The sequence below is a fragment of the Endozoicomonas sp. 4G genome (assembly GCF_023822025.1).
GTDB lineage: Bacteria > Pseudomonadota > Gammaproteobacteria > Pseudomonadales > Endozoicomonadaceae > Endozoicomonas_A.
The window spans coordinates 4,228,015-4,343,357 of the sequence record NZ_CP082909.1 but is presented as its reverse complement, the minus strand read 5'-3'; the positions used below and the strand labels follow the sequence as shown (position 1 = coordinate 4,343,357).

Annotated in this window: 91 protein-coding genes (2 of these 91 only partly in view); 47 read left to right on the top strand and 44 right to left on the bottom strand. The window is 47.4% G+C overall.

The annotated features are described in order from the left end of the window. The 3 genes from K7B67_RS17005 to K7B67_RS16995 all read left to right on the top strand — a co-directional run. On the top strand, positions 1–945 hold the 3' portion of the coding sequence (locus K7B67_RS17005) for a hypothetical protein (protein ID WP_252177071.1). It extends 897 nt beyond the left edge of the window; the window shows 945 of its 1,842 coding nt (coding positions 898–1,842); its start codon lies beyond the left edge, outside the window; it ends in the stop codon at positions 943–945. A gap of 123 nt (positions 946–1,068) precedes the next feature. Continuing rightward, positions 1,069–3,027 (top strand): hypothetical protein, encoded by a 1,959-nt coding sequence (locus K7B67_RS17000; RefSeq protein WP_252177070.1) that lies wholly within the window; start codon positions 1,069–1,071, stop codon positions 3,025–3,027. 123 nt (positions 3,028–3,150) lie between these two features. Further along, on the top strand, positions 3,151–5,805 hold the full coding sequence (locus tag K7B67_RS16995) for a death domain-containing protein (protein WP_252177069.1): 2,655 nt from the start codon (positions 3,151–3,153) through the stop codon (positions 5,803–5,805). A 31-nt stretch (positions 5,806–5,836) separates the two neighbouring features. Here the strand turns inward: K7B67_RS16995 and K7B67_RS16990 are convergent, their stop codons facing one another. After that, complete coding sequence (locus K7B67_RS16990; protein WP_252177068.1) at positions 5,837–6,727, bottom strand: sugar nucleotide-binding protein; 891 nt, start codon at positions 6,725–6,727, stop codon at positions 5,837–5,839. Positions 6,728–6,894: 167 nt separating this feature from the next. On the opposite strand from K7B67_RS16990, the gene K7B67_RS16985 reads away from it, so the two are divergent. Further along, positions 6,895–8,478 (top strand): response regulator, encoded by a 1,584-nt coding sequence (locus K7B67_RS16985; RefSeq protein ID WP_252177067.1) that lies wholly within the window; start codon positions 6,895–6,897, stop codon positions 8,476–8,478. Between the two features lie 449 nt (positions 8,479–8,927). Here the strand turns inward: K7B67_RS16985 and K7B67_RS16980 are convergent, their stop codons facing one another. The 8 genes from K7B67_RS16980 to K7B67_RS16945 form a co-directional block, all read right to left on the bottom strand. Beyond that, on the bottom strand, positions 8,928–9,233 hold the full coding sequence (locus tag K7B67_RS16980) for a DUF1244 domain-containing protein (RefSeq protein ID WP_252177066.1): 306 nt from the start codon (positions 9,231–9,233) through the stop codon (positions 8,928–8,930). A gap of 21 nt (positions 9,234–9,254) precedes the next feature. Further along, a complete protein-coding gene (locus K7B67_RS16975) occupies positions 9,255–11,159 on the bottom strand; it encodes a YgiQ family radical SAM protein (RefSeq protein ID WP_346658277.1) in 1,905 nt (634 codons plus the stop codon). After that, positions 11,149–12,444, bottom strand: a complete 1,296-nt coding sequence (locus K7B67_RS16970) for a transposase (protein WP_252177064.1) — start codon at positions 12,442–12,444, stop codon at positions 11,149–11,151. The genes K7B67_RS16975 and K7B67_RS16970 overlap by 11 nt, the downstream gene beginning before the upstream one ends. 173 nt (positions 12,445–12,617) lie before the next feature. Then, positions 12,618–13,835, bottom strand: coding sequence for a hypothetical protein (locus K7B67_RS16965; RefSeq protein WP_252177063.1), 1,218 nt, complete (start codon positions 13,833–13,835; stop codon positions 12,618–12,620). Positions 13,836–13,999: 164 nt separating this feature from the next. Then, positions 14,000–15,331 carry a hypothetical protein gene (locus tag K7B67_RS16960; RefSeq protein WP_252177062.1) on the bottom strand — a complete coding sequence of 444 codons (1,332 nt, stop codon included), beginning with the start codon at positions 15,329–15,331 and terminating at the stop codon, positions 14,000–14,002. Next, entirely contained in the window at positions 15,331–15,825 is a 495-nt protein-coding gene (locus K7B67_RS16955) for a SycD/LcrH family type III secretion system chaperone (protein WP_252177061.1), read from the bottom strand. Before K7B67_RS16955 ends, K7B67_RS16960 begins: the two co-directional genes overlap by 1 nt. A gap of 110 nt (positions 15,826–15,935) precedes the next feature. Then, the gene (locus tag K7B67_RS16950; RefSeq protein WP_252177060.1) at positions 15,936–19,139 is read right to left on the bottom strand and encodes a hypothetical protein; all 3,204 of its coding nucleotides are present in this window, start codon (positions 19,137–19,139) and stop codon (positions 15,936–15,938) included. A gap of 111 nt (positions 19,140–19,250) precedes the next feature. Then, the gene (locus K7B67_RS16945; RefSeq protein WP_252177059.1) at positions 19,251–19,838 is read right to left on the bottom strand and encodes a hypothetical protein; all 588 of its coding nucleotides are present in this window, start codon (positions 19,836–19,838) and stop codon (positions 19,251–19,253) included. A 291-nt stretch (positions 19,839–20,129) separates the two neighbouring features. On the opposite strand from K7B67_RS16945, the gene K7B67_RS16940 reads away from it, so the two are divergent. Then, positions 20,130–21,155 (top strand): hypothetical protein, encoded by a 1,026-nt coding sequence (locus tag K7B67_RS16940; protein WP_252177058.1) that lies wholly within the window; start codon positions 20,130–20,132, stop codon positions 21,153–21,155. 84 nt (positions 21,156–21,239) lie between these two features. Here the strand turns inward: K7B67_RS16940 and dbpA are convergent, their stop codons facing one another. After that, complete coding sequence (gene dbpA / locus K7B67_RS16935; protein ID WP_252177057.1) at positions 21,240–22,619, bottom strand: ATP-dependent RNA helicase DbpA; 1,380 nt, start codon at positions 22,617–22,619, stop codon at positions 21,240–21,242. A 103-nt stretch (positions 22,620–22,722) separates the two neighbouring features. After that, positions 22,723–24,342 carry a hypothetical protein gene (locus tag K7B67_RS16930; protein WP_252177056.1) on the bottom strand — a complete coding sequence of 540 codons (1,620 nt, stop codon included), beginning with the start codon at positions 24,340–24,342 and terminating at the stop codon, positions 22,723–22,725. Positions 24,343–24,608: 266 nt separating this feature from the next. On the opposite strand from K7B67_RS16930, the gene K7B67_RS16925 reads away from it, so the two are divergent. Further along, entirely contained in the window at positions 24,609–26,078 is a 1,470-nt protein-coding gene (locus K7B67_RS16925; RefSeq protein WP_252177055.1) for a DASS family sodium-coupled anion symporter, read from the top strand. Here the strand turns inward: K7B67_RS16925 and K7B67_RS16920 are convergent. From K7B67_RS16920 to K7B67_RS16905, 4 genes are all read right to left on the bottom strand, one after another. Then, entirely contained in the window at positions 26,075–27,367 is a 1,293-nt protein-coding gene (locus K7B67_RS16920; RefSeq protein WP_252177054.1) for a hypothetical protein, read from the bottom strand. The genes K7B67_RS16925 and K7B67_RS16920 overlap by 4 nt on opposite strands. A gap of 171 nt (positions 27,368–27,538) precedes the next feature. Further along, a complete protein-coding gene (locus K7B67_RS16915; protein ID WP_252177053.1) occupies positions 27,539–28,384 on the bottom strand; it encodes a methyltransferase domain-containing protein in 846 nt (281 codons plus the stop codon). 14 nt (positions 28,385–28,398) lie between these two features. Further along, positions 28,399–28,659 (bottom strand): DUF5062 family protein, encoded by a 261-nt coding sequence (locus tag K7B67_RS16910; RefSeq protein WP_252177052.1) that lies wholly within the window; start codon positions 28,657–28,659, stop codon positions 28,399–28,401. Positions 28,660–28,732: 73 nt separating this feature from the next. After that, positions 28,733–29,167, bottom strand: a complete 435-nt coding sequence (locus K7B67_RS16905) for an Mpo1-like protein (RefSeq protein WP_252177051.1) — start codon at positions 29,165–29,167, stop codon at positions 28,733–28,735. A 196-nt stretch (positions 29,168–29,363) separates the two neighbouring features. On the opposite strand from K7B67_RS16905, the gene K7B67_RS16900 reads away from it, so the two are divergent. Next, the gene (locus K7B67_RS16900) at positions 29,364–30,671 is read left to right on the top strand and encodes an NCS2 family permease (RefSeq protein ID WP_252177050.1); all 1,308 of its coding nucleotides are present in this window, start codon (positions 29,364–29,366) and stop codon (positions 30,669–30,671) included. Positions 30,672–30,691: 20 nt separating this feature from the next. On the opposite strand, the gene K7B67_RS16895 is transcribed toward K7B67_RS16900, so the two are convergent. Continuing rightward, entirely contained in the window at positions 30,692–31,342 is a 651-nt protein-coding gene (locus tag K7B67_RS16895) for a pseudouridine synthase (RefSeq protein WP_252177049.1), read from the bottom strand. A gap of 139 nt (positions 31,343–31,481) precedes the next feature. Here K7B67_RS16895 and K7B67_RS16890 point away from each other — a divergent pair, with 139 nt between their 5' ends. The 3 genes from K7B67_RS16890 (at position 31,482) to vapB (ending at position 32,320) form a co-directional block, all read left to right on the top strand. Next, positions 31,482–31,703 (top strand): ParD-like family protein, encoded by a 222-nt coding sequence (locus K7B67_RS16890; protein WP_252177048.1) that lies wholly within the window; start codon positions 31,482–31,484, stop codon positions 31,701–31,703. Continuing rightward, a complete protein-coding gene (locus K7B67_RS16885) occupies positions 31,696–31,992 on the top strand; it encodes a type II toxin-antitoxin system RelE/ParE family toxin (protein WP_252177047.1) in 297 nt (98 codons plus the stop codon). The genes K7B67_RS16890 and K7B67_RS16885 overlap by 8 nt, the downstream gene beginning before the upstream one ends. A 97-nt stretch (positions 31,993–32,089) precedes the next feature. Next, entirely contained in the window at positions 32,090–32,320 is a 231-nt protein-coding gene (vapB, locus tag K7B67_RS16880) for a type II toxin-antitoxin system VapB family antitoxin (protein WP_252177046.1), read from the top strand. Between the two features lie 100 nt (positions 32,321–32,420). On the opposite strand, the gene K7B67_RS16875 is transcribed toward vapB, so the two are convergent. Continuing rightward, complete coding sequence (locus tag K7B67_RS16875; RefSeq protein ID WP_252177045.1) at positions 32,421–33,746, bottom strand: MFS transporter; 1,326 nt, start codon at positions 33,744–33,746, stop codon at positions 32,421–32,423. A gap of 843 nt (positions 33,747–34,589) precedes the next feature. Between K7B67_RS16875 and K7B67_RS16870 the strand changes: the two genes are divergently transcribed. The 3 genes from K7B67_RS16870 to K7B67_RS16860 all read left to right on the top strand — a co-directional run bounded on the left by K7B67_RS16870 (position 34,590) and on the right by K7B67_RS16860 (position 37,283). Further along, the gene (locus tag K7B67_RS16870; protein WP_252177044.1) at positions 34,590–35,561 is read left to right on the top strand and encodes a DGQHR domain-containing protein; all 972 of its coding nucleotides are present in this window, start codon (positions 34,590–34,592) and stop codon (positions 35,559–35,561) included. A gap of 1 nt (position 35,562) precedes the next feature. Next, positions 35,563–36,549 (top strand): hypothetical protein, encoded by a 987-nt coding sequence (locus K7B67_RS16865; protein ID WP_252177043.1) that lies wholly within the window; start codon positions 35,563–35,565, stop codon positions 36,547–36,549. 248 nt (positions 36,550–36,797) lie between these two features. Then, positions 36,798–37,283 carry a hypothetical protein gene (locus K7B67_RS16860; RefSeq protein WP_252177042.1) on the top strand — a complete coding sequence of 162 codons (486 nt, stop codon included), beginning with the start codon at positions 36,798–36,800 and terminating at the stop codon, positions 37,281–37,283. Positions 37,284–37,419: 136 nt separating this feature from the next. On the opposite strand, the gene K7B67_RS16855 is transcribed toward K7B67_RS16860, so the two are convergent. After that, positions 37,420–37,962 (bottom strand): hypothetical protein, encoded by a 543-nt coding sequence (locus K7B67_RS16855; RefSeq protein WP_252177041.1) that lies wholly within the window; start codon positions 37,960–37,962, stop codon positions 37,420–37,422. 269 nt (positions 37,963–38,231) lie between these two features. Here K7B67_RS16855 and K7B67_RS16850 point away from each other — a divergent pair, with 269 nt between their 5' ends. From K7B67_RS16850 to K7B67_RS16840, 3 genes are all read left to right on the top strand, one after another. Further along, positions 38,232–38,852: a hypothetical protein gene (locus tag K7B67_RS16850; RefSeq protein WP_252177040.1), complete on the top strand. Its 621-nt coding sequence runs from the start codon at positions 38,232–38,234 to the stop codon at positions 38,850–38,852. A gap of 667 nt (positions 38,853–39,519) precedes the next feature. After that, on the top strand, positions 39,520–40,509 hold the full coding sequence (locus K7B67_RS16845) for a hypothetical protein (protein WP_252177039.1): 990 nt from the start codon (positions 39,520–39,522) through the stop codon (positions 40,507–40,509). 113 nt (positions 40,510–40,622) lie between these two features. Next, positions 40,623–44,858: a hypothetical protein gene (locus K7B67_RS16840; RefSeq protein WP_252177038.1), complete on the top strand. Its 4,236-nt coding sequence runs from the start codon at positions 40,623–40,625 to the stop codon at positions 44,856–44,858. A gap of 891 nt (positions 44,859–45,749) precedes the next feature. On the opposite strand, the gene K7B67_RS16835 is transcribed toward K7B67_RS16840, so the two are convergent. Continuing rightward, entirely contained in the window at positions 45,750–45,962 is a 213-nt protein-coding gene (locus tag K7B67_RS16835) for a hypothetical protein (RefSeq protein ID WP_252177037.1), read from the bottom strand. A gap of 424 nt (positions 45,963–46,386) precedes the next feature. Here K7B67_RS16835 and K7B67_RS16830 point away from each other — a divergent pair, with 424 nt between their 5' ends. Further along, positions 46,387–46,788, top strand: coding sequence for a hypothetical protein (locus tag K7B67_RS16830; protein ID WP_252177036.1), 402 nt, complete (start codon positions 46,387–46,389; stop codon positions 46,786–46,788). Between the two features lie 236 nt (positions 46,789–47,024). Here K7B67_RS16830 and K7B67_RS16825 read toward each other — a convergent pair whose 3' ends face one another. The 4 genes from K7B67_RS16825 to focA form a co-directional block, all read right to left on the bottom strand. Further along, complete coding sequence (locus tag K7B67_RS16825) at positions 47,025–49,130, bottom strand: phytase (RefSeq protein WP_252177035.1); 2,106 nt, start codon at positions 49,128–49,130, stop codon at positions 47,025–47,027. A 395-nt stretch (positions 49,131–49,525) separates the two neighbouring features. Further along, entirely contained in the window at positions 49,526–51,415 is a 1,890-nt protein-coding gene (gene parE / locus K7B67_RS16820) for a DNA topoisomerase IV subunit B (RefSeq protein WP_252177034.1), read from the bottom strand. A 70-nt stretch (positions 51,416–51,485) separates the two neighbouring features. Next, entirely contained in the window at positions 51,486–52,868 is a 1,383-nt protein-coding gene (locus K7B67_RS16815) for an MFS transporter (RefSeq protein ID WP_252177033.1), read from the bottom strand. Positions 52,869–53,082: 214 nt separating this feature from the next. Next, on the bottom strand, positions 53,083–53,940 hold the full coding sequence (gene focA / locus K7B67_RS16810) for a formate transporter FocA (RefSeq protein WP_252177032.1): 858 nt from the start codon (positions 53,938–53,940) through the stop codon (positions 53,083–53,085). Between the two features lie 222 nt (positions 53,941–54,162). Here focA and K7B67_RS16805 point away from each other — a divergent pair, with 222 nt between their 5' ends. After that, positions 54,163–54,708, top strand: coding sequence for a hypothetical protein (locus K7B67_RS16805; protein ID WP_252177031.1), 546 nt, complete (start codon positions 54,163–54,165; stop codon positions 54,706–54,708). Between the two features lie 83 nt (positions 54,709–54,791). Here K7B67_RS16805 and K7B67_RS16800 read toward each other — a convergent pair whose 3' ends face one another. Beyond that, the gene (locus K7B67_RS16800; RefSeq protein ID WP_276576707.1) at positions 54,792–56,258 is read right to left on the bottom strand and encodes a S41 family peptidase; all 1,467 of its coding nucleotides are present in this window, start codon (positions 56,256–56,258) and stop codon (positions 54,792–54,794) included. 204 nt (positions 56,259–56,462) lie between these two features. After that, positions 56,463–57,611, bottom strand: a complete 1,149-nt coding sequence (locus K7B67_RS16795) for a peptidoglycan DD-metalloendopeptidase family protein (protein ID WP_252177030.1) — start codon at positions 57,609–57,611, stop codon at positions 56,463–56,465. A gap of 182 nt (positions 57,612–57,793) precedes the next feature. On the opposite strand from K7B67_RS16795, the gene K7B67_RS16790 reads away from it, so the two are divergent. Then, complete coding sequence (locus K7B67_RS16790; RefSeq protein WP_252177029.1) at positions 57,794–58,891, top strand: MBL fold metallo-hydrolase; 1,098 nt, start codon at positions 57,794–57,796, stop codon at positions 58,889–58,891. 36 nt (positions 58,892–58,927) lie between these two features. On the opposite strand, the gene K7B67_RS16785 is transcribed toward K7B67_RS16790, so the two are convergent. Both K7B67_RS16785 and K7B67_RS16780 read right to left on the bottom strand, forming a co-directional pair. Further along, a complete protein-coding gene (locus K7B67_RS16785; protein WP_252177028.1) occupies positions 58,928–60,391 on the bottom strand; it encodes a hypothetical protein in 1,464 nt (487 codons plus the stop codon). A gap of 84 nt (positions 60,392–60,475) precedes the next feature. Then, positions 60,476–61,939 (bottom strand): hypothetical protein, encoded by a 1,464-nt coding sequence (locus tag K7B67_RS16780; RefSeq protein WP_252177027.1) that lies wholly within the window; start codon positions 61,937–61,939, stop codon positions 60,476–60,478. Positions 61,940–62,164: 225 nt separating this feature from the next. On the opposite strand from K7B67_RS16780, the gene K7B67_RS16775 reads away from it, so the two are divergent. Then, positions 62,165–62,785 carry an FKBP-type peptidyl-prolyl cis-trans isomerase gene (locus tag K7B67_RS16775; RefSeq protein WP_252177026.1) on the top strand — a complete coding sequence of 207 codons (621 nt, stop codon included), beginning with the start codon at positions 62,165–62,167 and terminating at the stop codon, positions 62,783–62,785. A 76-nt stretch (positions 62,786–62,861) separates the two neighbouring features. On the opposite strand, the gene gpmM is transcribed toward K7B67_RS16775, so the two are convergent. Next, on the bottom strand, positions 62,862–64,391 hold the full coding sequence (gene gpmM / locus K7B67_RS16770) for a 2,3-bisphosphoglycerate-independent phosphoglycerate mutase (protein ID WP_252177025.1): 1,530 nt from the start codon (positions 64,389–64,391) through the stop codon (positions 62,862–62,864). Between the two features lie 558 nt (positions 64,392–64,949). On the opposite strand from gpmM, the gene K7B67_RS16765 reads away from it, so the two are divergent. Next, positions 64,950–65,366 (top strand): rhodanese-like domain-containing protein, encoded by a 417-nt coding sequence (locus tag K7B67_RS16765; protein WP_252177024.1) that lies wholly within the window; start codon positions 64,950–64,952, stop codon positions 65,364–65,366. Between the two features lie 139 nt (positions 65,367–65,505). Continuing rightward, positions 65,506–65,967, top strand: coding sequence for a protein-export chaperone SecB (secB, locus tag K7B67_RS16760; RefSeq protein WP_252177023.1), 462 nt, complete (start codon positions 65,506–65,508; stop codon positions 65,965–65,967). Between the two features lie 33 nt (positions 65,968–66,000). Here the strand turns inward: secB and trmL are convergent, their stop codons facing one another. Next, positions 66,001–66,465 carry a tRNA (uridine(34)/cytosine(34)/5-carboxymethylaminomethyluridine(34)-2'-O)-methyltransferase TrmL gene (gene trmL / locus K7B67_RS16755; RefSeq protein ID WP_252177022.1) on the bottom strand — a complete coding sequence of 155 codons (465 nt, stop codon included), beginning with the start codon at positions 66,463–66,465 and terminating at the stop codon, positions 66,001–66,003. 559 nt (positions 66,466–67,024) lie between these two features. Here trmL and K7B67_RS16750 point away from each other — a divergent pair. The 3 genes from K7B67_RS16750 (at position 67,025) to K7B67_RS16740 (ending at position 71,333) form a co-directional block, all read left to right on the top strand. Then, complete coding sequence (locus K7B67_RS16750; RefSeq protein ID WP_252177021.1) at positions 67,025–67,603, top strand: hypothetical protein; 579 nt, start codon at positions 67,025–67,027, stop codon at positions 67,601–67,603. A 146-nt stretch (positions 67,604–67,749) separates the two neighbouring features. Continuing rightward, entirely contained in the window at positions 67,750–70,254 is a 2,505-nt protein-coding gene (locus K7B67_RS16745; protein WP_252177020.1) for a TcfC E-set like domain-containing protein, read from the top strand. 377 nt (positions 70,255–70,631) lie between these two features. After that, positions 70,632–71,333, top strand: coding sequence for a hypothetical protein (locus K7B67_RS16740; protein ID WP_252177019.1), 702 nt, complete (start codon positions 70,632–70,634; stop codon positions 71,331–71,333). Here the strand turns inward: K7B67_RS16740 and K7B67_RS16735 are convergent. The 6 genes from K7B67_RS16735 to glnA all read right to left on the bottom strand — a co-directional run bounded on the left by K7B67_RS16735 (position 71,330) and on the right by glnA (position 77,694). Beyond that, positions 71,330–72,040, bottom strand: a complete 711-nt coding sequence (locus tag K7B67_RS16735; protein ID WP_252177018.1) for a fimbria/pilus periplasmic chaperone — start codon at positions 72,038–72,040, stop codon at positions 71,330–71,332. The two genes, K7B67_RS16740 and K7B67_RS16735, sit on opposite strands and share 4 nt — an antisense overlap. A 74-nt stretch (positions 72,041–72,114) precedes the next feature. Beyond that, on the bottom strand, positions 72,115–72,669 hold the full coding sequence (locus K7B67_RS16730) for a hypothetical protein (protein WP_252177017.1): 555 nt from the start codon (positions 72,667–72,669) through the stop codon (positions 72,115–72,117). A 166-nt stretch (positions 72,670–72,835) separates the two neighbouring features. After that, positions 72,836–74,266: a nitrogen regulation protein NR(I) gene (ntrC, locus tag K7B67_RS16725; RefSeq protein WP_252177016.1), complete on the bottom strand. Its 1,431-nt coding sequence runs from the start codon at positions 74,264–74,266 to the stop codon at positions 72,836–72,838. Positions 74,267–74,269: 3 nt separating this feature from the next. Continuing rightward, positions 74,270–75,403 carry a nitrogen regulation protein NR(II) gene (gene glnL / locus K7B67_RS16720; protein ID WP_252177015.1) on the bottom strand — a complete coding sequence of 378 codons (1,134 nt, stop codon included), beginning with the start codon at positions 75,401–75,403 and terminating at the stop codon, positions 74,270–74,272. Between the two features lie 179 nt (positions 75,404–75,582). Further along, a complete protein-coding gene (locus K7B67_RS16715) occupies positions 75,583–76,119 on the bottom strand; it encodes a DUF4124 domain-containing protein (protein ID WP_252177014.1) in 537 nt (178 codons plus the stop codon). A gap of 171 nt (positions 76,120–76,290) precedes the next feature. After that, positions 76,291–77,694, bottom strand: coding sequence for a glutamate--ammonia ligase (gene glnA / locus K7B67_RS16710; RefSeq protein ID WP_252177013.1), 1,404 nt, complete (start codon positions 77,692–77,694; stop codon positions 76,291–76,293). A 361-nt stretch (positions 77,695–78,055) separates the two neighbouring features. Between glnA and thiI the strand changes: the two genes are divergently transcribed. The 5 genes from thiI (at position 78,056) to K7B67_RS16685 (ending at position 85,511) form a co-directional block, all read left to right on the top strand. After that, positions 78,056–79,516, top strand: coding sequence for a tRNA uracil 4-sulfurtransferase ThiI (thiI, locus tag K7B67_RS16705; protein WP_252177012.1), 1,461 nt, complete (start codon positions 78,056–78,058; stop codon positions 79,514–79,516). A gap of 11 nt (positions 79,517–79,527) precedes the next feature. Next, positions 79,528–80,037, top strand: a complete 510-nt coding sequence (locus K7B67_RS16700) for a dihydrofolate reductase (RefSeq protein WP_252180602.1) — start codon at positions 79,528–79,530, stop codon at positions 80,035–80,037. 234 nt (positions 80,038–80,271) lie between these two features. After that, positions 80,272–81,486, top strand: coding sequence for an RING finger domain-containing protein (locus tag K7B67_RS16695; protein ID WP_252177011.1), 1,215 nt, complete (start codon positions 80,272–80,274; stop codon positions 81,484–81,486). A 214-nt stretch (positions 81,487–81,700) separates the two neighbouring features. After that, on the top strand, positions 81,701–82,897 hold the full coding sequence (locus tag K7B67_RS16690) for an RING finger protein (protein WP_252177010.1): 1,197 nt from the start codon (positions 81,701–81,703) through the stop codon (positions 82,895–82,897). Between the two features lie 235 nt (positions 82,898–83,132). Then, positions 83,133–85,511, top strand: a complete 2,379-nt coding sequence (locus K7B67_RS16685) for a hypothetical protein (protein WP_252177009.1) — start codon at positions 83,133–83,135, stop codon at positions 85,509–85,511. A 7-nt stretch (positions 85,512–85,518) separates the two neighbouring features. On the opposite strand, the gene argA is transcribed toward K7B67_RS16685, so the two are convergent. From argA to K7B67_RS16670, 3 genes are all read right to left on the bottom strand, one after another. Next, the gene (argA, locus tag K7B67_RS16680; protein WP_252177008.1) at positions 85,519–86,823 is read right to left on the bottom strand and encodes an amino-acid N-acetyltransferase; all 1,305 of its coding nucleotides are present in this window, start codon (positions 86,821–86,823) and stop codon (positions 85,519–85,521) included. Positions 86,824–86,932: 109 nt separating this feature from the next. After that, a complete protein-coding gene (locus K7B67_RS16675) occupies positions 86,933–88,204 on the bottom strand; it encodes an inorganic phosphate transporter (protein ID WP_252177007.1) in 1,272 nt (423 codons plus the stop codon). A gap of 23 nt (positions 88,205–88,227) precedes the next feature. Next, on the bottom strand, positions 88,228–88,908 hold the full coding sequence (locus K7B67_RS16670; RefSeq protein WP_252177006.1) for a TIGR00153 family protein: 681 nt from the start codon (positions 88,906–88,908) through the stop codon (positions 88,228–88,230). A 196-nt stretch (positions 88,909–89,104) separates the two neighbouring features. On the opposite strand from K7B67_RS16670, the gene K7B67_RS16665 reads away from it, so the two are divergent. Beyond that, the gene (locus K7B67_RS16665; RefSeq protein WP_252177005.1) at positions 89,105–89,722 is read left to right on the top strand and encodes a CYTH domain-containing protein; all 618 of its coding nucleotides are present in this window, start codon (positions 89,105–89,107) and stop codon (positions 89,720–89,722) included. Here the strand turns inward: K7B67_RS16665 and K7B67_RS16660 are convergent. Then, the gene (locus K7B67_RS16660; RefSeq protein ID WP_252177004.1) at positions 89,711–91,051 is read right to left on the bottom strand and encodes a GntP family permease; all 1,341 of its coding nucleotides are present in this window, start codon (positions 91,049–91,051) and stop codon (positions 89,711–89,713) included. The genes K7B67_RS16665 and K7B67_RS16660 overlap by 12 nt on opposite strands. Before the next feature lie 292 nt (positions 91,052–91,343). Between K7B67_RS16660 and K7B67_RS16655 the strand changes: the two genes are divergently transcribed. Then, positions 91,344–93,065, top strand: a complete 1,722-nt coding sequence (locus tag K7B67_RS16655) for a GspE/PulE family protein (protein WP_252180601.1) — start codon at positions 91,344–91,346, stop codon at positions 93,063–93,065. Positions 93,066–93,091: 26 nt separating this feature from the next. Here the strand turns inward: K7B67_RS16655 and recN are convergent, their stop codons facing one another. Then, complete coding sequence (gene recN, locus K7B67_RS16650) at positions 93,092–94,786, bottom strand: DNA repair protein RecN (RefSeq protein WP_252177003.1); 1,695 nt, start codon at positions 94,784–94,786, stop codon at positions 93,092–93,094. Positions 94,787–94,926: 140 nt separating this feature from the next. Beyond that, on the bottom strand, positions 94,927–95,811 hold the full coding sequence (locus K7B67_RS16645; protein WP_252177002.1) for a DMT family transporter: 885 nt from the start codon (positions 95,809–95,811) through the stop codon (positions 94,927–94,929). A 209-nt stretch (positions 95,812–96,020) separates the two neighbouring features. Between K7B67_RS16645 and grpE the strand changes: the two genes are divergently transcribed. The 3 genes from grpE (at position 96,021) to dnaJ (ending at position 100,095) form a co-directional block, all read left to right on the top strand. Next, positions 96,021–96,605, top strand: a complete 585-nt coding sequence (gene grpE / locus K7B67_RS16640) for a nucleotide exchange factor GrpE (RefSeq protein WP_252177001.1) — start codon at positions 96,021–96,023, stop codon at positions 96,603–96,605. 222 nt (positions 96,606–96,827) lie between these two features. Then, on the top strand, positions 96,828–98,747 hold the full coding sequence (gene dnaK, locus K7B67_RS16635) for a molecular chaperone DnaK (RefSeq protein WP_252177000.1): 1,920 nt from the start codon (positions 96,828–96,830) through the stop codon (positions 98,745–98,747). 205 nt (positions 98,748–98,952) lie between these two features. Further along, a complete protein-coding gene (dnaJ, locus tag K7B67_RS16630) occupies positions 98,953–100,095 on the top strand; it encodes a molecular chaperone DnaJ (protein ID WP_252176999.1) in 1,143 nt (380 codons plus the stop codon). 104 nt (positions 100,096–100,199) lie between these two features. On the opposite strand, the gene K7B67_RS16625 is transcribed toward dnaJ, so the two are convergent. Continuing rightward, positions 100,200–101,621: a hypothetical protein gene (locus K7B67_RS16625; RefSeq protein WP_252176998.1), complete on the bottom strand. Its 1,422-nt coding sequence runs from the start codon at positions 101,619–101,621 to the stop codon at positions 100,200–100,202. Between the two features lie 249 nt (positions 101,622–101,870). On the opposite strand from K7B67_RS16625, the gene K7B67_RS16620 reads away from it, so the two are divergent. The 8 genes from K7B67_RS16620 (at position 101,871) to K7B67_RS16585 (ending at position 110,959) form a co-directional block, all read left to right on the top strand. Continuing rightward, positions 101,871–102,338: a hypothetical protein gene (locus K7B67_RS16620; RefSeq protein WP_252176997.1), complete on the top strand. Its 468-nt coding sequence runs from the start codon at positions 101,871–101,873 to the stop codon at positions 102,336–102,338. Positions 102,339–102,401: 63 nt separating this feature from the next. After that, the gene (locus K7B67_RS16615; protein WP_252176996.1) at positions 102,402–102,794 is read left to right on the top strand and encodes a hypothetical protein; all 393 of its coding nucleotides are present in this window, start codon (positions 102,402–102,404) and stop codon (positions 102,792–102,794) included. Positions 102,795–102,906: 112 nt separating this feature from the next. Continuing rightward, positions 102,907–104,001, top strand: a complete 1,095-nt coding sequence (locus K7B67_RS16610) for a hypothetical protein (RefSeq protein ID WP_252176995.1) — start codon at positions 102,907–102,909, stop codon at positions 103,999–104,001. A 288-nt stretch (positions 104,002–104,289) separates the two neighbouring features. Next, positions 104,290–105,441, top strand: a complete 1,152-nt coding sequence (carA, locus tag K7B67_RS16605; RefSeq protein WP_252176994.1) for a glutamine-hydrolyzing carbamoyl-phosphate synthase small subunit — start codon at positions 104,290–104,292, stop codon at positions 105,439–105,441. Positions 105,442–105,535: 94 nt separating this feature from the next. After that, a complete protein-coding gene (gene carB / locus K7B67_RS16600; RefSeq protein ID WP_252176993.1) occupies positions 105,536–108,757 on the top strand; it encodes a carbamoyl-phosphate synthase large subunit in 3,222 nt (1,073 codons plus the stop codon). Next, positions 108,754–109,230, top strand: a complete 477-nt coding sequence (gene greA / locus K7B67_RS16595; RefSeq protein ID WP_252176992.1) for a transcription elongation factor GreA — start codon at positions 108,754–108,756, stop codon at positions 109,228–109,230. The genes carB and greA overlap by 4 nt, the downstream gene beginning before the upstream one ends. 173 nt (positions 109,231–109,403) lie before the next feature. Next, a complete protein-coding gene (locus K7B67_RS16590; RefSeq protein ID WP_252176991.1) occupies positions 109,404–110,234 on the top strand; it encodes a hypothetical protein in 831 nt (276 codons plus the stop codon). 191 nt (positions 110,235–110,425) lie between these two features. Further along, positions 110,426–110,959, top strand: a complete 534-nt coding sequence (locus tag K7B67_RS16585; protein WP_252176990.1) for a hypothetical protein — start codon at positions 110,426–110,428, stop codon at positions 110,957–110,959. Positions 110,960–111,048: 89 nt separating this feature from the next. Here the strand turns inward: K7B67_RS16585 and K7B67_RS16580 are convergent, their stop codons facing one another. Next, positions 111,049–111,648, bottom strand: a complete 600-nt coding sequence (locus K7B67_RS16580; RefSeq protein WP_252176989.1) for a hypothetical protein — start codon at positions 111,646–111,648, stop codon at positions 111,049–111,051. Between the two features lie 517 nt (positions 111,649–112,165). On the opposite strand from K7B67_RS16580, the gene K7B67_RS16575 reads away from it, so the two are divergent. From K7B67_RS16575 to K7B67_RS16565, 3 genes are all read left to right on the top strand, one after another. Then, positions 112,166–112,492 carry a hypothetical protein gene (locus tag K7B67_RS16575; RefSeq protein WP_252176988.1) on the top strand — a complete coding sequence of 109 codons (327 nt, stop codon included), beginning with the start codon at positions 112,166–112,168 and terminating at the stop codon, positions 112,490–112,492. Positions 112,493–112,655: 163 nt separating this feature from the next. Further along, a complete protein-coding gene (locus K7B67_RS16570; protein WP_252176987.1) occupies positions 112,656–113,720 on the top strand; it encodes an SPFH domain-containing protein in 1,065 nt (354 codons plus the stop codon). Positions 113,721–113,975: 255 nt separating this feature from the next. Beyond that, positions 113,976–114,569 (top strand): hypothetical protein, encoded by a 594-nt coding sequence (locus K7B67_RS16565; RefSeq protein ID WP_252176986.1) that lies wholly within the window; start codon positions 113,976–113,978, stop codon positions 114,567–114,569. Positions 114,570–114,623: 54 nt separating this feature from the next. Here the strand turns inward: K7B67_RS16565 and yhbY are convergent, their stop codons facing one another. Next, entirely contained in the window at positions 114,624–114,929 is a 306-nt protein-coding gene (yhbY, locus tag K7B67_RS16560; RefSeq protein WP_252176985.1) for a ribosome assembly RNA-binding protein YhbY, read from the bottom strand. Positions 114,930–115,189: 260 nt separating this feature from the next. On the opposite strand from yhbY, the gene rlmE reads away from it, so the two are divergent. After that, positions 115,190–115,343 carry the 5' end (the start) of a 23S rRNA (uridine(2552)-2'-O)-methyltransferase RlmE gene (gene rlmE / locus K7B67_RS16555; RefSeq protein WP_252176984.1) on the top strand. 467 nt of this gene lie beyond the right edge of the window, so 154 of the gene's 621 nt are visible here — the first part of the coding sequence; the start codon lies at positions 115,190–115,192; its stop codon lies off the right edge, out of view.

The window sequence follows — 115,343 nt, the reverse complement described above, 5'->3', positions numbered from 1 at the left end:
TTAAACGGTAGCCTGTCTCTTTACCACCTTATTTCAGAAGTGGGTGAATTGGCAAAATCTCAAGGGATTGAAGATTATGTCGAGGTAGCAAGAATTGTTAAAGCACTTGCTCTTTATGAGTTTGAGAACGAAGCCGCTTTAGAGCAATTTAGCAACGAATTGCTGAACCAGTTAATGAATAATAATTTTTTGGCTTCTGATGACCCGAGTCAAATTGTTTATTCAGAAATAGGTTACTCACGGAGATCATTGTTAATTAAATATATTTTTGAGATATTTAAAGATGCGAGTCTGCCGCTAGAATATGAACAATTCCCATCGAGATTGATAACAATAAGAATGTTAAATCAATTTGCTAGAACTGTTTATGGTAAGTATGGTTTTGCTATGCCGGATATCGATAGTAGTTATGGCAATTCAATAGAAGTCCCTGTGTGGGACACTGGTGAATATTCTTTTGTTACTCTAAGTAACATACGTTATTTACGTGGAGTTATTAATCAACCACTTCATATTCTGGCATTAAAAGTTACTGTTAATGAATATTTATATTTTAGAGATGTTGAAGCTATGCTTGTTGCTTGTGTTCTTATAAGATCAATGCTCGGACAACGTTTAAGTGATATGTTCCCTGAACATGTTCGTTTTGCGCAACATGTACCCAGTCAGCAACTTGAGCTTTTAAAAACCTTCACCTTAAAAGCCAGTGAACAGCTTGTTAAGTTTCTGAAGGATAGGGGAGCAGAAGAAAAAGACAAGTTTATACATAGTATGTTTATGATTTTTGGTATGGTTCCTGAGGAGCTATCTGATGAACTATCAGACCCCGAACCTGCTCCGTTAACGCAAGCCGATACACACGCGGTCGCACATTCCCAGTACCAGCAATCAGAAACAAGCACATCACAGTCTGTAACTTTGGACTCTGCCATGGCACAAGAGTAACAAGTCTTTGACAGGCCGGTTGTGCGGGTGCGACCGTTTCGAATACCAGAAATAAATAAAACATTTTCAAATATAATGTCTACTTTTATCTCTTGTCGATAAAACTTTTAGGCAAGTTCAGATATGAAAGCAACAAGGTTCCTGACTATGGGTCAGCTGTTTTTTTTATTCATCTCGTCTGTCACTTTGCCGCTTGCTGGTCACTGTGGTGTTTATACCAGCCTGGTGAGCTGGGCGGGTTGGGAAAAACAGGCTGTAAACAATGGGTCTGATTATTCTGACGACAGCAGCCGTTTCAGCGGGCCTTTTGCAATACCCGGAGCCTCGGGTACCGCGGATAAGGGCGAACCATTCACAAGCTCTGGTGGTGGCGTTTTTGGCACTGGCGACGATTTAGACGATTTATTCAGGAAAAGGCCGGGCAGCGGGATGAGGCCTTTATACTCCTTTGAATGGATGAGTGAGCTGTTCAGCAGCGTGTCCGTTTTTCCAGGTCAGGTCCCCACCGGGATTGGTCATTCTGGAAAAAGCAAAACCAGTCAGGCTGGAGGGCAAGCCGACCTCACCTCACCTGCCAATACTCAGTTTCAAAGCGGCCATGGTCGTCAAAGTCAGGGCAGTGGTAGTGGCAGAGAGAGTGGCAGAGAAAGCGGCGGAGATGATGGGTCAGGTGGATCAGCAAACAGCGGGTCGTGCTGGATTTGTGGTAAAACTGTACTCGCTTATAACAAATGCAAAGAATGCCTGGATCGTGAATCCAGTGAACTTGACCAGGAATCGACTGAAGAAGTGTCTTCTGCAATAGGGCAAGATGAGGAAATGTCAGTATCAGGAGCCCATGCTGTTGAGCAGGAACCGATCGAAGAACAGCCTTATGCAATAGGGCAAGACAGGGAAGAAGTACCTGAGTCAGGCACACAAGAGGCTGATGCTTCAGCAATCCACGTATTTGAATGGTTCAAAACTCTGGATTCTAATGAAAGTCAGAGAGAACAATGTTTTCATATTAATGATCACTATCATTTCCCGGCGCTTTATAACCTTTTAACTCAAAGTTTTTCGTCAAATCAAAATACGCTAAGTGAGTTTTATCCGAAATGGGTTAAATTTTTAAACGGCAGTATCTCTCTTTACCACCTTATTTCAGACGTTGGTGAATTGGCAAAATCTCAGGGAATTGAAGATTATGTTGAGGTAACAAGAATTGTTAAAATACTTGCTGTTTATAGGGATAAGTTTGAGAACGAAACGGGTTTGAAAGAATTCGGAAACGAATTGTTGAACCAGTTAATGAGTAATGATTTTTTGGCTTCTGATAACCCAGGGCAAGTTTTTTATTCAGGGTTAGGTCGCCAACAGAAAGTAGCGTTAATTAATTATATTTATCAAGTGTTTGCAAAAGTGAGTTGGTCGCTACAAAGTGAAATAATGCCATCGAGATTTATAGTAATAGCAGTGTTAAATCAATTTGCCAGAGATGTTTATGCTAAGTATGGTTTTGGTATGCCGGATCCGGACGTTAATCATAAGGAGTTAGGAGAGATCTTTATGTGGGGTTGTGGGAGTTGTGGTGATTATTCTTTTATTACTCCATATAACAAACCTTATTTACTGGGAATAATTAGTCAACCACTTCATATGCAGGCATTAGCTATTACTGTCCATGAAAATTTAGATGATTCTGATGTTGAAGCCATACTTACCGCTTTTGTTCTTATAAGATCAATGCTTGGACAGCGTTTAAGTGATATGTTCCCCGAGAATGTTCGTTTAGCGAAAGATATACCCGGTACGCAACTTGAGCTTTTTAAAAAATTCACCTTAACAGCCGGTAAAGTACTTGTTGAGTTTCTGAAGGAGAAGGGAACAGAAGAAAAAGACAAATTTATACATAGTATGTTTATGATTTTTGGTATGGTTCCTGAGGAGCTATCTGATGAGCTATCTGATGAACTATCAGACCCCGAACCTGCTCCGTTAACGCAAGCCGATACACACGCGGTCGCACATCCTCAGCACCAGCAATCAGAAACAAGCACATCACAGTCTGTAACTTTGGACTCTGCCGTGGCACAAGAGTAACAAGTCTTTGGCAGGCTGGTTGTGCGGGTGCGACCGTTTCGAATACCAGAAATAAATAAAACATTTTCAAATATAATGTCTACTTTTATTTCTTGTCGATAAAACTTTTAGGCAAGTTCAGGTATGAAAGCAACAAGGCTCCTGACTATCGGTCAGCTGTTTTTTTTATTCATCTCGTTTGTGACTTTGCCGCTTGCTGGTCACTGTGCTGCTTATAGCAGCCTGGTGAGCTGGGCGGGTTGGGAAAAACAGGCTGTAAACAATGGGTCTGATCATTCTGGCGACAGCAGCCGTTTCAGCGGGCCTTTTGCAATACCCGGAGCCTCGGGTACTGCGGATAACGGCGAACCATTCATAAGCTCCGGTGGTGGCAGTTTTGGCAGTAACGATGATTTAGACGATTTACTCAAGAAAAGGCCGGGCAGTGGAATGAGGCCTTTATACTTCTTTGAATGGATGAGTGAGCTGTTCAGCAGCGTGATCCTGCTGCCTGGCCCTGACGGCCAGACCGTAAAAAAACAGATTTGGGATACCCGGATTGTGCTCACCATCAAGCAGGGTTGGAATGAGCAGACCGTCATTATTTCGCAGGAACTTTGGAATAAGATAAGCGCTGCAAATCTGGAAAGGAATTCGGGGTTTTTTCTGGCATTGTCCAGAAATCCCGATAACCCGGAAGCGGTATTTGATCATTACCTGAACAGCAACCCGCCACAACCGCTACAAACCGAAGACTACGGTCATTATGCCCAGCAAGAGTTTATTTTAAGTCCCAAACCATTACGCAGCGTGTCCGTCTTTCCGGGCCAGGTCCCGACCGGGATCGGTCATCCTGGAGGAACCGGAACTGGTCAGGCTGGAAGTCAAAAAGGCGATCTTAATAAGGCTTCGCCTACTCAGTTTCAAGGAGGGTCTGGTCGTCAAAATCAAGGCAGCGGTAGTGGCAGGGAGAGTGGTAGAGAAAGTGGCGGAGATGATGGGTCAGGTGGATCAGCAAACAGTGGGTTCTGTCAGGTTTGTAAGATAAAAACGGTAGTCGCCCACAATAAATGCGGAGAATGTCTCGATCGTGAATCCCGTTTACTTGAGCGGGAATCGACTGAAAAACTGGTTTCCGAAATACTACAAGACACGAAAGACGAGCTTGGTATACAAGAGGCTGATGCTTCACCAATCGGTGTATTTGAATGGTTCAAAACTCTGGATTCAAATGAAAGGCAGGGAGGAGATTATTTCCGCATTAATAGCTACTATAATTTCCCGGCACTTTATAATCTGTTAACTCAAAGTTTTATATCAGATAAACATGCGTTAAGTGAATTTTATCCGAAATGGTTTAAATTTTTAAACGGCAGTATCTCTCTTCACCACCTTATTTCAGAAGTGGCTGAATTGGCAAAATCTCAGGGAATTGAAGATTACGTTGAGGTAACAAGAATTGTTAAAACACTGGCTATTCAAAGGGATGAGTTTGAGAGCGAAACCGGTTTGAAAAAATTCAGAAACGAATTTCTGAACCAGTTAACGAGTAATGAACTTTTGGTTTCTGATGACCTGGGTCACGTTTTTTATTCAGGATTAGATCACCAACAGAAAGTAAAGTTAATGAATTATATTTGTCAGATATTTGAAGAAGTGCGGAAGTCACTAGGAAGTGAAATATTTCCATCAAAATTTTTAACAATACAAATGCTCAATAAATTTGCCAGAGATGTTTATGATAGGTACGGTTTTGGTATACCGCATCCGTACAATAAGAATGGGGATTTAACAAAAATTATTAAGTTTGGAGCTCATGGTGAATATTCTTTTATTACTGAACATAACAGACCTTATATAACTAAAGGCCCTGGTCAACAAACATTTCATGATCTGGGCTTAAATATTAGTGCCAATCAATTTATAGATTATGATGATGTTGAAATTATGTTGATTGCTTTTGTTCTTATAAGATCCATGCACGGAAAGCGTTTAAGTGATATGTTCAATGAGAATGTTCGTTTTGCGAAAGATGTATCCAGTGATCAATTTGAGCTTTTAAGAACCTTCACCTTAAAAACCGGTGAACAGCTTGTTAAGTTTCTGGAAAATAAGGGAGCAGAAGAAAAAGACAAATTTATACATAGTATGTTTTTGATCTTTGGCATGGTTCCTAAGGAGCTATTCGGTGAGCCATCAGATCAACTGTATCATGAACTATCGGATCCTGAACCTGTGCAAGCCGAAGCATACGTGTCCTTTGAACCTGAGCAAGCCTTTCCATACGCGTCCTCTGAACCTCTGTCCTATGGGCCCGAGCCCTATGGACCCTTGTCCGAGCCTGTGCAACCCGCTGCATACATGCAGCCCTATCAACCCGCTCCATACATGCCCCCACTGTGTCAGGAATTGCAAATAAGCATTCCAGAGCCTGGAACTTTGAGCCCTGATGTAGAGGAAATGCTGGGTGTTTGTTCTAAACTGGGCATCAATACTGACGGAATTCTCAAAAGAAAAAGAAAAACAGAATTGGACTCTGCCGTAGCACAAGAGGAACTCCTGAATGTTGCTTCTAAACTAGGAAACGATTGGCGAAAATTTGCCAAACACACCGGTGTTCTTAGGGAAGAACATATAAAAGAGATTGATAAGGCTGGCGATGATAATGCTAAGGCAAGGGCGATGATGGAAAAATGGCAAAAAATGAAATTTAAGATTACCTTCAATGAATTACTGGAAGTTTTTGCACAAATTGGACGACACGACCTCTTAACCGATATATCGGATCGTTACCTTTGACATAAGCAAGCTCGGCTTGCAGAGCAAGCCTTTACGGCGGAGAAGATTTCTGGTCGCATACTTCACGAATAATACGGGCCACGGCACTTCTCCAGGGACGGGCATGAACGCCAAAAGTGTTCAGAACCTTATTGGACGAAAGAGTGCCATTGGCGGGGGGTTTGATGCCTTCCCGAGATTCAATATTTGCCATGATCAGCTTTCGGACGTTCAGATCGCGATGCTGGGAAGCTTCAGCAATAAGAACTTCAGCGAAGTTGCTTTCAGAAACCGATTCTGTGGTGGCGTAGTGGTAAGTGCCCCACACCTGTGCGCCACAGTCGAGTTGTTGAACCATGGCGACAATGATCCGGGCGGCATCGTCAGCCGGTGTCGGGCAACCCAACTGGTCCGGAGTGACATACACCTCCTTGTTAGCCAACATCCGTTCTGCCAGTCTTCTGAGAATATTGGGACGACGCGCACTGATAATCCACGACAGTCGCAGTATAATATGTCGCTCACAGCGTTCTCGGATTTGCTGTTCCGCCTGAAGTCTGCTGTTGCCAAGAACACCGGTCGGGTTGGTGGGGTCTTTTTCGTTGTAAGGCTCCTGCTTGGTACCGTCAAACACTCTGTAGCTTGAAAGCTGGAACAGAATAATACCCTGGCGCTGGCAGCAGTCGGCCAGTTCTGCAACCGCGTCCCGATTGATACTGAAACATCGGGAAGGCTCATTTTCAGCTTTGACCGGGTTGTTGTAAGCCGCCGCATTGATGACCAGGTCTGGTTGATGGCGGTCGAGACAAGCCCGAATCTGATTGGGTCTGGACAAATCCAGTTCCGCTCTGTCCGGGGCGTGCCAGGAAATACCCTTATCGCTGAGGATTCTACAGACTTCGTAGCCGACCTGGCTGGTTTGACCGATGACCAGTACTTTCATGCTTGGTTTCCAACATCACGAGTTTAATGATTAACAGGTTATTTAACCATGAACAGGGGGCGTTTGACACGTTGCGAAATTTGCTAAAGACTCCATGCCTTGCAGGGGGAATTCTGGCAGAATGAGCCACTTTTTCGACTATTCTTTTCCCAGCGGTAACTAACGAATTGGCGGACACTATGTACGTGGCAGACACTCTTCCGGAAACGGTTGATGAGGTAGAACGCATTCTTCTGGTGGATGACAGTCCCACCAACTTACAGGTGCTGCTGCAAACGCTCAGTGGACGAGGCTACAAGCTTCTGATTGCAAAAAACGGTGAAAATGCCCTGAGGGTTGCTCGCAAGGCCAGGCCAGCACTGCTTTTACTGGATATCATGATGCCGGGCATGGACGGCTATGAAGTGTGCCGTCAACTGAAAGAAGATCCGGCCACCAGCAACATTACTGTGGTTTTTCTGTCAGCCCTGGATGACACCAAAGACAAGGTTCGTGGTCTGGAAACCGGTGCCGTTGATTTTATCTCCAAGCCTTTTCAGGCCGAAGAAGTCATTGCCCGGGTCGAAACCCAGCTCAAAATACATCGGCTGGAACAGGCGCTTTCTGCTCGCAATCGTCAGCTTGAGGCTGACAAGGCCCGTATTCTGGAGAGTATGAACGAAGGTATCTTCGGGCTCGACAGCTGGGGGCATATTACCTTTGCCAATGCCGCAGCTTCTATTATGACGGGCTGGCCTATGGACACCCTCACCCATCGTAGCCTGATTGAACTGATGCTGGATGAAGCGGGCGATGAAGCGCGCAGTCAGTATCTGGCTCCCATTCAGGAAGCATTGAACAAAGGGATCAGCAAACGGGTGGACGATGCTTTGTTCTGGCACAAGGAGGGCTCATCCTTCCCGGTCAGTTATTCATGCACCCCGATTATGGAAGAAGGACAGCCTAATGGTGCGGTGGTGGTCTTTACCGATATCAGCAGTAAAAAACGTGGGCAGGCAGCCTTGCAGAAGGCACTGAACGAACTGGAAACCCAGAAGGAAAAACTGACCCATGTTTCCCGCCTGAGTATTATGGGTGAGATGGCCGCAGGCTTTGCTCACGAAGTGAACCAGCCTCTCACCGCCATTTCCAACTATGCCCAGGTCGCCAAGCGGATGATGGCCCGACTGGAAGATAAAGACGACGATGTTTATAAATCACTTTATGAAGCCATGGACAAGATTAATATCCAGGCCCGTCGTGCAGGTGAGATCATTGCCCGGATTCGCTCATTTGTTAAGAAGCCTGATCATGTCCTGGGTTGTGTCGATCCGATCAAGCTGATCAGCGATACCGTCAAGCTGGCTGAAGTGGATGCTCGAAATAACAGTATGGAGATTCACACCGAGGTCGCTCAGGACCTGCCAGAGGTGAAAGTGGATCCGGTACAGATTCAGCAGGTGGCCTTAAACCTGATTCGCAACGGTATGGAAGCCATGAGGGACCAGGATACCCGGGACATCGGGGTCTGGGTTAAGGCAGAGCAGGTGGATGATCAGTTTGTTAAGGTATCGGTGATTGACCGGGGGTATGGACTGGCGGACGATGCCGAAGAAAAACTGTTCACGCCTTTCTACACCACCAAGTCCGATGGTATGGGGATTGGTCTGACCGTATGCCACTCGATTGTTCAGTCTCACGGTGGGCGACTGACGTTCAACCGTCACCCTGAAGGCGGCACTATTTTTGAGTTCACAATGCCGATTGCCTGACTATACTCGCCCCATCTTTTAACTGGCTGTTAAATGATGGGGGTGTAAGAGGGCAATTCGAACCTTCGGACGGACAATTATGTGAGACGACTTCATAATAGCGGCAGTCATTTTCGAAACATATATAAACGTAACCGCCTGGTATGAGAGAAACGTGCGACGGTTTGCAATAGTAGCCGCCGTCGGGGCGTGAAAGACTCCATGCATGTATGCCTGTGTCTTTCTGAACATATCGAAGGGTATAGAGTTTCTCCTTTACTTGATCAAGGGTGGTTAGTTCACATAAAACGGTATCTGATAAAGCAGGCTGTATAAACAGTGCCAGTAATATAAGAACCGTTTTGATGTGTTCATACCCCCTCTGACTGATTATTTTCATGAGGCTTTCTCCCGCCTGGCTTCAAATAATAGTTCTACCCCTCAAGATAGCCCTACCGCTCAAAATAGCCCTACTTTTTTTCTTTGGCCTCAAAAGCGGCCAGCTGTTCGGGAGTAGCAGGCTGCTGGTGGTTTTTTTTCCATTGGGAGTAGGGCATGCCATAGATACGTTCTCTGGCTTCATGGTCGGACACTTCAACGCCGAGATCGTCAGCAGCTTTTTTGTACCACTTGCCCAGGCAGTTCCGGCAGAAGTTTGCCAGAATCATCAGGTCAATATTCTGCACTTCTTTATGGTCATCAAGGTGCTTTAACAGGCGGCGAAAAGTAGCTGCATCGAGTTTGTCCTGAGTTTCCTGATCAATCTGTGTATTCATTACATTTTCCTTCTTCACGGGTTATCGGCGCTTTTTTTGGGCTAAAGGCTTTTTATGAGCTAAAGGCTTTTTATGGGCTAAAGGCTTTCGACGAGTGCGGGGAGCCCGGTTATCCCACTGACCGCCACGAGCTTTCTGGAATGTTCCGGCAGGCTTTTTGTTGTGTGGACGACGGTTGTCTTTACTTTTCTCTTCTGCCGGTACCAGCTGGTTGGCTCCGTCACCAATCAGCTCAGAGCGGTTCATTTTTCTCAGGGCGTTACGGAGAACATCCCAGTTTCTGGCGTCGTGATAACGCAGAAAGGCTTTCTGCAGACGACGTTGTTCCAGCTCTTTAGGAATATAAAGTTTCCCACCCTTGTAATTAAGCTTCTTGAGCGGGTTACGACCTGAATAGTACATCGCCGTCGCCAGCGACATGGGCGACGGATAGAAGGTTTGTACCTGGTCGACACGGAACTTGTGACGCTTGAGCCAGAGCGACAGGTTCATCATATCTTCGTCTTCACAGCCGGGGTGAGCGGCAATGAAATAAGGAATAAGGTACTGCTTTTTCCCGGCCTCTTTGGAGAACTTGTCGAACATTTTCTTGAATGCGTCGTAAGTGCCCATGCCGGGTTTCATCATCAGATCCAGAGTACCTTTCTCGGTGTGCTCCGGCGCAATCTTCAGATACCCGCCGACGTGGTGCGTGACCAGCTCACGGACGTATTCCGGATCTTCTACGGCCAGGTCATAACGGAGACCGGAAGCAATGGCGATTTTCTTGATGCCGGGAATGGCACGGGCTTTTCGGTAAAGCTCTGTCGTTTGTTTGTGTGATGTTTCCAGGTTCTTGCAGATACCGGGGAATACACAGGAAAGACGACGACAGCTGGCCTGAATCTCTGCACTCTTGCAGTTCAGGTGATACATGTTGGCAGTGGGGCCACCCAGGTCAGAAATCTGACCGGTAAAGCCTGGCACTTTGTCCCTGATCTCTTCCAGTTCCTGTAGAACAGATTCCTGGGAACGACTCTGGATGACCCGGCCTTCGTGTTCAGTGATGGAGCAAAACGTGCAACCACCAAAACAGCCCCGCATGATATTCACGGATGTTTTAATCATGTCGTAGGCAGGAATGTTGGCATCACCGTAGGAAGGGTGTGGCCTGCGCTGATAAGGCAGGGCGAAGACACCGTCAATCTCCGGCGTTTCCAGGGGAACAGGCGGCGGGTTTACCCAGATTTCCCGGCTGCCATGTTTCTGCACCAGCACCCGGGCATTATGGGGGTTGGATTCCTGGTGCAGCACGCGGGAAGCATGGGCGTAAAGTGCCGGATCTTTACGCACTTTTTCAAACGACGGCAAACGAATACAGCTTTTGCTGGCATCAAAGTCGGTTTTGCGGTGCAGCGGGAGTGGAACAATACGGACAGGCTGAATATCCGGCTCCTGCTCTTTTTTGGATTCACACGCTTCTTCCTGCACGTAGTCATAAGGACTGGTGCCATAAGCGTCTTCCAGAGATTCCAGATCTCTTGGCCAGTCGATACGGGTAGAGTCGATTTCGGTCCAGCCTTCGGGTTTGGCAGGTTTAACGACAACGGTACCGCGAATATTATCCAGCTCTTTGATGTTAACGCCCGCAGCCAGTTTGTCTGCGACATCGGCCATGGCTCGCTCAGCATTGCCATAGAGCAGGATATCTGCCGTGGAATCCATCAGCACGGAACGGCGTACTTCATTACTCCAGTAATCATACTGGGCAATCCGGCGCAGGCTGGCCTCAATGCCGCCAATCACAACGGGTACATCGCGGTAGGCTTCTTTACAACGCTGACTGTAAACAATCACTGAGCGATCGGGCCGTTTGCCCGGCTCGGCATCCGCTGTTTGAATGCTCCCCTTCCTGAAGGAAGGGGATTCTTCTTGGTTAAGCCACAAGACTCTGTTTTGACGGTTCAACCGAACCGGCGTCCTCAGACGCCAAAACTGAATCAAGGGTAATACCAAACAAAGTAGGCTCATTCAAAGCCACTACTACGGGCGACTTGCGTAGCAAGGTCGGTCGTAGATACTTCACGCTTCCCGTAGGCAGAATCGAATCAGGAACCATACGTCCATTGTGGATGTATTTGTTCAGGATGTTGCAGGCTCCGACTTCGTCTCTCGCTGCAACATAACCGCAACCCTGACACTTATAGTTGCGCCCACTTGGCTTATGCCTGTGACCGCACTTAGGGCACGTTTGAGTGGTGTAGGATTCGTTGATCTTAACCACATCAACCCCTCTCAGCTTGCCTTTGTAGGTCAGGTACTCAACCAATCGACCTAGCGGGTTCCCGCTATTCTCCTGGTTGCTGCGTCTTGATCCCTTTTTCTGCTTACGCTTGTTACGTGCTATTTCTGTCACATCCCCAACAACCAATGTTCCGGCTTGCCGTTCAACGGCAAAGTCGATCATCTTGTTTGCGGTATGATGTAGCAAGTTGTGAACTTGCCTGTGGTATCGTGCCAGATATCTGGCCTTTTCTGCCTTGAGTTTCCGTCTTCGACGGGAACCCTGCTCGCATTTATCTATTAGACGACTGTAGCCAGCTATTTTCTTGCTCTTGCCTTGTGTCAATGAACGCAAGCCACGACCAACAACAGCAGTTGATTTGATGCCGTCCGTCATGACAGCGGTATGAATGATACCCAAATCAGCCGCAACGGTGTTGTCTCCGGCTGATTCTGGTTTCTCAACTACGTCTTGAATGGAAATGTAGAGAGTGCGGTATCCAAGCTCAATTCCTGTGATCTTGCCTTGCGGCAATTGATCCAGTGGGATTTTGATGGACAAGCCTTTCACTCCACGACCATTGGACAGATTCAGCCTATTCCCCTTGCGGCGAATGGCTGACTGCTTCCAAGTCACCGTCTGGAATTTCTTCTTGCACTTCCAAGGGTAACGGGCTTTCTTATCTCCCTGTTCCCTTTTGGTTTGAGTTGAATCTATAGAGTCGTACAACTTCTCGACGAGCTTCTGTATAGTCTGCGAATGCAGGGCATACTTGCCTTTGACGTGAGCCTTCATTTTAGACTCGGTAGGCCACTTCCAGTGGCGTTTACGGATATATCGGTGCAAACGAACTATGTCATTCCACAGGCGAGCCGCTTCCAGACGGACTTGCGTCTGACCGTCTGTTGGCTTGCCTATGTTGATTTGAATGACACGATTTTTTTTCACGCGATTTCCTTTTTTCTCAATATATTTATACTACAGAAAGCCAATGGCTACATTGATATTGTTGATACAAGGAAGCCTGACGACTTCCCCGTTTACATCCCCGCATTAAAAGTACGGGGTTTTTCATGGGTTACGATAAAACCGAAGTGATGTGGTGATAAAGCATCCCTACGTCAGTTGAACAGCGTGTGCAAATAATCCAAAGGAGCATAAAATTTCTGCCACTGATTCCAGGCTGTCTCAGTGAGACATTCTTCAAGCGAGACGCCATAAACCAAATAGTTTGAAACGCCATTGATCATAGCCAGAGCCAATGCAGGAGTCAGTAAAACAGCCAGCTTTCTTAATAAACGCCTTCTGTCCAGTTGCCAGCCGGGTGGCATGTCCAGTATTGAGATGAGATACATCTGATAACCCATGACTGCTGCTCCGGCTCCGACTCCGGCGCCGATGCCAGCCAGGAGTCCGGCAACAACACCAAAGTTGCATCCGGCTCCGGGCAAGACTCCGGGTACGGCTCCGACCAAAATGGTCATTGCGGCCAGGGCTTTGATCCCAAAACCGGCCATAGGGGCTCCGAATCCGGCTATGACCATGGCCTGAACGATATCGTTATCTTCTCGATCAAGTGCGGATACGGAGATTATTGCCGAAATTATCCCTGTCAATGAAGCTGGCAGTACATAACCATAGGCGGCTTCTAAATGTGAAGAACTTCCGGACTTTATTATGTCATAAATGATTGATCCGACTATTGCGCCAGTCAATAATGACAATGAGATACTTTCACCGTAAGCATACTCTGAAGGCTGGATGGTAAGTTTATCCTGATACCGTAAGGCTTGGGTGGCAATGGTTCCGGCTACGGTTCTTGACACAACCTCACCAGAAAAAAGAGTCAGGGCTATTAAAGGTACAAGATGACGGTTGTGTTCGTTGATCGTTCCCAGGCTGACAAAAACAGTCCCTCCTAATAATGTAAATCGCAGAGGCTGCCACCAGCCGTTTTTAACGGGCCAGGGTGATACGTGTTCGACCACAGCAATCTCGGTAAGGGTGATGGCGGCTGCCAGCTCATTACACTTAGAGAAGGATGATTCGTACTGGTGTACTTTAAATTCTTCAGTGCTGGACAGGCCAAAGCGACCCGCAAGGGCAGGAAACCAATGGGTTGATTCGCAGACGGTGTACCAGAGCCCATAATTTAACAAGGTAGAAATGGCCAGACCGGTGACACTGCCAGTCAGTTTGAGACTGCTTTCCACCAGCGATGCATTATTGTTGTACTGACTCAAAAAGTTAAATTGTTCTTTTTCCGGTACGCCTGAATAGGCGAAAGAGCACATAAACGATAAGTACAAAAGTATCGGTAATTTGCCAAGTGTTTTCATTAAGTTTGGTATGCTGCCCAGGAAAGTGAAATAGTACTTATAGCAGACTCTTTGCAGGATTAACGGCAGTTTTCTTGTCAACCACCTGCGTGATGTGGTGATAAACCATCCCTGCCCCGGTATGAATATTATTGATCCATGACAAAGGCAGGGTGGTCAGATACTTACACGGAAGTAAAGCGCTGGATCAGGTTCAGTTCACCAGCGGCATCCTTCATAGAAGAGAGCACTTCATTGGGTACACCGGAGATATCACCGATAAAGCCCTTGATATCCTTTGTCTCTGTCAACTTTTTATCAACGGTTGTCGCACTCATGCTGTCACCGAGACTGCTGTCCAGCCCCTGAGACCCCAGGAGTTCCTCTGCCAGAGCAGGGTCTCCGCCTTCCAAGGCATTGATGGCTGCTTCAAGCTTTTTCTTGGCTTCTTCTGATTCGGCCTGTTGCTGGAGCGCCTGGAGCAGGGCCTTTCTTCTCTCAAAGTGATCAAGACCTTCGCTGGCAATCTGAAGGCCTTCAGTAGCATCGCTCACTATAGAGCCAGGTTCATCAAGGAATTCATTGCTAATATCGGTATTACCCGTTTTTGATGGCTGGTTATCGGCTTGTTCAGAGCTGCCGACTTCCACCATGGAGGCTGGCATATAGGGGCTTGCATATTTGATAAAGCTCGCATCGGCCTTCTCGATTCCCTGCTGCATCAAGTTAATTTCACTTTTGGAAAAGATACTCAGGTGGGAGTTGTCTTTGCCAGGGTTGACCTCCCGGTCAATCATCAGTGCCGTTTCCCAGAGCATGACCGGCGGGAACAGGAAAGACAGGGCTTTCAGGAAAATATTTTCAGGCTTGGCCGTGGCCTCGCCAGCGGCGCTGTTAGTGTCTTCAATGTGCTCTCGAATACGCTCGATATTACTATCATGACGCTGTTGAGCATCCAGGGAAGCCATCTCAATCTTGTTTTCAGCGTATTTAACCGAGCTGTCTTCCAGGCTGGCATTGATCTGGGCCAGTATTTCCTCAAGCTTGTCCGCGGTCAGTGTACCCTCGGTATGTTCTGTTTTAAGTTGATCTATAGATTGGTCAATGCTTTGCAGGACCTGAGGAGAGGCTGCCACCATCGTTGACATTTTGTTATCGAGATTCAGAACTGTTTCACCGACCGCAGCAGTTACTAACTCTGGGCTGGTATTGGTAATTGAGCTGGGGCTCTCTCCAAACATCCCGCCAATCTCGCCTCGCAGTTTAGCTACGGTCTGTTGGGTTACCTGCTTTTCAAGGTCACCTACTTCGCCCGTTATTGCTGAGTCGGGTTCTGGAATGGAAGGAGCCTCTGAAGCACCGGGGGGCAGATCAACCTGACCTTCCTCGCTTCTGACGGACACCGAGTTCTTACTTTCATAGCCCTGGGAGACCGGGTTAGTCTTCTCGATCTCTTTTAGAGCTTCTGTCTGTGTTGGGACTGCGACCGCGTTATTGCGATTAACTGAATCGACCATCAGGACTGTCCTCCCTTTTCGTCCTCAAAGCTCTGGAGCAGGTTCTCGACTCTGTTCAGCTCCAGATGAGTAAACTGATGTTTTCTGGCGTCTTTCAAGGCGCTTTTATACACCACTTCAGCAATGCCTCTTTCTTTCAGTGCCAGGTAGCAATCGCCTATATAGACTTTGGCCAGTGGATTACTGATGTCCATTCGCGCTGCGTATTCGAGGGTTTTAATGGCCTGACCGTAAGTTTTCAGCATCATCTGACAGGAACCCAGGCACAGAAAGTTGCGAGCATTCCAGTGATCATAAAAGCAGAGATATTGGAAGATTTTGGCGGCTTCTTCAAAGTGACCATTCTGGTACTGGTGGTAGCCGTGGGAATAAATGGACTCAAGGGCTTTCTCGCTCATCTGGTTGGCTTGCGCCAGCGTTCCGCCAGTGAGCAGGTATTCGGTGATGGTGGCCAGCTCTTGACTGTCAGGGGTTTGAAGGGGTTGTTTCGACATAGACGGCATCCTTGCTGTATTTCAGACTTCTGTTCCTAAAGTTATAGCATCCCTTTTCGGGGGGACTCCTGCTGCTAAAACGAAAGTTGCAAAAAGGTTTAATGAGTGGTTCATAGTCCTTTCTTTGACTTATCGTCTGCCTTTTTGGGTTTGGCTTGTTTTACCGGTTGCTTCGAAAACAACTTGCCATCTTCCTCAAAGCTGCATTGGAAATAATGCTCTGAAGAGGCAAACCATTGGTGTTTTTCGTTATGAGAGGGGTTTTCCAGGTGCAGGTGGGGTTCCGGGTTTCTCCAGAGGTCGATTTCCTCGGGCTTAACCAGGCCTGGCCGGAAGTAGAGCCTGTTTCTTGCTAACAGGTTAACCTGAATAGGAATGTTCAGAGCATCTGACAGAAAGGTAAAGTCAAAGGCCAAAGACTTGGCATCCTCCAGAAAAGTACCCTGCTGTACTCTTACCAGCATTGCTTTTAAATCCAGCCCCTCAGGCATAGCTTTACCATCAGGTGTTTTTCCTGTGTCATTGAGCACTTCAAGATAGTCAGAGAGCTTTGTCTGGAGTTTCAGGCCCAGTTCAGCGGGGTCGGCATTTTCTTCTGTGATCGCGGTGGCTTGAGGTTGAGGTACCACTGGGTCTTTTCCTCTACGCCTCTGCTGCTTCCCTTTTTTGCCTTTCCTGGATTTGCCAGTGGTCAGATTTTTTTCCTGAACGCTTTCTGAATCATAGAGTTTCATGGGGGATATGAGCTTGTTCTCTATGATCGAAGCGCCCAGAGCGATCATCATGTTATCGGGAATAGGCGGTTTCAGGGGGAGTACAGCCCCTTGGGAAGGTGCAGCGGTCGCTACCACAGAGGTGGCCATGGATGAGGTTGATGGCTCAGGCTGGGAACCCTGTGCAGAGTCAGTACTGGGTTCAGGTGCAGGGGCTGGATCATCAGGGGTCAGGGTCTGCTGCTTGTCTTCAATGGCGGGAGGGCTGGTTTTGTCTTCCGGCGCCGGAGTGTTGGTTTTTGCGATTGAAAGTGTTTGCCGGACTTGAGCTGCGTGTTCATCGGTAAGGGTTTTTTCCAGCATTCCTATACTGGTATCGAGGTTTTTGCCAAGTTCTTCCAGATCCTTGATGCGATCGGCTAACTCGCGGTGTCGATTTGAGTCACGTCCTGACTCGCGGTGTTGCTGTGGGCCACTTTTGTTAGATAGCTTGTAATGTTGAATCATTTGACCCCGTCGGGCATAAATATCCGGAATGTCCCGGCAGCATTGAATGACGGCTTTGCCCTGGGCAATCAGGTACTCCATGTCGTTGTGCAGGTCCACCAGCGCATCGACAAACTCTGGTTGATCTTCATCAAGGCTAAAGAAAATCTCCTGCGCTTCTTTGACGGCCTTACTCATGATCAAGGTGCTGATACTGATTTGCTGCATATTAAGCTTGAACTGCTTCAATGCTTCCCTGAATTTGATGTCTTTCTCCAGCTCAGGCGGGCCCTGATTTTCCAGAGCTTCACTGTAGGCATAGACGGGCTCAATCATTTTGTGAACAGACTCCAGTTGACGCCGAAGTCTGGAGGTCACCATGTCGGCATAACTGTAGTGAGCCTGAGCCTTGTCAAAGCCGCTGACCTGGGAATGATGAATCACTTGTTTGAGGATATTGTTCAGAACACCAATAGGCTCTTTTTGGACAAACGCCCGGGCAGCTTCGTTCAGCGTACTTTCCAGATCATAGGGTTTTGGCTCAGGGGGTTCCGGCTGCTTCTCTGCGACTGCCGCTGCGGCTTGTGCGGCTTGCTTTTCCTGCCATTGAGCTTCCTGTCTCTGTGCTTCTTTTTCCCGACGTTTTTTGGCTCTGGCCTCTATTTTTTCTCTGATTTGCCTCTGTTCCTCTTGTTCCTCTGCAATCAGGTCGGAAGCTATCTGAGCGATTTCTGCATCGTGCAAATGAATACACTTTATGACTGATTGGTAGTAGTTGTTGATCTGCCCAAAAAAGACCAGCAGTCCAGCCCGGTACTTCGCCTCCAGCTCTTCTTTCCTGTCCTTGTTAATGATTCTGATCAGGGTTTCTAACTCAGCCACCACAGCTCCAGCCCCTTCCAGGCGAGTTTTAAGATCAATCAGGGGTTCGGGGCGGTCATAAAGATAGGTTAGCGATGTCACTAAGGACTTGCAGAGCAAGAAAGCATCATTTGGAACAAAGTCTGGATGGTTTGCTTCTAACTGTTTCCGGTAGAACTTTAGGAGGCGCTCCGCTTGTTTGGGGTTGTCTGTCAGAATGGCGGCATTGATCAGATGCTTGATTCTATTGCTCCCCAATTCTACAAATTGTCGCTGCTCAGGGTCGAAGTCAGCCAGCCACTGACTGAAGCAGTGGGAGTGGGTCGACAGCATTTGGCGAAGTTTATCCTGGTCGTCAGTGGACAGGTAGGTCTCCATGGCCATATCCGCCAGCAAGGCTGCCGCGAAGCTTGCTCTATCGTGGATATCAAGGCTTTCTGCAAGTTCTGAATATTTTCCAAGCCCCAGCTGATATTGAATCACTTCCTGGTACGATTTCATGCATTCTATGGACTGGGGCAAAAAGTCTTCTACCCTGTGGCGAAAGGCTTCCCTGTGACGAAAGACTTCGCTTTCTCGAATGGCATTCAGTTTAGGAATCATATCAAGGGATCCGTTAAAGCGTATTCCACAAAGACTGGCGTAGAGGTGTATCCGTGATCTTTCTTCCCAGTAGTCCTCGTGACGTTTGTCTGGATTTCCCAGACTGATGAAGTCTTTCAGCAAGGCCTGTTCTTCTTCAGTGATCCGTCGAGACCTGGCTGCTCTTCTGGCGGCGGTTTCCAGTTTTCCATAAACACTGTAATCGGACTTGAGCAGCTGATACATCTGGTTCACATTAGAAAAATGCTCATCCAGTACTTGTTTCATCCCTACGAACAGATTTTGTATGGCCGTGGAATAGCCTTCATCAAGGGTACACTCAAGAGTAAGCTTTGCTGCACTTTCTGGATCGAGGCCATTCTCCCTTAGAAACATTTTAATGGCTTCTCGGGATTGTTGGACTTTATAGCCCATTTTAGCCATTTCTTCGGGAGAGTATTTCTTCCTGCTGACGCTGCGCTTGGACAACTGCTCGTCTTTGCCAGCGACGGCAGTTGCTCTCGCTACCAGATTTTCACCATTGGTGGGAGTAATATCACGGTGATCGTGTTGACCTGCGACTTTGCTGTCCTGCTCTGAGCTTGTTGAAGGATCAGAAGTTGAAGTACTTCCTGATTGGGGTGAGGGTTGACCTCGGCCAGTTCCGTCCACTTTAACCTGCCATTTTGTTGATGCGTTTTTTTTAGTTTAGAAAAATCTGGCTGATTCATCAGAAGAGGCAGGAAGCTGGCTCATGGGAGCCAGCTTTAAGACGGGGGGAGGTCAGATATCCCAGTGCAGACCGAGGTTAAAGCCCTTGATGCTTTCATCGTTATTGATGCCCTGGGTGCCATCCATATCGATGTCGTAGAAGCGGTAGCCACCCTGCAGTTTCAGACCAGCAAACAGGTAAAAACGAGCACCTGCCTCCAGATCATTAAAACGGGTATCGCCAGAGCGACCTGCGTACAGCTTGCTGTAAAAGCTGAGAGTGCTGGCCTGAAACAGCTCCACATCCGCGGTGAACATGGGGACTGTATCGCTGAATGAGGCATCCCGGTATTCACCGCTGTCAAAGCGACGAAGGCCCAGGCCCAGGTCCAGAGCAATATTGCCATTATCCAGAATTTCGTAGTAACCGGAGGCGTCGTAGCTATCAAACTTCAGCTGGTCATGATTGAGCTTGCTATAGCCTGCTGCCAGGTTAGGAAGCAGGGGGATGGGATGCTCTACCTGTCCGTAAACGGTCTGAAAGTCACCGTGATCGGCGGTATTCCAGTAGTTGTAACCCAGTTTCGCACCAATAATATCAGCCTGGGCAACGGTGGCACTGGCCGCCAGGATGGCAGCCGTCAGAATCGATTTTTTCATGTGTCGTTTTTGCGTTTGTAAAAATGACAAACTTATCGTTTGTGAGCCCTGACTCCCATGCTGACTTTTACCTATCGACGTATGAGTATTTCTTGTACAGGGAAAGATAAGTGGCGGTAAATCCTGTCATCGTCTATATAAGTTTGTCCGGTAAAGCATAACTTCCAAATCGGCAGTATCTACTGGGCAGCGAAACCTGCGCGGGCGTATTAAGTCAAAGTCCCAAATAGCCAGCCGGGTCTAAATTTTCAGTTCTTTCGTAGTGGGTGAAATTTGATGCATGCGGTTCGAATGGCCTTATCTGTTCTGATAGGTGCTTTTTTTTCAATATCCATGGCTCAGGCAGCCGAAAAAACCTGTTGGGGAGTTACCCACGTTAATAACTCCTATGACGTGAGTGCTCTCTCTGAAGCCATGGAAACAGTTGACGATGTGCTACTGTGCGTGACGCAATCGATGCCGGACCTGAATATTGAGTTTGGGTATGTTGGTTATACCGAGGGAGCAGGCACTCTGGCCTGCTTTTACAAGGATGCCAGTGGCAGCGAATCCTACGATCATCGGTTTGAATGGTTGTCAGCTGATTATGCTCAGTTACAGCTGGCCAGAACCTACAATCCCTATTTGAGAGACCCAGCAGGTATGAGCACGGACCTGTTTCTATCAAATCGTGTTTTTGAACCTTGTAGTCTGTCAACAGAACAATCCGGGATGTTTGCTCAGGGTAGAACCTATCGGGAAGAGCCGATGGCTGCTGGTGATAAAGCTACGTCAGAAAACCTGTTTAGCGTGCGGGAATCCAATCATTGTATGGGAGTCGGAACCGAAACAGTGGGTGGTGAAAAGCGTCGTTACTTCTCTTTTGGTACTCAATCACCCGATGGCAAGCACTGTCAGCTGGGTAAATCTCGTTATTACGAGCCTGTTGACTCAGACAGTACCCAAAGTGACGTCACTCAACAGAGCACTGATCAGGTTTTGGCAACCCCGGCATCAGCCAAAAATAAGAAGTGCAGGTTTCCCGAATATGTCAGAGGGCAAACTTATGTCTGCAAGTTTGATAGGGGGACGGATAACGGCCATTACTGGATTCGGGACGGGAAAGAAATGAGGCATTCCGCCAGTGATCTGTCTGAATGCGCCCAGTACAACTACAAACAAAGATTCTGCATGGATATGAAAGGCCACTGCATTATTGGCAGAAAAGTCAAACACGACAGTGACCATAACCGCAACCATTGTTACATCTGTAATGAGCAGATCACTCAGGAAGCGAAACATCTGGATTGGAGCAGGATTAAGTGTATTACCCCTTAATTTAAGAGGCTGTCGCCAAAAATCCCAGCTCATAATACGACCGGGGTTTTTTATGAGCTGAAAACATATCAAACACAGGAGTTGTCAGAGTCTGCGAACCTTAAACTTTCGACCCTTAATCCTGCCCTGTTCAAGACGAGCCAGGGCTTTCCGGGCACTTTCCCTGTTAATGGCTACGTAGGCGACAAAATCAAAGACATTAATTTTACCAACCTGATCTCCGGGAATGCCTGCGTCGCCGGTAAGTGCGCCCAGAATATCACCAGGGCGCACCTTGTTCTTTTTTCCTCCATCAATAGCCAGTGTCACCATTGGGGCTTTTGCAGGCGATTGTGTTACTGGCTTCAGTGCCCTGTGGTCAGCAAACGTCAGTTCGGTGCGCAGAATATCGGCAATAGCATCCAGCTTGTATTGCTCTCGGGAGGTGTGCAGATTGAGGGCCAGCCCCTCTTTACCGGCACGACCTGTTCGCCCAATTCTGTGAACATGGACTTCCGGGTCCCGACTCAGGTCGTAGTTGATAACGGCTGCCAGATCATCAATGTCCAGACCCCGGGCTGCGACGTCGGTGGCAATCAGAATGTCGGAACTCAGGTTTGAAAATCGCACCAGCATCTGATCTCGTTCCCGCTGTTCCATATCACCGTGCAGCACCAATGGTTTGTAGCCCTGGTCATACAGATAAGTCCCAACGTCCTTACAGGTCTGTTTGGTATTACAGAAAATGACCGTAGAAGTGGGCTGATAATGGTTCAGCAGTTTGCAGAGGGTTTCAGGTTTATCAGAGTTCTCAGCTTGATAAAAAAACTGTTGAATGTGCTGATGAGTATGCACTGACTCAACCGTGACTTCTTCAGGCTCACGCTGGAACTGTTGGCTCAAAGCCCTGATCTGTTTGGGGTAAGTGGCCGAATAAAGCAGTGTCTGCCGGTCTGGCGGGGTGTGATCCAGAATGTTTTCAATGGCATCAATAAATCCCATATCCAGCATACGGTCGGCTTCATCCAATACCACCGTCTTGAGTTGTTCGATAGTCAGTGTCCGCTTACGCAAATGATCCTGAATTCTTCCCGGTGTACCGACGACAATATGGGCACCATGGGAGAGTGAACTGATCTGCGGGCCAATAGGTTGTCCGCCGCATAAGGTCACGACCTTGATGTTTTGACGGTAGCGAGCCAGTTTTCGAATCTCATTGGCGACCTGGGTGGCCAGCTCTCGTGTGGGGCAGAGCACCAGTCCCTGGCAGCCAAAAAAGCGTTGTTGAATGCCCAGAAGCATGCCGATAGCAAAGGCTGCGGTTTTACCACTGCCGGTTTTGGCCTTGGCAATCAGGTCTTTGCCGGCCATGGCCAGGGGTAAACTTTGTTGCTGGACAGGGGTCATTTCCCGGTAGCCTATCTGCTCCAGGTTGTTCAGCAGCGCTTCGGGCAGCGGCAAGTCGGAAAAAGGGTATGTGCTCAAGGTTTACTCTCTAACGTGAAAAGCCTGCATCACTCAAATCTGGGTGGCAATGCAGTTTGGGGCTCGGAGTATAACAGAGCTGAGGAGAAAACGCGGATGTGGGTTAGATATAGATAGGTGCCAGAAGAAAAATATTAATCAGCGGCTTAAACTGGTTGATGATCCAGTCAAACAAGGCTCCTATCTCTCTCCTGTCTATAAGAAAGTGCTGTCCTGACAGGCTCAGCATAACATCGCCCGATGCTTCAGGCTGAAAGTTAATCACAGTGACCTGTTGATCCGGGGTTATCAATTGAGCGATAAAGGGGCTTTGTGCTCGGGTCAGTGCTTCGACATTCTGCAAAGCATCACCTTCAGCTGGATTTGGCTGGAAACCGTAATCTGGCATTGATAGCGCAAGTTCGGCCTGGTCCTGGGTCTTTTTAAGTTCCCGGATAGCGCCAGTATGTTCGATAGGAGGATGTTCTGCTGAAGAAACCCCTAGTTGCTGAATATGTTCGATAATGGCGTCTGTTAAAGAAGGAGTCAGTATGGCTCCGGCAGTGGCGTCTTCTGATGAGGGGGCGGGATCGTCTGGAGCGGCCTCGTGAGTAAACATAGCCAGTTCTGTCACCCCTTCATGGTACATAAAAGCACTAAAAAGGAGGTTCAGTTTTTCGATAGGAATGGGCGAACTTTGCATACCCAGCTCTGTGATAATCAGAACCTGCTGATTTTCTACAGGGTGAATATAGATAACCGTGATCATCCCATCTTTATGGATCATCCGGATAAAAAGGTCGCTTCCTGAGAGCAAAAGCGACTCGAGATCCCAAAGTGATTGAGCTGCAAATTTGATATTAAAATCCGACAACGGCGAGAGCAGGACAGGCAGTTCCACCCTGTTTCTCAGTAGCAACATGGCTTCTCCCCGGGGTAGGGCCGAAGCATGATTGCTTATGCTTGACATTTTATAACCTCTCTTTTCAAGTCGTTCAACAAGGTTGTGAGCAATAGATGAACCTTCTGATTCCTGAACACAGGTGCCCAAACGCTTAGACTTAACCGGCATGGCGTTCAAAAAATCCTCAGTCGGTTCAGCTGCCGCTGGCAAAGAGTGAGCGACAGAAGGGCCTTCGGTCACCTCTTCAGGGTCTGACGAAGATTGAATTCTGTCCAACGCTTCATCCAATTTATTGTTAATCTGATCCAAAACATTATCTAGCCTCTTAACAGTAACCGTTAGCGAAGGCGATTTGTCACCCGTTTCAGCGGGCAATGATTCGACGACCAGATTTTCGTGGGAGTCGTCGTGAGTGGGTAAGCTGGTTTTGTGCTCTGACTGTCCTTCGAAGCTGTATTTGGCAGTGGGTGGCAGCGATAAATCAGAACGGGGACTGACCATAGCAGAGTAACAGGCGTAGCCGCCTGATGCCTGCCTCTGGTCTCGAAGCAGGCAGCCGCGCTCCATCTGATCCTCTAAAAGACCAGCATTGTCTCTATCATTGCCTCTATCCGGATCACCAGAGTCTGGCTCAATTTCCATCGGAGTTGTTTCGGTAGCATAGCGGGTCTGCTGTGCCTCTATCTCATCTTCCATCTGATTGAGGTTATCCTGCAAGCACCACATACAGAAATAACCTCCGCAGCCGACCGGTTCCATTTCTAAAGGAAACTTGTGTTCCGGGCACAAAGGCTTGTCAGCCGCTTCTGCCTGATAAGCTGACGTAGATGCAAGCAACATCGATACAAGGCTTACAAAGCAAGCCGCCCTGATTGAAAAGGATTTTATAGATAAAAAGGAGTCCATTGCCGCAGTCATTCATAGTTTTATTTCGATAACTGGGAACAGGGTAGAATATAAATTGTCATATTGCTCATAACATCACTGGTCGTAATGACCGTTTACCCACCATAAAGAGGGCGGTATTTTCGCCTTTTAGAAGTGGACGGGTGAATAAATCAGGGAAGTAACCGACTTATAAACAGAATACTTCTAAGGAACAGGCCATGAGCAAAGACCTCTCCCCGACAGAGCTTCAAGCGAGGGCCAACCCCTATGTCTGGCTGACTGGACTGATCGCAGGGGCAGCCCTGTTTGTTATGACGCTGGTGCTGCCTGCGCCTGAGAATATGCCTGTTGCCGCCTGGCAATGCGCTGGCCTGGCCCTGATGATGGCGGTCTTCTGGTCCATGGAAGTATTGCCTATCCCGGTGACTGCATTGCTCCCCTTGTTGCTGGCTCCGCTGGCCGGTCTGTTATCGCTGGATAAGGTCGCTTCGGCTTATGCCCACCCTGTTATCTACCTGTTTATGGGTGGCTTTATGCTGGGCCTGGCCATGGAACGCTGGAACCTGCATCGCCGCATTGCGCTTTTGACCATGCTGGCTTCTGGCACCGGCGAGCGTCGGCAGGTGATAGGCTTTATGCTTGCCACTGCTTTTATCAGTATGTGGGTGTCCAATACTGCCACGGCTATCATGATGCTACCCATTGGCATGTCTGTGATCACAATGATGAAAGAAGAGCGGGGCTCCCATGGGCATTTTCCTGCCGCTCTGCTGCTGGCTATTGCTTACGGCGCTTCCATTGGTGGTTTCGGTACGTTGATCGGCACACCTCCCAATGCTTTGTTAGCGGCTTTTCTCAACGAGCAATACGGCATAGAAATGGGCTTTGCCCAATGGATGTTGATAGGGATGCCTGCGACCTTGTTGATGCTGCTGGTGACAGGCTGGTGGCTCAGTTTGGGGGGCTATGAGCTGCGTTCGGGAGAAAGTGAGTCTGTACGCCAGTCTTTAAATGAACAATTGGCTGCCATGGGCTCCTTGGGCAAGGCCGAAAAATGGGTAGCGGTGATTTTTACTGCAACTGCATTATGCTGGGTTTTCAGACCCTGGCTGTCCGGCTTTTTTCCGGGCATAAAGCTGACCGATACCGCTATAGCCCTGACCGGTGGGTTGCTGATGTTTATCATTCCTGTCCGTTGGGGTGAAAGACTCGACTTTCTTCTTAACTGGAAAGATATTCGCAGGTTGCCCTGGGATGTTTTGCTGTTGTTTGGAGGTGGCCTGAGTCTGGCTGCGATTATCCGTAAAACCGGGCTGGCAGAGTGGATTGCCAGTAATTTTCAGGTATTGGATGGGTTACCCACCATCGCCGCCATTGCCCTGGTGGTTTCGGTGATTATTTTCCTGACTGAAATTACCAGCAATACCGCCACAACAGCTGCTTTCCTGCCGCCTTTGGGAGCGCTGGCTGTGTCACTGGGTTTGGACCCGGAAGTTCTGACGATTCCCGCAGCCATCGCCGCCAGTTGTGCCTTTATGCTGCCTGTCGCCACGCCTCCCAATGCAATTGTGTTTGGCTCGGGTCTGTTATCGATTCGTCAGATGGTCCGAAGTGGCCTGATTCTGAATCTGGCGGGCATAGTGATTATCACTGTGTTGTGTGCTCTGCTGGTGGATAGGGTTTTTTAGTCCCACAAATCTGTATGGGTTGCGAATGTAGCAAAAAGGAGTGTAATGCCTACCAGTGAGTTTTTTCTTGCATTACTTAAAAACTGTATATTTTCAGTTGGCTTGTCGGTTGGCTTGTTGGTTGGCTTGCTGGTTGGTTCTTTTTCAGTGAAAAAACCACCTTCATCCCAAAATGTGGCTTTACCTCCAGATACTGTTAATAACTGGCCAGATGATTCAAAATCAAGGGTTTCGACGGCACTATTATGGTGCATAATAGCCACTTTCATGGGGTAGTAATAACCTGCTTTATCATTGGACGTCTCCTCATAAAACAGCTTCCACAACACTACGTCACCATTTTCTAAAACGACTGCAAACCTGTTGCTGCCAGGTTTCAAGTCGAATTTTACAAAATGGACAGGGTTGGCTGATTCAATATCGTATTGATTGTTTCGACCAAGCTGAAACAGATAGGCTTTTCGGCCCTGACAAATGCCGATAAAAATATCCTTGTTTTCACTGTAAGCCATATCTGTACAGTTTTGGGATAGTGCCACATGGTTAAGTTTGCTCCAGTCTTTAACCTTTCTGAACTCAAGTCCTGAGTCGGTAACAGCAGCAATCAGTTGACCATTTAATGCGAAAGTCATTTTTCGGGCAGTGCTTAGGAAAGAGTGTATCAGTGGGCGGAACCCCTGGAGCAAAACATCTTCATCAAATACCAAATTCCAGAGCATCACTTCATGGTTACTATTTTCCAGGGCAATAGCCATTTTTTTTGTATTTTTATTAATGGCAATGCTGGTAACATTATTATCCGGAAGCCGATGGGGCTGTTCCTTTATCTGCATAGAATCGTCCAGCCGGTTAAAAAGGATCGCACCTCCTTCTAAGACAAATAACATGTAATTATTAACAAATAACACTGAGCTTATATTGCCTGATATTTTTAGTTCAAGGCCGGGTATGCCGGAATCTGAATGGGGCGAGTGCTTTGAATAGAGTGACACAAGGACGAGAGCTCCGTCTATTGTAACTTTCCAGATCTCTGCATTAAGACCATCATTTAATATCGTTGAAAAGTAGTTATTACCAGGGCCTTCCAGTAAAGCGGTCCAATTAGTATTGGTTTTTTCATAAAGACGCCTGAGACCAAGTCCGGTAGCTTGCCAAAGTTCAGCAGAGTTATCACAGCTGAGAATAAATTGGTTTTCAGCTATAAACATGGCAGCCCAAACATCGCAATCACCCGTCTTTACTTCTACCGGTTTCAGATAATTGGCTTCCCCGGCATTAACATCAGGCAAATAGGTAATGCACATGGAAAGCGTAAAGAGTATATGTATTATCCTGCTCATTGAATTGTGTCCTTATTAACTGGTAACTATTTGACCTCCGACGTCTAAATCCAACGCCATGAACCCCATTTAAAAATGGCAGAAAATCACGAAAATACCAGTAGTTGTGATGTGTTTCGGTTAACCTGGCCGTTCGATCACATAGAGTTTCATATCAATTCTGCACTGCAGAGCAGTAAGGCTGGTCAGTTTGTCTTTCTGGGAAGGTTTAACGTGCCAGTAATGCGGAGTCATTGCCAGCAGGTCCATAATATCTTCGGCTGAATTGAGCAGCATATCACCCTGAACGGCTTTTGTTTCTCTCAGGGTAAAGCTTGCAGGCAGTTGCTCGAGCAGTTTATCCACAGGGTAAGGTCTGACCGTTTCGTAGATAACCTGACGAAGTTCCAGCAAGTGGTTCTCTCCCGGAGACAGCACCAGCACACGGCCTTCAGGCTTTAACAGTCGTGTAAACTCACTCCAGTCGCATCGTGAAAATACACTGATGATGACGTCCAGTTCCTGATCCTTAACGGGAATATCATTAACACTGGCAACCAGCCACTGTATGGCTTTGCTTCTTTTGCAGCAGGCCGTGATGGCAGGCTTGGAAATATCAATGCCTGCCACGGAGGCTTCCGGAAACGCCTGTTGTAGCTTTTCTGTGTAATACCCTTCACCGCATCCGGCATCGAGTATAGACAGGTTAGGTTCTGAAGGGTGCTCAAGACTTTGCAGAGTATCGGTCAGTGAATCAGCCACCGGTTGATAGTAGCCTTTGTTCAGGAAGCGGGTTCTGGCCTGAACCATTGCTTTGTCATCGCCGGGGTGTTTACTGCGCTTTTTATGCCCCGGCAGAAGATTGAAATACCCTTGCCGGGCTCGATCAAACTGGTGATTCTGGATACAGCCCAGACCGGTACCGGAATTATGGAATGACTGTGCCAGAAGCTCGTGGCAGACAGGGCAGCGAAGAGTAAGGGTCATGTATTTTAGGGCACCTATTTCAACAGCGGATGGTTCTCTGGCAGTTGGCGGGATATCCACAGCGCCAGCTTACGCTTCATGCTGGGTTCAGACTCTTCCCCTTTCACCAGAGGTTGTATCAGCTGGTCATGAACCAGCAGGCGGTAGAGGTATTCAACTTTTTGCTTGGCGGAGTCGGTCGGTTCAAACTGACCTGCTTTGCGTTTTTGAGCATAAATAGCCCCGACTCTCAGGGCCTCTTTGACCAGTTCGTTCTCATTTTTCAGTTTTTTCATTGGCTATCCGGCTTTGTTCTCTACAATTCACAGTCAAGAGTACATCATAGTTCAAGCGATCTCATGGTTCTTGTCATAAGATCCTGAGATTCCACTTCTTAAAAAGAAAACTCAGACACCAGAGCGGCCCGATCAGCAGAAACTGAATATCTTCGAAGAAGGAAGGCTTTTTGCCCTCTATCTTGTGGCCAATAAACTGGAAGATCCAGGCTACCACAAAAACAGTAACACTGACGTTTAATAAAGACTCGCCAAGGCTCACAGCAATGCAGCTCATCACCACATAAAGGACAATGATAGCCAGAGACAAAGGCAGAGACAGGATAAAGTAGAAAATCAGAGTGGCGGCCATAACCACAAAAACGGCGACAGGGCTGAAAGACCAGACAATGCCAATGATGCTGAACATGATCGCCGGAACACAGAGCCAGTGAATCAGCTTGTTGGTGGGATTCTGGTGACTTGCAGCGTAAGCATCCAGCCATTCAGTCAGGGTTCGCATTTTCATCAAACTACCTCATGTTTCTGAAGCCTGCCAAAGCAGTCTTCTTATGTCAGTAAGGAATAATTCTACTTTCCTAATATTTGTACGTCTGTATCATATAGCTACTTTAATGGGCGAATGTACATCTTTTCGGGTGTGATTAAAAAAATAAAATCAGCATTCGTTTTATTTCAATATTACTCCCAGGTAGGTGAGTTATATGCTGAACAGCGTTAAGCAATACTTTGAATTCGACAAATTCAAAACCAGTTTCAGAACCGAAACCTTCGCCGGTCTGACTGCCTTCCTCGCCATGTCCTATATCCTCAGTGTTAACCCGGCCATCCTGGGCAATACCGGTATGGATAAGGGCGCCGTATTCACAGCCACGGTTCTCTCTGCTGCCTTTGCCTGCTTTGTCATGGGGGTTTTTGCCCGTTACCCTATTGTTCTGGCTCCGGCGATGGGAATGAACGCCCTGTTTACTTACGGCACTGTCATTGCCCTGGATATCCCCTGGCAAACAGCGATTGCGGGTATATTTGTTTCCGGAATCATTTTCTTCCTGCTGTCTGTCACTGGTGTGCGGGAGAAAGTGATCAGGGCCGTACCGGCAGATATGAAGTATGCCGTGACAGCGGCACTGGGTTTCTTCATCTGTTTTATTGGCCTGAGAAATGCCGGCATCATTACCGATAATCAGGCGACACTGGTTCAGTTAGGTGATTTGACGGAACCTACGGTTATGCTGGCACTGGCTGGATTGACTTTGACGGTTTTCCTGATCGCAAGAGGCGTAAAACTGGCCGTTTTCTTGGGTGTTTTGCTGACTACCCTGGTGGGCATTGCAGTGGGTCTAAACCCTGTGCCGGAAGGTGTCGTGTCTGCACCACCCAGTCTGGCGCCCACCTTTGGTGCTGCAATCAGTCACCTGCCCAATGTTTTTACTATGGAAATGCTGGTGGTCATCATCACCTTCCTGTTTATCGACTTCTTTGATGCCGTGGGCACCATTATCGGAGTCTGCAACGGGATTGGTGTTGTCGATAAAAAAGGCAATATCCCCAACGTCCGTTCAGCACTGTTTGCCGATGCTTCGGGTACTGTCGTGGGGTCTGTGCTGGGAACCAGCAGTATCACATCCTATTCAGAATCGGCAGTAGCGGTAGGCAGTGGTGGTCGTACTGGTTTTACTTCACTGGTCACTGCTGGCTGCATGTTGATTGCATTGTTCTTCTATCCGTTGATTGCCGTCTTTACCACGGTCAGCACCTCACCTGCGCTGATTGCTGTGGGGGTCTTTATGGCCAGTAGTATGGCGAAGATTGACTGGACGAAAATGGAATATAAGATTCCAGCCTTCTTCACCATTATCATTACCATTCTGTCGTACAGTCTGGTAGATGGCATTGCTTTTGGGTTTACGCTTTATCCGATTTCCATGATCGCCCAGGGTCGTGCTCGTGAAGTGTCAACCACCATGTATGTGCTCTGCGGCATTTTCATGATGTATTACTTTTTCCTGTAAAACCTCAATGTCACCAGCCTTCAGAAAGGAGGCTGGCTCTCAAACTTCATGGTTTCACCAGTGGCAGGGTGTTTGAAGATCAGCAGGCTGGCGTGCAGGTGCAAACGTTCAGACGCCGCCCTGGCTTTATCATGGGCATAAAACTCACAGCCGAGAATAGGGTGTCCCAGTTCAGCCATGTGAACCCTGAGTTGATGAGAGCGGCCTGTTACAGGTTCCAGCCAGACCCTGCCGTGAGGGCCATTTCCCATCATGAGGCGATAACGGGTCAGTGCCTTTTTGCCCAGCTCATGATCCACCCTCTGTTTTGGACGATTAGGCCAGTCGCAGATTAACGGCAGGCAAACGTCTCCAGACGCCTGTTCCGGCGTTCCCCAGACTTCGGCAATATACCCTTTTTTCACCTCCCGATCCTGAAACTGTCGGCTCAGTTCCCGGTGGCTGGCGGCATTCAAGCCAAATACCATCAGTCCGGATGTGGACATATCAAGCCTGTGGACAACTCTGGTTTCTGGTTCAATGGCAAGCAACCGGGCATGGGCACTGTCGTGATCGTTGGGTGGACGACCGGGGACGCTTAACAGTCCCGCTGGTTTAACAACCACCACCAGTTCATCGTCACGGTACAGCTCCGTTAAAGGTTCCTGGCAGGGAGGTGCGATAAAGGTCATGTAAAAGAGGTTAGTAATGGGTGTGCGGGTATTATGCAGGGGGGTAGGGGGGATGAAAAGAAATGGTCAGGGCTTTTGACAGGCATGACACACATAACTATATTTGTAGCAGTATGAAACAAAAAATAGGATTTGAAACATGTCAAGCAGACCCTTACGACTGGATGAAGAACTGGTGACCGCTGCAACCCTTGTTGGCAAGGTCAAAAAACGCTCGGCGGCAAAACAGGTGGAATACTGGGCCAGCCTTGGCAAGGTGGCCAAAGAAAACCCTGATCTGCCCATTACTTTCATTGAAGATATTCTGGAAGCCGAAGAAGAGCGCAAACAGGGTCTGGTCTCGGAGTATCGTTTTGGCTAAAGCAAAGACGATACTCCAGACAGTCCGGTTTGCAAGAGCCGTGAAAAAACTCAAGCCTAACCAGAAAGCGGATCTTGATACAGCCATCAAAGCCATAGCCGACAATCCCGATATTGGCGATAAGAAGAAAGGCGTCCTGAGCCACCTCCGGGTTTATAAATTCAAGATGACAAAACAATTAACCCTGCTGGCTTATTACTTTGACGACGGCGAGCTGGTACTGGAACTGATCTCCTTTGGCTCCCATGAAAATTTTTACCGGAACCTTGAGCGGCAAGAGCGCCAGTGACCCAAAGCTGTTGATGGCAACTTTTCTGAACGTATTGATCTACCTGCTGTCATAGTCTACTGTTTGGGATATACAAATTGTATATACAGGGCTTAACATGGAAACCAGTGTATTCAGAAACAATCGCTCACAGGCAGTCAGAATCCCGAAAGAATTTGAGCTGCCAGAGGGCACAAAGCGTGTCAGGATCTCCAAGCGTGGTGAATCTATTTTGATCACCCCTATAGAGGGTGACTGGGACTCATTCTTCCAGATGGTTGATGAAAAAGCTGTTGAGTTTGAGCGCGAGCCTCAGCCTGACATGCAGGCCAAGGATCTGGGGGACTGAAGCCAATGAAATTTATCTGGATACCAACGTATGGTTGTCCTCGCTACGCACTTTCCATACGCACTTTCCATACGCACTTTCCAGAAACAGGTACTGGAATTTAGTTGGCGACTTTCTTAACAAAGCGAGCAACAAAACGCTCTATAAACTCCGGCACTCGCCTGAAAATAAAAGCACAGACCAACAAATTAACGACACCGAGTGTCAGGAAAAACTGTTCAATAGACAGCTCCAGCACACCTAGAAATACCATGCCAAACAGGGCGCTGAGTACCATATAAAGTGAGTTCTGAACATTCAGGGCGGCAATCGCCTGTGCACGACGGTTTTCAGGTGTTCTCTGCTGAACTATGGCATACAGGGGAACAATAAACAGGCCGCTGAACAAGCCAATCATACCCAGATCCAGCAATACCCTCAGGTTGTCACTGTTTTCCACAAAGGCATTAATGCTCAGCAAGTGGCTAGTTGTAGCAGGCGTGACAGCAAAATATAAATCGATTCCAAACAGGCTCAGACCCACGGCTCCGATGGGTACAATACCCGGCTCAACATGACCTTTGGAAAGTCGTCCACACAACAGTGAGCCGACAGCGACGCCAATAATAAACATCGCCAGCATAGTACTGACTACCTGTGGGCTGCCTTTGAGAGTCTCGCTGGCCAGGTTGGGAAGCTGCGTCAGGTAAGCAGCTCCCAGGGCCCAGAACCAGGAAATAGCAATAATGGATTTATGAACGCTGTCGTTTGATCGGGTTTGACGGATCATGACCAGACTCTGCTGAAAGGGGTTCCAGTTTATTTTCAGATCGGGAGCAGCTGCCTTAGCCCGGGGTATAAATCGAGAAGCCAGGTAACCGAGGATGGCAAAGAAAACGACAGAAATGGCTACCAGGATATGAGCATCGGGCTGCTCAATCAAAATACCTGCACCCAGCGTACCCGCCAGTATGGCAACAAAAGTACCCATCTCTACCAGAGCATTGCCGCCTATCAGTTCATGTTCATTGAGGTGCTGGGGAATAATGGCGTATTTAACTGGCCCGAAAAAAGCACTTTGAGTCCCCATCAGGAACAGCAGAACCAGCAAAACCAGATAGTTCTCGGTAATAATAAAGCCGGAAGCGACAGCCATGGTGACCGTTTCCAGCAATTTGACCCGACGGATAATCATCGATTTTTCATATTTATCGCAGATTTGCCCAGCGGTACTGGAAAAAAGAAAGAAGGGAAGAATAAACAGGCCAGCCGCCAGATTGATAAACATATCTGAGTTAAACGGCAGGCTTTCTACTGCGGCGAAGGCTGCCATCAGTAATAGCGAGTTCTTATAGATATTGTCGTTAAAGGCACCCAGGAACTGAGCCAGAAAAAAAGGCAAAAAGCGTCTTTTGCCCAGCAGTGCCAGTTGACTCTGTTGCCTCATGTTTAATCCTCGTCGTCTATTCAGGAACCGCCCACACACTGGACATTAGGCTATGTTAGATAATTAACATAATTTTCAGGATTAATCCCGCCCGCAGGGCAAAAGCTGATTTCAGGAAGGGGTTCCGATGGCGCTGTGAACTACTCGTTCCTTTAGAGGCGAGTCGTTCATGCTTAGTACCAAAAGAGATTGCCCTGCTCCTGCTGAGGTAGCATTAATACCTACCCTTGAATCGAGAATACTGGCACAATCTTGCTAATTTCAGACAAGCAGGACGCTATTGAGAGAAGGGGTAAGTGCTTTTCAGCTGTGTGGCAGTTGAGCGGTAGCGTGCCTGTCATATTTTGCTTTATGCCCTTCTTTGCCCTGACCTGATTGCTGACATCCCTGAAAGGTCTACCTGAGACTTGTGTGTATAAAAATTTTATCGCGTTCAATGTCTGGTTTTGCGTTGGTGTCTGGATCCGAAACTGAACGGCAAGGTAAGTCAGAAACTGTTTGGCATGATTTGGCTTCAAGTCCTGTGGGTGTCTCATGTGTTGATCAATCTGGTTTTTATCAGAGAAAGGCTGGCAAATGAAGTATCACCAAGGTACTCCATGCCAGCCATTTTTAGTCAAGTTGCAATAAACAAGCCCCGCACTCAGGCGTTAGCAGCAACATGAATGCAGAGTAGATCTGAAACGCCGTGCTACATGATCTGTATGGCTTGTGTTGTGGGGGGAGCAGAGTTGTGAGACTCTGCCTTATCCCGGTTAGCACTACTTATCAAGCACATACAAAATTTAATTTTTACTGCATAATTTGTTACAATGTCCGGCCAATTCGACTACAGGAAAGAACATGTCTGAACGAGAAAGCTTCGGCAGCGTTAGCCTTGTTAAGCAAGGTGAACATCGCTTTTACTCATTTACAATGCCAACCGACGTTTTGGCAACTACGTGTTATGTAATTAACAGAGATGAAGACCCTGATGAAGGTTTTCAAAGAACTTTAGATAAAAAAAGAGCAAAAGAAATTGCCGGATACATAGACTCAGGTTTAGGTACAATTCCTAGCGCAATTGTTCTCTCTGCTCAAGAAGACTCTGACTTCAAGTATGACTCAAAAAAGAAAATGGTCAGTTTTGAAAAAAATCCTAAGGCCTTTTTTATTATTGATGGGCAACATAGAGTATACGGTTTTAAAATGGCAGGTACTGCACTAAGAGTACCTGTAGTTGTATACGATAACCTGTCAAAAAAAGATGAATCCAGACTGTTTATTGATATAAACTCAAAGCAGCGTGGAGTTCCTACAGAGTTGCTACTTGATATTAAAAAAATGGCTGAGTATGAAAGTGATCAAGAGCAGTATCTAAGAGATCTTTTTGATATATTTTCTAAAGAGTCAGATAGTGCGCTATATAATAAATTGTCATCATCAAAACGTTTAAAAGGTAAAATTACCAGATCGGTTTTTAATACCGCATTAAAACCTTTGATTAAGATCTTTGGTTCGAAAAGTCCTGATGAAATATATGAAATTTATAATTCATATTTGATAGCGTGTAATGAAGGAATTTTCATTCCAAACAATATTCAAGAACAATTATATAACACTACTGTTTTTAAGGCTCTTTCTGGCTTTTTCCCAATCTTGACTGCAAAAGTGAAAGATAGGTTTGGTGCAATCTATAGCACAGATAACTTCTATGAATTCACTGAAACTGTTGGTGCTAGGGTTAAAGTTTCAAAACTAGAGAAACCAACTAATGCATACAAACCGATTGTGGATCACTTGGAAGATTCTCTGAAAATGGAGTTTACCTTGTAGTATGTCACCTGAAATACGGATTCTTTATCAGCTTTGTCACAGTGAAATTTTTGAATCCACGATAGCAACTGAATCTGACCTAAAGGCGTGGGTTGCAAACGGTAGATACCTTGTTAAAGATAAGTTATCTTTAAAGACCTCTAAAGCCAGGAGTTTAGTGTCATGTAAATTTAATTTATTGGTCAGAGATACAGATTTCTTATACGCATCTTTAGCAAATGACTGCAACCGGTTTGCTCAGTCATCTATAGAATCTGTTTCTGTAATTAAGCAAGATGCTGCTCTACCGAAGAATATATCATGGCCACTAATTCAAATGTATTATGCAAGTTTTTTTGCTATACACGCGATACTAAGATTGTTTGGAAAAGCTTGTTCACAATTTGAAAGTGATCATATGGAAGCCGTTTTAGATATCGCTATGGCTACCAATCAGCATAATGGTGCAACTAACATTGAAAATGGCTTTTATTTCACGAAATTTTGCAAAAGAAAACAAGAGTTGTCGTTTGGTAAGTTGAAAGACTCGCATGCAGACACTTGGTCTTCTTTTAGCGATTTACTTGCAAATCTTATTCAGATGATCCCAGATTTTACCAATGGACTCTCCACGCAAAAAGATAAAACAATGGATTTATTGATCAAACTTAAAGATTTGATTTCTAAGTCTGGATCTCAGAGAGGCAACTGGTTATCTAAGATTAGAAATAAAGTTAATTATCAACACAGTCATGGTGCTTGGTATCCTTATCAGAGTGGAAATTACTCACACGAGTTGCTTTATAGAAACAAGCTTTGGATGAATGATCCTTCAACTTTTGATCACAGCTTGTGTAAAAATGATATTGATACTTTTTTCTGTATAGGCAATTCGATAATCTCATTGATGTACCATTTGATGAAATATGGTTTTGATCGTTCTGATCGAGTATCTAATACATTCAGAAATGGAGCCTTCAGGCTTGTTAATCAGATAGATTCGAATTAACGTAGTGCTAAATCGGGTAAGGTAAGGACTGGTCTTTCTACATGCTTTATAGGAAACCTTGTGCACATTTTGCGCGGGTCGCTGCGCTTCCATTTTCTTTCGCGCAAAATGTGAACAGGGTAAGCTGCCCCTGCCGTGACGTTATACGCTCATACAAAACCCATAGTTTTTTCATTTGATAAGCAATATGAGTTCTTCTTTGATAGAATATTGCGAGTGTTGATATTTTTATAATATAAGGTTCAAGTATGCTTGTTCAGAAGTCTTGTTCGGATAGTTTTATAGAAAATTACAAGCTGGCTATGGCTTTAATAAATAACGGTCAATATCCAGAAGATGTAAATGAATATGGTGGGTTAAGAGAAGAATTATTTGATAGAATCTATGAAATAGAAAAAGAATTATCAGATGCTTTAGGGGTAGATTTTGTGGAAACCATAAAGCAAGGTTTATTTGGTAAATATGTCTATCTCAAGAAGTATCAAAAAGGATACGTTCTTAAAAATATTGATAACGGTAAATTCTATCAAGTCCTCGCTCTTACGACACCCATTGAAGATCTTGTTCCAGAATATAGCATTATCAAAACAGCTATCTTGAGCTATAAAGAGAATTTGATTTGTGATGGGCTTGTAATTCATCAGGGGGTATTTCTTGGTAAAAACATGTCCAAAGAAATCAGAAATGAGTTCTGGCAAGAAAAGCGTGCTGGAAACCTGATAGAGAACAGATAATAAGTGCAGTTGAAGGGAAAAATTAAGTAAAGAGGTTACTATCAACAGCAATAATATGCACATGGTGTCGTCAGCAAGCTGGCTGTTCACCTACGGCGCCCCACGTGGAGGCGTTATGTTGCAAAAATAATAGTAATCACTCTTTACTGATTTTTTCTCCATAACATGCATTACATATAATCTCTTCATCTGCTTTAAATGAATTTCTGCTAGTTTTCTTTTTTTGACAACAAGAGCAAGTGAAAGTCGTTGCTTTGATGGTCCTTACTTTTTTATATCGATCTCTCGTACTAAGTGAAAGTGTCTCTTCTTTCCTATTAGATGGATGCCTACATGCACCAGAAAAAACATTGTGCTCTGCTATAGAAGAAGTTGTATTTTTTTCGGAAGAAGAATATTGATACCCTTCGGAAATAACCCCCTCTTCATTAACTTGAAAAATAATCTTGTATTCATTGTCTGTTGAGATTTTGATATATGTAGTAGATCCATGTCTTGGATTATAAAAATAATCATTAATAGTTAGATTTGTTATTGACTCTAAACGCAAGTCTTTGGGAGTAACAACTTTCTCCGAATTAGCATTTTTTATGAAAATATTTCCATCCTTAAGAAATATTTCGATACCTTGGGATTTTATAACAAAAACTATTGCTAAAGTTAGGATACTTTTACGCATAATTAACTCCTTGAGCTTTAACCAAACTCGCAAAGTTCTCTATCCCGGTGTTTTTCAAGATAGTTGTCCCAAAAACCGGTTTTTATGCTGCCTTTTACGCACGGCCGGTGGTGTGAGAGGAGGCTCTGTCCTATCTATTATGTGCAGCAGCCACTAATATTTGCTAATTATAAAGCTACCCTTTAATTGCAAAGTTAAACAGAGTGGTTATGAAAAACATCTTACCTATACTTATTTTTTCTATATGTTACTCGCCATCATGTTTATGCATGATTTTTCTAATTTCTTATGATAAGGAGAAAATCGTTTTTCAAGGTTCAAATGCACACTCATCTACACAAGAAATCACTCTTTCAGTAAATGATTTAGGTGTCTCGGAAATAATTGATTGCTTTTATAATGAAGATTCTGCATTAACTATTTCGACAAACTTAGGGAGCTTTACCGTTCTAGATTCATTCACTGATAGAGCAGGCATTGACGTGTCATTACTTAATAGTAATGGTGAAACACTTTATCCATTGGGACAAGGTTATAATGCTGATTGTGAACAACCAGGCCCATCTGGAGTACCCTCAAGCACTTCAGTTCAAACAGCAATTAGTCACCTTTCTTTATTTAGTCATGCAAATAAAAAAAGAATGCTTGACAAGCTAGAAAAAACGGAAAGTAATGGGCTGAAATTGAGCAAAGTGTTATTTGATACAAAAAGTGATTATTCAATAGATGTGCTAAGCAAAGAGGCTCAAAAAAAATTAAAAAAAATATTCAGCTCTGTTGATAGAAATTCCTTAGTTGCATTTATGAACTATCTATACCCAGGGAGAATAATTACCGAACATGGTGTCTATCTTATTTTAAAGTGGTACGATACTTGGTTCTCAAAGTGAATGCTCGTATCATCAAGACGCACATAATAAAAAATTCCAAAGGACTGGGCCCCAAGCTCAATGCCCCGTGGCAATTGATGTGCGTTTTGCACAATCTCAAAAAAATCCATGGTTATGGCAGCGAGAAACTGTTACAGCGGGTGAAGAAGATCAAAAAGAAACGCTGAAACGACTCTGGTCGGTGTTGGTGTGAACATCTTGCCCCGTCGAAGCGCCTGCAGTGTTTTGAACGGTTCTCAGACTGCTAATAATCCAGAGTGGGAAAATGATAAATTAACCGTGAGCCTTTAGATCAGAACTCGCTAATAAAAGGAGCTGCAAATTTTGCGGCTTTTTTTTGGTTTTTTTACAGGCTCGTTAGGTGTTTTCCAGCTTTGGTGCTAGAGTTGTTTGTTCTGTATAGCGTTATCAGGGGGGGGGGATATGCGCTTTTTTTCTTTTCCTTATTTTTGTTTTTCATTACGCAAGTTCAGGTGTCTTTTCAGATGCCATAAGGAATGGAGATAAAGATCGATATTAATCGACTGATGTACACGGTTTCAATGTAATTGACGGGTTCCCTCTATCAATGGCCGTTAGAATCACTAACTAATAAGATAACTTGGGAACTACACCAAACATAAGGAATCCAAGTATCAAGTAATTTTGATTGATATGAGGTAGTGCTATGATTCCATCTTGTCATGACGAATCAATGTGTAGGAGTTGGTACTTTGACAAAAGAAATCCCATTCATAAAGGGAATGCTGGGAAATTAAGTAAAAGATCTTTTCGAGCAATGAAAAGAGTGTCTCCTTACCCTCTGGAATTTAAATACACACCTATTCTTAATGAACTAGAAAGGTCTTTCATCGTCAGTCTGGAAAGCGGAAAAAAATTAGAAACACAGGAGCTTATGGAAGTACTTTCAGATCAGTCCATTGATTGGAGTAAAGCATTAAAACTATTCCAAGAAGGAGGAGATCCATTTGCGTATAAAGGTGATGCTTTTAGGCCAAACGTATTGTTTAAGGTGATTGTTGATATTACAAACGCTCCCAAAAGCCAAGCTGAGAACACTTTTGAAAACGAACGAATAGAATTTATTGAACTGCTTTTAGAAAAAGAAGGTATAGAATCTTTATTGCTGCAATGTGACTCAACGCCTTTTGAAAACACTCCATTTACTGCTGCTATAGCGGCTAGAGATAAAAGGGTATCAAAAGCTATATTTAATCATCTTAAAAAAACCAACCATGAATTGTTAATTACGCCAAACCATAAAACCTTACCAAGGCATTTTGGAAATAATACACCTCTAGTGTTGTCTATTAAAACAAATAACGAAGATTTAGCTATAGATCTAGTGCCTTTTTATAATGCTGAGTTATTGCGTAAGCCTATAACATGGGCCAATAGCAATGCTCTTGAACTGGCTCATTTAGCAAGATTTAATAATTTACTTCCAGTAATGGCAATATCTGCTCAGGGCTTTTCACCGGATGAAGCGACTAAGCTCCAAAAATTATACGATGGATGTCCCCGTGGAACTGATGTTTGGTACGATTTATATGAAACAGATATGTTCCTTAATGATGAAGGAGAATTCATTGAAGACAGAGAGAGAATTTCAAATTCTCAAGCCTACCATACTGAAAATTTCACTCACGCAAGGTAACTCTCCAGCCGCAAACCCAACAAAAAGTGTAACCGCGGCAGGACCATCCTAAAGACGACAGTTTTCCAGTGTCTATATTGGGTATCTTTCAATGGATCATTGGGTGGAAGCTGTTGAGTATAAAAACGGGTATACCTTTTTTGTGGTTGGTCTGGCTATTCCTGGCCGTGTTCTGTGGGTATTCTACTGATGTGTCCAGTGATACCATTCCAGATGGCTCATCTTATTGTGCACAATTGTCTGTTCCTGGTGTCTCTGTCAGTTTTCCGTTGAACGTTGAAGATGTGGGGGTAGCGGCGGCTGTGCAGCTGGCGGTATCGTCTGCAATCGTCTTATCAGCGTTAGCTTGTCAGGGGTCTACCGTACCCTGTCGTCCGTTTATCTACCCTCTTTTGCAGGTTTACGGCATTTCGGCTGGTTTGCTGCACCGTTTTCTCTTGATTGATGCTTTCCGGCAATGGGCATCGTGGCTTGTGCTTTCCGGTTCGCAGTGGAACCCTCTGAGAATGCCCGATTCCGCCACTGCTGAGGCTGGCACCTTGAATCCGGTGCTTGGCTACCTGACTCTGGCAGAAGTTGATCCAAACTATCGGATACGGCACGATAATTTTGCCAGTCTGCACAGCCTTGTGGCCTATGTTACCGAGCTTAATAAGCAGCTCGAACCCGGTCAATCGGTGGTGAAAAGTCGTGATGGAAAAGCGAAACTGCAGGTTGTGCAACAGGATGCAGCGGCAAGGGTATTCTCGGTCATTCTGCCAAACAGTGACAACACAACCAGCACTTACCAGGTGGGGAGTAATCAGGGTATTTTCTGGATAAAAAAATTCAATGACCTCAATGTTGAGCGGTATCAGCAGGTTGTCTGGAGCGAACCGAAAGAAGGAAGCACCACTGCTTGTTTAACTGTCCAGCTTATTGCTCCAGAGCAAGCAAATGAGCCTGGGTTGCAAATTGCACTGACGGTGCCATCCTGGCTGACTCATCGGCTTCTGGCGGTCAGCACTGCAAAGACTATAACTGAGTTCAGTCGGTTGTTTCTGAATTGGTATTGGTCGGCTTATTTAATGTCTGAACCAGTGAAGGCTTTGGTGTTTCAGTGCTATCAAGAAGTAGACTTGCAAGGACTGACCCCTGTGGTTCCTGCCTGCCAGTCCGACAGTCAGCATGGTTCTGGCCGGAAGACCATGCAGGGTTATTCTGCTGATGTTAATCCACAGTCGTATATGATGGATGCACCCGCAGCGGAAAATAGTTTTTCCAGCAGCGGAGAAAGCGTCACTCCCAACAAACGTGACGAAAAGGAGTCAGAGGGGTTCGGGGCGGATAAGGACGAGGGGGCAGAAGATGAAAAAGATAAAGACAAAGGTGCAGGTTCCCCATTTTCTGAAAAATCCCGTTTGTCCCCCGTCGCCTCACCGGAGAGTCTACTATGGCAGGCAACAAAGCAGTTTTTTTTAAACAGTGGATTGAGTGTGGGGCAGTCACCCGAAGCCGGTCTTCAGGGTGCCTTCGACTTAATTTGCAAACTGAGCCGTGCGGGTATGCTGCAGATTTTGCCTGTTGAAGGTCGTCAGCACAATGAAGGCTGGTCAATGGTTGTAAGTAAGCGTCTTGCTCGTTATATCAATCACCCCATAAGTGACACAGGTCTTCCTGCTTTTTCTGATCACAGTCGTAGTACTGATGATGAGTATGTTGTACCCATGACGCAAGATATGTTTAATCACGTCGTTGATAGCTTTGATAAATACGACCAGTTTGCTCAGACTATTATTGATCTGCGTGATGAACTCAAGAGTGTTATCAAAGCCTTTTGTGTCGAGAAAAAAACGAGTAGCTGCCTGTATGGAGGAGAGTCTGTAAGAGCATTCATAACTAAATACATGTTTGGATATCAGCCTAAATTCAAGAATAACGAGCCTGTGACGGATGATATTGATGTTCTTCTGGCGTACGACAACGTAGATGATTTAAAGCAGTGGCTGGACACAAACCTGGTTGGTTTTAAAGTATCAGACTTCCATCCGAAAATGTTGTTTTCTTTCCCTGGGCAGAGGCCTGATCCTGAAACCTATAACTTGTATGTGTTTGATTTTACAGTTGATGACGGGTCTATAAACGCCTACCTCCCAAGTCTGGATGTCGCTATGGCGATTAGTGGGTCAAAAGCGACTTTCCGGTCAGAGGAACTGGTTATTTATGAAAGCATCATCAGAGGGTTAAGCTTTGATGCGACTGTTCGCAAGACCTCTATTAGGAAGCAGGGTAAACATTGGCATCGTGCCCTCTATTTGAAATCGGTTTTTCCACAGAATTATTTATTCAGTATGCTGTTAGACGACATAGATCGACAGTCAGGTGAATTACCATTACAGCCAACTCACAGGAGTGCTCATTTCAATTCAGCCAGAGTTGAAGTGATGAGTAAACGCATTGATGAACTGACCCATGAATTAAATGATAAAGAACAAAAGTTAATGCTTTCGGAACGAAAATTTTTGGATTCTTTAAAAGCTAATGAAATCAGCCTTGCTAAAAAGGAAGAGCAACAAAATCAGTTATCTCATGAGTTTGAGAAGAAACTGGCTAGGAAAGATAAAGAGATAGCTGGCAGGCGGTCTATTCATAAGGAAATGAGTGAAAAAATAGTATCTTTAAATAAGCTGACTAAAAGCTATGAGGAAAAAAATGTAAATCTTGATGAGGCACTAAAAAGTCTGGAACAACAACTAAAAATAAAGCAAGAACAAGATAAAGATAAGAGTAAGGCTATTGATGGTTATAAAGAAAAAATCAGTCAGCTTGATCTTCAAGTAATAAATATTAAACAAAAGTTGGAAGCATCAAATATCAGGAATATCTATTTGCAGGCAGATAATGAAAGGCTTCAAAATGAAGTTTCACAATATAAGCAACTACATAAAAAAAACCTTGGAGCCCATAATGAAGCCTCGAAAAATTTAAAAGAACCAATTAAGAATGTTAGCCATCGATTAGATGAACATGATAAGTTGGCCCGGAAAAAATCCAAGCGTAAACCTAAACTAAAAAACTCAGCACGGTGTCTGTATGAACCGATTACCAGGATATGGTATAGAAGTTTTTTGGTAGTTACTTCAGCTCTTATAGGCTATCAATTAGGAAGTTCCTGGGTGCGGGAAACCATGCAGGAAGCCATGAAGGAGCCCATGAAGGAACCCATGAAGGAACCCATGAAGGAACCCATGAAGGAATCCATGAAGGAATCCATGAAGGAACCTATGAAGGAACCCATGAAGGAACCCACGAAGGAACCCACGAAGGAACCCACGAAGGAATCCATGAAGGAATCCATGAAGGAATCCATGAAGGAATCCATGAAGGAATCCATGAAGGAATCCATGAAGGAATCCATGAAGGAACCCAAGCAGGAACCCAAGCAGGAACCCAAGCAGGAACCCATGCAGAAATCTGATAGTGATGGCATAGGGAATCCTTGCCTTAATTTAAATGATTACACAGGATTAAATAAGGATATACTGAAGATATTGTGCGGCCTCGATAAAGATTATAGAGTTGTGGATTATCAGGTTTGCTCGCTCAACAGTAAAAAAGCAGCTATTAATTTTATAAATAAAAAGGCTTTCTTAGAGAACAAAGGAATACAAAAAATACAGAAGGGAAACAAGATTTTATTAGCACATGCCAAACACTCTCTGTTAGGTCAAATGACAACAAAGCAACTGTTACAGATTGTGGGTGGCATCAGAACTGGCAAGGAATCTGTTGGTGATAAACTTTCATTGAATAAAATCATTACTGGTGTGATTGATTATTGTGGCTTGATGCCTGATAAAAAATGGCAGTACGAATGTGGTCGTAAGGCGGTTCCAAGAATGCTTTTGAAGAAATTTGAGAATGAGTATTATGTTGTTGTCAATGGAAGAAGAGATATCAAGCTTGGAAATCCAAAACGGGTTATCAATTTCCTTCCCGTATGGGACATAACTTCAGAAAAACTGCGCTGGTACGATGTTTGGCCCTATCGTCTTGACCTGGAAGGATATGCCATTCTGGGCAATTCAGCTGTAAAACAAAATACCGTATTAGTACTGCCAGGATGCAAAGGTGGAAGGTATAAAGAGGTTCAGGTAAAAGTATTCTCTGATTTTAAGTGGCGCAACAAAGGTTTCATGTGTGCTATGGAAAATAAAATAGACATGAATGCTGATTCACCCGTCTGGTGGAATCATGATTTCCCAGAGGAACATCGCAGCACAGTTGGGTGTGGTGAGGGAAAGGAGCAGTACTGGGGTGCATGGTCGTATAACGATCAGAAGTTACTTAAGGTGGTTTTTGGGTTTTAAAATAAGCTCAACAGCGCTGGACTCAAGCAATAAGTGCAAGCGACTTCCCAGTGTAGACCGCCTTTTATTTTTCCACCTCTGTTTAAGTTATGGCTGAGTAAACAATCCAATGACCAAAAATGCTACCGGCAATGAAAAGCAATGATAGATAATGTTGACGCAGAATATTAGTCAATAGATCTATTATTTTCATGACTTACCTCATTGTGTGGTTTTCTTACTAAGTTCTTTCATAGCTCAATCCTTCAAATACAACTCTGTACGCCAACTGCGGTGTTTGTCAATAGGTTGTAAAAAATATTGTCGAGCCCATGGATTGCAGCATGTCAGACAGTGGTTTATTTCGCAAAGAATGTCTTGAGAGTCAGAGTGAGGTGCATTCCGCTATCAAGACAATAAATTTAAGTCATGGCAACGGTAGAACCCCCTTCATGCAAGCTAAATTTCCTGTGGTGTCTTGTATGTTAGAGTTAGCTATATTTTTTTGTTATCCACCGTACACTGTCGTTTTATGTTAGTTTTTATTCTTTATTTTTATATTAATTTTGTCGTTTAACTCAATGGCAATAGTGCTAGAAAGTAAGCTGTTTAATACTAACAATAAGCCAATGTCGCTGATATTAAAAATAATGCTTAGGAGTGTTGTAAATGCTGTAGATATGAATAATGTTATAAATATAGATAGAGGCTGATGTTTATATTTCATTTTATTCACAGGAATCGTTTCATTTCATCGAGTTAGAGGGAGAACGGCTAAACTTCCCATGAAAGAATAAAAAAGTTGATAGAACTACCAAGCCACCCATAAACAAAGGCAACGAGTTGCACCGCGACTGTCAGAGCTTAACTTAAATTTGTTGGTTTTTACAGTTTCTGACAGAGGAAGACACCTCAACTTGATTTCTTAAAATTACTCTTCAGAAGCAATGGTTCTACTGTAACAACTTCAAATAATACATATAAAAATGATATAACCACCCCCATGATTGCTAAATCACCAATACTACTTGACGGAAGAAAGTCAAGGTAATGAAGTAGTAGGATCGAAATAGAGTATGCACCTACGGCTGATAAGAAGCGTTGAAATAAAAACATTTTTTTCATGGCTAATCTTCCTGAGAAGCAAAGTTGTACTGGCGTAATAGTTGCCAGCAACTTTCATCTCCAAAAACCTTTAAACGGCTGTCTCTTAAAACAGCAGGGTTAAGGCTAATAGGTAGCTAATAACACCTGCGGAAAATCCCAAAGCTATCATTGATTGACTTGTCATAAATTACCTTATCATATATTTTATGAGTGCATGGGTGCCAGCAGTTGCTACAACTCCCAATGCGTAGCTCACAATGAAAGGGCGTCCACCACTAACTTCCCTGACTTCTTTCTGACTAAGTTCTTTCATAGCTCAACCCTTCAAATATAACTCTGTACGACTGTACGACAACCTCCTAATGAAATACATAGAGTACTTGCATTATTTTTTTTTGACAATAGGCTGTAAAAAAATATTATCGGGCACATGGATTGAAGTATGTCAGACAGTGGTTTATTTCGCAAAGAATGTCTTGAGAGTCAGAGTGCTGTATCAAATGGTCATGTTCTGATTATTAATTCATTATCTCACCTTTGTCTTGTATTTCTGGTTTGTACTGTTCTGTTAGCACTCATCCTGTTCTTGGTTTTTAGCAGCTATACTCGCTCTGAAACGGTATCAGGCTTTTTACAGCCCTCTGCTGGTTTAAGTCGCATTTCAGGTGTTCAAAATGGAACAGTTGAAGAAGTGTATATAAAAGAGGGTGATGCTATTCAGGCAGGAATGCCATTACTTCGTATCAGGTCCGACAGGCTGTTGGCAGACGGGAGTTTAGAAGGGCAGCTTCGAGAGCAGCTCGATCTCGCTATAGTGTCTCTTTTCCAGCTTGTTGGTACGTAAAGGCGGCTGGGTTGATTCTGGACGACAATTGCTAGCTATTTTACCCGTCAATAGTGAGTTGCAAGCCGAGCTGTATGTGCCTACCTGAGTATCGAGGCTCACTTAATCGTCCACCGCCCACTGTTTTGATTCAATTGGTTAGTCAGTGGGGGGGACAACTACCTTTACACAGTGAGACGGCTCATTGATTATGTTTGAATTAAGGAAGAGATACAGTCCAATTTACAGTCTTTTAGTTAATTCTGAATCGCATCCATAATGGACTTCCAGCTTGCTAGTTTAAAGTTCTGGTTTTCATTTTCGTAGTTTTTATCAATGTTGTACCAATCTTGGGCGATAAATAATCCTTCCGGATAGTTTTCCCCCAGATCGGCAGCGATCACATCAATACCATCTGTATCACTTGCTCCATCCAGCCCTTTGCTGTCGTCACCGATAAGAGCAAAAGTTCCCACTACCTCATTGTTATTGTTCAAATCATAAATGGTATAACTATTACTTCCCTGGCTGGAAGCAATCAGATATTTAACAAAGCCATTATTGAAGAGCGTCAAACCTTCTACGTCAGCAGTCAGGGTTTTATTGTCAATGCGGGCCAACTCTGTGGCTTCAGTTCCGGCATTTGGCTGAGCATCGAAAGCCCAGATGCCGTAGTTTTCTTCGCCGAGATACAAAGTGTCAGTTTCGTCATCGACCACACAGCCCTCTGGCTGGCTATTCACGGATAAAGTGCGAACTATTTCACCTTCAAACCCTTCAGCAACGGAAGTTAACTCCCACTGCTCTACTTTGCCGTCTTTACCATTCACAAAAACATAAGCATTACCATTGTGGGCATACATACAGAGGCCATAAACTTCGCTCAGGTTGGAGGCCAGCTCTGGTACCTCAGAATGTGCGGAAGGACCCACTACCGTAATGGGAACTATCGGGTCTTGTCCATCTGCAGCCTGAATTTTATAAAGTGCAATGGTGTTATTCTTGCGGTTAGAAGCTGCGGCCAGAGAAATAGTCTCGCCACTTTCAAGACGAATATTATTTCTAAGATCAATATTATTGGGTTCGATGTCATTCCCGTTTTGATCTTGATTCAGAAACTGCAACTCTTCACCATTCAGGTTGTAAGCCATGAGTCCCGCTTGTTTGTTTGTGGCAAGAATTAAACTTTTACTGGGTTCGTCAGGGTTTAGCCAGAAAGCAGGGTCATCAGCTGCATCGCCATCATCATCAACAGCAACAGTTTCTCCACTGGTTTTTACCAGGGCTACCCCTTCAACGCTGAGCTCGCGGTGACTGACCAGAGTTGGGAATCTGATATTTTTAGAGTAAAGGAAATCTGTCAGACTGGAAGTCAGCAGCTTTTCATAAACAGGGGCGTCCGCTTCGGTATTGGCTACCCAGAAAGCATCTGGTGCTATTGCCAGCGCTTTAGTCTCATCAATGCCGTTAATAGTAAATGAAGTAACATAGTCGTTTGTGTTATTGCGTTGATAGAGAGCCAGTCCTTTTATTTCATCAGCCACTACCAGATAGCCATTGCCATCGGTGCTGTAAGCCAGTTCCAAACCTTCAATTTCGCCCAGATTACCCAGTGGCTCTACGCTATCGACCAGACGCCGCTCTTTTACGTTCTCAACATCTGCTCCGTACGCCCAGATACCAATATCCTTTTCGGCAATATAAAGCGTAGAGGTTTCGTCATCGACAACACAGGCACTCAACTCTCCACCTACAGAGAACTCACGGACATGCTTGGGGTTGCCTTGCTCGTCTTCAAGGACACTTTTTATACTTGTTCCGTCATATTTCAGTTTGTATTGGCGAGCCTTGCCTTCCTCAGAAACCAGCGTTGCCGTCAGATCTTTAGTGGTGATGTTTTGATAAAGGCAAATAGACTCAGCAGCAAACCCTGTCTCTATTTCATTAAGCTTAATTAATCGGTTGTCAGAAGAGTTTTCAATGTGATAGAAGCCTATAGCTTCATCATCTGGCAAACCTACAGCCAGCAAATCAATATGGTTATTATTGCTGTCTATGATGTTGTAACGAATATCGGCACCAAGAGTTTTAATGCCTTCTTCGTAAAACACTTCCTGCCCTTGTGCATCAAAGGCGGCCAGACCATCGCCTTCTAGAGTAACAACCAATAAGTTGTGATCATTATTTTCTTCGCTGACCCAGACAGCTGCATCGGCAATGTCATCGTAACTTCGATTAGTTTTCAGTGTGGTTGATAGCTCTGCTGTATCGTTGTCGAGATTAGTTACAGGATTGTCATCATCAAGGGGGCAACCACCCAACAGAATAGACAGTGGAACAATCAAAGCTGATTTTGAATTCATAATCTAATCCCATGATTTAATGATTTTATTGACATGGCAAAGTAATTAAGCAGTCTAAAAAAAAAAGATGCTATTTTTGTTGCATTTTTTTTACAGTTTTGTGATTGCGAGGTTTATCGCGAGTTATGATCATTTCTGGTGTTTGAGGAAATGAAAAGTTATCGCATTATTGATGTGTTCATGTTACGCACTCGGAAAAATATGCCATGCTTTTGGCCATGAGCACATAGCTGGTTGAGCTATATCGCGATTCCCTGCTGTACTCATTCAGCTTAAGCGGTTCTAGCTCCGCCTTTGAGCCTGCTCGACGGCAAAAGTAGATGGCTACATCGTCTGGTGTTATTTTACCCACCGCAATACGTCTTTGCAGGCGATTGAGAAAAGGTTCACCAACCTCAAGAAATCTCCACCAAATCCCCTTTAGCCTCCAGCCAGCTCTTACGATCGCCAGCCCGTTTTTTAGCCAACAGCATATCCATCTCTTCACGGGTAAGCTCAAAGTCTTCCAGCGTTAACTGAACCAAACGACGAGTGTCGGCAGACATGGTGGTTTCACGAAGTTGCAGCGGATTCATTTCACCCAGACCCTTGAAGCGCTGCACGTTGACTTTGCCGCGTTTCTTTTCGGCCCTGATTCGCTCCAGAACACCTTCTTTTTCAGCTTCATCGAGAGCGTAGTAAACTTCTTTGGCGACATCGACCCGGTAAAGGGGAGGCATGGCGACGTAGATATGTCCCTGCTCTACCAGGGGTCGGAAGTGTTGCACGAACAAAGCACAGAGCAGGGTGGCAATGTGCAGGCCATCGGAGTCGGCATCGGCCAGAATGCAGATTTTGCCGTAGCGCAGTCCGTCGAGTTGGTCTGAACCCGGGTCAACGCCCAGGGCGACGGAAATATCATGAATCTCACGAGACGCCAGTACTTCGCTGGAATCCACTTCCCAAGTGTTCAGGATTTTACCGCGCAGTGGCAGAATCGCCTGGTATTCACGATCCCGTGCCTGTTTGGCAGAGCCTCCGGCAGAGTCACCTTCTACCAGGAATAATTCGGTGTAGTTCAAGTCCTGGCTTGAGCAGTCTGCCAGCTTGCCGGGCAGGGCGGGTCCCTGGGTGACTTTTTTTCGGGCCACTTTTTTAGACTTGCGCATCCGCTTCTGGGCGTTGTTGATGCACAGTTCTGCCAGCAGCTCACCTTCTGCATGGTGCTGGTTCAGCCAGAGACTGAAGGCATCTTTGGCAACGCCGGAAATAAAGGCAGCGCACTCTCTTGAAGACAGGCGTTCTTTGGTTTGACCTGAGAACTGGGGATCAGCCAGTTTAGCTGAGAGAACATAGGAGCAGTTTTCCCAGATATCGTCCGGGCTCAGTTTGACACTTTTGGGTAAAAGGTTGCGGAATTCACAGAATTCGCGCATCGCTTCCAGCAAGCCGGTTCTTAAACCATTGACGTGCGTTCCGCCCAGGGGGGTGGGAATCAGGTTGACGTAACTTTCGGTCAGCAGTTCCCCGCCTTCAGGAAGCCATTGCACGGCCCAGTCGACTGCTTCTTTTTCACCTTGCAGTGAACCTGTGAAGGGTTCCTGTGGCAGGGTTTCGTAGCCCCGGATCGAACCTTTCAGGTAGTCGGTCAGGCCATCTTCGTAGAGCCACTCCTCGCTATCACCAGTGTGGTGATCGACAAACTCGATGCTCAGGCCGGGGCAGAGCACGGCTTTGGCCCGCAGTACGTGCTTGAGTTTGGTGACTGAGAATTTGGCTGAATCAAAGTAGCTGGCATCGGGCCAAAAACGAACGGTTGTACCAGTATTGCGGCGGCCACAGGTGTCGATCTCGTGTAGATCCTGATCTTTGTAGCCATCCCTGAAAGTGATCAAAGAGACTTTTGCCTCTCTGCGCACGGTGACTTCAAGACGTGTCGACAGTGCGTTGACAACGGACACACCGACACCGTGCAGACCACCGGAGAACTGATAGTTCTTGTTAGAGAATTTACCACCGGCGTGCAGCCGGGTCAGGATCAGTTCGATGCCGGTGATTCCGTGTTCCGGATGAATATCCGTAGGCATACCCCGGCCATCATCAGTGACTTCCAGCGAGTTGTCCTTGTGCAGGACAACCTTGATTTTGCTGGCAAACCCGGCCAGTGCTTCGTCGACACTGTTGTCGATGATTTCCTGGGCCAGGTGGTTGGGCCGGGTCGTGTCGGTGTACATGCCCGGACGTTTGCGAACCGGGTCCAGGCCACTGAGTACCTCAATGGCTTCAGCTGTATAGTCGTTACGCATGAAATCCTTGCTGGGTCTGATTGCGCGTTAACCCATAAGTGTACCTAAAGCCTTGGCGTTCGTCAGTTTTCTATTTTGAGGAAGAGAGGGTCATGGCCTGGGGTGTGGTCGGGCTGAACTCAGTGGTAGGGTCAGGGTGCCTGTTTTCCCATAGCCAGAGGAGTAAGAGCAATAGCAGGGCCAGAAAGCTGGCACCGGCTAACAATTGGAAGCAGGCATCCCAGCCGTAAAGGTCGAGTACTTTCCCCAGTAACAGGTTGGCAGAAGTGGCTCCGAAGATATACCCGAAAAGTCCACAGAAGCCGGCTGCCGTGGCGGCAAAGGGTAGAGGTACCAGATCAATGATATGAACGTGCACCAGCATGACCGGGCCGTAGATTAAAAAGCCGGTGGAGATCAGTGAGAGAACGGCATGAGTGGTGTTGCCCGGTGGTGAGTTCCAGTAGGCAATGACCGAAATGAGAACCAATGCCATAAACAGGGCATTCATGGGAGCGCGCTTGCCTTTGAAATGTTTATCGCTCATGTAGCCACAAATCAGGGTGCCGGGAATAGCGGCATACTCAAAAGCAAAAAAAGCCCAGCTCGAAGCGTTGAAGCTGAAGCCCTTGGTTTCCGTCAGGTAGACCGGGGCCCAGTCAATAACACCGTAACGAATAAAATAAACACAGGCATTGACGATGGCCAGAATCCAGAGCGGAGGCATGGTTAGACAATGCTGTTTGAACAGCTGAAGCGTTCGGATAAAAGAGGTTTTGTGCTGTTCTATCTCCAGTTCTTCCGGCAACTCCGGAGCAGGCGGGGGGAGCTGACACTGAGAAGGTCTGTCCCGTAAAAGCAGATAACCCAATATGGCAACAATGATGGCGATAAAAGCCGGAAAGTAGAGCTTGCTTTGCCAGCAACCAAAGAGCGTTACTGCCATTATGGCAATGGGCCCCAGCAGGCCACAGCCGACATTATGCGACAGATTCCAGATACTCATGGCGGTGCCACGCTCTTGCCTGACGAACCAGTGGGCAATCAATTTGGCACTGCACGGCCATCCTGAGCCCTGTATACAGCCATTAAGAGCCAGAGTCACTGCGATAATAATCAGTGGCAGCTGAAGCACCGGCGAAAAGCCAAGAAACAGAGAAATCACCGCCGAACCCACCAGGCACAGGGGCATCAGCTTGCGGACATCAATCCGGTCGGCCAGGTAACCCATGGCCAGGTTGCTGATGCCATAACTGAGGGCCAGGGCTGATAAAGCTATGCCGAGTTCGGATTTGCTATAGCCTTCTGCAATCAGGTCGGGCATGACCATGACAAAGTTTTTCCGAACCAGGTAATAGGCCGAATAAGAAAGGAAAGCCCCGAACAGAATCTGTAATCGTAATCTTGAATAGCGTTCGTGCTGTTCTTTGGAATAACCATCAGGGACTACAGAGCATTTAAGGAAAGATCTCATGAACACTTCCATAAACTGCAAAAAAAATGTGGAACGGGTTAGGAGGAAAAGAGAACCCTAAAAAACGTAAATGTAGCACCATTCAGAAAAAACGCCGGTCAAATTAAAGTCTGATTGGAAATTTTGACGGCTATTGTCGTTTAGTAGCGAGTAGTAGCGAGTTGTAGCGAATAGTTGCGAGGCTGCTCCAGTGCAGCCTCATCCTGATGAGGGCTCAGTCACGCTCGCGAAGGTGAACAAACCAGTTGCTCAAACCGACCATGACACCACCACCAATAATGTTACCGAGGGTTGCAGGGATGATGTTCATAACAATCATATTGAAAATCGTAATATTACTGAAAGCGTCAGCGCTGTAGCCTGTGGCTGCCCAGAATTCAGGCGTGGCAATGGTTTTGATCAGCCAGCCCATAGGGAGCAGGAACATATTGGCAACGGAGTGCTCAAATCCGGCTGACAGAAAGCAGGCAACGGGCAGTACGCAGGCCAACATTTTACCGGCTGCGGAACGTGCGCTCAGGCTCATCCAGTAGGTGAGACAGACAACAAGATTACACAAGATCCCCAGTAGCATGGCCTGAATGAAAGTGTGTCCCATTTTGGAATTGGCAACATACATATAGTTGATACCAAGGTTACCGTGGGCTCCCTGGTACTGGCTCGCTCCCATTAGTAATGCCACCATCAAAAAGGCTCCGGCCATGTTACCGAAGTAGACCAGTGTCCAGTTCTTGGTGATCTGGGCAATATTGATGCGACGAGTGGCCCGACCCATCAGCAACAGGGTGTTACTGGTGAACAGTTCGGCTCCACAGAGTATGACCATCATCAGGCCCATACTGAAAGTCAGTCCACCAACCAGCTTGGCCATACCATAGGGCAGCCCCTCGGTTCCGGTGGTGACGATGGTGTAAAACATACCCGCCAGAGAAATAAAAATACCGGCCAGAACCGCAAGGACAAAGGTCACTTCCGGGTGTTTTTTGGTTTTACCGACAGCGGCATCTTCAGCCAGGCGGGCAATTTCAGAGGGAGGCACGCAGCCAGATTGTGGAATGTTATCAGTTTGCATATCGGGACCCAGGAGGGAAAGAAATGAGAAGGTGATGAAAAAGCGATGAGAAATTTTTCATATAAACAGGATAGTTTATCAGTACGGAAGTCAGGTGATCAGAAGGAGAATACGTGAACTCACTTCCAGATTTACGCGTTGGATGGTTGACTTGCTTCGGCTTTTCCGGAGAGGATAGGGAGAAGATCCTTGTTCCAAATGACGATTCCCGGAGAAAGGACAATGAACGGCGGTCCTTCAATCTTTGCGGTTTGCATGATGCTGTCCATGACGCTTTCCATGACGCTTTCCATGAAGGTACAGGCGGATGATTCCGATTTTATGCCATCAGAAATCGGCGCTGAGGTTCTGAATAACCGACAGGAAACCAACAGCCATACCTTTGGTCTGCGTGCTTATACCATTATCAGCGATGATCTTTCTGCTCCCGATACTTATGACTCTGCTCCACAGAACGGTGTGGTGATCGATTACTATCCCTTTGAAAGTGGCTTCAGGGTTTCTGCGGGGGCTTTCGCCAGTGATTCAAAGAAAGTCTATGCCTCTGGTGAACTGCGACGGGCTTATGTCGGTGTCGGTTGGAAAAAACTGCTTGATGATGCCGAACGGGTTGATTTTAGCGTTGACGTGGGTACTTTTCTGGACACTGGGCATGAGAAGACTGAGAGTGCTGTTTCAGAGTCCACGGCTAACCCGTCATTGCAAGGCACTAAAGCAGACAGTAAAGAGCAGCCCGTTATCAGTCTGGGGGTTAAGTTCAGGTTCTGAAGTGGAGAGCATAAAAAAACCGTCTGGATGACCCCAGACGGTTTTTTTACGGCTTTTAAAAAGCAGCTCTTAAAAAGTAGCTCTTAAAGAGCGCTGGTTGTCTTCATGGCCTCTTTAGGTTCCTCAACAATCACGGTGTCTTTTTTCTTGTCACGAATCGCATTGATATGGATGCCCTTAAGTACGTTCAGAGCCTGACTTAACTGATAATCCTGCTCGGCCAGCGAACTGGATTTGTCCTTCTGTTTGTCTTTTTTCTGCTTGCCTTTTTCAGTCTGCTTATTACCGTTGGAGAGGTGACCCTGTAAGTCCGCTTCTTTGTAATCCGAGACGTTTTCTTCAGGTACCACTTTAGCCCTTGGCACAAGGATGTCAGGTTTGATCCCCTCCGCCTGGATTGAGCGGCCATTAGGCGTGTAGTAGAGAGCCGTAGTGAGCTTCAGGCCTTTTTTATTATCAATATTCAGAGGCAATACGGTTTGAACGGAACCTTTGCCAAAGGATTCAGTCCCTACCAGCACGGCCCTGTGATGATCCTGCAGGGCACCAGCGACGATTTCAGAAGCCGATGCGGAACCGCCGTTGATCAGCACGACCAGGGGAATACCTTCTGAAGGATCATCTTTGCTGGCTTTAAAGCTGAGCTCAGAATTAGGAATACGCCCTTTGGTGTAAACGATCAGCCCTTCTTTGATAAAGGCGTCTACCACCCCCACTGCTGCCTGCAAAACGCCACCGGGGTTGTTGCGAAGATCCAGTACCAGACCTTTCAGTTTCCCGTTCTGGGATTTTTTGAGTTTGTTGAGGTGTTCAACGACTTCTTTGTCGGATTCAGACTGGAACTGGCTCATGCGAATGTAGCCATAGCCGTCTTCCAGCATTCGGGATTTAACACTCTGTACCTTGATAATGTCGCGCTTGACGATCAGGTTAATGGGCTTGGGGGATCCTTCACGAACAATCGTCAGCTTGATGGGTTCTCCGGGCTTGCCACGCATTTTGTCGACAGAGTCCATTAATGACATGCCTTTTACGGATTTGTCATCCAGCTTGATGATCAGGTCGCCCGCCAGTACGCCAGCTTTCTGGGCGGGGGTATCGTCAATGGGCGATATGACCTTGATGAAGCCGTTTTCCATACCGACTTCGATACCCAGTCCACCAAACTTGCCGGATGTGTTGATTTCCAGTTCTTTGAAGTCGTCTGGTTTCAGGTAGGCTGAATGGGGATCCAGACCTGAAAGCATGCCCTTGATGGCATTATCCAGAAGCGTCTTGTCATCCACCTCTTCAACGTAGGCGCTTTTGATGCGTTGCATGACCTCGGTAAAGGTACGCAACTCGTCCAGCGGCAGTGTACCTTTCTTCTCTTCTTTTGCCGCTTCGGCATCGGCTGTTGACTTGGCAGGCTCAACGGCTGCTGCGGGCTTTTCTTGCTGGCCAACCGGTGCCGACCAGCTTTGCAGGGCAAATCCGGATGCCAGTGCCAGCACAGCGGCTTTTAGCCATTGTGGCATTGGCTGCCGGGAAGTAGGAAAGGATTGTGTCATGAATTCTCCTGCGACAATTTTCACGGTTCAAGTGTTTTGGCATTCAAAGGGTTGAAGTATAGGCAGCTTTGTTTGACAGACTGCACATTGCTTTAACTGTCAACGCTTCAAACTGTAAAAGATAAAAGCTGATACTTTCTGTTTTATCGGTTCACCCGGGTGTTTCTGCAATCATTTACAAGAGGATATTTTATGCAGTCTGTCTTACGATTTTGTGAGCCATGGAATCGGGTTTTGAGGTTTCCCTTTGTATCGGATTTCCAGATAGACTCCGGGTTCCGCCTGCCCCCCGGACTGGCCGCTCAGTGCCAGTTCTTCTCCGGCCAGCACCTTTTCACCTTCTTCTTTCAGTAACCATTGGTTGTGTGCGTAAAGTGACAGATAGTGATTGCCGTGGTCGACAATGATGAGTTGACCGTAACCCCTTAACCAGTCAGAAAAAATGACAGTGCCGTCATGAATGGCATTGATTTTGGTGCCTGCTTTTGCCGAGATCAGAATCCCCTGCCAGCGAATCCGGGTATCGGGCCTTTGCTGGTTGAAGTGGTACACAACCCGGCCATTCACCGGCCAGGGTAATTTTCCTTTGGATTGCTGAATATTGGAGTTGGCTGATCTTCTGGCGGCCAGTTGGGCTAATACTTCTTGCAGCTGCTGCTTTTGTTGATGGAGGGCGCCCAGCTCCTGATCATTGCTGTTGAATTGATGGTTGATTTCGGCGATTAATGCTTTCCGGTCATTTCTGGATTCGATCAACTGCTCCTGTTTTTCGGAAAGGTTTGCCCGTTGTTCTGCCAGTTTGTCGTTCAGAGTCTGCTGTTGCCGAGCGTTATCTGCTATGTCGGCCAGTGTTTTCTCGAAGGCTTCGATGGCTTCCAGCTGAGCTTTTTGAAGATGTTTCAGGTAGGTCAGGTGTCTGGAGACGGCTTCCGGGTCTTCCTGGTTCAAGAGTAACTTCAGCCGATTGTCACGGCTGCCCAGGTAAACGGAGCGGACACTGTTGGCGATGCGATTTTTTTCTTTATTTTTCTGCGCCGTCAGAGCCTGCTGACGGCTTTGGAGCTTTTTTAGGTCGGCTTTCCCCTGTTCAAGTGTCTGCTCTATTTTATAAATGGCATTTTGCAGCTGGCTCATATCCGTTTCGGTAGACTGCAACTGTCGTTCGGCAGAGGAGCGTTCCTTGTTGAGCTTGTCCAGCAGTTTTCTCAGCTGTTCAATGTCTCCGTTGATCGCCTCCAGCTGAGCCTGGGGGGATTCTTTTGCTTCGGATTCTGCGTGGACCGTTCCGCTGTTCATAAAGCTGAACAGGGTCAGGGTTACGGCGAACATCAGGTTTGCAGCCCTGTTTCTCATACTCAAAACGCCATTGATCTTGCTAATAGAGGTTTCAGTATGCCTTGAATAGACAGGCTTTCACATACCTGAAAGCACGGTCCCTTCTGATTTATTCTACGCTCCCTGTAACGTGTTATTCTGATTTAAAATGAGAAAGACAGAACCCATCGGGAAAAACGCTACAGGTAAACGACAACTTTATGAGATTTACTTTTCTGGGAACCTCGGCAGGCTCTCCCACCGTAGACAGAAATGTGACCGCAATGGCCCTGGCTCTGGACGAAAGTCGAGACTGGTACCTGGTGGACTGTGGTGAAGGAACCCAGCAGCGGTTATTAAGGAGCCATCAGCGGGTAGAGAGCCATCAGCCGGTAGAGAGCCATCAGCCGGTAGAGAGCCATCAGCGGGTAGAGAGCCATCAGCGGGTAGAGAGCCATCAGCGGGTAGAGAGCCATCAGCGGGTAAAGAGCCGCTACACACTGTCCGGCCTTGCAGGTATTTTCATCACCCATGTCCATGGCGACCATATCTTTGGACTGCCCGGCCTGATCACCAGCGCCAGTATGCAGGGCAGGAAAGACCCCTTAACGATCTGTGCACCCCAGGGCGTAGAAAGCTTTGTCAGACATTCACTGAAATGTGCTGCCGTCAGAAATATGCCTTTCGAACTGAATTTTGTTCGCAGTGATGAACCTGATTTTCACTTTCAGGATCGGCGCATTAAAGTGACTTCCCATGAACTCTCCCATCGCGTTCCCAGCTACGCCTATCGCTTTGCAGAGCAACCTGTTATTCCATCAATGGATCAGGACAAATTGGCGGCGCTGGGCGTGCCAAAGGGGCCACTTTGGGGAGAGTTGCAGAATGGCAACAGTGTCACCTTGGCGGACGGTACTATTGTTCATCCACAGGATGTAAGACTACCGCCCAGCTCAGGCAGAGTAGCTATTATTGGTGGTGATAATGACCAGCCTGATCTGCTGATAAATGCCATGAAAGGTGTTGATGTGCTGGTACATGAAGCCACCTTTACAGAGCCTGTTCTGGAAAAAGTGGGGCCGCAATATATGCACAGTACCGCCAGAATGGTGGGTAAAGCGGCTGAAAAGGGTGGAGTGCGCTATGTCATTTTGACCCACATCAGTGGCCGTTATCAGCAACAGGCGTCTGACTTTGCCTCATCAGTTGAAGCACTCAGAAGTGAAGCTCAATCGGTGTTCAGTGGACAGGTTGAACTGGCTGAAGACTTTGCTTGCTGGGCTTTGGACAGGGAAAGAAAGCTGACTCGAATTGAGTGAGGCAGGAGAGAGCCTGTTGCCTCTCCTGCCTGTTGGTCAGGGGTTCGTTTGACGCAATGACTGGATCACCTTCAAAGCGCCAGCCGCTACCAATTGATCAGTCTCCTGCTTATTGATGTAGGAGTAGGTCAGTCCCCATTCCTTAAAGCGCTCTCTGAACAAGGCATTGACAAAATCAATCTCGTTGATTTCGGCGTATTCTCCCAGAAAGTAAACATGGGGAGGGTTCGATTTTCCCTTTTCTGCCGCTTTGGTAACCAAACCTGCAGCACGTTTCTGTATCTCATTCAGCGTGGGCTTCATGGTGTCTGTCAGGTGCTTAACATACCACTCTTTGAGAGCCGCTGGCGCTTGTGAGTCCTGTAGTCTGAGTAACAGGATTCTATGACCCAGTTCATTTTTTCTTTTGCGTTGTGAGTAGCGGTCAAAGAACTCTCTGTTCGATGCACTTGGATCAATGTGTTGCTTCAGATACAGGGGAGCTTCGATCTGTTTTGCTTTCAGTTTAATCTCTTCCTGACAGAGGTCTCTATTGGCGCTACAAGCACGTGAGTCTGAAAGAATCTTCTGGTACTGACGGTTAGCTCTATATTCATCCCACAGTGCCAGTTTTTCCTCACATTCCTCTATAAGCCTCTTGCAATCGGTTTTGGCATTGGCGAAAAAATCGTCAATAGCGAAAAACTCGTCACTGGCGAAGGCGCCAATGCTGTGAATGCTGCCACTGGGAATGGATTTGGGTGGCTTGCGCGGCTTGGGAACCGTCATTACCCGCATCTGATGGTTAGCTCTGAAATCCTCTTTGCTATCTCTGTAAAACATTTTCATATCGACGGTTTCCAAGGTTCCCTGCTCCATGGAACACACCAGATCGTAAGTGGTTTTAAAAACGAACAGTTCATCTTCTGCTTCCATCTGTTTCATGGCTTCCCCGATCAAATCGGTATCACGGGTCGTCCAGATGTCAGTCAGAGCGATTCCGCTGCTTTGAAAGGTTTCTTTAATGGCTGTTTCTGCCTGCTTCTGAATGTCGATCACATCCTGTGGGTTAAAAAAGATGTACAGTTTATCCCCTTCTTTGGCTGTGGCGGCATCAAAGCCAGCCACTGCATAGAGGAATGAAGCGGGTGTTTTCGCAGGATCTATTCCTTTTTGAGCCAATACCGGCTTTTGGGCTTCGAGCATTTCCCGGGACATTTTTCTGGCCACAGCCGCAGCGTTTCTGGAGGGGTCATAATGACCCTTCTCCATGGCATAACGGGTTCGGTTGGAAGCAATGTTCCCAACATGGTCCAGATAAGCTTCGTCGATACTCATGTCCCGTTTGATCGAGGCCAGAACGCTGAACTTGTCATTGTCCAGACGCTGAACCAGATACATTTCTGCCCGGGAATTGAGGCTCCAGAGTACATAGACCAGCTCTTCCTGAGCCTGGAGGATGGCACTGAAGCTTATGGAAAACAGGGTTATGAACAGGAGGAATACTTTTCTTAAATCCATGGGGCTACTCCGACAAGTTGATTAAGCTGAAAATTTAGACAGGTTTATCAGGGTAGTAGTTCCTTCTGCGTCATTGCCTGTTGGTCAGAGGTTCGTTTGACGGAATGAGTGGACCAGCTTCAAAGCGCCAGCCGCTATCAAATAATGAGTCTTATGCTTGTCGATGTAGGAGTAGGCCAGTCCCCATTTCTTAAAGCGCTCTCTGAACAAGGCATTGACAAAATCAATCTCGTTGATTTCGGCGTATTCTCCCAGAAAGTAAACATGGGGAGGGGTCGATTTTCCCTTTTCTGCCGCTTTGGCACGCAAACCTGCAGCATGTTTCTGTATCTCGTCCAGAGTGGGCTGCATGGTGTCTTTCAGGTGTTTTACATACCACTCTTTGAGAACCGCTGGTGCGTTTGAGTCCTGTAGCTTGAGTAACAGGATTTTATGACCCAGCTCATTGTTTCTTTTACGTTGTGTGTAGCGGTCAAGGAACTCACTGTCCGATGCATTTGCATCCATGTGTTGCTTCAGATACTTGGGGGCTTGGATCTGTTTTGTTTTCAGGTCAATCTCTTCCAGACAGAGTTCTGTAATGGTGCGACAGGCAAGTGCGTCTGAAAGAATCTCCTGATACTGATGGTTAGCTCTATATTTGTCCCATAGTGCCAGCTTTGCCCAGCATTCCTCTAAAAGCCTATTGCAACGGCTGTCGGCGAGATCGGGGAAAAACTTGTCACTGGTGAAAAACTCGTCACTGGCCAAGGCACCAATGCTATGAACGCTGCCACTGGGAATGAGTTTGGGTAGCTTGCGTGGCTTGGGAGCCATCATTGGCATCTCAAGGTCAGCTTTGGGATCCTCTTCGCTATTCTCATGATACATTTTCATATCAACGGTTTTTAACTCGCCCTGTTCCATGGAACACACCAGATCGTAGGTGGTTTTAAAAACGAACAGCTCATCTTCTGCTTTCATCCATTTCATGGCTTCCCTGATTAAATTTTTATCGCGGGTCGTCCAGATGTCAGTCAGAGCGATTCCGCTGCTTTGAAAGGTTTCTTTAATGGCCGTTTCTGCCTGATTCTGAATGTCAATCACATCCTGTGGGTTAAAATAGGCGTACAGTTCATCCCCTTCTTTGGCCTTGGTGGCACTAAAACCGGCGACTGCATAGAGGAATGAAGTGGGCATTTTTACAGGGTCTATCCCCTGTCGAGCCAAGACCCGCTTCTGGGCTTCAAGCATTTCCCGGGACATTTTTCTGGCCACAGCCGCAGCGTTCTTAGAAGGGTCATAACCACCTTTCTTTATGGCCATGCGGCTTCGCTTGGAAGCAATGTTCCCACTATGGCCCAAATACGCTTCATCGAGGCTCAGGTCCCGTTTGATCGAAGTCAGAACTCTGAACCGGTTATTGTTCTGATGCTGAATCAGATACATTTCTGCCCGGGAAGTGAGGCTCCAGAGGACATAGACCAGCTCATCCTGAGCCTGAAGGATGGCACTGAAGCTTATGGAAAACAGAGTTATGAACAGGAGAGATACTTTTCTCAAAACCACGGGCTACTCCGACAAGTTGATCAAGCTGAAACTCTGGACAGATTTATCAGGGTAGTCGTTCCTGCTGCAGCAACAGGGATTTTTGCTGGTTTTAAATCTGAAGTCGGGCAGGTTCGTGGTATAGTGCCCCACCTTTCGCCATAAAAAGGCTGAAAAGCAGATTTATGGCATCCGCCTGAGCGATGTGAATCGTTTACATCAGTTTTATCCGAAGTGAATAATTGAATGTCTGAATATACAAGTGTCGAAGAGCGCGTAAGCTATGGTATTGGCCGTCAAATGGGCGACCAGCTGGCCAGCAATCCTATTGAAGGCCTGTCCATTGATGCCGTTCTGGCTGGTCTGGCGGACTCCCTGAACGGGGCTCCCAGCGCGGTTGAACATTCTGCTTTGCAGGAAGCGTTCAACGAAATGCACCAACGCATCCAGGCTCAGGAAGCTGAGAAAGCCAAAGAGCTGTCTGCCGAGGGTGAAATATTCCTGGCTGAGAATGCCAGGCGCGATGAAGTGACGGTGACCGAATCAGGCCTGCAATACGAAGTGCTGGTGGCCGGTGATGAGAATGGTGAAAAGCCAGGACCCAACGCCACCGTTCGCACCCACTACCACGGGACTCTGCTGAACGGCACAGTGTTTGACAGCTCTGTGGATCGTGGCGAGCCCATCGAGTTTCCGGTTAATGGTGTTATTGCTGGCTGGACCGAAGCCCTGCAACTGATGACTGTTGGCGCCAAGTGGAAACTGTTCATCCCCTACAACCTGGCCTACGGTGCCCAGGGTGCGGGTGGTGCCATTGGCCCATACGCCACTCTGGTCTTTGAAGTAGAGTTGCTGGCGGTTTCCTGATAGCGGCCCGGGACTGGATGCGTCCTGCTTCCAGTCCCGTTCGCTTCCAGTCCCGTTCTGACGAGGTTCTGAAAGATCAGCCTGCCAGAGATTGGCCGGTCATCTCTTTTGGTTTTTCGATGCCCATCAGATCCAGCAGGGTAGGAGCCAGGTCAGACAGAATCCCGTCTTTCAGCTGAATGGCTTTAGGTCCGAAGTAAACCAGGGGAACCAGCTCACAGGTGTGGGCCGTGTGGATCTGCCCGGTTTCAGGATTCACCATCTGTTCAGCGTTACCGTGGTCGGCGGTAATCAGACACTGACCACCGGTTTCATCCAGTGCTTCAATCACTCTGCCAATGGCCTGATCCACGGCTTCCACGGCTTTCAAAGCCGCATCAAATACACCGGTATGACCCACCATGTCGCAGTTAGCGTAATTGCAGATAATCAGGTCATGCTTGCCGCTCTTGATCTCAGCCACCAGTTTGTCAGTCACTTCCGGAGCGCTCATTTCAGGTTTGAGGTCATAGGTGGCCACTTTGGGTGAGGCAACCAGAACTCTCTCTTCACCTTTATAGGGCTCTTCACGGCCACCGCTGAAGAAGAAGGTGACGTGGGCATACTTTTCAGTCTCGGCAATGCGCAGCTGTGTTTTTCCCAGCTTTTCCATGTACTCACCCAGAGTGTTAGGCAGTTCGGAAGGCGGGTAGGCACAGATCGTGTCGATGCTGGCGGCGTACTGAGTCAGCATCACGAATCCGGCCATGACGGGTTCTTTGCTGCGAGGGAAGCCGTCAAAATCTTTTTCGACAAAAGCCCGGGTGATTTCACGGGCCCGGTCGGCACGGAAGTTCATGAACAGCACCGCATCACCGTCATTGATGATGGCCGGGCTTTTGCCGATGGTGGTGGCTTTTACAAACTCGTCGTTCTCATCACGCTCATAGGCTGCGTGCAGACCTTCGACTGCGGTTTTGGCAGAAAACTCGGCTTTGCCCAGGGTCATCAGGTCGTAGGCTTCCTGCACCCGTTCCCAACGGTTATCACGATCCATGGCGTAATAACGACCGATCAGGCTGGCTACCCTGCCAATACCTTTTTCTTTCAGAAGGGCGTCGGTTTTTGCCAGAGAAGCTTCGGCGCTGCGTGGTGGCGTATCTCGGCCATCCAGAAATGCGTGAACGTAGACTTCTTTAGCGCCACGTTTTGCGGCCAGTTCCACCATGGCATTGATATGATCTTCATGGCTGTGAACACCACCAGGAGACATCAGCCCCATGATGTGAACCGCTTTCCCTGTCGAGACGGCTTTGTCGATGGTGTTGGTAAACGCTTTGTTCTCGAAGAAATCACCGTCCTCAATGGATTTTGTGATGCGGGTAAAGTCCTGATAGACGACGCGACCGGCACCGAGGTTCATGTGGCCGACTTCACTGTTACCCATCTGGCCATCGGGCAGGCCCACGTCCAGACCGGAGCCCGAGACGAAACTGAAAGGATGTTCCTTCTGAAGACGATCCATCACCGGGGTATGAGCAGCCAGGATGGCGTTAGAATCAGATTCTGTTCGATAACCGTAACCATCGAGGATGATCAGGGCGGTGGTTTTACGCTTGTCAGTCATGGATCAAACCTTGGGCATAGTGGCCAAAATGGTGAGCGAAACCAGGTTGAGCAGTATTTTCGGCTCAGCGTTTGGAGCGTTAAGGAGCTTGAATTCTACCTGCTTTGGGGCTGGTTTCCAGAGATAGGCCGATAGAAATTCGCTATTTGCAGAATAGAACAGATGTTTTGGTCAAAGCCTGATTTTCTCTGTTTTCAGTTGGTGATTTGTGACTCATTTTGCGGATACTGACTACCGCTCTCTTTTTGGGTGCACTGGTGGCAAGGAAGGTGAAACGGTCGTAAGTCGATTTAGCAGCCTGTATACTTGCCGCCTTACGGCAATCAATCACGAAAACTGGCGCGGTTCTCACCTTTCAAAGAGGTGTCGCGAAACCCTGGTTCCCATGCTCCAGCGTGGGAACCCATACCTATCTCACGCTGTAGAGTCCGCTTTTCAGGGGAGGTATGCATTCCCACGCGGAGCGTGGGAACGAGTGGTTAGAGTTTTGCGACACCTTCCAAACGGTGAGGGGTAAGCTATTTTTCCTTCGTTAAAGCATATTTGAACTGGTTCAGTATGGAACAGATTATTGAATTTATAGGCAACCACCCTATATTAGTGGGTGCTCTGGTCGCTCTGGTGTGTGCTCTGCTCTTTGTCGAGATGCGTAAAGGCGGTCAGACCGTTGGTTCCCAGGAAGTCACTCAGCTGATTAACCAGAAAAAGGCTATCGTTCTCGATGTCAGGGAAAAAGCCGACTTCAACAAAGGTCATATTGTTGATGCCATCAGCATGCCTTATGGCAAAGTAGCTGAGCGTATCGGCGAGCTGAAGAAACACCAGGACAAACCGGTTATTGTCGTTGATGCTATGGGACAGCATAGTGGTACCGTTGGCAAGCAATTAAAAGATGCCGGGTTTGAGCAGGTGGTTCGACTCAAGGGCGGTATGGGCACCTGGACGACTGACAGTCTGCCTCTGGTGAAAAACTAACAACGGACTCGCTCCCTGAACCTTCAGAGGATCAGGCCCGTTTTTTAAAACTGCTGATTACCCGACTTGATATGGGTATTTTTATCCCCATTATTAAGTGGGAATCGAATTCAGAACCGATGTGTTTAAGGAAGTGATAATGGCTGAAAATCAGCAAGATCAGGCGCAGTTCGCGCTGCAGCGTATTTACGTAAAGGACCTGTCCTTTGAATCGCCAAAGTCTCCGGAAATGTTTCAGGCTCAGTGGCAGCCGGAAGTTAAACTGGACCTGAATACCACTAACCGTTTGCTGCACGATGATATGTATGAGGTGGTACTGTCCCTGACCATCACCGTTCAGAACGGCTCGGAAGAAGAGAAAGAAACGGCTTTCCTGGCTGAAGTTCAGCAGGCAGGTGTTTTCCTGGTCAAAGGTCTGGGTGACGATGAGCTGCATCGCACGCTGGGCGCTTTCTGCCCGAACATTCTGTTCCCATACGCCCGTGAAGCCATTGATAACCTGGTTCTGCGTGGCAGCTTCCCTCCGCTGATGCTGGCACCTGTCAATTTCGACGCCCTGTACCTGCAGGCTCGTGAACAGCAGGAAGCGACCGTCAACTGATCGCCTGTGCCGGGCACTCCCCGGCACACCCCCTCACTCCCCTCCCGAAAATCCCAGCTGCTTCCAGGCTTCATACACCATAACGGCTACGGTATTGGATAAATTCAGACTTCTGCTATCAGGCAGCATCGGCAAACGCAGCACCTGATCTTTTGGCAGGCTATTCAAAATATCGGTGGGCAGGCCCCGGGTTTCCGGGCCAAACATCAAAGCGTCTCCGGGCTCAAAGGCATGTTCTGAGTAGCGAGTCGTACCTTTGGTGCTTAAAGCCAGTACCCTTTTGGGTTTCACTGTTTGCAGAAAGTCCGGGTAGTGGTCATGAATCTGCAAATTGGCGTACTCATGGTAATCCAGTCCGGCCCGTTTCAGGCGCTGATCATCAAGATCAAACCCCAGGGGCCTGATCAGGTGCAGGCGAAAGCCGGTGTTGGCACAGAGGCGGATGATATTCCCGGTATTGGGAGGGATTTCTGGCTGGTATAGAACGATATCAAGCATGTTGGTGGGAACGTGTTCAGTACATGGAGACTGAATTATAAGGTTTTTCGCTCAATGATGGTCGGTGAATCTGCACCCACTCCCACATCTTGAAGGGCAGTGGGTACAGAAACCGTTGTTAACCTTTCAGACTTAAGCCTGAGCCAGTCCTGAGATCAGAACCATGGTTAACAGAAGGGCAATAACGTTGCAGGTTCGACTGATGCTACATTGCTTTTGATCGCAGCGGCATTCATCGTAGGGGGACAGATTCATCTTCAGTAGCCTCTATAAATTCCCTGAGGGTTTGCTGATACACGCTTCGAATACTGCACTGCCTTGGAAGCCACTTAATTAATATTAGTAAAGCTGATCGAGGCTGAAAGAAAATTTCTCAGCTTCAAAAATCCGTCAGGATAATACGCTTTTTTTCGGGGATATAACAGAAAGATTCAGATAAGTGTTGCTTTTCTGACGTGTTCAATGGTGAACTTAGAGAACCGGTTTTATCGGGTTTTGTCATGGTGTGTGCATGACTCAATAATAGACTACGGACTACTTATAAATAATGGAGAAAGAAATGGAATTTAAAAAAGTAGCTATAGCTATAGCTGTTGCGCTATCGGCGGGGATGGCTTCTTCTGGGCTTCAGGCTGCAACCAATCCAGGGAGTCCAAGTGACAGCTCATCTACAGGTGATTTCGATATAACCCTATACAACAACAGCAAGATTCAGATATACGGCCTTGAAGACGTTGAGATCAATGATACTGATGGTCTGCCTGGTGCTACAAATGCCACTGGTTCTACACCGGTTTGCGTAGCTGCCAATGCTGCTCAGTTTAATATTTCAATGGGTACAGCAAGTGGTACATTTGAACTTACCAATACTGATTCAGGTTCTGGTACTACTGTTCCATATACCTTGCAGTTGAAAGATGCTGGTGGTACGGATACTAGTGATGGCCTCTGGGGTGTCGGGGGAAATAATAGCGGTGAGCTGAGTGGTGATGATCTGACAGTAACAACTAACGATTTTAATAATGTGTCTGCCTGTTCTGGAGCAAACTCTTATAGCATTGTTGTAGCGCCTGATTATACAAATGCAGATCCCGGGATTTACACAGGGACAGCCACTGTAACTGTCAGCCCAATTTAATCGCAAATAAGCCAGCGAAGTTGACTCCGGCACCGTCGCTGGCTCTCCAAAAAATATAACAACAACCGTGAGCCAACTCACGGCAATAAGCACCCACTGTCGGGTACTTAAACATCAGGGCAGTACCAAAAAGGATTTTCCGGGTCATGACCAGGCGCAAATGCATTGACATTGTCTGTATTGCATTGCCCATGGCTTTTATTTTCTCGAAAGCCGTGGCCAGTCAGCCGCTTTTTCTTGCCCAGAATAAAGTCCCTGAAGGTTTTGAGACGCTCAGCGAGCCCCAGCAGTCGCTGGTGGATATCTATTATGGTAACCGCTACTTAACCTCCCAGCTGGCTACCTTCCAACCCGGTAACATTACTCTCTCCAATGTTAATGAAGTGGTGCGCCTGATAGGTTCGGTGAATGATCCTGTTTTTTTGACCACGGCGTTATCGGGGGAGTTGAATACCCATGCCGAGGCCATCTGTCCGCCTAATGTCACAACGGATTGCGGAGTTCTTAACCCTCCCGTCGCCGGTGTGATTTTTGATGAATCCCGCTTCCGGGTGGATGTGTTTGTTAACCCCCGCTTCCTGCTGACCCGGGCCGCCGATGTCAGAAAATACCTGCCGCCCTCCGACGCAGGCTTTGCCATCATGCAGAACTTTTCCGCCGCGGCTACTGGCACCTCTGAAGATGCCAATGGCAACGATTACACACTGAATGGTCTGACACTGTTGTCTTATTATGAAAACAGTGTGCTGTGGAGCTGGGATTATTCAAAGTCACAACAGTTCTCGGTCAGTCAGCTGTATGGTCAGAGGGAATATGAAGGCTTTGAATATAATCTTGGCCTGCTTTCCAGTCAGGGTTTTGGCCTGAACTTTACCTCCGATCAGCCCCTCGTGGGAGCCCGTTTTCAGAGTTCCGATAACACCCGAAACGATACCGATTTCAGTGGCGGTATGCCGGTTGAAATCTTTATGCCCCTCAGGGGCAGGGTTGAAATCAGAAAAGATGGACGACTGATTGCTTCTTATTTCCATGAAGCGGGTCTTCAGGCCCTGGATACCACCACATTTCCCAGTGGTGCCTACGATATAGACATCAGGATTCTCGATGAGCAGGGTAATCTGCAGTCTCGGGAAACCCGTTTCTTTTCTAAGCAGCATCAAATACCGCCCGAAGGTGAATGGCAGCTTTTTGCCGAGACCGGGCAGGTGATGACCTCGGTTTTTGATGGTGCTCTGCCCCAAAGTACTGAACAGTGGCTGACCCGGGCCGGTGTCAGTCGAAGAATTTTTGATACCATGGCGGGCACGCTCTCTGCCGCTGCGACTTTAGACACTTCATTGCTTGAGCTGGGTCTGTTTAACCTGGGCTACCGTTATGAGTTATCACCGTCGGTGATGGTAGCGGATAACGGCAGCTATGGTGTGACCCTGACAGGCAGAACCTGGCTGGGCGACATCTCCTTCAATGGCAGTTATCGCCGACTCTGGAAAGAGGACAGTGACGAAGCAACCCGTGAAATAGAAAACCGTGGTCGTCCGGCTTTGATCGGTGATGCTTTTGAGCAAAGCAGCTTTTCAGTTTCTGCACCCATCTGGAGAGGCAGCGGCAATTACCGGTTCAGCAACAACCGAAACAATAGCGATGGCAGAACAGAAACCCACGGGGTGAGTTATACCGCTACCCTTTTCAGAACCCTGGATTACAACACCAGCGCCACTTTTAGTTTGAGTGAGTCGGAAGGTAATACCGTTGCGCTGTTGAGTTTTGAGTGGCGATTCCGTCAGGACCGGTGGAATTTCCGGGTTAACCCCAGGGCTGAGGTTCAAGACAATAACGGCGTCAAAAACAGAACTGAAAAAATGAGATTGTCGGCCTCCTGGGATGACGGTGATCTTTATGAAGGTCAGTTGTCGTCCAGTGTCTCCGCAGAAACGGGAAGTGGTGAACGCAGACTCGATGGTAGCTTGCAGTACGGTAACCGGTTTGGCAGGGCTGCATTGACGGTGAATCATAGCTCAACAGAGGCTGACCAGATTACCAACTATAACGGCAGTTTCAGTACCAGCTTCCTGACCGATGGCAATGTGGTGGCCATGGGAGGAGAGCAAAGAGCAGAGAGTGCGCTGGTGGTGAACCTGGAAGGTCGTGAAGGCGATGTTTTTGATGTAAAAATTGATGGTCAGCGAAGAGGTTATGCGGTGGCGGGCAGATCGTCGGTGATCCCTCTGGCACCCTTTGAACAATATACCGTTACGCTGTCGCCTTCAGGAGATACCCTGTATAGTTTTGATGAAAGGGAGCGCCGTTTCACCCTGTATCCGGGAAACGTGGTGACACTCGACTATGAGGCTATTCCCCTGCAACTGCTCTTTGGTCGCTTGCTGGTGAATGGAAAACCTCTGGAGGGAGCCCGGATTACCGGAGGGCTTTATCCTTCCAGCACAGACACTGTTGGCATGTTCCAGATAGAAGCCCGCTCGGATATTAATGAGTTGCGGATTGAACTGGCGAATGGTTGGCAATGCTCTGTGCCGGTTGAGCCCGAGGATGAGCAATACATAACAAGAATGGGAACCCTGGATCTTTCCGAATCCGATTGTGTTTCCGAGCTGGAGGGCCAACTGGCCATCGGCAAACGAGACGATTCCTGAGTAGAGACATTGTTCAGGAAACAGTAGATAAAACAATAATGGAGTCTTGCTGTGTTCAGGGTCATTGATGATAAGAAAGCCTGTTGTTTAAAGGCTCAAGGTTGTAAACATTGAAGTATTTTACTGGGGTGGTTTTTGCAGCACTGATGCTTTTTACGTCAGAGTCCGGGGCCTTTTTTGATTTCTCTAACTATGAGGCTGATACATTTACGGTCCCCTTGGGAAATGCAAACCCCACCTATAATTTTAGGGTTTCCTTTAGTTCCTATTGCAATTCGGGCTGTACCGGTCAAAATTACCGGTTAGCGCTTTCTGATGAGTATCCTGGCAGTCAAAGCCCTTCGAATAGTGTCCCTGAGAACTATCTTGCGGATGAGTTGTCAGAGTATTTGGTCAGTGCCCAATTCAGTCAGCTGGAAAATCAGGGAAATCAGGGGAGTCTGGTACCCGGTCAATGGACACACTCCGATAGCGCCTCCTCATTCTTTCAGACCTCTACCAATGGCATAGTAACGGGTTCGTTTACTTTTACCTTTAACCGGAATCGACTGGATAAGCTTCAGGCTGGCACGCACAACTTCAGCTTTTATATTGCTGGGGAAGATATGTCAAACACACAGCATTTGGACAGTATTCGGGTGACTATTCCAATCGTTGTGCATGATTGGGTGCAAATATCAGGACTGGAAGACGTCGCTCTGGATGCCAATGATCTGTCAGGTTGGACTCTGGATGCTCAATTCGGTGTCTGTGTATTCAGTAGTACTGGACGCGTCACTATCGACTTTGAAAGCAGCAGTAATCCGGGCAATGAATTTATGCTGAGCAAACAGGGGCAGTGTGTGAATGCATCGGATTGCGTTAAATATCGCATGAGGGTCAAAACCGACAGCAAACGCTGGCGCCGTTATCGTTGGCCGGGAGATCGACCTAACGAGGTCTGGACGGTCAGTTCTGAGCAGGATTGTGGCGGTCAGGATAATATGACCTTGCAGGTCAGGATCTTGTGGAATGCTCTTCGCAATATCGATTCGGGTGTCTACAGCGATACCATGACCGTTACAGTCAGTGCTTATTAGAAGCTCTTTCTCTCCTCTGTGCTGCCATTGAATAAACCGTATTCAACTTCGGTTTTGCTGCTGGGAATTTTCAATGTCCAGCTCTGCCCGGCATACAGTCGTTTAACATCATCAATATCAGAGCATTGACGTTTATTGTCCTGACCTGAGCAGAACTGCCCATTGCGCAGTACCACATTAATGTTGCCACTGTTGGTGAAAGTGATTGAGTCCTGATCTCGTTTGGCGGTCACTTTGTACTCTGGGTTTTCCGGGCGAACAAAGACCAGTGTCTGGTAGGCAATCAGCAGTTTAATGGCATTCTGCGTCGCTTCCAGATCACCGACGACGGGTTTAAAGGTTACCCTGTAGACGGACTCTACTGTTTCCGGTGTCTCCAGACTGACCAGTCGAACGGTTTTTCGGCTGTTGGGGGCGATAATGGTTTTCTGTGGCGTGCTGAGTAATGTCAGCTCAGAAGGGTCGGTAATACGAATCCTTTGTTCCTGTTCGGTGCCGGGATTAACGACTTTGTAGACCTCAGTTTGCAGATACAGGTTTTCCGGGTCCGGATTGGTAACGACTATGTCCTGACGGGGGGATTTGTCCGGCTCGAAATAGACAATCATTTTATCCAGGGACATGGCGCCATAGGCGTTAAATGTTATAGCCAGAAATGCCGTAGCTAATGATGGAAGGAAAAGATAGCGTTTAAGCCATGACCGCATCGGTTGAACCCTTGTGTTTTTGTAATGGTCTTTGGCCTCTATTTTATGGTGACTATGGTTTCTGGTAAACCGTCTTATTCAGCATTGATAATCAAGTTCAGTTCACCTTTAAGGGGCTGCTGAGCGACATCCCGGGGTAGCTTCACCATAAAACCCGTTTGACTGCTATCACAGTCTGAATTGCGTGGTAGTGTATTGATCGGGTTGCTGCTCTGACCGCTGCTCAGGGAGTGGGCTTCCAGATTAGAAGACCAGAGGTCGACTTCATAGTTATAGGACCTTTGATCATTGGAGAGCGCATAGGAACCCCCTGTTCCTGAACCTTCGGTAACAACGGAATACTGATTAATCCCGGTACCCTTGATGCAAATGGGCTCCACTTCATTGAATTTGGCAACGGTTGCAGTGGCATCACTGAGTTCGGCAGTGGTTGAATCGCCATCATCTGTCTGAGCTAGGGAGGGGGTGGCTATGGTGGCCTGTAATTTGGGCTGTATCACTAGCTGGATACTGAATGAGCCTGTGGAGGTTTTGCCGGGGCTGCCTTGCTGGGCAGAATAAGTTGGCAATGCGATCAGAATAAGTAACGAAGCGAACAAGCCTCTGCAGGCTTTTGCTGGGAGATTCATAAGACACCTACTTCCTATCTGGTGTTATCTAAATGGAGTATAGGAACTCTCAGAATCTTGATGGACAGGATCGTTTATTGGCTGGCAGGGCAAGATATTCGGGCGTGTTGATGTGTTCAGAGGGAGAGTACCGCCAGAGAAACGGCTCCCCCGGTTCTCATCGGTGTTATTCTGTCAAAGCCTTGTCGGACATTTTCAGCTCTTTTATTTTACGGGTCAGGGTGTTTCTTCCCCAGCCTAACCGTTCAGAAGCCTCTCTTTTTCGACCCCCTGTATGTTGTAGGGCGGATTCGATCAGGATTTTTTCAAACACTGGAACCGCTTTATTCAGAATGCTGCTGTGACCTGCTGCCAGCTCTCTGTCTGCCCAGAGACGCAGCTGCTGCTCCCAGTTAACTGACTGGGGAGTGACCGGGTTGTTACTGTCGGGCTGGCCCAACAGTTCAGGCGGAAGATCAGAAATCAGCACTTCCCGGCCTGAAGCCATTACGGTCAACCAGCGGCAAGTGTTCTCCAGCTGCCTGACATTGCCGGGCCATTCCAGGCTGGCCATAAATTTCGCGGTTTCCCTGGTCAGCACTTTGGGTTCAACGTTCAGTTCTTTAGCGGCCTTATCCAGGAAGTGTCTGGCCAGGACAGGAATATCTTCTGATCGTTTTCTCAGTCTTGGCAGGTGCACACGAATAACATTGAGTCGATGGAACAAGTCTTCACGAAAAGCGCCTTCCTCAACCAGTTTTTCAAGATTCTGGTGAGTGGCGGCAATAATACGGACATCGACTTTTACCGGAGTATGACCACCCACTCGATAGAACTCACCATCGGCCAGTACCCGAAGTAGCCGGGTTTGCGTTTCTGCCGGCATATCTCCGATTTCATCAAGAAACAGTGTGCCATTCTGAGACTGTTCAAAGCGTCCCTTGCGCATGGCACCGGCACCGGTAAAGGCCCCTTTTTCATGACCAAAGAGTTCTGATTCAATCAGATCTTTGGGGATGGCTGCCATATTCAGGGCAATAAAGGGATTACCGGCCCTGGGGCTGTGCTTGTGCAGTGCCCGGGCAACCAGCTCTTTCCCTGTCCCAGACTCGCCATTGATCAGTACGGTAATATTGGATTGCGACAGCCTGCCAATGGCTCGAAAGACTTCCTGCATGGCAGGTGCTTCGCCAATAATTTCAGTACCGTTATCCACTGCCTCAATAACCTGCTCTGTTTTTTTCTGGCGGCTGTGCTCAATAGCACGTTTGGCCAGTGAAACGGCGTCGTCTACATCAAAGGGTTTGGGAAGGTACTCAAAAGCGCCACCCTGGTAGGAAGATACAGCACTGTCAAGATCTGAGTGAGCCGTCATAATGATGACCGGCAGATCCGGATACGTCTTGTGCGCTTCCTTGAGGAATTCCAGTCCATTGGTACCAGGCATTCTGACATCGCTGATAATCGCTTCGGGCTGCGAGTAGTGAAGCTCTCGCAGCGCTTTGTCGGCGGAATCAAAGGCCTCTGTTTCGATGTGTTCTCCAGCCAGGGCTTTTTCCAGCACCCAGCGGATAGAACGATCATCATCAATAATCCAGACTTTAGAATCCGTACTCATTCATCACTCCTGTTGTGTATCTGCTGAAGGCTCTTTACCCGCCGAAGGCTCTTTACCCGCTGAAGGCTCTTTACCCGCTGAAGGCTCTTTAAACGTAAGCGGGAGATAGACGTGAAAGCAGGTCTGTCCTGGCTTACTGTCACACTCAATTAACCCCTGATGCTGACTGATAATGTACTGAGCCATGGGCAGCCCCAGGCCGGTTCCCTCTGCTCTGCCACTGATCATGGGGTAAAAAATATTTTCTTTAAGGTGCTCGGGAATACCGGGGCCATTGTCAATAATGGACAGGTGACAAACGAGCTTCCGGCGTTGGTTGCCAATGGTAAACTGTCTTGATATACGACTTTGAACGGTTATTTGGCCATCGCTCAGGGGCATATGTTGTTCGATAGCCTGCATGGCGTTACGCACCAGGTTGAGAATGGCCTGAAGCAATCGTTCCCTGTCAGCAGGAAGATCAGGAATGCTGGGATCATAATCTTTCACAATAGTTAGCTGACCGCTGGTCTCGGCATGTATCAGCTGGATAACTCTTTCCAGTACTTCATGAATGTTCAGAAGGTTCATGCTGGGGGGCTTGATGGGGCCCAGCATCTGGTTAACCAGGTCTCTGAGCCTGTCCGCTTCCTCAATAATGATCTGTGTGAACTCACAGAGTTCTGCGTCATTCAGTTGTTTGTCCAGTAGCTGGGCAGCGCCTCTTATACCGCCCAGTGGATTCTTGATTTCATGGGCCAGTCCACGGACGAGAATACGTGAGGTTTCCTGCTTGGCGATCAGCGATTCTTCACGGGTAATGCGTTGCAGGCGGTCTCTTGGATGAATCTCCATTAACAGGCAGGCGTGGGGAGAGGCTATGGGGGTGATGGTGTAATCAACCACTATCGAAGTACCCGTTATGGCGATTTCGGACTCTCTGCGGGTAAATTGCTGGTTTTGTTCCATAGCTCGTTGCAGGTCATGAACCATGGAGCCATGATCAAGAATTTGGGGCAGGGGGAGCTGTAGGCTGTTCTTTTCGCTGATATCCAGAAGCGCTTCAGCAGCAGAGTTCATGTAGGAGACACAAAGCTCGCTATCCAGAGCAATGATGGCTGTATTCAGGTTTTCCAGTACAAAAGCATTAATCACCATTAATCACCAATGGACACCCAGACTTGTTTTGCGGTCTGATAAAACATAACGCAAGAATTGAACCAACTGTTAGCCTCTTTCAGTGCCTGATCTTTTTGGCATCAGATTGCACCGCCGAAGGGGCACTGGAATTATAAGTCAGTTTATTCGAGCGCACCAGTTTGGTGCATTTTGTGTGTTCAGAGGGCTGGGGTCGGCACTGTGACAGGGGGTCTGAAAATGGTTCTCTGAACATGAACTGTGCTGCCGGTGGTTTTTAAGGTTTTGCCATTTCTGTCAAGAATAGTCACCGATAACTGGTGAGTACCTCGGTCGACATTACTCAGCTTGAATTGAAGGTTTTTCTGGGGCTTTCCCTGTTGCACTCCATCCACTGAAAGGGACAGGGTATGACCCTTTATCAGCTTTGGTTTCAGGCTGACTTTAACGGTGAAGTTGCCATTATCCCTGACGGTTGAGTCGTTAGCAGGCTGGGTAATCATGAACACTGAGTAGATATCTTCTTTCTGCTCATCCAATAGCTTGATGGTCGGACGTCCTGTGGGCTGGCTGGGGATGTTGGTAATGGGGGTGAGTTCTACTGGCTCGGCCTGTTTATGGGGGGCAGGGCTGTCGGTAAAGGTGACATTGCCATTTTTGTCGACTGTTTTATAAATCCCGGAGGCTTGTCCAGGCAGGGGCAGGGACAGCAATAGAATAAATATTATTGTTTTCATGGTGATTCAGCACTGATTCCGAAACCTTTTACAGGGTACTGTAGAGCAGGCTTGTTTGCATCCCTGTGACAGAGAAAGAGCGATGAAAGGAGTTTATGGTGAGTTCGCTGGATGGCTTGTTATTAAGAACCGGAATGCCATGGGGCAGACACTCCGGCTTTTGTATTTCACTTACACACTGTAATAAAGATCGAACTCAGCCGGGTGAGTGGTCTGGCTAACTTGTACGCACTCTTCTTTCTTCAGCTCAATGTAGGCATCAATCATGTCGTCGGTGAATACACTGCCAGCCGTCAGGAATTCACGGTCGGCATCCAGGGCCGCCAGGGCTTCTTCGAAGCTTTCTGCAACCGTCGGGATTTCAGCCGCTTCTTCGGCGGGCAGGTCGTACAGATCCTTGTCTGCCGCGTCGCCAGGGAGGATTTTGTTTTTAATTCCGTCCAGGCCGGCCATCAGCAGCGCAGCAAACGCCAGGTATGGGTTAGCCGTTGGGTCAGGGAAGCGAACTTCTACACGGCGGGCTTTGGGGCTGTTGACGTAAGGAATACGGATAGAAGCAGAACGGTTACGGGCGGAGTAAGCCAGCATAACCGGTGCTTCAAAGCCGGGGATCAGACGTTTGTAGGAATTGGTGGAAGCGTTGGCAAAAGCGTTAATTGCTTTCGCGTGCTTAATAACACCACCAATGTAATACAGCGCGTTTTCGCTCAGGCCGGCATAGCCGTCGCCAGCAAACAGGTTTTCACCGTCTTTGCTCAGGGACATGTGAACGTGCATGCCGCTGCCGTTATCGCCTACCAGGGGCTTGGGCATAAAGGTTGCCGTTTTTCCGTAAGCGTGAGCAACATTGTGTACAGCGTATTTCAGGATTTGAACTTCGTCGGCCTTGGCCACCATGGTGTTGAATTTAACACCGATTTCACACTGACCCGCAGTACCCACTTCGTGGTGATGCACTTCAACGCCCAGACCCTGGGCTTCCATTGCTGTACACATGGCGGCACGGATGTCGTGCAGGGAATCGACCGGAGGCACCGGGAAATAACCGCCCTTAACCTTTGGCCGGTGGCCGATATTGCCACCTTCGAAAGATTTGTTGGAAGACCAGGCCGCTTCTTCAGAGTTGATTTGGTAGGAAGCACCGGAAATATCAACGTTCCACTTAACATCGTCAAATACGAAGAATTCAGGTTCCGGGCCAAAGAAAGCGGTGTCGGCAATGCCGGTAGACTTCAGGTACTCTTCAGCGCGCTTGGCTACGGAACGTGGGTCACGTTCATAACCCTGCATGGTGGAAGGCTCGATGATGTCGCAACGGATGTTCAGGGTCGTTTCGTCAGTGAAAGGGTCGATGACAGAGCTGCTGTCATCAGGCATCAGGATCATGTCGGATTCGTTGATGCCCTTCCAGCCGGCAATGGAGGAACCGTCGAACATTTTACCCAGTTCGAAGAACTCAGAGTCGACTTCGCCGACCGGCAGGGAAACGTGCTGCTCTTTACCACGGGTATCGGTAAAGCGAAGGTCAACCCATTTTACATCGTGATCCTTGATTAAATTCAGGGTCTTGGACATCTATTATTCCTCCAAAAGGACTTAGGACTCTTGTTGAGCAGGCTCTTGTTGAGGATTGTCTCAGCAATTGCTATGCCAGTATTGCAAACCAGTAGGTTTTGCTGAGTACCAGAGCGTAGCTACGCCTGAGTATAAGCCGAATGTGGGGGATTGCACTGAAAAGAATCCTATCAAACTGAACAGGTGCACAATAATAGTGCCCAGAGTTTGTCTGGCGTCTCGGTTTGGTGCGCTTAGTGGTTGGCGGTCGGTATTACCGGTGTCTGGAAGTCTTCTGTATAATCGGGGAGTTTCTTTTTTCCTAACCGGCATCTGGACCGGGTTCTCTTTCTGACGGCAGAGAGCACCGGCATACATTTTTATGAAGTTCATCATCAAGCTGTTTCCTGAAATTACCATTAAAACGCCTCCGGTGAGAAAGCGTTTTATCAAGCAGCTGCGCAAGAATATTCGTACCGTTATCAAGCGGGTCGATGAAAACGTTGAGGTGACTGGCAGCTGGGATTTTATCGAGCTGACCACCGGTCACGATGATCCTCAGCAAGTCGCACAGGTTTCTGATCTGTTGAGCCATATTCCCGGCATCGCCTACTGGCAGCAGGTGGTTGAGTATCCGCTGACGGATCTGGATGACATTCTCGATAATGCCCTGGACGTTAATCGTGAACTGTTGGCCGGGAAAACCTTTCGGGTCACCTGCCAGCGTTCAGGTAAACATGATTTTCAGTCTATCGATGTTGAGCGATACGTTGGCGGTGGCCTGAATACCCGCACACAGGCGGCTGGCGTTAAGCTCAAGAATCCGGACGTTGTCGTAAAAGTTGAGATCAAGGGAGATCGTTATTTTCTGGTCACCAACCGGGGTGATGGTTTAGGGGGTTATCCACTGGGTTCTATGGAGCCGGTATTATCGCTTATCTCGGGCGGTTTTGACTCAACGGTTTCAAGTTTCCTGACCATGAAGCGGGGTATCAGAACTCACTTTTGTTTCTTCAACCTGGGTGGTCATGCTCATGAGCTGGCGGTTAAAGAGGTGGCTTACTATCTCTGGAACCGCTTCGGCTCGTCCCACAATGTCAACTTTGTTACGGTTCCCTTTGAGGGGGTCGTCGAAGAGATTCTGACCAAGGTAGATAACTCCCAGATGGGAGTGATTCTCAAACGGATGATGTTGAGAGCCGCCACTCAGGTGGCAAAAGAGATGTACGTGGAAGCCGTGGTGACCGGAGAAGCCGTCGCCCAGGTGTCCAGCCAGACACTGACGAACCTGGCGGTGATTGATGCGGCTACCGATCATCTTGTACTGCGCCCGCTGATTGCCATGGACAAGCAGGACATCATTGATATTTCAGTTAAGATCGGTGCTGAAGAGTTGGTGAAAAACATTCCCGAGTACTGTGCGGTCATCTCAAAAAACCCAACCACCCGAGCCAGGCCGGAAAAAATTGCAGCCGAAGAAGCCCGCTTTGATTTCGCCATACTGGACGCAGCCGTTGCCGATCGTCGTAAGGTTTCCGTCTCTGACATCATTGCCGATGACTTGACCCGTGAAGAGGTGGAGGTGTTTGAGACCACGGAAGAAAACGACATTATTATTGATATCCGCCACCCGGAAGAAGAAGAGATCAAACCCTTCGCTCTTGCTGACCGTGAAGTAATGACGATTCCTTTCTACCGGCTCAGGACAAAGTTTGTTGAACTGGATAAAAAGAAGCACTACCTGCTGTATTGCGAAAAAGGCGTGATGAGTCAGTTGCACGCCATGCACCTCCGTGATGAAGGGCATGAGAATGTCGGTGTTTATAACCCAGAGAAAAAGTGACCTATAACATTATGAAAATTGCCATGATTGCCGCCGTTGCTCAAAATCATGCCATTGGCATCAATAATAAAATGCCCTGGTACCTGCCCGGAGATCTTCGTTATTTCAAGGCTATCACCATGGGTAAACCCATTATTATGGGACGAAAGACGTTTGATTCACTGCGCAAGCCGCTTCCGGGTCGAACCAATATTGTCATTACCCGTGACAAAAGCTGGCACCATGAAGGGGTCAAAGTGGTGCACAGTCTTGAAGACGCTATTTCTTTGGCAGAAGACGTCGCCATGATTAATGGTAATGAAGAAATTATGGTGATTGGTGGTGAACAGATTTATCGTCAGGCGCTTGACAGGGCTGATCGGCTTTATCTGACCAAAGTCTTCAAATCGTTTGATGGCGACGCTTTTTTTCCAGAGATCAACGACAGTGAATGGGATATCACTGCCCGTGAAGACCAGGTCTCGGACGATGAGCAGGCACTGGAATTCAGTTATCAGGTGCTTGATCGTAAGTCTGTTTGAGTTTCTTACTCTTTTTTTCAAGCCAGCTAATCAGGCTGGCTCTTATTCTTTCGTGCAGTACGCTCGGAACAATATGGAAGAAGGGGGGCGCTGATCAGCATAGAAGCTTTTTCAGAAGTTTATATTTAACTGCATAGGGCCAGATTCAGTAGCTTCTGGGAGGTGGTTTTCTGGAGTTTTTTGTTATGTGCGTCTAGCTTTTCCGATTTAATCCGTTTGATAATAGGTTTATAGTTGAAAAGTAAATTTAAAGTTTTGGTAAGGCTTATTTTCCTGTCTATCACACTCTCTTTTTGTTCTGAAGTTTGCTCTTCGGGCTATGAAGAGCCTGATGAGAGTGAGGTTACTACGGAATATCAAAAGCTCTGGAGCTATGTACCAGTAGATTATTACATGGGTCGTAGAGGCGTTTTACGTTTGACATTAATCCTGACAATAGGGTTTTTAGACGGCTATCATTTTTATTTGAATCGAGCATTTGCTGATAAAATAAGCCATGGTTTTTCAAAGCTTTTATTCTTATTAATGCCTTTGAATTTTGGTATTGATCTTTCGGAAGAATTAACAACCTCAAGTAATAATGATATTGCTGAAATAAAAGTGGCTATGGGATTACCTTTTCTTGAATTAAAACTTTGGGCTTTATCGGAAAACAGCACACTATACAATATATCAAAACCATTGTTTAACCTTGGTGTTAGTAGCATTGTGTTTACCTCTTCTCAAATAGATGATGAAATTCATCTTTTAGGAGAGTTAAAAAAAATAGGCGAAAGTGATAAAGTATTATTTGATATTTCATTCCCCGAATTAGATCCTGGTAGTTATCATTGGGTTGAACTTTGTTGCAATAAAGATGCTGGTTGTAATACTTCTTCTTCAGTTCCACTCAGTGTGCTATCAGAAGAAGTGGTCAATGAGTTAGCTGTTTTTTTAAATGGAAGCGATGGCTTTCTGGAATCAACCAGTCATTTTAAAAGAGTCAAAGGGATTGACTTTTCAGTTAGTGAAGAGTTTGTTGTAGCAAAAATAAAACAGGAGGGATCTAATATCGTTTCTTATTCTATATGTGACACTCAGACTCATACTCTGCAACTAAAAAATAGCCACCTTCGCTTTTCAAATCAAATGTTAGTTTTCGAACTTGAAAAAAGATTATCTGTCATTCCTGAAGGGTGGTTTCAATATATCATAAAATTATTTTTTAAACCGTTTGAGTATAAAACCATAAGATTATTTGGTAAACAGCTTGAGTATTTTGTGTTTGCCTTGATGGTTGAAAATTTTTTTGGACGTATGTTTCCTATGCAGTGCGGTATTTGCCATGAATCTGTGTCCGCTGCAACTGTGTCATTAGCGAGCTGTTCGACGCATTATTTTTGTAACGCATGCCTGAAACGCTGGGCACGACGACGTGGTTCTAGAATATGTCCATATTGTGAACGATGATAATCGGGATAGGGCAGAGCCTCACGACTCTGCTCAGGACGAACGTAGATTATTCACATCAAACTCATTGAAGTGACGTACAAGAAGCTTTTTCAGAAGTTTATATTTAACTGCATAAAGCCAGATTCAGTAGCTTCTGAAGGTGGTTTTCTGGAATTTTTTGTTATGTGCGTCTAGTTTTTCTGATTTAATCCGTTTGCAAGTGGGTTTACAGTTGAAAAGTAAATTTGCAGTTTTGGTAAGGCTGATTTTCCTGTCTATCACACTCTCTTTTTGTTCTGAAGTTTGCTCTTCGGGCTATGAAGAGCCTGATGAGAGTGAGGTTACTACGGAATATCAAAACCTCTGGAGCTATGCACTAGTAGATTATTACATGGGTCATAGAGGTGTTTTACGTTTGACACAAATTCTGGCAATAGGGTGTGTAGACTACTATCGTTTTTATTTTAATCTAGCAGTTGTTGATAAAATAAGCATTGCTTCTTCAATATTTTTCTACTTATTAATACCTGTGGATATTAGTATTGATCTTTCAGAAGATTTAACAATCTCAAGTAATAATGATATTGCTGAAATAATTGCTGAAATAAAAGTAGCTAAGGCTACGGAGTCACCTTTTCTTAAATTAGAACTTTCGGGTTTATCGGAAAACAGCGCACTATACAATATATCAAAACCATTGCTTAACCTTGGTGTTAGTAGCGTTGTATTTGCCTCTTCTCAAATAGATGATGAAATGCATATTTTAGGAGAGTTAAAAAAAATAGGCGAAAGTAATAAAACATTATTTGATATTTCATTCCCTGCATTGGAACCTGGTAGTTATCATTGGGTTGAGCTTTGTTGCAATAAAGATGTTGGCTGTAATACTTCTTCTTCAGTTCCACTCAGTGTGCTATCAGAAGAAGTGGTCAATAAGTTAGCCGTTTTTTTAAATGGAACCAATCATTTTATGGAATCAACCATTAAATTTAAAAGAATCAAAGGGATTGACTTTTCAGTTAGTGAAGAGTTTGTTGTAGCAAAAATAAAACAGGGAGAATCTGATATCGTTTCTTATTCTATATGTGACACTCAGACTCATACTCTGAAAATAAAAACTAGCCACCTTCGCTTTTCAAATCAAACGTTAATTTTCGAACTTGGAAAAAGATTATCTGTCATGCCTGAAGGGTGGTTTCAATATATCACAAAATTATTTTTTAAACCGTTTGAGCATGCTGTGTTTGTCTTTATGGTTGAAATTTTTTTTGGACGTATGTTTCCTATAGAGTGTGGTATTTGCTATGAATTTGTGTCCCCTGCAACTATGTCGTTAGCTAGCTGTTGGAAGCATTATTTTTGTAACTCATGCCTGAAAAACTGGGCACAACAACGTGGTTCCAGAATATGTCCATTTTGTAGGCGATGATAATCGGGATAGGGCAGTGCCTCACGACTCCACTCAGGACGAACGGAGTTTGGGCGCCATGATAGGAGAGCCCGTCACTGAATGGGCACAAAACAAAGCCCTGCCGCCCCTGAGGCGGCTATAGTTTAAATAGTGTTGCTTTTGTATTTTTTATTTGAATCAAACAGTTCGTTTTAATCACCTTACCCAATAAAAACGAAGGTTTCGTTTAACATCATTTCTCAGGGATTGAGGCATGCCACCAGAGATCCGGAGCCCGAGAGGTTCATCTCTCCCTGCTGTAGAGCGAAAAGAGCTGGCTACAGCATCAGAAGATTCCAGCCTGGGTCAGATTGATTACGGTCGATGGCGGGGGCGCATTGTCTCGGTTTTCACCGGTATCGGCGGTCTTATCAAGCGTTTTTTTGGCGCAACTCCCTCCGCAGCAAAGGCTCTCAGAGTTTATGATTCTTTCCGTCTTGCTGCCCACGAAGAGCTCTCTACCCCCATCCAGCGCAGCCTGCGTGACTACCATATTGCCTGTGCCATGGCTTATCACCATGTGTGTGTGCTGGGTGAAGAGAAAAAAGGCGAAGCAACCAGTCTGGTGCTGTCAGGCGGTAGTGAAAAAATCAGTGAAGAGGTTCTCGCAGAAGTCAAAAAAACGGTGTCCTGTTCTACCATTGAGCTGACTTATAAATACCTGTCAGAAGATCGAGCCCTGCCCGTTGGCTTTCTGAAAAGAGCACTGTTACCGAATTTAATTCAGGGCACAGTGAAAGACTTCAATGTGGATGCCGAAACAGCCGAAGCCACGGTGGTCAAACTGGCTCAGGACACAGGGCTGCTCGATGATAAGGATGTCTCATTTGAACGTATTCTTGAAATCAAAAATGCGCTGCGCTGGCAGTTTGCGCCAGAAGCTCAAACACTGGCAGAACCCATACCGGCCAGGCAGGGAAGCGTTCCTGTTGGCAGGTTTGACCCTGCCAATCCAGCAGCAACGCCTCCCGGGCTTGATAAACCCAGGGCTAGCCGTTACCAGCTGGATGAAGTCGACAAGGCTTATATTCAGAATGTTGTGGATCAGGGTGGCGGTATCAAGCTCGAAAATACCGATGCCCGTAGCAGGATCAAACGTTATTTTCTCAGGAACAAAAGGTATCTGGCGCTTTACTCCTGTTCCATAGCCGTCAGCACTGTATTGATAGGTCTGGTGACGGGGGGGATTGCCGCCGCAGCGGCTCTGTTTGGTTACATTGCCTGGTACGGTGCATGGAGTGGTGGCACTGAGATGATTCGTATGACCAGGGCGATCAGGGCATTGCAGAGAGCAGAAGCATCCGCTGATTACAAACTGGATATGAATGACCTGGGTGTCCTGTCAGAGATGGATGAAAAGAAGTTTCGCGTCTTCCTGAAAAGCCTTAGATACATCTGCAGTCATGAGACCTTAACCCGCATCTTCACTGCCTATTCTGAGCTGGAAAAAGACGCGCAGATGAGATTGGAGATGGAAAGAGAGAAAGATGAAAGCAACCTTGAAGCGGTGATACGTCTGGAAGAAGGCAAAGCTCGATACCTGTATCGCAGACGCAACCTTCAGGACGCTTTTAAAATCTACAGGCGCTTCTACACAGCAGCAGTGGCTGACGTTGAGAGAATGGATCAAGAGTGGGAGCCGGTTCTGGATCAGCTGTGGAGCGGCAAATTCGAACACATGGATCCGGAGAAAAGGGAGCGCTTGTTCAGTGATGCCGCGAATGATCCCCGAGTCATCGGCAAGTCTTACCACTTCAAGACCAAACAGACGGGATGGTTGCAAAAAGTCTTCCCGAAAATGACGGATGATTTAGCCAGTGATGGCTCTATTTCCTCCAAAGAGGCTGTGGCAGAGCTGGAGCGGGTGTTGGAAGAAGAAATGCCCGACTTAGAGCTGACCGAAGAAGAAAGGAGTCGCTTTAATGCTCATGCCAACAGTGTGGCAAATGCCCTGATACTGGCTGAAAATGGCGTCAGAAGTTATCTGAATTCCTGGTTGAAGGGCGCCTTTAAATCAACCATGGTTCATGGTTTCAAGGTGGTCTGGCACACTGCCGAAAGGCCAAGACTGGAAATCTCACCTTACCTGCCCAGACCCACGGTAGATGGATTAATTATCTTTGGCTTTTTCTTTCTGGCAGATCTTTTTGTCAGTCGTTACAACGAGGGGATCAATAAGGATCGATTTGAACATATTGCCGGAAGTGAGGAAGGCAAAAGTATGATTTGGGATTGGCAGGGTCAGCGAGAAAGAACCGGACGGGAAGAAATGAATACCATGAGAAGGCTGGCTAAAGATCAGCTGGAAGACTTTGTTGATCGTATTCTGAAACTGCATGATTCCCATAAAGAGATTATGAAAGAGGTCAGGTTTCAAGAGCAGCTGAGTCAGATCAACGCTGGTTCTTCCACGTTTGATCATATGGATGACCGGGAGGCCGCTGTGTTAATTCTCCGACGCCAGTACCATCACCAAATCATTTCTGAAATGATGATGGGCGCTATTGGTAAGTACTATGAAAGTGTTATGACCAAAACCGAATACTGGGATCAGCAAATGAGCCACCTTATTCCGCCCCAGGCTCCGATTTAAATCGGGTTCAGAGTTTCTTGACCAGAATTCTGGATTGTCTCTCCTCATTGTATTGGTTGCGTTTCTCCTTAGGCAGAGACTTCTGAGTGGTTTCCGAAAAACCTCGTTCTACAAACCAATGACTGGCCTGAGTTGTCAACACAAACAGCCTGTCCATTCCCTGCTGGGCAGCTTCTTCCTCGATGGCACTGAGGAGAAGGTCGCCACGGTTTTTCTCCCGGTAATCAGGGTGCACCACCAGGCAGGCCAGCTCCGCAGTCTTTTCACCTGAAAACAAATGAATTGCCGCACAGCCAATAATCATGCCATCCAGGGAAATGACCCGGAACAGCCGAATTTCCCGTTCCAGCTCTTTTCTTGAGCGTCTTCTGAGAATGCCTTTTTGTTCCAGGGGTCGGATAAGCTGCAGAATCCCCCCTACATCCTCAATGCTGGCAGCACGAATTTCTTCATAATGGTCACGGGACACCATTGTGCCAGAGCCTTCACGGGTAAAAAGCTCCAACAGCAGAGAACCGTCCTGCTCATAACCGATCAGCTGTGCCCGTTCAACACCACCGTGACAGGCAGTAATAGCTGAGGAAAGTAGCCTTTTGTTATCGCCATGAAGATGCTTGAGTACTTTTTCAGCCTCCTTGGGGGACAGACGACTGATGGGTTGCCCCTGCTGATCCCGGATACCATCATCTTTTGAGTACAAAAGCAGCTTTTCGGCGTCAAGATGGATGGCTGTGTGGGTGGCGACGTCTTCCACCTCCATGTTAAACAACTCGCCGGTGGGTGAATGACCAAGGCAGGAAAGAAGCACGATATAACCACTGTCGAGCTGTTGCTGGATGGCTTCTTTATCTATTTTGCGAATTGCGCCGGTGTGATGATAATTCTGTCCATCAATCACGCCCAGAGGTTTTGCCGTGACGAAATTACCACTGATGACCCGAATGCTGGCCCCATGCATGGGAGAGTTCACCAGACCGAGTGAAAACTTGGATTCAATCCGTACACGCAGATTACCCACCGCATCCATAACACACTCAAGGCACTGACGGTCGGTAATCCGTTTGTCATTATGAAATCTGGGTTCAAGACCTCTGGCAATCAGGCGTTCCTCTATCTGAGGCCGGGCTCCGTGCACAAGAACCAGTCGAACGCCGAGACTGCTCAGCAGGGCAATATCGTTGATGATGTTGTTCAGATTAGGACTTGCCAGCGCTTCACCACCCAGAGTAATGACAAATGTTTTGCCATGGTGGGCATGAATGTAGGGTGAACTCTGCCGGAAAAATTTTACATGGTTTTTATTCAGGTTCATTGTTTTTCATCAGACCCATGGTACTTGTCCCAGCATCATAACAGCCCTTCTTTGGGATGGGTATCTGAGCAGCAAGACCGGCAAAGGGCCCGCAGCAGAGCCCTCTTACCTAACCAAAAATAAGTTTCAGGATATGGAAGAAAACGATAGCGAGGAAAGCACCGGCGGGCAGTGTAATCAGCCACGACATAAAAATAGTGCCGATCACTCTCAGGTTCAGGGCACCAATGCCTCTGGCAAGGCCAACTCCCAATACCGCCCCAACCAGAGTATGGGTCGTGGAGACAGGCAGCCCGGTGCCTGAAGCCAGAACTACGGTGGTCGCTGCCGACAGTTCTGCGGCAAAACCCCTGCTGGGTGTCAGTTCAGTGATCGCTGTACCTATGGTCGCCATGACTCTGTAGCCATAGGTGGCCAGACCCACCACAATGCCGCTGGCTCCCAGCAGCAGTACCCAGCTTGGCACGTCTGATTTGCCTGCGATTTCTCCGCCACTGGTAACAATACTGGCCACTGCGGCCAGGGGGCCGACTGCGTTGGCAACATCGTTGGAGCCGTGGGCAAACGCCATGGAGCAGGCGGTGAAAATCATCATTACACCAAAGACTTTCTCGACACTGGAGAAGTGGAAGGCTTTGTCGGCCTGCGCATCTTCCTTGATTTTTGAGAGCGCCATTTTTCCGGCCAGCATCACCAGCAGGCCAATCAACAGTGAAAGCAGGATGCTTTCCTGATAATCCAGCGGCAGGCCAATATGCTTGAGCCCTTTAATCAGGGTCACCATGGCCATCATAAAGCCAACCAGAAACATATAGATAGGTACGTAGCGTTTGGCATTTCGGAACGGGTTGTCAGAGTCCAGTATGAGTTTCTGGACGCTCATAAAAATCATGAAGGCAATAAAGCCCGACATAATGGGAGAGATGACCCAGCTGGCAACGATAGAGCTGACTTTTCCCCAGTTCACGGCATCGACCGAGATACTGACAGCCGCAAAGCCGACGATGGCTCCGACAATGGAGTGTGTCGTTGACACGGGCCAGCCGTAATGGGTGGCAACCAGCAGCCAGGTGCCCGCCGCCAGCAGCGCTGCCATCATGCCATAAACCAGCAACTGCGGGTTTTCCAGCAACACCGGCATGTCGGGATCAATAATCCCTTTTCTGATAGTATCGGTGACTGACCCACCGGCCAGATAGGCACCCAGAAACTCAAGGCAGATAGCAATGATAATGGCCTGCCTGATGGTCAGAGCCTGGGAGCCGACCGAGGTTCCCATGGCGTTGGCGACATCGTTTGCTCCCACGCCCCAGGCCATGAAGAAGCCGAACAGGCAGGCCAGAATCAGCAGTATCGTTCCGTACTCAGCGATAATGCTCATGGAGGTTATTCCAGTCAATAGAGTTAACGGGCAAGCAGCAATTGAAGATAACTGCCAACTCTTGATGCGCGATCTGCCAGATCGCCGACCCAGTCAATAATTTTGTAGAGGAACATGACATCGACAGGAGGGAGGTCTTTTTCCAGTTTGAACAGAATTTTTCTGACTTCAATCTGATGTTTGTCGGTATCACTTTCTATCTGATCCAGCTCCTCAATCAGCTCTTCGACCAGGTTGACTTCTCTTCCCCTGAAGCCAGTTTCAAGCAGCTCATCGAGCTCATCCATGGCTCTGACCGCCTGGGCTGAAGTGGCTATGGAGCGTTTCAGATAGTCAAGAAAGGCCGCTCTTATTTCCTGAGGAATCACCATTTGCCTGCCCAGCACAATGCCGGCAATATCCTTGGTTCTGTTGGCTACTTTATCCTGCACCGTCACGATCTCCAGAAGATCGTTTCTGGGCACTGGCAGAAACAGGCTTTTAGGCAGGGAGCGGCGAACATTCTTTTTGATCACATCGGCCTCATGCTCCAGCTCAACGATGGTTTTCTGAATACTTTCAACTTCCTGCCAGTCACCCTCAAAGGCTGCTTTGAAAAACGGTTCCAGCTGAATGGCGCATTCGTGTGCCTTGGCTATGTGCTTTTGTATCGGGCCAATAGGGGAGCGGCCAAATACACTCGATAGTAGGTTGCTGGTTGACATATTCGCAGACCTGTCGGGTTAACTCCCCTGTAAAGTGGGGAAGTTGATCGAAAAAAATTATAGGAGCTGACTGAAATTAGTGCACTTAAATTACACTGGTCGCCAAAATATCCTGGCCAATAAGAGACTCATTTTTCATAACAAACCCTTGAGGTTGCAGGTAAAATGAGCCTTTTAGCCGTTGGTCAGCTAACCCATGAGTACTGAAACAGAGTTAAAGTTGTCACTGCCTCAGGAGCAGATACCCACCCTTAAGACACTGCCTTTCTGGAAAAAGTTCGCCAACTCGGCAGCAGAAACTTTTCATTTGGGCAATACCTACTTTGATACCGCCTCTGGGACACTGAATCAGGCAAGGGTTGCGCTGCGAATCAGAGAAAAAAATGGTCATTTTTTTCAGACGCTGAAAACCCAGGGTGAGAGTGTTAACGGGCTGACCCGTCGGGGGGAGTGGGAGTGGCCAATAGAACGTCCGGAACTCGATATTGAGGGGTTACAAAAGGTCTGGCCAGAATCATTGGGAGCCTTGCCGGTCAGGGATTTGATACCGCTGTTCGCCACCGATTTTGATCGTACCTGTTGGCAGGTGAGCTGGCCTGAGCCCAGAGCCAGGGTTGAGGTCGCTCTGGATTGCGGCTATATCCGCTCGGGCGATCGAAGCTGTGTCATCTGTGAGTTGGAACTGGAGCTGCTGGAAGGTGATGAAAATGCGCTTCATATTATTGCTGATCAACTGGCAAAAGACATTGACCTGGAGCCGGCGGACAAAAGCAAAGCTGAAAGAGGGTTTGAACTGCTTCGCTCAGGGACTTAACAAGCTGGCCAGCAGCAGAACGGTTGCCAATCCGGTCAGCGCCTGAAGCAGGCTCGCCAGAGTGAAGGATTTAAAACCTGTGGCCGGGCTGATTCCGGAAAACCGGGTCACTACCCAGAAATAGCTGTCATTGGCATGAATCACCATCATCGAGCCGCACCCTGCTGATAAAAAGGCCAGTAATCGACCATTTTCGGAGTCCAGCCCCAGACCCGGCAATAACGGATCTACCATCGAGGCGCCACTAATTAAGGCAACTGTGGTAGAACCCTGTGCAGTTTTGAACAGGGCAGCTATCAAAAAAGGCAGAATAAGCCCAAGGCTTTCGGGCAAACCTTCTGCGATTCTGGCGATATGCCCGGTCTGGGCCAGCATTCCTGCCAGTGCCCCACCGGCTGCGATGATGAAAATAATCATCGCGCAGGATTGAATGCTTTCACTCATTATCTCAGTGAGCCCCGTCTTGCATTGACGAATCAATGGCAGGCTGGCCAGCAAGCCGAAAAACAGAGCATTGGCAGGTTGTGAAAGAAAAGTAGCCCAGCCCGATGCTTGACTGTCAGCTTGATGGTCAGTTTGAAAGTTGGCCATGGACATCAGCAGCAAAGGCAGGAGAATCGGGATAATGGCTGTCCAGACAGGCATGTCGGCAGTCTTTGTATGAGGCGAGGCTGATGGCGAGGGCGGGCTGACCATTTGGCTCTCTTCATGCAGCCGGCGAGTAACCCACTTGCCCCACAAAATGGCGACAAAAGTGGACAACAGCGCCACTCCCAGCGCCCAGGGAATCACCCGACTGGGAGAGATACCCAAAATCAGGGTCGCCGCTGCAGGGCCCGGTGTTGGCGGGACCAGGGCGTGAGTTGCATACAGTCCCCCCGCGAGAGCAACGCTGAGAGCGACCGGGTGGCACTGGACTCTCTGGGCAACAGACTGCCTGATGCTGTTAAGCAGGATAAATCCGGAGTCACAGTAAACGGGAATCGAAATAATGTATCCGGCGATACCCATAGCCAACGTTGGGAAACGTCTGGCGACCGAGAAAATCAGTTTCTCTGCCAGAAGAACCGCTCCCCCCGAGTGCTCCAGAATATTACCCAGTAATACCCCAAAAATAATCAAGAGTGCGACATCGCCAAATGTCTTTCCCAAGTCATGAGAGATCAGGGGAGTCAGCTCAGCAACCGGTAAGCCCGAAAAAAAGCCGACACCATAGGCGCAAAGCAGCAGAACAATAAACGGCGAAAACTTGAAACGGCCAATCAATATCAGAATGACCGCTATCAGTGAAAGGATTAAGAAAAAGCTATGCAGTATTGTTGCGTCCACAACGGTCAGTCTTGAGGGAGTATCATTGAGTAAAACAGTATAGGGGGAAAGGGTTTCCTGCGAAACTTGTTTATGTCAGGCAACAGTCGGGAGTTATTTTGGCGATATAGTTTATTAAGCCATTGCTAAGCCTGAATTTTCTTACCGGACGGTTTAGTAGAAAGTAGCGGGATGAACCGTTTTTCAAGGTAAAAAGGAAGCAACCGTGACCCGTGTCCGAAAGCCGAACTCAAACGCCAATCATTTCACTGCCTCACTCAAGAACAGAGCACTGCTTCTGGATCTGCAAACGGTGGTTTCTGATCTGGTTCAGACGGGTCGGCTCAGGCCATCGGAGGCTAATGAAATACTGGCTCGTCACCGCAGTGCTGACCAGCTTAAACTTCACCCTCTGGAGTACATTGCCTCTCAGAATCTGAAGGATGCCCGCAGTGGCGACTCTCTTGATCTTGATACTTTAATGAACTGGCTGGCGACTCTGTCAGGCCAGGAATATTTTCCTATCGACCCTTTGAAAATCGATGCCACGGCCATCACTCCGGTCATGTCTCACGCTTATGCCCTGCGTCACCAGATTCTGGCAGTAGAAGTCACGGCTGATGAGATGGTCATCGCTTCGGCCCAACCCTGGCACAGCGGTTGGGAGGATAATCTCAGGCATATTAACCGCAAGGAAATCCGGCGGGTGGTGGCCAGTCCAACGGATATTCGAAGGTATACCTCGGAGTTTTATCGACTGGCCCAGTCTGTCCTGGGTGCTAATGAACAGAATGGCGTACAGTCCACACAGCTGAACAGCTTTGAGCAGATGCTTGAGCTGGGCAATATGAAAGCTCCCGACGCCAATGACCAGCACATTGTTAATATTGTCGATTGGTTGCTCCAGTATGCCTTTGAGCAGCGGGCCAGTGATATTCATGTTGAGCCCCGGCGCGAGCAAACGCATCTGCGTTTTCGTATTGATGGGGTGCTGCACCTGATCTATCAGATGCCGGTCAAGGTGGCCGCAGCCATGACCAGTCGCCTGAAGATTCTGGGTCGTATGAATGTGGCAGAGAAAAGAAAGCCACAAGATGGTCGACTGAAAACCCGCAACCCCGATGGCAATGAAGTGGAACTGCGACTTTCGACCCTGCCAACCGCATTCGGGGAAAAACTGGTAATGCGGATCTTTGACCCGGATGTTCTGGTCAAAGGGTTTGGCGAGCTGGGCTTTTCCAGAGAGGATGAACGTCGCTGGACTCATATGACCGGGCAGCCTAACGGGATTATCCTGGTTACGGGTCCGACCGGTTCAGGTAAAACCACCACCCTGTATTCGACGTTGAAAAATCTGGCTTCTGATCAGGTGAATGTTTGTACGATTGAAGACCCCATTGAAATGGTGGAATCCAGCTTCAACCAGATGCAGGTTCAGCATAATATTGAACTGACGTTTGCCAGCGGCCTGCGTGCACTTCTACGTCAGGATCCGGATATTATTATGGTGGGTGAGATTCGGGATCTGGAAACCGCCGAAATGGCGATTCAGGCGGCACTGACCGGTCACCTGGTGCTGTCCACCCTGCACACCAACGATGCACCTTCTGCCATCACCCGTCTGCTGGAACTCGGCGTACCTCATTATCTCATTAAATCTACGGTGCTGGGCGTTATGGCGCAAAGGCTGGTCAGAACCCTGTGTCCTTCCTGCAGGCAGCCGGTGCAACTCGACAAGTCGGGCTGGAAATCCCTGACTCGTCCCTGGTCGGCACCTGCGCCTTCGCAAATCTTTCAGCCTGTGGGTTGTCTGGAATGCCGGGAAACCGGCTACCGGGGGCGAGCGGGGGTTTATGAGTTAATGCTTATGTCTCAACCCCTTAAGGGTATGCTGGCAGAGACCGCGGATATAGAAAGTCTTCGTCGTCAATCCATTAAAGAAGGTATGCACAGCCTTCGTCTTTCCGGCGCTCAGAAAGTAGCATCAGGGCTGACAACCATTGAAGAAGTCATGAGAGTGACGCCAGATCAATAGCATTGGCTGGCTCGTTGTTTGACTGCTCACTGGCCAAGGCTGAGCATCTCTTTCGCGTGGTTAAGTGTGGATTCGGTCATTGCCACTCCGCCCAACATGCGAGCTACCTCTTTCACACGACGATCGCCTTTCAGGCCGACAATCTCAGTGGCGGTGTTGGCATTGCGAACCTTTTTGCTGACATGCAAATGCTGATGCCCCTGGGAGGCCACCTGAGGCTGGTGGGTGACACACAGAACCTGGCCTCTTGCTCCCAGCTCCCTGAGCATGGCTCCGACAATTTCAGCAGTGCCGCCACCAATACCGACATCCACTTCGTCAAAAATCATGCTGGGGATATGAGAGGTTTGGGCGGTTATCACCTGAATGGCCAGACTGATTCTGGACAGTTCGCCACCAGAAGCCACTTTGGCTAATGCCCTGGGTGGTTGGCCCGGGTTGGTGGTTACCAGAAACTCAATGTCTTCAGCGCCATTGGCTGAGAGATTGGCTGAGAGATTGGCTGAGAGAGTGCCGCTCTCTGTCGGTGTCAGGGCGATGATGAACTGTCCGTGGGGCAAGCCCAGCAGGGCCATGCGCTGGCTGACTTTTTTCTCAAGCTGTCGGGCGGCAGCCTGACGTTTCCTGGAGAGCTTTTCACACTGCTGGTGAAATTTGGATTTCAGTTCAATCAGCTGCTCTTGTAATGCGTCAACCCGTTCATCGCTGCACTGGATGCTCTCCAGCTCGGAGCTGAGGGTGTTTTGTTTTACCAATAACGCTTCGGGCTGAACCCTGTGCTTTCTGGCAAGGTCGTAAATGGCACTGAGACGGTCATCAACATCCTGCATTCTGGCGGGGTCGGCGTCAAAGTGGTCGATGAAGTGATTGATTTCTCCCACTGCTTCCTCGACCTGAATCTGGGCAGAGGACATCATCTCCAGGGTGTTGTTGATGGCCGGGTGATCCATTTGCAGATCATTCAGACGCTGCAGGCAAATGGAGAGTTGCTGAAGGATATTACCCGCCTCATTATCGGAGCAGATGGCGTTGATCTGGTGGCAAACCGAAAGCGTGCTTTCAGCGTGGCTTAACTGCTTCAGTTCCCGCTCAAGCTGTTCCAGCTCGCCTTCCTGAAGCGACAGCTGTTCAAGTTCCTGAAGCTGATAGCTGAGCAGTTGCACTCGCTCATCCTGCTCTTTGCGATTATGGGTCAGTGTCTTCAGTTCATGGTGGGTCTGATTGAACTGATGGGCTGTGCGGGCTACTTCGGAGGCCAGTTTTTGTATACCGGCATAATCATCCAGTAAACGTCGATGGCTACCTTTTTTCAATAACGACTGGCTTTCATGCTGGCCATGGATATCAATTAACCGTTCGCCAATGGCACGAAGATCCGCAAGGGGAGACAGTGTGCCATTGATATAAGCACGGGATCGTCCTTCTTTGGTGATGACTCTGCGAAGAATGCACTCATCGTCACTGGCCAGCTCTTTTTCTTGCAGCCATGCTTTTGCCGCAGAGCACTGGCTGATATCAAAAGAAGCGTGAATCTCAGCTTTGTCGGTACCTTGTCGAACGCAGTGACTGTCGGTCCGGTCACCCGTGGCCAGGCCCAGTGCATCCAGCATGATGGACTTGCCAGCGCCAGTCTCGCCGGTAATGACTGTCATGCCAGAGTGGATGTCCAGATCCAGCTGGTCAACGATGGCAAAGTTGCTGATGGACAGTTGGGTCAGCATGATGAATACCCGCTACTGTAGTATTACTGTTTAAATGTACAGTAACTTGAAATAAGGCATTCGTAAAGACGGCACTAAAAAAAATCCCCTGATCGCCATCAAAAGGAGAGCAGGGGATTGCAGGCATGAGCGGTTGAGAGTCAGGCGGTGGCTCTGGCTGCCGACTTGTCAAATAACTGGTTGATAGCCAGGGCAGTGATAATGACACCCAGTGCCAGCCAAGCGGTTGAGGGTAAAACTTCCTGGTTAATCAGTGCTCCCAGAAGTACACCAATCAAAGGAACCAGATAGTTGTTCATGGAAGCAAATACAGGCCCGGCCTCGGCAATCAGTGCCATATAAAGGAAGTAAACGACACCGGCACACATAACCCCCAGATACAGGATCGAAGTGGCGCTGGCGGAGGTCAGTTCCAGAGTCCATGGCAGCTGGAACAGGCTGGCAACCATTAGCAGCTGAATGGATGAGCAGATTAAAACATTGCGGGCCACGATAATCGGGTGCTCGTCATTAATCTTTTTCAGCATCAGCAGTCCGGTCGCGAAGCAGGCGGAAGCAACGATGATAGCCAGTGCCGCAAGCAGACTGGTGTGCCCTGTACCGCTGACAAGCTGTGGATAAAACAGCAGTAACAATCCACAGAAGCCAATGATGACACTGGCCATACCGGCAGAAGTAATTCGGGTCCCTTTGATCACCAGGGGTGACAGAGTAATGGTGAAGAGAGGAATAGTCCCCATCAGGATCGCAGTCACAGCGGTATCCAGATATTGCTGACCCCAGGCCACCAGAACAAACGGGATGGTGGCTTCCAGCAGAGCGATGAAGTTGAAGGAGCCCAGGCGCCCGCTCTTACTTTTGATGCCAAACAGTGCGGTCAGAATAATCAGGGTCAGGGCACCCACCGTCGCCCGGCCCGCTCCCACCCAAACCGGCGGCAGGTCATCAACAGCAGCTTGTTGAAACAGGAATTGGGAGCCCCAGATCAGGCCAATGGCAAGAAGGTAAAAATATTTCTTTATCATACTGCTCGGTACAGGTATTAAAACGTGCGGGTATTGTATGTGGGTTGTGGATAACTGAAAAACGAAACCTCTTCACTCACGCTTCGATTTCTTTGAACGGAATTAAGGGCGCAATCCCGCTAAAAAAACGTTTTGCAGGACTTGAATCCGGATTTCGTGACCCAATATACGTTCCATCAAATGATTTGCCTCCCGGTCGGAGATTTGGAATGACAGCAGAAAACAGCAAGCCTGAAGAACAGGTAACGGAAGAAGCCGTTGAGCAGCAGGCAGAAGAAAGCCTGCTGAATGAAGACGGTGGTGTTGAGCTGGAGAGTGAAGGTGATCTGACCGATGGCCTTGAGAGTCAGCTGGAAGCACTGAACGAAGAACTGGCGAAAGCAAAGGACCAGACTCTGCGTGCTGCTGCTGAAATGCAGAACATCAAGCGTCGCGCTGAGCAGGATGTCGAAAAGGCTCACAAATTTGCCCTGGAAAAATTTGTCGATGCACTCATCCCGGTGGTTGATAGCCTGGAAAAAGGCATAGAAAGTGCCGAGCAGGCAGAAGGCGCCCACGAAGCTCTGGTAGAAGGCATGAACCTGACGCTAAAGCAGTTCCTGGATGCGCTGGGGCGTTTCTCGGTAGAGCAGGAAGACCCCAGTGGTCAGCCTTTTGACCCGAATTTTCATCAGGCGATGTCCATGGTTCCCAATCCCGATGTTGAAGCCAATACCGTGATTGATGTTTTCCAGAAAGGTTACAAGCTCAATGGCCGCCTGATTCGTCCGGCCATGGTGGTCGTTTCCAAATAGTCGTTTCCAAATAAGTGATGGTGCTGAGAATATTCAAAAAAGAATATTTTACCAGCCTTGAAATCAAAGCAATTGATCCCATATTGATTTCAAAGGCCAAAACAGCCGCTCACCCATTATTGGCAAGCGACCATTGGCAAGCGACCTTCAGCTGAAGCATTGAATTAAAGAATTGAACGATAGAATTGTGCCCTGTAAACAGGGCAACGGAGAGATTGAACAATGGGTAAAATAATCGGTATTGACCTGGGTACTACCAACTCTTGTGTATCCATTCTGGATGGTGAAAAGGCCAAGGTTCTGGAAAATGCTGAAGGGGGCCGTACCACGCCTTCCATCATCGCTTTCACTGACGATGGTGAGACTCTGGTCGGTCAGCCAGCCAAGCGTCAGGCCGTTACCAACCCTGACAACACTCTGTTTGCCATCAAGCGTCTGATCGGTCGTCGTTTCAAAGACGATGTGGTTCAGAAAGACATCCAGATGGTTCCTTATAAAATTGTCGAAGCGGATAACGGCGACGCCTGGGTTGAAGTAAAAGGCGACAAAAAAGCGCCGCCTCAGGTATCTGCTGAAATCCTGAAAAAAATGAAAAAGACCGCCGAGGACTATCTGGGCGAATCGGTTACTGAAGCGGTGGTTACCGTTCCCGCGTACTTCAACGACGCGCAGCGTCAGGCGACCAAAGATGCTGGCCGTATCGCTGGCCTGGACGTTAAACGTATCATTAACGAGCCTACTGCTGCTGCCCTGGCCTACGGCATGGACAAGAAGCAGGGTGATCAGACCATCGCCGTATACGATCTGGGTGGTGGTACGTTTGATATCTCCATCATCGAGATTGCCGATGTCGACGGCGAGCACCAGTTCGAAGTACTGGCCACCAATGGTGACACCTTCCTGGGTGGTGAAGACTTCGACATGCGTATGATCGACTACCTGGCGGCAGAGTTCAAAAAAGATCAGGGCATCGACCTGAAAGGTGACGCCCTGGCCATGCAGCGTCTGAAAGAAGCCGCTGAAAAAGCCAAGATCGAGCTGTCTTCTGCTCAGCAGACCGATGTTAACCTGCCTTACATCACTGCCGATGCCACCGGTCCCAAGCACCTTAACGTTAAAGTAACCCGCTCCAAGCTGGAATCCCTGGTAGAAGACCTGGTTCAGCGCTCTCTGGAGCCATGCCGTCTGGCTGTTAAGGACTCTGATCTGGATCTGTCTGACATCGACGAAGTCATTCTGGTGGGTGGTCAGACCCGTATGCCGATGGTTCAGGAAAAAGTGGCTGAGTTCTTCGGCAAGGAAGCTCGTCGAGACGTGAACCCTGACGAAGCGGTAGCCATGGGTGCTTCTATCCAGGGTGCAGTGCTGGCGGGTGACGTCAAAGACGTACTGCTGCTGGATGTTACTCCGCTGACTCTGGGTATCGAAACCATGGGCGGTGTCATGACGGCTCTGATCGAAAAGAACACCACGATTCCGACCAAGAAGTCTCAGGTATTCTCTACCGCTGATGACAACCAGAGCGCTGTTACCATTCATGTTTGCCAGGGTGAGCGTAAGCAGGCGTCTGCCAACAAGTCCCTGGGACGTTTTGACCTGTCTGACATTCCACCGGCACCACGTGGCATGCCTCAGATTGAAGTCAGCTTCGACCTGGATGCCAACGGTATCCTGAACGTTTCTGCCAAAGACAAGGCTACTGGTAAAGAGCAGTCCATCGTGATCAAGGCGTCTTCCGGTCTGTCTGACGATGAAATCGAACAAATGGTTCAGGACGCTGAAGCGAACGCCGCTGAGGACAAGAAGTTCGAAGAGCTGGCAGCAGCCCGCAACACCGGCGATGGTCTGGTTCATTCTACTCGCAAGACGCTCGAAGAAGCCGGTGACAAGGCGACTGAAGAAGAGAAAAATGCGATCAACGAAGCTCTGACCGCTCTGGAAGAAGCACTGAAGGGTGACGACAAGGACCTGATCGAAGAGAAGTCCAAGGCTCTGTCTGAAGCTTCTGCCGGTCTGGTTCAGAAGATGTACGCTGAAGCCCAGCAGCCCGGTGCTGAAGGTGCCCAGAAAGCAGAATCTTCTTCCGCTGCGGACGATGCTGTCGATGCTGAGTTCGAAGAAGTGAAAGAAGACAAGAAGTAAACCCATTCCGCGCTGCGGTATGAGTTGATTGAGCGGCGCGGGAGCTTTCTCCCGCGCTGTTGTGTTTAAGGGGCTGTCTGAAAAGTTTCGCTGATTTTCCAAACAGTCTCTGATTCAATAAGTCGGGATCGCTCCCGATGTATGAAAGCGATTTAGATTATTTCGGTCAGGTGATCTGACGGAACCTGACCACAGGGTGTTACTGATGGCAAAACGTGATTTTTACGAAGTACTGGGCGTAGAAAAAGGAGCTTCTGACAAGGAGATCAAGAAGGCCTATCGCCGTATGGCTATGAAGTTTCACCCTGACCGAAACCCTGATGACAAGAAAGCGGAAGAGCAGTTCAAGGAAGTGAACGAGGCTTTTGAAATCCTGTCTGACGATCAGAAGCGTGCTGCCTACGATCAGTACGGTCATGCCGGTGTCGATCCGAACATGGGCGGCATGGGAGGGGCTGGCGGCTTTGGTGGTGCTGGCGGTTTCGGTGACGTCTTCGGCGATGTGTTTGGTGACATTTTTGGTGGTGGCGGCCATTCCCGCAGCTCTGTGCAACGGGGTGCGGATCTGCGCTATCAGCTGGAGCTGAGTCTGGAAGAGGCGGTTAAGGGCACCACCAAGAAAATCAAGATTCCTTCCCTGGTCGGTTGTAAGTCCTGCGATGGCACCGGTGCCAGAGAAGGTAGTTCTCCTGTGACCTGTACCACTTGTGGCGGCGTGGGTCAGGTGCGGATGCAGCAGGGCTTTTTCTCTGTTCAGCAAACCTGTCCTGACTGTCACGGCACTGGCAAGATGATTAAAGACCCTTGTCGTGAGTGTCATGGTGAAGGCCGGGTTCAGGAATATAAGACACTGTCAGTAAAAATTCCTGCCGGTGTTGATACCGGTGACCGCATTCGTCTGGCTGGCGAAGGTGAAGCCGGCGTCAACGGTGGTCCAGCCGGTGATCTTTATGTGCAGGTCAGCGTGGCAGACCATCCGATCTTCCAGCGTGACGGCAAGCACCTTTACTGTGAAGTGCCCATTACCTTTGTGGATGCCGCCCTGGGTGGCGAGCTGGAAGTTCCGACCCTCGACGGTCGCGTAAAACTCAAGATTCCAAAAGAAACTCAAACGGGCAAATTGTTCCGCCTGCGGGATAAAGGGGTTACACCGGTGCGTGGCGGTAGTCGTGGAGACCTGATGTGTCGTGTGGTGGTAGAAACCCCGGTGCATCTGACTGAGCGCCAGAAAGAGCTGATGAAAGAGTTGAAGGAAACGTTTGTTGCCGAAGGGGAGCATCGTCAGTCTCCTAAGAAAACGTCTTTCTTTGAAGGGGTCAAAAAGTTCTTCGATGATATGGGCAAGTAATTGCTCAGTCAGACTGACAAAAAAAAGTGGCTTCGATGCCACTTTTTTTATGTCTAGCTTTTATGTCCAGCTTTTATGTCCAGCTTTTATGTCCAGCGATTCAACTATTGCGCAGGCTTACAGAAATGCTTCTCGTATTCGCTAAGAAAGTATTCGTGGTTGAAGTACTTTGGAGTCATGATTCCCAAAACTTCGTTTTTGTTTCTGAATGGGTTATTTTGCATCATCTTAACGAGTAGAAGATTCTGGTAATTAATCTTTGGGCTCTTATCGATGCCATTTTCTAAGTTTAGTATGTCAATGTAAGTGAAAATCAGGCGATCCTCTTCTGCAATGACCAAGGTGTTCCAGGAGTGTCTTAACTCTTTTGAAAACAGCTCATTGGTAAGGTAAACATTTGCCAGTACGTCAGGAAACAGCTGTTTCAGTTGACTAAAAACAACCATTCCCAAAACCGCATATTTATCACAGTCGCCAATACCTCTTCGCCAATATTCAGCTATCGAACAGCTTTTTGGGAAAGTCGATTTCAGCTCGCCTCTATCAACATCTTCGTAGTTAAGCTTTTGGGAAACAATTATGGCCGTCATGTAGAGCAAACGATAGATCGTTGGGTTTTTTATATTGCTTTCGGTGACCATGTCTTCAACGTACTTGAAAATCTCCTCCTGATCGTCCGTTGAAAAACAGTTCATGGTGCCGTAAAAAGATAGGGTGTTAAGCCGTGAAAATAAAGCCTTTGGTAAAGGGATTGGCTCTTTTTTACTTTGGTAACCGTTAAGGTTGCCAAGGTATTCAAACTCAAGATGGGTTGTAGGGTACACAGTGCAGGTCTGTTGGTCAGAGATGAGTGACGGATAGGTTTCCATATCAATGCCACGGAAGTAGAGAGACCTTGCACCCTCCAGTGTAATGTTGTTGCTCAAGGCGTCATGAAGAAAATCGACAGGCACTTTTGAAAGATAGAGTTTTTTCAGTTCAAAGGTATTATCGGTAATTCCATTGTACCTGGGCAAATCTTTTGTTGTTAGCCCATGTTCCAATGCTTCTTGAAGCTCGTTTCGTGAATGTTCAGTAGTGACATGGATTTTGTTTTTATATAGAGAACCTGCAAGGTCAGGAGGTACTCCATGTTTAGCATAAGAGATGATAGCTCTGCAGTTATCGATACCGGCCTCGACGTAGCTATTGGCAGTTTCAGGGGTTAATCCTGCCAGAAGAATCTGTTCTATAAAAAGGTTATTCTCAACGACATCGGGATGGAACGATGCGGCTATCTCCGGAGCGATGTTACGCTTGGTGAAATGATGAATTAAGTATGGGCTGATCATTGGCGCTTTTTCAGCAAAAAGAAGGACTTGTTCCGGGGTAGTACCCACCTTTATGAGGTACTTGATATCATAATTGACCAGCCCGGCGTTCAAGAAGTCCTCTTTTTTTTGTTCTGTAATATCAGCGTTGACGCAGACGCTCGTCGTTATCAACAGTGCAGTGATCAGTTTGATGACGTGGTTTGTAATGTTCACGGAGGTGCTCCTTTACTGTTGCATTCAATAGTCCATTGAGCAATAGAGTTTCAGGAGAGAGATTAGTTCCACTGAGAGGGCAACATAGAAGCGTTATGGGCAAACATTTCTTCAGCAGGTATGCTATACCGTTTTTAGCAACGCGGGTAAAAAATCAAACGAGTTCGAGGTTAGAGAGCAGTAAACTGGAGAAAGTCATTAACCGGAGAAAGTCATTAACCGGAGAAAGTCATTAACCGGAGGAAAGTCATGTCTCAGCAGCGAGTTCTAATGGTCATTCTGGTATTAAATGGAGCTATCCCCACAATCCTGAGGAAGACGCTGGAGAAGGATTGTGTCAGGCTCTACCAGCATCACTTTGGCAAACACCACAAGCTCTTTCCGATCTGGGTGGAAGTGCCTCGCTCTCAGGCTTTTTTAGCCGCCGAGCCAAGCAACGCCACCACCGTTTCCATTGGCGTGGAAGACGACCTTCCTAACGACATTCGTCATGCATTTATGAGTGAATTCTGTAAACTTTGGATGACGCACACCGGGTGTAATAAAAATGAGTTTATGCTGACGGCGATGGATTTTCAGGCACAACGCGATTTATTGGCGCTGACCCAGACCAGGATCCGCCCCTCGAGAAGACTGTTGGCTACACTGCAAATGGTGGGCCGACTGGCAAAGTCCAAAATCTTTTCACGACACTTTTCCGCATCCATTAACTTGTAAATGCCATCCTGCAGGAGAACAACCATGCCCTTGTACAATGTTTCAACCCCGGGCGCGGTAGAGATGTCAAAGCGACAACCGTTGTCAAAAATCATTATGGACACCCACTGTCGTTTAACAGGTGCTCCAGAGACACTGGTAAACGTGCTCTTTAATCAAAATATTCCATTGAAAAAAGGCATTGCCATTCATCTACAGGCTAACGTCCGTAAAGGCAGGACACCCGACATGAACGAGCGCCTCAGCCTGGAGATGCAGAATAATATCGCCCGCTTTTTTGGGATTGGTGCTTCCGAGGTTTCGGTATCCATGTTTGAAGTGCCGTCATCCTGGGTGATGGAGGGCGGAGAGGTGTTACCAGAGCCGGGAGAAGAGGCCTCATGTGAATGGCTACAGAAAGATCTCAAAGAACGTGAAGAGAAGAAAAAGCATGCTGCTCCGGAAACGGTGACATAGACATTTTGAGGCCAACGTTACAACTAATCTATCATTTAAACGCGGCTAAGTGACCACTTTCCCCGTGTCAATACCCTTCAAAACACACTCTGTACAGGTAGCTTGAGCAGTGATGAAACTACCTTTGGTGTTAAAATCCGAGCATGGCCTTTTTTCCGGTGTTGCTGCATCCATACTGTTTTATTCCTTGTGCAACCGCTTTTTGACGACAGGTTCTTCAGACTGGGTCAGTGCCGGTCTGTTCCTGGTTTTGTTCGTTGCTATGCTCTGGTCTTCCTTTGGTGTGGTGCGCCATGCCGATGTTCTGGCGGGGCAGCTGGGCGAGCCTTACGGCACCCTGATATTGACCCTGTCAGTGATCAGTATCGAAGTTATTGTGATTTCAGCGGTGATGCTGACGGGAAGTCATAATCCGACGCTGGGTCGGGATGTGATGTTTTCTGTTCTGATGATTGTACTGAATGGGCTGGTTGGGCTTTCTCTGCTGCTGGGTGGAGCCCGGCATGTTGAGCAGACGTTTAATCTGCAGGGAGCCAACTCCTTTCTCAGTATTCTTATTCCTCTTTCTGTGCTGGGCCTGATCCTGCCTAATTATACGGAATCAACGCGGATAGGCACTTTCTCTCCTGGGCAAATTATCTTTCTTGTTGTCATAAATATCGTGCTCTATCTGGCTTTTGTGGGAATGCAAGCCATGAGGCATCGGCACTATTTTGTGGGTGATAATGAAGGTTCCGATCACCGGGCTGAAAAGAGGTTGTCTGTGCTGTCCCATACCCTGCTTTTGTTCTGCTACATGATTCCCATTGTCTTGCTGTCCAAAAAACTGGCCGTGATTGTGGATTATGGCATTGCTGAGCTGGGAGCACCTACTGACCTGGGAGGTATGATTGTCGCTATCCTGGTGTTGTCTCCTGAAGGGATGGCGGCGATCAGGGCGGCAAGAGCCAATAATCTTCAGCGCTCTATCAATATCTGTCTGGGATCCGCTTTGGCAACCATTGGTATGACCATTCCTGCAGTGTTGCTGATTGGCACTCTGACATCCAGAACCGTCGTTCTGGGTTTGAACAATGTGGATGCCTTATTGCTGGTTCTGACGTTGCTGGTTTCCATGGTGAACTTCTCTTCAGGTAAAAGTAACCTTTTCCAGGGAATGACCCATCTGACACTGTTTTTCTGCTACATCATGCTGATTTTTGACTGACCCCGTGGCGGGTGTGTTGTTCGGCAGAAAAGTCTTGTCTGTTCAAAAATTTTGTGTTCAAATGCGAAAAATTTGCATTAGATTTGTTGAGGCGGTTGGCGTGCCCCTGACATCCCTGATAAAAGTCGGATAAAAAAGCGAGACGGTGATTCAATTTACCTCTCGCTTTTTTTGAGCGTGCTCTTTAAGGGAGCGGGTCCAACAGCCTTGAGCGCATCCTTGATTGTAGAGAAAATCATTTTGCCCATGAGTGAAATGATTTTCATGAGGTGAATGTGGGAGGAATCATTGACTAAGTCAGCCGTACTGGCTCTGGAAGACGGAAGTCTTTTTCGGGGCATTGCCATTGGATCCGACGGAGAAACCAGTGGTGAAGTTGTTTTCAATACCGCCATGACAGGCTATCAGGAAATACTCACCGACCCTTCTTATTCCCGTCAAATTGTTACTCTCACCTATCCCCATATTGGTAATACCGGCATTACTCCCGTAGATGAAGAGTCTACTGAAATTCATGCAGCCGGCCTTGTTATCCGTGATCTTCCTCTGCTCGCCAGTAACTGGCGAAACACCATGCCTCTTGATGAGTACCTTCGTACTAATGGCATCGTAGCCATTGCTGATATTGATACCCGTCGCCTGACCCGTATCCTGCGAGAAAAGGGTGCCCAGAACGGCTGTATCATGGTGGCCGATGAAAAGGGTCATATTGATGAAGCCGCGGCTCTGGAAAAAGCCCGCGCATTCCCTGGCCTGAAGGGGATGGACCTGGCTAAGGAAGTCACGGTTTCTGAGTCTTACGATTGGACAGAAGGTGTCTGGGCACTGGAGTCTGATGATCATCAGTCTGTTGATGAGCAGCCTTTCCATGTTGTCGCTTATGACTTTGGCGTTAAGCGCAACATTCTCAGAATGCTGGCCCAGCGTGGCTGCCGTCTGACCGTCGTGCCCGCAGAGACTTCTGCGCAAGAGGTTCTGGCCATGAACCCGGACGGTGTTTTCCTGTCTAACGGTCCTGGTGATCCGGAACCCTGTGTTTATGCCATCAAGGCCATTCAGGCTATCCTGGAAACCCGTATCCCGGTCTTTGGTATCTGTCTGGGTCATCAACTGCTGGGACTGGCCAGTGGCGCAGCCACCATGAAGATGAAGTTTGGTCATCACGGTGCCAATCACCCAGTGCAGGACCTGGATTCCGGTGCGGTGATGATTACCAGTCAGAACCATGGTTTTGCTGTGTCTGAAGAGAACCTGCCGGAGCATATCCGGGTCACTCATAAATCTCTGTTTGATGGCAGTCTTCAGGGCATTGAGCTGACCGACCGGCCCGCTTTCAGTTTCCAGGGACACCCTGAAGCCAGTCCGGGGCCACACGATGTGGCAGTGCTGTTTGACCGGTTTATCAGCCTGCTGGAAGAGCACACAGCCGCTCAATCCTGATCAGGTCGCTTGCAAAAGAGACATACAGTACAGATCCAACAGGCTTTTGTGAGCAACAAGTTCCATAAGCCTGAGACAAGTTACGAGAGCAACGATGCCGAAACGTACAGATATTGAAAGCATCCTGATCCTGGGTGCGGGTCCCATCATCATTGGTCAGGCCTGTGAATTTGACTATTCCGGAGCCCAGGCCTGTAAGGCCCTTAAAGAAGAGGGTTATCGCGTCATTCTGGTGAACTCTAACCCGGCCACCATCATGACCGACCCGAGCATGGCGGATGCAACCTACATTGAACCCATTCGCTGGGAGACCGTCGCCAAGATTATTGAGAAAGAACGTCCGGATGCGGTACTGCCCACCATGGGAGGGCAGACGGCCCTGAACTGTGCCCTGGATCTTTTCCACAAAGGGGTTCTGGAGAAATATAACGTCCAGATGATCGGTGCCAGCCGTGAAGCCATCGACAAGGCTGAAGACCGTGAAATGTTCGACACGGCAATGAAAAACATTGGCCTGGAGACCCCTCGCTCCGGCATTGCCCACACCATGGCAGAAGCCCAGGCGGTTCTGGATCAAGTGGGCTTCCCCTGCATCATCCGTCCTTCGTTCACCATGGGCGGTTCCGGTGGCGGTATTGCTTACAACAAGGATGAGTTTGAAGAGATCTGCAAGCGTGGCCTGGATCTGTCGCCTACCAATGAGCTGCTGATCGATGAATCCCTGATCGGCTGGAAAGAGTACGAGATGGAGGTGGTTCGTGACCGCAACGACAACTGCATCATTGTCTGCTCTATTGAGAACTTTGACCCGATGGGTGTTCACACCGGCGATTCGATCACGGTGGCGCCGTCCCAGACGCTGACTGATAAAGAATATCAGATCATGCGTAACGCCTCTGTTGCCGTTCTGCGTGAGATTGGCGTTGAAACCGGTGGTTCCAATGTTCAGTTCGGTATTTGCCCGGACACTGGCCGTATGGTCGTGATCGAGATGAACCCCAGGGTATCCCGTTCCTCTGCCCTGGCTTCCAAAGCGACGGGCTTCCCGATTGCCAAAGTGGCAGCGAAACTGGCCGTGGGTTACACCCTGGATGAACTGCGTAACGAAATTACCGGCGGTGTGGTGCCGGCTTCTTTCGAGCCGACCATCGATTACGTGGTCACCAAGATTCCCCGTTTTGCCTTTGAGAAATTCCCTCAGGCGGATGACCGTCTCACGACCCAGATGAAATCGGTGGGTGAGGTTATGGCCATCGGTCGTACTTTCCAGGAATCCATGCAGAAAGCCCTTCGTGGTCTGGAAACCGGTGCTACCGGCTTTAATCCCATGCTGGATGCTTCAGCTGAAGGGGCCATCGACAAGATCAAGGCGGAGCTGGTGGTTCCCAAGGCGGATCGTCCCTACTACGTAGCGGATGCTTTCCGTGCCGGTATGACCCGTGAGGAAGTCTTTAACAGCTGCATGATCGATCATTGGTTCCTCGTCCAGATCGAAGACATTGTTAAAGAAGAGCAGAAGCTGGCTGGCAAAGACCTGTCTGCGCTGGATGCCGACACACTGTTCAGACTCAAGCGTAAAGGCTTCAGTGATGCCCGTCTGGCAGAAGTGATGGCGATCTCTGAAGCGCAAGTACGTAACCATCGTCGTCAGCTGAACATCAAGCCGGTTTTCAAACGTGTAGACACCTGTGCCGCCGAATTTGCTTCGACGACAGCTTACATGTACTCCACTTACGAGCAAGAGTGTGAGGCTGCGCCGACCGATAACGAAAAGATTATGGTCATCGGTGGTGGCCCGAACCGTATCGGTCAGGGTATCGAGTTCGATTACTGTTGCGTCCATGCCGCCATGGCGGCCCGTGAAGACGGTTACGAAACCATCATGGTTAACTGTAACCCCGAAACAGTGTCCACTGACTATGACACGTCTGACCGACTGTACTTTGAGCCAGTCACTCTGGAAGACGTTCTGGCCATTATTGATGTTGAAAAGCCCAAGGGCGTGATTGTTCACTACGGCGGTCAGACACCTCTGAAACTGGCCCGCGCCCTGGAAGCTGAAGGTGTGCCCATTATCGGTACCAGCCCCGATGCCATTGACCGTGCCGAAGACCGTGAGCGTTTCCAGGGCATGATCCAGAAGCTGGGTCTGCTGCAACCTGCTAACGCTACGGTGCGCAGTGCTGAAGAAGCGGTCGCTAAGGCCAAGGAAATTGGTTATCCACTGGTTGTCCGTCCTTCCTACGTGCTCGGTGGTCGTGCCATGGAAATCGTGGCCGGCGAAGATGAACTGCAAAAGTACATGAAGGAAGCGGTGCAGGTGTCCAACGACAGTCCGGTACTGCTGGACCTGTTCCTGAACCGTGCTGTAGAAGTGGATGTCGATGCCGTATGCGACGGTGAGCGTGTGGTCATTGGTGCCATTATGCAGCACATTGAGCAGGCTGGTATTCACTCCGGCGATTCCGGCTGTTCTCTGCCTCCCTACAGTTTGAGTCCCCGTATTCAGAACCAGATCCGTGAACAGGTGAAAGCCATGGCCATGGAGCTGGGTGTGGTTGGTCTGATGAATGTGCAGATGGCGCTGCAGGACGGTGAGCTGTACGTGATCGAGGTGAATCCCCGTGCCTCCCGTACCGTGCCTTTTGTGTCCAAGTGCATCGGTCACTCCCTGGCCAAGGTGGCCGCCCGGGTCATGATGGGCAAAACGCTGGCAGAGCTGGAGTTCACCAAAGAGATTGTGCCGCCTTACTACTGTGTGAAAGAAGCCATCTTCCCCTTCAATAAGTTCCCGGGGGTGGACCCGATTCTTGGCCCGGAAATGAAGTCTACTGGTGAAGTGATGGGCGTTGGTGCTTCTTTTCCTGAAGCCTATTACAAGGCTCAATTGGCAGAAAACATGGCTCTGCCAGAAGGTGGTCGGGTGATTATCAGTGTCCGTGACCAGGACAAGCCCATGGTGCCGGGTATTGCCCGCCTGTTGATGGATACCGGTTTTGAACTGGTGGCTACCAGCGGTACTGCCCAGGTGATCGAAGATGCCGGTCTGCCCGTGACCCGGGTCAAAAAGGTGATGGAAGGGCGACCAAATATGGTGGACAGCATCGTCAATGGTGATATAGCCTTTGTCGTCAACACCACCGAAGGTCGTCAGGCTATTGCAGATTCCTATACAATCCGCCGATCGTCCCTGACCAATAAGGTTCTCTACACCACCACCATGGCGGGTGCAGAAGCCATTGCCCGAGCCATTGCCTTTGGCTCGGAGAAAACAGTCAGAAGACTTCAGGATTTGCACGAAGGTAAGACTGGATGAATCGATTTCCAATGACAGTGGAGGGTGAAGAAGCCCTCCGTGAAGAGTTGACTCAACTGAAAACTGTGGAGCGCCCACGCATCTCTCAGGCGATTGCTGAAGCCAGGGAGCTGGGGGACTTGAAAGAAAACGCTGAATATCACGCAGCCCGTGAACAGCAGAGCTTTACTGAGGGTCGTATCAACGATATTGAGGCCAAGTTATCCAACGCTCAGGTCATTGATATCACCACGATCAACAAAACCGGTAAAGTGATCTTTGGTACCACGGTTGTACTGGTGAACCTGGATACGGACGATCAAGTCGAGTACAAGATCGTGGGTGACGATGAAGCAGACATCAAGTACAACAAGATCTCTGTTAACTCACCCATTGCCCGCGCCCTGGTTGGTAAAGAAGAAGGTGATGTGGTGGTTGTGAATACACCTTCCGGCAATGTTGAATATGAGATCGACGAGGTTAAACACGTCTGATGATCTCGTTCTCTGCATGGGTCGATGACCTGTGCAGGGGCGCTACCTTCCCTGAACTTATGTCAGTACAGCTGACCGAGCTGTTAGTGATCTTTTCCGCCATTGATTGCATTCTTGTCCAACAACAAAAAACACAACAAAAGAACACAACAAGGATTGATGGAGGGAGTACCATGATGAATTTGCTGAATACAGGCTCAGTACCCTTTAATAAGAATGCCATTACCCATAAATTGAAGCAGTTTGGAAACGCTGCTTCTAAGTTCAGGCAAAATACAGTCAGTGCGCTCAAAAACGCGTATGGCTATATGAAGAGCGGTGACTTCTCGCACAGTCACTACCCCGGACAAAGCTCAGAAGCCTCACGGGTTTCAGAGCGAGCTATTGCCAGACCGCCTTCAGAGCGGGGTGTCAGGCTGACTACAAAATCTGATCAGCCAGCGAGTGACAATGGCAATGATCTGGCAGCCAGGCTTGAGAGTCTCAAGGGCGATTGCGCACAGGCGCATACTGATCAGGATCTGGAGGCGATGAGACAGAAAACGGCAGACTTCCTGAATCATGCCAAAGATAAGCTTCAGAATCACCCCGAAGCGGACAAGGTTCTTAAATCGCTGAATGCTGCGGCCAACCTGTTGAATACGTCCTCTGAAGCGGACAACCATGTCCATGAGGCTGCCGAGAATCTTGAGAAGGTGCTGTTGACACTTAAATTCGATGAAACGAGCCGGTTACGTGACCGACATCAGCAAGTAAAACACATTGAAAATCAAGTTGCTGATGTGTGTGACATGATGCATAACCTGCGAGGCTTGGTTAATGATCAGGGTGAGGAGGTAAGCCGGATTGAAGACCATATCACTCAAACCAGTGATCATGTTAAAGCATCCAGGGATTCTCTGGATTCAGCACAAAAGTCTGCTAAAAAAGGTCGCAAGTTGAAGATTGTTTTAGGGATCGTGCTTGCTGTTATTGGCATTACCCTTTTAGCTTGCTTGCTCTGATAGGCTTCCCCGATCTTGAAGGTGTGAGAGGATTTGTTACTCACACCTTCAAGTCCTTTTGTTTCAAAACCGTAAGAGTATCCAGTTAACTAATCCTTCCTCTCTCACTTTTTCTCAATGACTCATTCGATAAATAACCATAAGACAGAATTATGCCTATACTTTGGCTTTTAAATCAGAGTGTTTGTTCAATGAAGACAGCTAAAAATGTACTTTTCTCTCTCTCACTATTGCTTTTCAGTATGGGCATTATTGGCAACAAAATGGCCTATGCTGATAACAGCCTTAATGTCGTAGCAATTTTATTTGCTCAAACTTTGATGCAAGTAATGTTTCCTTATACGCCAGAAGAAGATCAGATAAAGTTACAAGCTAGTTTTGATTCTGCTGTATTCCAGTCTGTTGTGGATGGTCAAAATATATTGCAACAATTAGTTGACGATCCTAACATGATACGGGTCGTCGATGGCCCGCTTGAGGTTTTTGAGGTTGCATTGGAAAGAGTTCAGTCTCAGATTGAGTCTGGGCAGCTTGTTTTACAAACATACTCACATTCAGATATAGAAGAATTGCGCCATAACTTAATGTGTGAAACAGAGACTATTTTAGGGACTGGAGTATCAACATATTATCCTCCGCATGAGCAAAAAGGAATTAAGCGACAAATGATGGAAAAAGGCGAGGCGTTTATAAATTTTCTGCGCGGCAGGATTGACGCAGAATAAACCAGAAGTTACAGGCGGCGTTGCTGTCAGCTTCGGGGCAGGGAAGCGACCGAAGCTGAAGTATCCGTTATTTGGTGGTAAGATTGCGATTATTGTTTGAAAGATGCCTCATCTACAACATGATAATGGCCTGTAAGATCTTTTAAAAATGAACTTTGGTCAGGTAGCGTTAAAAGATCAAAACTTCCATCTGGGTTTTTCTCCAAAGTAACAATCTCGGTGTTGAACATTGTACGAGGCTGCTCTGACTGATCCGTCGCTAAAATCCCAAAAGCTCCTTGAGTCGGGCCAGGTTTTGAAGCTCCTCCACGCTCTAACATTAGTAACCCAATAGGTGGTGCAGTGCCGGATCTTGAAAGTGCTTTGGGTAATTGTGTTAAAAAATTCTTTAGTAGCACCTCTTTGTTCGGCACGTGTTGTTCATAGTAAAGATAGTAACCAGGCCTACGCCCCATAACATGGTACAAATAGGCAGTGCACCCAAAGCAACGCTGGCTGGTGTGAAAAACTTCTGCAAAATAGTCAATAAATCCAGATGGTCCACCAATAATATCAATACTCTTGACTTTCCCCTCACTATTGGTGATACGGAATCTATGATCCCTCAGTTTTTCAATGTCTGGATAGCAAGTTCCAGATATAACGCTGGACAAAAAGAAGATCAACAAAGATCGAACTGGTTTATACATTTGGTATTTTCCATATTGGAAGAAAATGGTTGACCGGTGAGTATAGACGCTTCTAGCCACACCGGGCTTAAGACCTGAATTCTGTCGTAAGTTTTTTGGATTGGGTTTGTCGTCTTTTTGTTTGCTATCCAGGAAAGCTGTACTTCAGATTGGCACAAAATCACGAAAATACCAGTCGACCACAGGGGCCTGAATAGCTACGATTATTCCCATGCGTAAGCCCGGCAAAAAAAAGGAGCCATTGTGGAACAGGCGATTCTGGTATTTCTTGAGTTGGTTTGGTTCAGCGACGTTTACTTAGCCCGCTTAATTCAAGAGTGTATTGAGCTTTATCCAGTGGTTCACCTTTATGCATTAGAGGTTTTGAACAGCCCCTCCTTTAACACTTACGAACAGATAGATGCTATTTCAGATTACATTCATCTTTATTGCGCGGAGTACGGGTATCCGGATGGCAGCTAATGCTGGTGTTAAGGTGCTACACTGCACAAGCAGAATTCAGTATTAAGGTCTCCAAATGAGAATTGCAACTCTGCTTCTTGTCATACTGCTCTCGAGTAGTTCCCTGCGAGCCAATGCAGCTGGCATTGATGTACAGCTAAAGCTTTCCCAGGCAGCCAGCCAATTTGTAATAGCTATGCCAACGCTTATTCAATACTTGAAGAAGTCACTGGGAGATTTTCAGCCACATTTTTTTAAAGTAGTAGCAGAAAATACTCTGGAACATTTGGCACAAACGACCAGTATTCCTGATAATCCCTCCGACCAGTATCTGGTATTCAATACATTTTTGATGATACTGGATCAAGAGGTGAACCAATTAAAACATAGCCAACAGCAATAAGGCTGGTTTAGTCACAGTGCGTGATTCGCCCTGAGCGCCGACGGCTGCGGGTGGTGTTGCAGGAGGGCTCCATCTACTCAATCCTTTTAAAAAAAATAATGAGGTGCGTCGCACCAGCTTTGCTATCTTGTAGCTGCAAAGTCAAAACTTTGGAGACTGGGTTGTGAAAAAAATAGCTGTTTTGATACTTTCGTTACTTTTTGCTGAGTCTATCATCTCTGATGAGATTAAAGTTCACTGGATGTACAGTTGGATGCCTTTTACCTACACAATACCAGAAGGAAGTGTTGGTATTTTTTATAGAGGCGCGTTTTTGAAACAAGTTTATCCACCGGGAATACACGGTTTATTATTATGGCCTATTACCAGAGGAATGAGGATCAATGTAAGGCCACAGATAGATATTATTGAGGATGTACTCTGTGGTACTAAGGATGGTCTCACCATTAAATTCCCCAGAATTGCAGTCTATAACCAACTTGAAAAAGACGAAGTGTTAAATATTGTCTCAAATTTTGGAGAAGAATATGATCATTATTTAATAACAGAACCTACCGTTCAAGCAGTAACCGAACTGTGTACGACTATGACGGCTCAAGAAATATACATTGATAAGTTCCCTACTATCAATGATTTTTTGTTGCAACAGTTGGTTGAAGAGCAAGTTAAAAGTAATTCTAAATTGAAAATAAACAAGGTGGTTGTTTCTAAACCCGTTCTTCCGGAAAATATAAGAAGAAACTATGAAGTGATTGTCGAAGAGAAAAGTAAGCGCGTAGCGGTTTCAGAAACTCAAGCCAGAAAGTTAAAAGAAGCAGAAACTGAACAATTAGAGCGATCAAAAAAGGCTCAAACCGATAAAATGGTCGCTGAAATAGAGAATGAAAAAAAACTTGAATTTGAAAAAAATCAAATGGAGTTAGAGAAGATTCGGGTTTCTGCCAGAGTTCATAAAATGCTTGAAGATGCTGAAGCAGAAGCCGTTGTGCTCAAGAAAAAGGGTAAAGCAGAGGCGTATGTTGTGCAGATTAGTGGTGAAGCCCATGCCAATGCCACTCTGCTAGAGGCAATAGCCAATGAAAGGCTCATTACACCTTTATATGTTCAAATAAAACAAGCAGAGGCTTTCTGGAAAAACAACAACTCTAAAATTATCTATTTTGGGGAAAAAATTCCTGAATCGGTCTATCCGGGTTTTATCAGTGCAGGGGATGTAAAAAATCAGTAAATGCTTTAACCGTGGGGTCAAGTTAATCCCTTAATGGTGGGCTTTTACAAGCCCCGTCCTTCAGGACGGGGTTCCTTGAGATACATACGAGCATCGTTGTTCAATTGCAGTCATCACCAGTCATGTTGCACGCAATTTGATTTTATTGGTTCTCAGCTACTGCTTTCAAAGGTAAGGCGGAGGAAAAAAATAAGTGTCTTGTTGTGAATCTTTGCTAGTCTGTATCATTCCCTCACATTGATCGGAGTTATGCCAGTGAGTGCAAAAGCAAAGCCTCAGCCGACAGAGATTGATCACATTCAGAACACCTTGACGGATGTGGTTCGTGTTTTGGGTCAAACCCGTGGTGAAATGCATCGAAGGTTTGACCAGCAAGACAAGCGGTTTGATCAGCAAGACAAGGAGTTCAGTGAATTCAAATATCAGGTTACAGGGCGGTTTGACCAGCAAGACAAGCGGTTTGACCAGCAAGACAAGGAGTTCAGTGAATTCAAATATCAGGTTACAGGGCGGTTTGACCAGCAAGACAAGCGGTTTGACCAGCAAGACAAGGAGTTCAGTGAATTCAAACATCAGGTTGCAGAGCGGTTTGAGCAGCAAGACAAGCGGTTTGACCAGCAAGACAAGGAGTTCAGTGAATTCAAACATCAGGTTGCAGAGCGGTTTGAGCAGCAAGACAAGCGGTTTGACCAGCAAGACAAGGAGCTCAGTGAATTCAAACATCAGGTTGCAGAGCGGTTTGACCAGCAAGACAAGCGGTTTGATTGCCTCGAAAAGAAAGTTGACCAGCAAAGCTCTGACATTGGCGATGTCAAAGAAATGCTCCAAGTCTTGCTTTCCCGACAATAATCACACAATTATTGATTTTAAGCAGAGTGCCTCAAACACAGGCACTCTGAAACATCAAAAGCCTTTGACATTAGACAAGTTAGGCTTGGCATCCTTATTCTCTTTATAAATAAGAGCAATATTACCAATAGTCTGAATCAACTCTGCCTGAGTCTGGTTACACAGCTCGACAATGGCTTCTTTCTTGACTTCACGATCGCCAACCGCAAACTTCACCTTGATCAGCTCGTGATCGTGCAGGGCGCGCAGTGTTTCTTCAATCACACCATCGCTCAGACCGTTGCCCGCTACCATGACAACAGGCTTCAGTTTGTGACCGAGGGAACGGAAGTGTCGCTTTTTTTCAGAACTAATGCTCATGATTTCAGAATCCTGAGGCTGAATATCCAGTCAGCCGATTGCCTACAGCCATGACAACCGGGCAACAGCTTCCTGGTGAGCGATTAAACAAGGTTGTATTCCACATACCTTAGCCGGGGGCTCGCTGCCCGGTTTTTGTAAGATAGGGAAAAACCGGGTTGGAAACTGTTGATCAAAAGTTCATCATTGTACTTTATTCTCTATGGCTCACAAGTCCGAGAGTTACATAACACTTCTAAGGTAGGTGATGTAAGGTAAAAATGGCCAGATCCAAAAGCAGTGCCCGCTGGCTACAGGAGCACTTTGAAGACGAATACGTAAAGCGTTCACAGGAAGATGGCTACCGTTCCCGGGCCAGCTACAAACTGATCGAAATCCAGGAAAAAGACAAGCTGATCAGGCCGGGGATGAAAG

Coding starts and splice junctions, on each gene's coding strand:
- K7B67_RS16855 (WP_252177041.1), bottom strand. CDS start 37,962: ATGCGTAAAAGTATCCTAACTTTAGCAATAGTTTTTGTTATAAAATCC.
- parE (WP_252177034.1), bottom strand. CDS start 51,415: ATGCGTAACGACTATACAGCTGAAGCCATTGAGGTACTCAGTGGCCTG.
- grpE (WP_252177001.1), top strand. CDS start 96,021: ATGACAGCAGAAAACAGCAAGCCTGAAGAACAGGTAACGGAAGAAGCC.
- K7B67_RS16870 (WP_252177044.1), top strand. CDS start 34,590: ATGTCTGAACGAGAAAGCTTCGGCAGCGTTAGCCTTGTTAAGCAAGGT.
- K7B67_RS16575 (WP_252176988.1), top strand. CDS start 112,166: ATGAGAATTGCAACTCTGCTTCTTGTCATACTGCTCTCGAGTAGTTCC.
- ntrC (WP_252177016.1), bottom strand. CDS start 74,266: ATGAGTACGGATTCTAAAGTCTGGATTATTGATGATGATCGTTCTATC.
- yhbY (WP_252176985.1), bottom strand. CDS start 114,929: ATGAGCATTAGTTCTGAAAAAAAGCGACACTTCCGTTCCCTCGGTCAC.
- K7B67_RS16930 (WP_252177056.1), bottom strand. CDS start 24,342: ATGTTGCTTGCATCTACGTCAGCTTATCAGGCAGAAGCGGCTGACAAG.
- K7B67_RS16850 (WP_252177040.1), top strand. CDS start 38,232: ATGATTTTTCTAATTTCTTATGATAAGGAGAAAATCGTTTTTCAAGGT.
- carB (WP_252176993.1), top strand. CDS start 105,536: ATGCCGAAACGTACAGATATTGAAAGCATCCTGATCCTGGGTGCGGGT.
- K7B67_RS16945 (WP_252177059.1), bottom strand. CDS start 19,838: ATGAAAAAATCGATTCTGACGGCTGCCATCCTGGCGGCCAGTGCCACC.
- K7B67_RS16775 (WP_252177026.1), top strand. CDS start 62,165: ATGTCTGAATATACAAGTGTCGAAGAGCGCGTAAGCTATGGTATTGGC.
- glnL (WP_252177015.1), bottom strand. CDS start 75,403: ATGGTGATTAATGCTTTTGTACTGGAAAACCTGAATACAGCCATCATT.
- argA (WP_252177008.1), bottom strand. CDS start 86,823: ATGAACCTGAATAAAAACCATGTAAAATTTTTCCGGCAGAGTTCACCC.
- K7B67_RS16890 (WP_252177048.1), top strand. CDS start 31,482: ATGTCAAGCAGACCCTTACGACTGGATGAAGAACTGGTGACCGCTGCA.
- K7B67_RS16900 (WP_252177050.1), top strand. CDS start 29,364: ATGCTGAACAGCGTTAAGCAATACTTTGAATTCGACAAATTCAAAACC.
- K7B67_RS16925 (WP_252177055.1), top strand. CDS start 24,609: ATGAGCAAAGACCTCTCCCCGACAGAGCTTCAAGCGAGGGCCAACCCC.
- K7B67_RS16995 (WP_252177069.1), top strand. CDS start 3,151: ATGAAAGCAACAAGGCTCCTGACTATCGGTCAGCTGTTTTTTTTATTC.
- K7B67_RS16585 (WP_252176990.1), top strand. CDS start 110,426: ATGAAGACAGCTAAAAATGTACTTTTCTCTCTCTCACTATTGCTTTTC.
- K7B67_RS16955 (WP_252177061.1), bottom strand. CDS start 15,825: ATGTCGAAACAACCCCTTCAAACCCCTGACAGTCAAGAGCTGGCCACC.
- K7B67_RS16765 (WP_252177024.1), top strand. CDS start 64,950: ATGGAACAGATTATTGAATTTATAGGCAACCACCCTATATTAGTGGGT.
- K7B67_RS16980 (WP_252177066.1), bottom strand. CDS start 9,233: ATGAATACACAGATTGATCAGGAAACTCAGGACAAACTCGATGCAGCT.
- K7B67_RS16990 (WP_252177068.1), bottom strand. CDS start 6,727: ATGAAAGTACTGGTCATCGGTCAAACCAGCCAGGTCGGCTACGAAGTC.
- K7B67_RS16905 (WP_252177051.1), bottom strand. CDS start 29,167: ATGAAAATGCGAACCCTGACTGAATGGCTGGATGCTTACGCTGCAAGT.
- K7B67_RS16785 (WP_252177028.1), bottom strand. CDS start 60,391: ATGGATTTAAGAAAAGTATTCCTCCTGTTCATAACCCTGTTTTCCATA.
- K7B67_RS16750 (WP_252177021.1), top strand. CDS start 67,025: ATGGAATTTAAAAAAGTAGCTATAGCTATAGCTGTTGCGCTATCGGCG.
- greA (WP_252176992.1), top strand. CDS start 108,754: ATGAATCGATTTCCAATGACAGTGGAGGGTGAAGAAGCCCTCCGTGAA.
- K7B67_RS16730 (WP_252177017.1), bottom strand. CDS start 72,669: ATGAATCTCCCAGCAAAAGCCTGCAGAGGCTTGTTCGCTTCGTTACTT.
- K7B67_RS16845 (WP_252177039.1), top strand. CDS start 39,520: ATGATTCCATCTTGTCATGACGAATCAATGTGTAGGAGTTGGTACTTT.
- glnA (WP_252177013.1), bottom strand. CDS start 77,694: ATGTCCAAGACCCTGAATTTAATCAAGGATCACGATGTAAAATGGGTT.
- K7B67_RS16940 (WP_252177058.1), top strand. CDS start 20,130: ATGGCCTTATCTGTTCTGATAGGTGCTTTTTTTTCAATATCCATGGCT.
- K7B67_RS16580 (WP_252176989.1), bottom strand. CDS start 111,648: ATGTATAAACCAGTTCGATCTTTGTTGATCTTCTTTTTGTCCAGCGTT.
- K7B67_RS16795 (WP_252177030.1), bottom strand. CDS start 57,611: ATGAGAAACAGGGCTGCAAACCTGATGTTCGCCGTAACCCTGACCCTG.
- K7B67_RS16670 (WP_252177006.1), bottom strand. CDS start 88,908: ATGTCAACCAGCAACCTACTATCGAGTGTATTTGGCCGCTCCCCTATT.
- dnaJ (WP_252176999.1), top strand. CDS start 98,953: ATGGCAAAACGTGATTTTTACGAAGTACTGGGCGTAGAAAAAGGAGCT.
- dnaK (WP_252177000.1), top strand. CDS start 96,828: ATGGGTAAAATAATCGGTATTGACCTGGGTACTACCAACTCTTGTGTA.
- K7B67_RS16620 (WP_252176997.1), top strand. CDS start 101,871: ATGTCTCAGCAGCGAGTTCTAATGGTCATTCTGGTATTAAATGGAGCT.
- K7B67_RS16865 (WP_252177043.1), top strand. CDS start 35,563: ATGTCACCTGAAATACGGATTCTTTATCAGCTTTGTCACAGTGAAATT.
- recN (WP_252177003.1), bottom strand. CDS start 94,786: ATGCTGACCCAACTGTCCATCAGCAACTTTGCCATCGTTGACCAGCTG.
- K7B67_RS16815 (WP_252177033.1), bottom strand. CDS start 52,868: ATGAGATCTTTCCTTAAATGCTCTGTAGTCCCTGATGGTTATTCCAAA.
- focA (WP_252177032.1), bottom strand. CDS start 53,940: ATGCAAACTGATAACATTCCACAATCTGGCTGCGTGCCTCCCTCTGAA.
- K7B67_RS16910 (WP_252177052.1), bottom strand. CDS start 28,659: ATGAAAAAACTGAAAAATGAGAACGAACTGGTCAAAGAGGCCCTGAGA.
- K7B67_RS16915 (WP_252177053.1), bottom strand. CDS start 28,384: ATGACCCTTACTCTTCGCTGCCCTGTCTGCCACGAGCTTCTGGCACAG.
- K7B67_RS16965 (WP_252177063.1), bottom strand. CDS start 13,835: ATGAAAACACTTGGCAAATTACCGATACTTTTGTACTTATCGTTTATG.
- K7B67_RS16860 (WP_252177042.1), top strand. CDS start 36,798: ATGCTTGTTCAGAAGTCTTGTTCGGATAGTTTTATAGAAAATTACAAG.
- K7B67_RS16685 (WP_252177009.1), top strand. CDS start 83,133: ATGCCACCAGAGATCCGGAGCCCGAGAGGTTCATCTCTCCCTGCTGTA.
- K7B67_RS16835 (WP_252177037.1), bottom strand. CDS start 45,962: ATGAAAAAAATGTTTTTATTTCAACGCTTCTTATCAGCCGTAGGTGCA.
- K7B67_RS17000 (WP_252177070.1), top strand. CDS start 1,069: ATGAAAGCAACAAGGTTCCTGACTATGGGTCAGCTGTTTTTTTTATTC.
- K7B67_RS16675 (WP_252177007.1), bottom strand. CDS start 88,204: ATGAGCATTATCGCTGAGTACGGAACGATACTGCTGATTCTGGCCTGC.
- K7B67_RS16800 (WP_276576707.1), bottom strand. CDS start 56,258: ATGACACAATCCTTTCCTACTTCCCGGCAGCCAATGCCACAATGGCTA.
- K7B67_RS16960 (WP_252177062.1), bottom strand. CDS start 15,331: ATGGTCGATTCAGTTAATCGCAATAACGCGGTCGCAGTCCCAACACAG.
- K7B67_RS16830 (WP_252177036.1), top strand. CDS start 46,387: ATGTCAGACAGTGGTTTATTTCGCAAAGAATGTCTTGAGAGTCAGAGT.
- secB (WP_252177023.1), top strand. CDS start 65,506: ATGGCTGAAAATCAGCAAGATCAGGCGCAGTTCGCGCTGCAGCGTATT.
- K7B67_RS16895 (WP_252177049.1), bottom strand. CDS start 31,342: ATGACCTTTATCGCACCTCCCTGCCAGGAACCTTTAACGGAGCTGTAC.
- K7B67_RS16610 (WP_252176995.1), top strand. CDS start 102,907: ATGAAACTACCTTTGGTGTTAAAATCCGAGCATGGCCTTTTTTCCGGT.
- gpmM (WP_252177025.1), bottom strand. CDS start 64,391: ATGACTGACAAGCGTAAAACCACCGCCCTGATCATCCTCGATGGTTAC.
- K7B67_RS16700 (WP_252180602.1), top strand. CDS start 79,528: ATGAAAATTGCCATGATTGCCGCCGTTGCTCAAAATCATGCCATTGGC.
- K7B67_RS16825 (WP_252177035.1), bottom strand. CDS start 49,130: ATGAATTCAAAATCAGCTTTGATTGTTCCACTGTCTATTCTGTTGGGT.
- K7B67_RS16805 (WP_252177031.1), top strand. CDS start 54,163: ATGAACGGCGGTCCTTCAATCTTTGCGGTTTGCATGATGCTGTCCATG.
- trmL (WP_252177022.1), bottom strand. CDS start 66,465: ATGCTTGATATCGTTCTATACCAGCCAGAAATCCCTCCCAATACCGGG.
- K7B67_RS16645 (WP_252177002.1), bottom strand. CDS start 95,811: ATGATAAAGAAATATTTTTACCTTCTTGCCATTGGCCTGATCTGGGGC.
- K7B67_RS16665 (WP_252177005.1), top strand. CDS start 89,105: ATGAGTACTGAAACAGAGTTAAAGTTGTCACTGCCTCAGGAGCAGATA.
- K7B67_RS16590 (WP_252176991.1), top strand. CDS start 109,404: ATGATGAATTTGCTGAATACAGGCTCAGTACCCTTTAATAAGAATGCC.
- K7B67_RS16875 (WP_252177045.1), bottom strand. CDS start 33,746: ATGAGGCAACAGAGTCAACTGGCACTGCTGGGCAAAAGACGCTTTTTG.
- thiI (WP_252177012.1), top strand. CDS start 78,056: ATGAAGTTCATCATCAAGCTGTTTCCTGAAATTACCATTAAAACGCCT.
- K7B67_RS16715 (WP_252177014.1), bottom strand. CDS start 76,119: ATGAAAACAATAATATTTATTCTATTGCTGTCCCTGCCCCTGCCTGGA.
- K7B67_RS16745 (WP_252177020.1), top strand. CDS start 67,750: ATGACCAGGCGCAAATGCATTGACATTGTCTGTATTGCATTGCCCATG.
- vapB (WP_252177046.1), top strand. CDS start 32,090: ATGGAAACCAGTGTATTCAGAAACAATCGCTCACAGGCAGTCAGAATC.
- K7B67_RS16615 (WP_252176996.1), top strand. CDS start 102,402: ATGTCAAAGCGACAACCGTTGTCAAAAATCATTATGGACACCCACTGT.
- K7B67_RS16735 (WP_252177018.1), bottom strand. CDS start 72,040: ATGCGGTCATGGCTTAAACGCTATCTTTTCCTTCCATCATTAGCTACG.
- K7B67_RS16790 (WP_252177029.1), top strand. CDS start 57,794: ATGAGATTTACTTTTCTGGGAACCTCGGCAGGCTCTCCCACCGTAGAC.